111 protein-coding genes and 2 pseudogenes (1 of these 113 cut by a window edge) are annotated in these 112,771 nt (G+C 61.0%); 75 read left to right on the top strand and 38 right to left on the bottom strand.

All coding sequences use genetic code 11. From position 1 onward, the window contains the following. A pseudogene (locus GA0061105_RS24295) lies at positions 1 to 362 on the top strand (acetyl-CoA C-acetyltransferase); the annotation flags it as partial. 209 nt (positions 363 to 571) lie between these two features. On the opposite strand, the gene GA0061105_RS24305 reads toward GA0061105_RS24295, so the two are convergent. Both GA0061105_RS24305 and nhaA read right to left on the bottom strand, forming a co-directional pair. Continuing rightward, a complete protein-coding gene (locus tag GA0061105_RS24305) occupies positions 572 to 1,393 on the bottom strand; it encodes a hypothetical protein (protein WP_092753434.1) in 822 nt (273 codons plus the stop codon). Between the two features lie 391 nt (positions 1,394 to 1,784). Beyond that, positions 1,785 to 2,966, bottom strand: coding sequence for a Na+/H+ antiporter NhaA (gene nhaA, locus GA0061105_RS24310; protein ID WP_208601698.1), 1,182 nt, complete (start codon positions 2,964 to 2,966; stop codon positions 1,785 to 1,787). A gap of 331 nt (positions 2,967 to 3,297) precedes the next feature. On the opposite strand from nhaA, the gene GA0061105_RS24315 reads away from it, so the two are divergent. From GA0061105_RS24315 to GA0061105_RS24330, 4 genes are all read left to right on the top strand, one after another. Then, positions 3,298 to 3,585, top strand: coding sequence for a BufA1 family periplasmic bufferin-type metallophore (locus GA0061105_RS24315; RefSeq protein ID WP_064693769.1), 288 nt, complete (start codon positions 3,298 to 3,300; stop codon positions 3,583 to 3,585). A 66-nt stretch (positions 3,586 to 3,651) separates the two neighbouring features. Further along, the gene (bufB, locus tag GA0061105_RS24320) at positions 3,652 to 4,539 is read left to right on the top strand and encodes an MNIO family bufferin maturase (protein WP_092753438.1); all 888 of its coding nucleotides are present in this window, start codon (positions 3,652 to 3,654) and stop codon (positions 4,537 to 4,539) included. Next, positions 4,536 to 5,300 carry an HvfC/BufC N-terminal domain-containing protein gene (locus GA0061105_RS24325; RefSeq protein WP_208601699.1) on the top strand — a complete coding sequence of 255 codons (765 nt, stop codon included), beginning with the start codon at positions 4,536 to 4,538 and terminating at the stop codon, positions 5,298 to 5,300. The genes bufB and GA0061105_RS24325 overlap by 4 nt, the downstream gene beginning before the upstream one ends. Before the next feature lie 14 nt (positions 5,301 to 5,314). Continuing rightward, positions 5,315 to 5,812: a DoxX family protein gene (locus GA0061105_RS24330; protein WP_064693772.1), complete on the top strand. Its 498-nt coding sequence runs from the start codon at positions 5,315 to 5,317 to the stop codon at positions 5,810 to 5,812. A 129-nt stretch (positions 5,813 to 5,941) separates the two neighbouring features. Here the strand turns inward: GA0061105_RS24330 and GA0061105_RS24335 are convergent, their stop codons facing one another. The 5 genes from GA0061105_RS24335 to GA0061105_RS24355 form a co-directional block, all read right to left on the bottom strand. Further along, positions 5,942 to 6,649, bottom strand: a complete 708-nt coding sequence (locus GA0061105_RS24335; RefSeq protein ID WP_092753442.1) for a CBS domain-containing protein — start codon at positions 6,647 to 6,649, stop codon at positions 5,942 to 5,944. A 704-nt stretch (positions 6,650 to 7,353) separates the two neighbouring features. After that, positions 7,354 to 10,044, bottom strand: a complete 2,691-nt coding sequence (locus tag GA0061105_RS24340; protein ID WP_092753444.1) for a cation-translocating P-type ATPase — start codon at positions 10,042 to 10,044, stop codon at positions 7,354 to 7,356. A gap of 50 nt (positions 10,045 to 10,094) precedes the next feature. After that, on the bottom strand, positions 10,095 to 10,412 hold the full coding sequence (locus tag GA0061105_RS24345) for an ATPase inhibitor subunit zeta (protein WP_167358578.1): 318 nt from the start codon (positions 10,410 to 10,412) through the stop codon (positions 10,095 to 10,097). Between the two features lie 146 nt (positions 10,413 to 10,558). Beyond that, positions 10,559 to 10,750, bottom strand: coding sequence for a hypothetical protein (locus GA0061105_RS24350; RefSeq protein ID WP_208601700.1), 192 nt, complete (start codon positions 10,748 to 10,750; stop codon positions 10,559 to 10,561). Positions 10,751 to 11,352: 602 nt separating this feature from the next. Then, positions 11,353 to 12,609: an arsenic transporter gene (locus GA0061105_RS24355; protein ID WP_092753568.1), complete on the bottom strand. Its 1,257-nt coding sequence runs from the start codon at positions 12,607 to 12,609 to the stop codon at positions 11,353 to 11,355. Positions 12,610 to 12,816: 207 nt separating this feature from the next. Between GA0061105_RS24355 and GA0061105_RS33460 the strand changes: the two genes are divergently transcribed. Then, positions 12,817 to 13,044, top strand: coding sequence for a hypothetical protein (locus GA0061105_RS33460; RefSeq protein WP_064709816.1), 228 nt, complete (start codon positions 12,817 to 12,819; stop codon positions 13,042 to 13,044). A gap of 74 nt (positions 13,045 to 13,118) precedes the next feature. Here the strand turns inward: GA0061105_RS33460 and GA0061105_RS24365 are convergent, their stop codons facing one another. After that, the gene (locus GA0061105_RS24365) at positions 13,119 to 13,712 is read right to left on the bottom strand and encodes a TetR/AcrR family transcriptional regulator (RefSeq protein ID WP_092753448.1); all 594 of its coding nucleotides are present in this window, start codon (positions 13,710 to 13,712) and stop codon (positions 13,119 to 13,121) included. Between the two features lie 159 nt (positions 13,713 to 13,871). On the opposite strand from GA0061105_RS24365, the gene GA0061105_RS24370 reads away from it, so the two are divergent. Continuing rightward, entirely contained in the window at positions 13,872 to 14,270 is a 399-nt protein-coding gene (locus GA0061105_RS24370) for a RidA family protein (protein ID WP_092753570.1), read from the top strand. 29 nt (positions 14,271 to 14,299) lie between these two features. On the opposite strand, the gene GA0061105_RS24375 is transcribed toward GA0061105_RS24370, so the two are convergent. The 8 genes from GA0061105_RS24375 to GA0061105_RS24410 form a co-directional block, all read right to left on the bottom strand. Further along, complete coding sequence (locus GA0061105_RS24375; RefSeq protein WP_092753450.1) at positions 14,300 to 15,238, bottom strand: dihydrodipicolinate synthase family protein; 939 nt, start codon at positions 15,236 to 15,238, stop codon at positions 14,300 to 14,302. A 10-nt stretch (positions 15,239 to 15,248) separates the two neighbouring features. After that, positions 15,249 to 16,202, bottom strand: coding sequence for an ABC transporter ATP-binding protein (locus GA0061105_RS24380; RefSeq protein ID WP_092753452.1), 954 nt, complete (start codon positions 16,200 to 16,202; stop codon positions 15,249 to 15,251). Continuing rightward, entirely contained in the window at positions 16,199 to 17,218 is a 1,020-nt protein-coding gene (locus tag GA0061105_RS24385; protein ID WP_092753572.1) for an ABC transporter ATP-binding protein, read from the bottom strand. Before GA0061105_RS24385 ends, GA0061105_RS24380 begins: the two co-directional genes overlap by 4 nt. A gap of 8 nt (positions 17,219 to 17,226) precedes the next feature. Further along, positions 17,227 to 18,144 carry a dihydrodipicolinate synthase family protein gene (locus GA0061105_RS24390; protein WP_092753454.1) on the bottom strand — a complete coding sequence of 306 codons (918 nt, stop codon included), beginning with the start codon at positions 18,142 to 18,144 and terminating at the stop codon, positions 17,227 to 17,229. A gap of 19 nt (positions 18,145 to 18,163) precedes the next feature. After that, entirely contained in the window at positions 18,164 to 19,039 is an 876-nt protein-coding gene (locus GA0061105_RS24395; RefSeq protein ID WP_092753456.1) for an ABC transporter permease, read from the bottom strand. 3 nt (positions 19,040 to 19,042) lie between these two features. After that, positions 19,043 to 20,002, bottom strand: a complete 960-nt coding sequence (locus GA0061105_RS24400; RefSeq protein WP_092753574.1) for an ABC transporter permease — start codon at positions 20,000 to 20,002, stop codon at positions 19,043 to 19,045. Between the two features lie 83 nt (positions 20,003 to 20,085). Further along, entirely contained in the window at positions 20,086 to 21,672 is a 1,587-nt protein-coding gene (locus GA0061105_RS24405; protein WP_092753458.1) for an ABC transporter substrate-binding protein, read from the bottom strand. After that, entirely contained in the window at positions 21,669 to 22,400 is a 732-nt protein-coding gene (locus GA0061105_RS24410) for a FadR/GntR family transcriptional regulator (protein WP_092753460.1), read from the bottom strand. Before GA0061105_RS24410 ends, GA0061105_RS24405 begins: the two co-directional genes overlap by 4 nt. Before the next feature lie 392 nt (positions 22,401 to 22,792). On the opposite strand from GA0061105_RS24410, the gene GA0061105_RS24415 reads away from it, so the two are divergent. Together GA0061105_RS24415 and ku (GA0061105_RS24420) are read left to right on the top strand one after the other, a co-directional pair. Next, complete coding sequence (locus GA0061105_RS24415) at positions 22,793 to 23,938, top strand: right-handed parallel beta-helix repeat-containing protein (RefSeq protein WP_064693786.1); 1,146 nt, start codon at positions 22,793 to 22,795, stop codon at positions 23,936 to 23,938. 93 nt (positions 23,939 to 24,031) lie between these two features. Next, complete coding sequence (gene ku, locus GA0061105_RS24420) at positions 24,032 to 24,835, top strand: non-homologous end joining protein Ku (protein ID WP_092753462.1); 804 nt, start codon at positions 24,032 to 24,034, stop codon at positions 24,833 to 24,835. A 16-nt stretch (positions 24,836 to 24,851) separates the two neighbouring features. On the opposite strand, the gene ligD is transcribed toward ku (GA0061105_RS24420), so the two are convergent. The 4 genes from ligD to GA0061105_RS24440 form a co-directional block, all read right to left on the bottom strand. Continuing rightward, a complete protein-coding gene (gene ligD, locus GA0061105_RS24425; RefSeq protein ID WP_092753463.1) occupies positions 24,852 to 27,362 on the bottom strand; it encodes a DNA ligase D in 2,511 nt (836 codons plus the stop codon). 1 nt (position 27,363) lies between these two features. Beyond that, a complete protein-coding gene (gene ku / locus GA0061105_RS24430) occupies positions 27,364 to 28,215 on the bottom strand; it encodes a non-homologous end joining protein Ku (RefSeq protein ID WP_092753465.1) in 852 nt (283 codons plus the stop codon). An 18-nt stretch (positions 28,216 to 28,233) separates the two neighbouring features. Beyond that, on the bottom strand, positions 28,234 to 28,464 hold the full coding sequence (locus GA0061105_RS24435) for a DUF2188 domain-containing protein (protein ID WP_092753576.1): 231 nt from the start codon (positions 28,462 to 28,464) through the stop codon (positions 28,234 to 28,236). A 75-nt stretch (positions 28,465 to 28,539) separates the two neighbouring features. Then, positions 28,540 to 28,800, bottom strand: coding sequence for a hypothetical protein (locus GA0061105_RS24440; protein ID WP_092753467.1), 261 nt, complete (start codon positions 28,798 to 28,800; stop codon positions 28,540 to 28,542). A 146-nt stretch (positions 28,801 to 28,946) separates the two neighbouring features. Here GA0061105_RS24440 and GA0061105_RS24445 point away from each other — a divergent pair, with 146 nt between their 5' ends. The 3 genes and pseudogenes from GA0061105_RS24445 (at position 28,947) to GA0061105_RS24455 (ending at position 31,928) form a co-directional block, all read left to right on the top strand. After that, positions 28,947 to 29,381, top strand: a complete 435-nt coding sequence (locus GA0061105_RS24445; RefSeq protein WP_092753469.1) for an OsmC family protein — start codon at positions 28,947 to 28,949, stop codon at positions 29,379 to 29,381. A 47-nt stretch (positions 29,382 to 29,428) separates the two neighbouring features. Further along, positions 29,429 to 30,912, top strand: a pseudogene (locus tag GA0061105_RS24450) (FAD/NAD(P)-binding protein). 110 nt (positions 30,913 to 31,022) lie between these two features. Further along, the gene (locus tag GA0061105_RS24455; RefSeq protein ID WP_092753471.1) at positions 31,023 to 31,928 is read left to right on the top strand and encodes a DMT family transporter; all 906 of its coding nucleotides are present in this window, start codon (positions 31,023 to 31,025) and stop codon (positions 31,926 to 31,928) included. Here the strand turns inward: GA0061105_RS24455 and GA0061105_RS24460 are convergent. From GA0061105_RS24460 to GA0061105_RS24475, 4 genes are read right to left on the bottom strand one after another with little or no spacing between them, the layout of a single operon-like run. Beyond that, on the bottom strand, positions 31,894 to 33,576 hold the full coding sequence (locus tag GA0061105_RS24460) for a VOC family protein (protein WP_245304419.1): 1,683 nt from the start codon (positions 33,574 to 33,576) through the stop codon (positions 31,894 to 31,896). The genes GA0061105_RS24455 and GA0061105_RS24460 overlap by 35 nt on opposite strands. Before the next feature lie 21 nt (positions 33,577 to 33,597). Continuing rightward, positions 33,598 to 35,193: a response regulator gene (locus tag GA0061105_RS24465; protein WP_092753473.1), complete on the bottom strand. Its 1,596-nt coding sequence runs from the start codon at positions 35,191 to 35,193 to the stop codon at positions 33,598 to 33,600. A 4-nt stretch (positions 35,194 to 35,197) separates the two neighbouring features. Continuing rightward, on the bottom strand, positions 35,198 to 35,623 hold the full coding sequence (locus GA0061105_RS24470; protein WP_064693792.1) for a response regulator: 426 nt from the start codon (positions 35,621 to 35,623) through the stop codon (positions 35,198 to 35,200). Further along, positions 35,610 to 37,754, bottom strand: a complete 2,145-nt coding sequence (locus GA0061105_RS24475) for a sensor histidine kinase (RefSeq protein ID WP_092753475.1) — start codon at positions 37,752 to 37,754, stop codon at positions 35,610 to 35,612. Before GA0061105_RS24475 ends, GA0061105_RS24470 begins: the two co-directional genes overlap by 14 nt. 194 nt (positions 37,755 to 37,948) lie before the next feature. On the opposite strand from GA0061105_RS24475, the gene GA0061105_RS24480 reads away from it, so the two are divergent. The 3 genes from GA0061105_RS24480 to GA0061105_RS24490 all read left to right on the top strand — a co-directional run bounded on the left by GA0061105_RS24480 (position 37,949) and on the right by GA0061105_RS24490 (position 39,974). Beyond that, the gene (locus GA0061105_RS24480) at positions 37,949 to 38,326 is read left to right on the top strand and encodes a response regulator (protein ID WP_064693794.1); all 378 of its coding nucleotides are present in this window, start codon (positions 37,949 to 37,951) and stop codon (positions 38,324 to 38,326) included. Between the two features lie 476 nt (positions 38,327 to 38,802). After that, positions 38,803 to 39,507 (top strand): helix-turn-helix transcriptional regulator, encoded by a 705-nt coding sequence (locus GA0061105_RS24485; RefSeq protein WP_064693795.1) that lies wholly within the window; start codon positions 38,803 to 38,805, stop codon positions 39,505 to 39,507. Between the two features lie 29 nt (positions 39,508 to 39,536). Beyond that, complete coding sequence (locus GA0061105_RS24490) at positions 39,537 to 39,974, top strand: response regulator (RefSeq protein ID WP_064693796.1); 438 nt, start codon at positions 39,537 to 39,539, stop codon at positions 39,972 to 39,974. A 91-nt stretch (positions 39,975 to 40,065) separates the two neighbouring features. On the opposite strand, the gene GA0061105_RS24495 is transcribed toward GA0061105_RS24490, so the two are convergent. The 4 genes from GA0061105_RS24495 to ybaL all read right to left on the bottom strand — a co-directional run bounded on the left by GA0061105_RS24495 (position 40,066) and on the right by ybaL (position 45,843). Then, complete coding sequence (locus GA0061105_RS24495) at positions 40,066 to 40,782, bottom strand: sensor histidine kinase (RefSeq protein WP_092753582.1); 717 nt, start codon at positions 40,780 to 40,782, stop codon at positions 40,066 to 40,068. A gap of 172 nt (positions 40,783 to 40,954) precedes the next feature. Continuing rightward, positions 40,955 to 43,504, bottom strand: coding sequence for a protein translocase subunit SecD (secD, locus tag GA0061105_RS24500; RefSeq protein ID WP_064693797.1), 2,550 nt, complete (start codon positions 43,502 to 43,504; stop codon positions 40,955 to 40,957). An 83-nt stretch (positions 43,505 to 43,587) separates the two neighbouring features. Continuing rightward, a complete protein-coding gene (locus GA0061105_RS24505; protein WP_064693798.1) occupies positions 43,588 to 43,968 on the bottom strand; it encodes a hypothetical protein in 381 nt (126 codons plus the stop codon). A gap of 54 nt (positions 43,969 to 44,022) precedes the next feature. Further along, on the bottom strand, positions 44,023 to 45,843 hold the full coding sequence (gene ybaL, locus GA0061105_RS24510) for a YbaL family putative K(+) efflux transporter (protein WP_092753477.1): 1,821 nt from the start codon (positions 45,841 to 45,843) through the stop codon (positions 44,023 to 44,025). 79 nt (positions 45,844 to 45,922) lie between these two features. Here ybaL and GA0061105_RS24515 point away from each other — a divergent pair, with 79 nt between their 5' ends. Beyond that, positions 45,923 to 46,183: a helix-turn-helix domain-containing protein gene (locus tag GA0061105_RS24515; RefSeq protein ID WP_092753479.1), complete on the top strand. Its 261-nt coding sequence runs from the start codon at positions 45,923 to 45,925 to the stop codon at positions 46,181 to 46,183. Between the two features lie 7 nt (positions 46,184 to 46,190). Here the strand turns inward: GA0061105_RS24515 and GA0061105_RS24520 are convergent, their stop codons facing one another. Further along, positions 46,191 to 47,612: an ArnT family glycosyltransferase gene (locus GA0061105_RS24520; protein ID WP_092753481.1), complete on the bottom strand. Its 1,422-nt coding sequence runs from the start codon at positions 47,610 to 47,612 to the stop codon at positions 46,191 to 46,193. 627 nt (positions 47,613 to 48,239) lie between these two features. On the opposite strand from GA0061105_RS24520, the gene GA0061105_RS24525 reads away from it, so the two are divergent. From GA0061105_RS24525 to visR, 13 genes are all read left to right on the top strand, one after another. Then, a complete protein-coding gene (locus GA0061105_RS24525; protein WP_092753483.1) occupies positions 48,240 to 49,871 on the top strand; it encodes a globin-coupled sensor protein in 1,632 nt (543 codons plus the stop codon). A gap of 63 nt (positions 49,872 to 49,934) precedes the next feature. Further along, positions 49,935 to 50,231, top strand: coding sequence for an STAS domain-containing protein (locus GA0061105_RS24530; protein WP_064693802.1), 297 nt, complete (start codon positions 49,935 to 49,937; stop codon positions 50,229 to 50,231). Further along, positions 50,228 to 50,593 carry a chemotaxis response regulator CheY1 gene (cheY1, locus tag GA0061105_RS24535; RefSeq protein ID WP_003570362.1) on the top strand — a complete coding sequence of 122 codons (366 nt, stop codon included), beginning with the start codon at positions 50,228 to 50,230 and terminating at the stop codon, positions 50,591 to 50,593. Before GA0061105_RS24530 ends, cheY1 begins: the two co-directional genes overlap by 4 nt. Before the next feature lie 17 nt (positions 50,594 to 50,610). Then, positions 50,611 to 52,869, top strand: a complete 2,259-nt coding sequence (locus GA0061105_RS24540; protein WP_092753485.1) for a chemotaxis protein CheA — start codon at positions 50,611 to 50,613, stop codon at positions 52,867 to 52,869. A 4-nt stretch (positions 52,870 to 52,873) separates the two neighbouring features. After that, a complete protein-coding gene (locus tag GA0061105_RS24545; protein ID WP_092753487.1) occupies positions 52,874 to 53,341 on the top strand; it encodes a chemotaxis protein CheW in 468 nt (155 codons plus the stop codon). Next, positions 53,338 to 54,246 carry a protein-glutamate O-methyltransferase CheR gene (gene cheR, locus GA0061105_RS24550; protein WP_064693805.1) on the top strand — a complete coding sequence of 303 codons (909 nt, stop codon included), beginning with the start codon at positions 53,338 to 53,340 and terminating at the stop codon, positions 54,244 to 54,246. The genes GA0061105_RS24545 and cheR overlap by 4 nt, the downstream gene beginning before the upstream one ends. Continuing rightward, positions 54,243 to 55,286, top strand: a complete 1,044-nt coding sequence (gene cheB, locus GA0061105_RS24555) for a protein-glutamate O-methylesterase CheB (RefSeq protein WP_092753489.1) — start codon at positions 54,243 to 54,245, stop codon at positions 55,284 to 55,286. Before cheR ends, cheB begins: the two co-directional genes overlap by 4 nt. Continuing rightward, positions 55,287 to 55,676 carry a response regulator gene (locus GA0061105_RS24560; RefSeq protein ID WP_004672258.1) on the top strand — a complete coding sequence of 130 codons (390 nt, stop codon included), beginning with the start codon at positions 55,287 to 55,289 and terminating at the stop codon, positions 55,674 to 55,676. It begins immediately after the preceding gene. Beyond that, a complete protein-coding gene (gene cheD / locus GA0061105_RS24565) occupies positions 55,673 to 56,227 on the top strand; it encodes a chemoreceptor glutamine deamidase CheD (protein ID WP_064693807.1) in 555 nt (184 codons plus the stop codon). Before GA0061105_RS24560 ends, cheD begins: the two co-directional genes overlap by 4 nt. Before the next feature lie 16 nt (positions 56,228 to 56,243). After that, positions 56,244 to 56,633 carry a chemotaxis protein CheT gene (cheT, locus tag GA0061105_RS24570; protein WP_064693808.1) on the top strand — a complete coding sequence of 130 codons (390 nt, stop codon included), beginning with the start codon at positions 56,244 to 56,246 and terminating at the stop codon, positions 56,631 to 56,633. Positions 56,634 to 56,834: 201 nt separating this feature from the next. Next, on the top strand, positions 56,835 to 58,526 hold the full coding sequence (fliF, locus tag GA0061105_RS24575; protein ID WP_092753491.1) for a flagellar basal-body MS-ring/collar protein FliF: 1,692 nt from the start codon (positions 56,835 to 56,837) through the stop codon (positions 58,524 to 58,526). A gap of 403 nt (positions 58,527 to 58,929) precedes the next feature. Next, positions 58,930 to 59,676, top strand: coding sequence for a transcriptional regulator VisN (visN, locus tag GA0061105_RS24580; RefSeq protein WP_092753493.1), 747 nt, complete (start codon positions 58,930 to 58,932; stop codon positions 59,674 to 59,676). Positions 59,677 to 59,684: 8 nt separating this feature from the next. After that, entirely contained in the window at positions 59,685 to 60,431 is a 747-nt protein-coding gene (gene visR / locus GA0061105_RS24585) for a transcriptional regulator VisR (RefSeq protein ID WP_092753495.1), read from the top strand. A 111-nt stretch (positions 60,432 to 60,542) separates the two neighbouring features. Here the strand turns inward: visR and GA0061105_RS24590 are convergent, their stop codons facing one another. From GA0061105_RS24590 to motA, 6 genes are all read right to left on the bottom strand, one after another. Then, positions 60,543 to 60,983, bottom strand: coding sequence for a hypothetical protein (locus GA0061105_RS24590; protein ID WP_064693812.1), 441 nt, complete (start codon positions 60,981 to 60,983; stop codon positions 60,543 to 60,545). Between the two features lie 5 nt (positions 60,984 to 60,988). Then, positions 60,989 to 62,068, bottom strand: coding sequence for a flagellar biosynthesis protein FlhB (flhB, locus tag GA0061105_RS24595; RefSeq protein ID WP_064693813.1), 1,080 nt, complete (start codon positions 62,066 to 62,068; stop codon positions 60,989 to 60,991). A 232-nt stretch (positions 62,069 to 62,300) separates the two neighbouring features. Continuing rightward, a complete protein-coding gene (gene fliG / locus GA0061105_RS24600) occupies positions 62,301 to 63,341 on the bottom strand; it encodes a flagellar motor switch protein FliG (protein ID WP_064693814.1) in 1,041 nt (346 codons plus the stop codon). A 27-nt stretch (positions 63,342 to 63,368) separates the two neighbouring features. Then, positions 63,369 to 63,956 carry a flagellar motor switch protein FliN gene (gene fliN, locus GA0061105_RS24605; protein WP_064693815.1) on the bottom strand — a complete coding sequence of 196 codons (588 nt, stop codon included), beginning with the start codon at positions 63,954 to 63,956 and terminating at the stop codon, positions 63,369 to 63,371. Between the two features lie 65 nt (positions 63,957 to 64,021). Next, on the bottom strand, positions 64,022 to 64,972 hold the full coding sequence (locus GA0061105_RS24610) for a FliM/FliN family flagellar motor switch protein (protein ID WP_064693816.1): 951 nt from the start codon (positions 64,970 to 64,972) through the stop codon (positions 64,022 to 64,024). Then, positions 64,973 to 65,845: a flagellar motor stator protein MotA gene (motA, locus tag GA0061105_RS24615; RefSeq protein WP_064694174.1), complete on the bottom strand. Its 873-nt coding sequence runs from the start codon at positions 65,843 to 65,845 to the stop codon at positions 64,973 to 64,975. A gap of 252 nt (positions 65,846 to 66,097) precedes the next feature. On the opposite strand from motA, the gene flgF reads away from it, so the two are divergent. The 13 genes from flgF (at position 66,098) to fliP (ending at position 75,120) form a co-directional block, all read left to right on the top strand. After that, positions 66,098 to 66,832 (top strand): flagellar basal-body rod protein FlgF, encoded by a 735-nt coding sequence (gene flgF, locus GA0061105_RS24620; protein ID WP_064693817.1) that lies wholly within the window; start codon positions 66,098 to 66,100, stop codon positions 66,830 to 66,832. Between the two features lie 95 nt (positions 66,833 to 66,927). Further along, on the top strand, positions 66,928 to 68,325 hold the full coding sequence (gene fliI / locus GA0061105_RS24625) for a flagellar protein export ATPase FliI (protein WP_092753497.1): 1,398 nt from the start codon (positions 66,928 to 66,930) through the stop codon (positions 68,323 to 68,325). Between the two features lie 2 nt (positions 68,326 to 68,327). Further along, on the top strand, positions 68,328 to 68,870 hold the full coding sequence (locus tag GA0061105_RS24630) for a flagellar protein (RefSeq protein ID WP_092753500.1): 543 nt from the start codon (positions 68,328 to 68,330) through the stop codon (positions 68,868 to 68,870). Between the two features lie 160 nt (positions 68,871 to 69,030). Continuing rightward, on the top strand, positions 69,031 to 69,423 hold the full coding sequence (gene flgB / locus GA0061105_RS24635) for a flagellar basal body rod protein FlgB (protein ID WP_064693820.1): 393 nt from the start codon (positions 69,031 to 69,033) through the stop codon (positions 69,421 to 69,423). A gap of 5 nt (positions 69,424 to 69,428) precedes the next feature. Continuing rightward, positions 69,429 to 69,845 (top strand): flagellar basal body rod protein FlgC, encoded by a 417-nt coding sequence (flgC, locus tag GA0061105_RS24640; RefSeq protein ID WP_064693821.1) that lies wholly within the window; start codon positions 69,429 to 69,431, stop codon positions 69,843 to 69,845. Between the two features lie 3 nt (positions 69,846 to 69,848). Then, complete coding sequence (fliE, locus tag GA0061105_RS24645; protein ID WP_064693822.1) at positions 69,849 to 70,190, top strand: flagellar hook-basal body complex protein FliE; 342 nt, start codon at positions 69,849 to 69,851, stop codon at positions 70,188 to 70,190. Between the two features lie 19 nt (positions 70,191 to 70,209). Then, a complete protein-coding gene (gene flgG, locus GA0061105_RS24650) occupies positions 70,210 to 70,998 on the top strand; it encodes a flagellar basal-body rod protein FlgG (protein ID WP_092753502.1) in 789 nt (262 codons plus the stop codon). Positions 70,999 to 71,014: 16 nt separating this feature from the next. Further along, positions 71,015 to 71,497, top strand: coding sequence for a flagellar basal body P-ring formation chaperone FlgA (gene flgA / locus GA0061105_RS24655; RefSeq protein ID WP_092753504.1), 483 nt, complete (start codon positions 71,015 to 71,017; stop codon positions 71,495 to 71,497). Continuing rightward, on the top strand, positions 71,494 to 72,615 hold the full coding sequence (locus GA0061105_RS24660) for a flagellar basal body P-ring protein FlgI (RefSeq protein ID WP_092753506.1): 1,122 nt from the start codon (positions 71,494 to 71,496) through the stop codon (positions 72,613 to 72,615). Before flgA ends, GA0061105_RS24660 begins: the two co-directional genes overlap by 4 nt. Next, positions 72,612 to 73,154: a MotE family protein gene (locus GA0061105_RS24665; RefSeq protein ID WP_092753508.1), complete on the top strand. Its 543-nt coding sequence runs from the start codon at positions 72,612 to 72,614 to the stop codon at positions 73,152 to 73,154. Before GA0061105_RS24660 ends, GA0061105_RS24665 begins: the two co-directional genes overlap by 4 nt. Continuing rightward, positions 73,151 to 73,867, top strand: coding sequence for a flagellar basal body L-ring protein FlgH (flgH, locus tag GA0061105_RS24670; protein ID WP_064681130.1), 717 nt, complete (start codon positions 73,151 to 73,153; stop codon positions 73,865 to 73,867). Before GA0061105_RS24665 ends, flgH begins: the two co-directional genes overlap by 4 nt. A 12-nt stretch (positions 73,868 to 73,879) precedes the next feature. Continuing rightward, a complete protein-coding gene (locus GA0061105_RS24675) occupies positions 73,880 to 74,386 on the top strand; it encodes a flagellar basal body-associated FliL family protein (RefSeq protein WP_092753510.1) in 507 nt (168 codons plus the stop codon). Further along, a complete protein-coding gene (gene fliP / locus GA0061105_RS24680; RefSeq protein WP_064693829.1) occupies positions 74,383 to 75,120 on the top strand; it encodes a flagellar type III secretion system pore protein FliP in 738 nt (245 codons plus the stop codon). Before GA0061105_RS24675 ends, fliP begins: the two co-directional genes overlap by 4 nt. Positions 75,121 to 75,179: 59 nt before the next feature. On the opposite strand, the gene GA0061105_RS24685 is transcribed toward fliP, so the two are convergent. After that, positions 75,180 to 75,713, bottom strand: a complete 534-nt coding sequence (locus GA0061105_RS24685) for an RBBP9/YdeN family alpha/beta hydrolase (RefSeq protein WP_092753512.1) — start codon at positions 75,711 to 75,713, stop codon at positions 75,180 to 75,182. A 104-nt stretch (positions 75,714 to 75,817) separates the two neighbouring features. Between GA0061105_RS24685 and GA0061105_RS24690 the strand changes: the two genes are divergently transcribed. Then, positions 75,818 to 76,294 carry an Lrp/AsnC family transcriptional regulator gene (locus tag GA0061105_RS24690; RefSeq protein WP_092753514.1) on the top strand — a complete coding sequence of 159 codons (477 nt, stop codon included), beginning with the start codon at positions 75,818 to 75,820 and terminating at the stop codon, positions 76,292 to 76,294. Between the two features lie 62 nt (positions 76,295 to 76,356). Here the strand turns inward: GA0061105_RS24690 and GA0061105_RS24695 are convergent, their stop codons facing one another. Continuing rightward, positions 76,357 to 78,330 carry an O-linked N-acetylglucosamine transferase, SPINDLY family protein gene (locus tag GA0061105_RS24695; RefSeq protein WP_092753516.1) on the bottom strand — a complete coding sequence of 658 codons (1,974 nt, stop codon included), beginning with the start codon at positions 78,328 to 78,330 and terminating at the stop codon, positions 76,357 to 76,359. Positions 78,331 to 78,743: 413 nt separating this feature from the next. On the opposite strand from GA0061105_RS24695, the gene GA0061105_RS24700 reads away from it, so the two are divergent. The 26 genes from GA0061105_RS24700 (at position 78,744) to folD (ending at position 104,417) form a co-directional block, all read left to right on the top strand. Beyond that, on the top strand, positions 78,744 to 79,649 hold the full coding sequence (locus GA0061105_RS24700) for a flagellin N-terminal helical domain-containing protein (RefSeq protein ID WP_064693832.1): 906 nt from the start codon (positions 78,744 to 78,746) through the stop codon (positions 79,647 to 79,649). Between the two features lie 281 nt (positions 79,650 to 79,930). Beyond that, positions 79,931 to 80,839 carry a flagellin N-terminal helical domain-containing protein gene (locus GA0061105_RS24705; protein ID WP_064693833.1) on the top strand — a complete coding sequence of 303 codons (909 nt, stop codon included), beginning with the start codon at positions 79,931 to 79,933 and terminating at the stop codon, positions 80,837 to 80,839. 245 nt (positions 80,840 to 81,084) lie between these two features. After that, positions 81,085 to 81,996: a flagellin N-terminal helical domain-containing protein gene (locus GA0061105_RS24710; protein WP_064693834.1), complete on the top strand. Its 912-nt coding sequence runs from the start codon at positions 81,085 to 81,087 to the stop codon at positions 81,994 to 81,996. A 300-nt stretch (positions 81,997 to 82,296) separates the two neighbouring features. Then, complete coding sequence (locus GA0061105_RS24715) at positions 82,297 to 83,259, top strand: flagellin N-terminal helical domain-containing protein (RefSeq protein WP_092753584.1); 963 nt, start codon at positions 82,297 to 82,299, stop codon at positions 83,257 to 83,259. Positions 83,260 to 83,460: 201 nt separating this feature from the next. After that, complete coding sequence (locus GA0061105_RS24720; RefSeq protein ID WP_064693835.1) at positions 83,461 to 84,090, top strand: hypothetical protein; 630 nt, start codon at positions 83,461 to 83,463, stop codon at positions 84,088 to 84,090. Beyond that, on the top strand, positions 84,087 to 85,397 hold the full coding sequence (locus GA0061105_RS24725) for a MotB family protein (protein ID WP_064693836.1): 1,311 nt from the start codon (positions 84,087 to 84,089) through the stop codon (positions 85,395 to 85,397). The genes GA0061105_RS24720 and GA0061105_RS24725 overlap by 4 nt, the downstream gene beginning before the upstream one ends. A gap of 10 nt (positions 85,398 to 85,407) precedes the next feature. Further along, complete coding sequence (gene motC, locus GA0061105_RS24730; RefSeq protein WP_092753518.1) at positions 85,408 to 86,703, top strand: chemotaxis protein MotC; 1,296 nt, start codon at positions 85,408 to 85,410, stop codon at positions 86,701 to 86,703. Continuing rightward, on the top strand, positions 86,700 to 88,142 hold the full coding sequence (fliK, locus tag GA0061105_RS24735) for a flagellar hook-length control protein FliK (RefSeq protein ID WP_092753520.1): 1,443 nt from the start codon (positions 86,700 to 86,702) through the stop codon (positions 88,140 to 88,142). The genes motC and fliK overlap by 4 nt, the downstream gene beginning before the upstream one ends. Beyond that, positions 88,084 to 88,647 carry a lytic transglycosylase domain-containing protein gene (locus GA0061105_RS24740; RefSeq protein WP_064693839.1) on the top strand — a complete coding sequence of 188 codons (564 nt, stop codon included), beginning with the start codon at positions 88,084 to 88,086 and terminating at the stop codon, positions 88,645 to 88,647. Before fliK ends, GA0061105_RS24740 begins: the two co-directional genes overlap by 59 nt. A gap of 280 nt (positions 88,648 to 88,927) precedes the next feature. Then, positions 88,928 to 89,599: a transcriptional activator Rem gene (gene rem / locus GA0061105_RS24745; RefSeq protein WP_064693840.1), complete on the top strand. Its 672-nt coding sequence runs from the start codon at positions 88,928 to 88,930 to the stop codon at positions 89,597 to 89,599. A 121-nt stretch (positions 89,600 to 89,720) separates the two neighbouring features. Further along, the gene (locus GA0061105_RS24750; protein ID WP_064693841.1) at positions 89,721 to 91,025 is read left to right on the top strand and encodes a flagellar hook protein FlgE; all 1,305 of its coding nucleotides are present in this window, start codon (positions 89,721 to 89,723) and stop codon (positions 91,023 to 91,025) included. 19 nt (positions 91,026 to 91,044) lie between these two features. Then, entirely contained in the window at positions 91,045 to 92,532 is a 1,488-nt protein-coding gene (gene flgK, locus GA0061105_RS24755; protein ID WP_064693842.1) for a flagellar hook-associated protein FlgK, read from the top strand. Between the two features lie 3 nt (positions 92,533 to 92,535). Further along, positions 92,536 to 93,588: a flagellar hook-associated family protein gene (locus GA0061105_RS24760; RefSeq protein ID WP_064693843.1), complete on the top strand. Its 1,053-nt coding sequence runs from the start codon at positions 92,536 to 92,538 to the stop codon at positions 93,586 to 93,588. 36 nt (positions 93,589 to 93,624) lie between these two features. Continuing rightward, entirely contained in the window at positions 93,625 to 93,972 is a 348-nt protein-coding gene (gene flaF / locus GA0061105_RS24765; protein WP_064693844.1) for a flagellar biosynthesis regulator FlaF, read from the top strand. Further along, a complete protein-coding gene (gene flbT, locus GA0061105_RS24770) occupies positions 93,969 to 94,418 on the top strand; it encodes a flagellar biosynthesis repressor FlbT (RefSeq protein ID WP_064693845.1) in 450 nt (149 codons plus the stop codon). The genes flaF and flbT overlap by 4 nt, the downstream gene beginning before the upstream one ends. Further along, on the top strand, positions 94,409 to 94,834 hold the full coding sequence (gene flgD, locus GA0061105_RS24775) for a flagellar hook assembly protein FlgD (protein ID WP_064693846.1): 426 nt from the start codon (positions 94,409 to 94,411) through the stop codon (positions 94,832 to 94,834). Before flbT ends, flgD begins: the two co-directional genes overlap by 10 nt. Before the next feature lie 92 nt (positions 94,835 to 94,926). Continuing rightward, positions 94,927 to 95,193: a flagellar biosynthesis protein FliQ gene (fliQ, locus tag GA0061105_RS24780; RefSeq protein WP_064693847.1), complete on the top strand. Its 267-nt coding sequence runs from the start codon at positions 94,927 to 94,929 to the stop codon at positions 95,191 to 95,193. A gap of 170 nt (positions 95,194 to 95,363) precedes the next feature. Further along, positions 95,364 to 97,451, top strand: coding sequence for a flagellar biosynthesis protein FlhA (gene flhA, locus GA0061105_RS24785; protein WP_064693848.1), 2,088 nt, complete (start codon positions 95,364 to 95,366; stop codon positions 97,449 to 97,451). After that, positions 97,448 to 98,200, top strand: a complete 753-nt coding sequence (gene fliR / locus GA0061105_RS24790; protein ID WP_064693849.1) for a flagellar biosynthetic protein FliR — start codon at positions 97,448 to 97,450, stop codon at positions 98,198 to 98,200. Before flhA ends, fliR begins: the two co-directional genes overlap by 4 nt. A 7-nt stretch (positions 98,201 to 98,207) precedes the next feature. After that, the gene (locus GA0061105_RS24795) at positions 98,208 to 98,621 is read left to right on the top strand and encodes a hypothetical protein (RefSeq protein WP_092753522.1); all 414 of its coding nucleotides are present in this window, start codon (positions 98,208 to 98,210) and stop codon (positions 98,619 to 98,621) included. Positions 98,622 to 98,652: 31 nt separating this feature from the next. Further along, complete coding sequence (locus tag GA0061105_RS24800) at positions 98,653 to 99,216, top strand: rod-binding protein (protein ID WP_064693851.1); 564 nt, start codon at positions 98,653 to 98,655, stop codon at positions 99,214 to 99,216. A gap of 119 nt (positions 99,217 to 99,335) precedes the next feature. After that, positions 99,336 to 99,701 (top strand): hypothetical protein, encoded by a 366-nt coding sequence (locus GA0061105_RS24805; RefSeq protein WP_003556590.1) that lies wholly within the window; start codon positions 99,336 to 99,338, stop codon positions 99,699 to 99,701. Continuing rightward, positions 99,701 to 100,240, top strand: a complete 540-nt coding sequence (locus GA0061105_RS24810) for a hypothetical protein (RefSeq protein WP_064693852.1) — start codon at positions 99,701 to 99,703, stop codon at positions 100,238 to 100,240. Before GA0061105_RS24805 ends, GA0061105_RS24810 begins: the two co-directional genes overlap by 1 nt. Before the next feature lie 397 nt (positions 100,241 to 100,637). Beyond that, positions 100,638 to 101,480, top strand: coding sequence for a WecB/TagA/CpsF family glycosyltransferase (locus GA0061105_RS24815; protein WP_064693853.1), 843 nt, complete (start codon positions 100,638 to 100,640; stop codon positions 101,478 to 101,480). Positions 101,481 to 101,648: 168 nt separating this feature from the next. Next, positions 101,649 to 103,397, top strand: coding sequence for a GumC domain-containing protein (locus GA0061105_RS24820; protein ID WP_092753524.1), 1,749 nt, complete (start codon positions 101,649 to 101,651; stop codon positions 103,395 to 103,397). Between the two features lie 120 nt (positions 103,398 to 103,517). Next, on the top strand, positions 103,518 to 104,417 hold the full coding sequence (gene folD / locus GA0061105_RS24825; protein WP_064693855.1) for a bifunctional methylenetetrahydrofolate dehydrogenase/methenyltetrahydrofolate cyclohydrolase FolD: 900 nt from the start codon (positions 103,518 to 103,520) through the stop codon (positions 104,415 to 104,417). Positions 104,418 to 104,423: 6 nt separating this feature from the next. Here folD and GA0061105_RS24830 read toward each other — a convergent pair whose 3' ends face one another. Next, positions 104,424 to 105,452, bottom strand: a complete 1,029-nt coding sequence (locus GA0061105_RS24830) for a LacI family DNA-binding transcriptional regulator (protein ID WP_064693856.1) — start codon at positions 105,450 to 105,452, stop codon at positions 104,424 to 104,426. Between the two features lie 297 nt (positions 105,453 to 105,749). Between GA0061105_RS24830 and GA0061105_RS24835 the strand changes: the two genes are divergently transcribed. The 6 genes from GA0061105_RS24835 to GA0061105_RS24860 all read left to right on the top strand — a co-directional run. Beyond that, on the top strand, positions 105,750 to 107,111 hold the full coding sequence (locus tag GA0061105_RS24835; protein WP_092753526.1) for an ABC transporter substrate-binding protein: 1,362 nt from the start codon (positions 105,750 to 105,752) through the stop codon (positions 107,109 to 107,111). Between the two features lie 182 nt (positions 107,112 to 107,293). After that, positions 107,294 to 108,307 (top strand): carbohydrate ABC transporter permease, encoded by a 1,014-nt coding sequence (locus tag GA0061105_RS24840; RefSeq protein WP_092753528.1) that lies wholly within the window; start codon positions 107,294 to 107,296, stop codon positions 108,305 to 108,307. Between the two features lies 1 nt (position 108,308). Beyond that, positions 108,309 to 109,472, top strand: a complete 1,164-nt coding sequence (locus GA0061105_RS24845) for a carbohydrate ABC transporter permease (RefSeq protein WP_092753530.1) — start codon at positions 108,309 to 108,311, stop codon at positions 109,470 to 109,472. 34 nt (positions 109,473 to 109,506) lie between these two features. Then, positions 109,507 to 111,159, top strand: a complete 1,653-nt coding sequence (gene bglA, locus GA0061105_RS24850; protein WP_092753532.1) for a beta-galactosidase BglA — start codon at positions 109,507 to 109,509, stop codon at positions 111,157 to 111,159. Between the two features lie 105 nt (positions 111,160 to 111,264). Beyond that, positions 111,265 to 112,353, top strand: a complete 1,089-nt coding sequence (locus GA0061105_RS24855; RefSeq protein WP_092753534.1) for an ABC transporter ATP-binding protein — start codon at positions 111,265 to 111,267, stop codon at positions 112,351 to 112,353. Between the two features lie 176 nt (positions 112,354 to 112,529). Further along, positions 112,530 to 112,771: the 5' portion of a hypothetical protein gene (locus GA0061105_RS24860; protein WP_009996042.1), read on the top strand. Its footprint extends 112 nt past the window's final position; 242 of the gene's 354 nt are visible here — the first part of the coding sequence; its start codon is at positions 112,530 to 112,532; its stop codon lies off the right edge, out of view.

Here is a 112,771-nt window from a genome sequence, read left to right on the forward strand (position 1 = left end):
CCCGCATCGTTTCCTGGGCAACGGCGGGCGTCGATCCTTCGATCATGGGCACCGGCCCGATTCCGGCGTCGCGCAAGGCGCTCGAGAAGGCCGGCTGGTCGGTCGGCGATCTCGATCTGGTCGAAGCCAACGAAGCCTTTGCGGCGCAGGCCTGCGCCGTCACCAAGGATCTCGGCTGGGATCCCTCGATCGTCAACGTCAATGGCGGCGCGATTGCCATCGGCCATCCGATCGGCGCCTCCGGGGCGCGCGTTCTCAACACGCTGCTGTTCGAAATGAAGCGCCGCGGTGCGAAGAAGGGCCTCGCCACCCTGTGCATCGGCGGCGGCATGGGCGTCGCCATGTGCTTTGAGGCGTTCTGAATAGCACAGTAGTCTGCGATCACAATAATCGCAAAACAAAGACCAAAGCGGGTCGTGTCGACGAGTTCGATGCGGCCCCTTCTGCTTGGCCGTAGAGCCTTGCTACGACGCGCGCTGGCCGGTCGACAAACCGACTCCGTTTGAGCCAACAGAATGCTTCAATCTAACCCGGAAAAGCTCTAGCGTGCGGCATGCCATATTTCTTGCATCTACCGGATGCTCGACAAAACCTCGGAGATCACGGAGAATTTCGTGGCCTGCCAGCGTCTATAGTCGAGAACGAATCGCGCAGAAATCCAGCAATCCCCGCTCATTTGGGTAGCCTCCCATCCTAGTAATCCTTGATTTTGCGCCGCCGCCAGCAATCTGCTGGCATGACTGCGGGAAATGACATACTCGGCTGCGGTCAAACGTGCGGAGACATCGCCGACCCAGGTGCGTTCACCTACGACCGGCGCCAGTGGCACACGCGACATGAGGTCGTGCAATATATTGCTTCCGGATTCGGACCTGACGAACAGCGTAATGCTTTCGGGCGGCCTATACCAATCGGGATGATTAAACAGCCGACGGGCGATACGCGGCTGCGCGCGATACAGGATTGTCTCATCCGCTTCTGACCGCAAACATCGATCTCCCGCGTCCATGCCGTCCAAGGAACGAAGGTGCCCTTCGAACCACTGCCGGATCAAGGTTTCAGCATAGGCGCTCGCCTGTAACGGCTTGGCGCGCCGATCCGTCGTCTCCACCGGCTCGAACAATTTGTAATACGCCATCTCCTTCACATGTGCGACCGCGGTGTTATGGCTGGCGATGTGGTTCTCGACCAAAAACTTTGCTAGATTGGAGACGGTCAATGGCGGGCAGGACGGGTCAAGTTTCCGCTCAAAGTGCAATGCCAAAGCCGCTTGGCTGAGCAGCCACTTCTGCAGATCGGCCACATAACGCACTATTCTGGGCGCTCTGCGATGGATTGCCAGTAACTCGAGCGCGGAATCGCGCAGAGCTGCGGCAAAAGAAGCGTTCGCCATGAGATCTTCAACGCGGTAGCTACGGCAGCTGTTCTGCAATGAGACTGAACGTAAAGGTATCGACATTCTGAAACCGAAGTGTAAGCGATGTTAACTCGGGATAATGAAGAAAACAGCGAACGGACGAAAAGTCACTGCAGGAGCCAGTGATCGGTCGATTTTACCCAAGCTTGCGCAGAATTCGAACAGACTTTTATTTGTTATCGCCAGATGGTTGCTGCCAAGCTTTGATCGAGCATCCTGTTCTTCTGAAACAAGCGCTATCGGCCGGGTTCTTCAGGGCAGCCGAGTCTTGCAGATGATTCGGCTCGTCGCTGGGCGCGGCACCGTCGACGGGACCTGCGGGTGTCGCTCTCTGTTGCAAGGGATCGGCGCCTTCAGCCCCGCTGCCTCACAATCGCCTCTTGAACGTTGCGAGGAGCGCCGCGCCGACCATGCCGGACAGCAGAGACCCCAGCAGGATGCCCATCTTCACATGGTCTTGGATGGTGGGATCGTCAAATGCAAGCAGCCCGATGAAAAGGCTCATGGTGAAGCCTATGCCGCAGAGGACGGCAACACCGGTCATTTGCCCCCAGCTCGCCTTTGCGGGGAGGTCGGCGAGGCCGAGTTTGACGAGCAGGAAGACCGTGCCGAGGACGCCGACCAGTTTTCCAAGCAGCAGACCTGCTGCCACGCCGAGTGTCAGTGGTTCTGTCAGCGTGGCTGCGGAGACGCCGGAGAAGGAGACGCCGGCATTGGCGAAGCCGAAGACCGGAACGACGACGAATGCGACGGGCTTGTGCAGGATGTGCTCGAGATGGTGCAACGGCGACTGGTCGTGGCTTGCCTCGCGTGTTCCCGGCGTCATCTTCAGCGGAATGGTAAGAGCAAGAAGAACGCCGGCCAGCGTCGCGTGGATACCGGATGCGAAGACGAGCACCCAGAGAACGGCGCCGAGCAGCAGATATGGCCAGAGCTTCAAAATCTTATTGCGATTCATGCCATAGAGCGCCGCCAGCACCGCCGCGGCCCCTGCAAGCGCCAGGAGATTGAGATCATTCGTGTAGAACAGCGCAATGACCACGACGGCCCCCAGGTCATCGATGATCGCGAGTGCCGCCAGGAAGATCTTCAACGACGCAGGCACGCGCGGACCGAACAGCGAGATGACGCCCAGGGCGAACGCGATGTCCGTCGCGGTCGGAATCGCCCAGCCACGCAGCGCGGCCGGGTTTTCCCAGTTGAACAAGATGTAGAAGAGAGCAGGGAAGACCATGCCTCCCAGTGCCGCCGCGCCCGGAAGAATACGGCGGCTCCAGCTGGAGAGCTGGCCGTCCAGCATTTCGCGCTTGATCTCGAGCCCGACGAGGAGAAAGAACAGCGCCATCAGCGCGTCATTGATCCAGTGCAGCAGGCTGAGCGGCCCCAGATAGACGTGAAGGGCGTGGAAGTAACCTTCTGCAAGCGGTGAGTTCGCCGTCACGATGGCAGCGAAGGCCACCGCCATCAGGATGAGGCCGCCTGAAGCTCCGCTGTCGAGGAACTGGCGAAGGGTGGATCGGATGAGACCTGGAGAGATAGGCGACGACACCAGTCAGCGCTCCCTGTGTTTTGGAAGGTTGATCTTCAGTCTCCGTCGATTTCGGGAAAGCCCGCGGCGCACGCAGCACACGCCATCGCGCGCAAGATAAAGGGGTCACGTCGCCATTTCCAGCGAAATCGACCTACCCCCGGTGGGGATACATCAGCAATTTTTCTTCCGCCTTGCAGCAGATCGCGCCGGTTTATTGACGCCGTGGGCGCCTGAGAACGCCGATCACCAATTCGTGTTCGTCATGCCTGTAACAAACGGGATTGCTGGCTCGAAGGAAGGACTACGCGGCCGATGACCGGTACGCGGACCTTTCAAGAGGAGACCATCTATGAACCGTTCCACTCTGACCCTTGCCCTCGCAGGCTCGCTAGCCACCGCCCTTTCATCCGCTGCCTTCGCCGCACCGCTGCCGGCGGAGAAAATGGTGGGTAACGAGAAATGCTATGGCATCGCGCTCAAGGGTCAAAATGATTGTGCCGCCGGTGCCGGCACGACCTGCGCAGGGACATCGACCATGGATTATCAGGGAAATGCCTGGAAGGCCGTCCCAGCCGGCACCTGCACCAGCATGAACGTCAACGGGCACATGGGTAAGCTCGAGCCGACCAAAGGCTGACCCGAATGCGGGGGCCCGCCGATGCCCGGGCCTCCGCAGTTTTCTGGCCAAACCGGGAGAAATGCGATGACCGCTTCAGCAACCCAACCCCTCCTCCTGCCGGCGCGGGCCGGCCTGGGCCTCAAGCCCGAGCATTACGAGACTATTCTGGCCGATCTGCCGGATGTCGGCTTCTTTGAGGTGCACGCCGAAAACTATATGGGCGCAGGCGGGCCGCCGCATCGCTATCTCCAAGCCATCACGGAACACTATCCGCTTTCGCTGCACGGCGTCGGCTTATCGATCGGCGCGGCGCGTGGGCTCGACAAGGCACATCTGAAGCGGCTTCGCAGCTTGCTCGACCGCTACCGCCCGCAGAGTTTTTCCGAACATCTGGCCTGGTCGACGCATGACACGGGATTTCTCAACGACTTGTTGCCGCTGCCCTATACGGAAGAAACGCTGGCGCGCGTCGTCGACCATGTCGATGAAACGCAACAGGCGCTAGGGCGGCAATTGCTGCTGGAAAATCCTTCTACCTATATACTGTTCGCAGAGAGTACGATTGATGAAGTGGATTTTCTGGCGACGATCGCTGAGCGGACGGGCTGTGGCCTTCTGCTCGACGTCAACAATGTGATGGTCTCGGCGGTAAACCACCGGCTCGATGCCGCCACCTATATAGATCGTTTTCCGGCCGAGTTCGTCGGCGAGATTCACCTTGCCGGTTACGACGAAACCGTCGACCCCGCCGGCGACCGGCTGCTGATCGATGCGCACGCGACGGCGGTGAAGAGCGACGTGTTGGCGCTCTACAGGCATACCCTCGCGCGCACCGGGGCACTTCCGACGCTGATTGAGTGGGACAACAATGTTCCTGATTTCGCCACGCTGTATTCAGAGGCGAAACGCGCGGATGCGATACTCGCCGCCGAAACGCTTCGCCGCAGCGGACGCGGGATCCGGGCGGCATGACGATGGATTTCGCAACCAGCCAAAGCGCCTTCGCCGATGCGTTGCTCGATGCCGACCGGCCGGTGCCGGACGGCATCGTCAACGTAGGAGGCAGGCCCGACCCGGCGCGGTTTGCCGTATACCGCAACAATGTGTTCGTCGGACTGACAAAGGCATTGGCGCAACGCTTTCCGGTGACGGAGAGGCTCGTCGGCTCGGAGTTCTTTGTGGCCATGGCGCGAGCCTACGCCCAGGGTCATCAGCCGGCCTCGCCGCTGATCATGAAATATGGCGACGGATTTCCGGATTTCGTCGCAGATTTTGAACCCGCAAGGGCGCTTGCTTATCTGCCCGATGTCGCCCGACTCGAGGCGGCCTGGACAGACGCTTACCACGCCGCCGACTGCGAACCTCTCGATCTTGCGGCACTCGGAGCCGTGGCGCCCGAGATGCTTTCCGACCTGCGGCTCGTCCGACATCCCTCAGCGCACCTGATCCGGTCGAGATTCCCGATTGGTTCGATCTGGAGCGCACATCAAGAGGAAGTGGTTTCGCCGGTCTCGGACTGGGGCGGGCAAGCTGTCCTGGTCCTGCGACCGGAGATGTCGGTTAATGTTCATGTCCTGCCGCCTCAGGACGCGGTCTTTGCGGCCTCATTGTTCAACGCCGCCACCCTTGGCGAGGCGGCAGACGCGGCATTTGCCGCTGCCCCCGAATTCGATTTTGGAACGGCTCTGGTCGGCCTTGCCGGTCTCGGCGCGTTTATAGCCTTTCAACGGTAAAAAGGAAACTTCACATGAAAACCGACGTGGCCCCTTCGCGCGGCTTTGGTTCTGCCGCTGCCTCCCTCGTCACACGTGCTGAAGGCCTGCTCGCCTCCGTTCCCAAGTCGCTGCCGCTGCTGGCACTGCGTTTTGCGCTGGCTATCCCATTCTTCAAGTCGGGGCTGACAAAGTGGGACGGTTTCCTGACGCTTTCATCGGGCGCAAGATATCTTTTCGAGCAGGAGTTCAAGCTTCATATCTTCGGCAGCGTAGTTGCCTACCCGTTTCCCCTGGCAATGGCGACGGCGGCCGGAATCGGAGAATTGGTCCTGCCAATTCTGTTGATCCTCGGCTTGGCCACACGCTTTGCTGCTCTCGGTCTGCTGCTGATGACGGCGATTATCCAGATCACCATCCCGGATGGCTGGGCCAACTTTCACCTGCCCTGGGCGGCGATGGCGCTGGCATTGGTCGTGTTCGGCGGAGGCAGGATCGCGGTTGATCCGTTTGTGATGCCGCGCCGCAAATGACCTTGGGATCTCAGCCAGTGGGCATTCGCGCCTTGCCTGCTCACCCCAGAGGACGGCCGATTGGGCCGGACATCGTTCTGGCACCCTCAGTGATTTCCCGAAGGAAGGAAAAGACTGCCCCGACAGCCGTCAAAGATAGAAGCCGGGTGGCGGCACCGGCATGTCTGGAGGCGCCACGACCTGGACTCGATCATCCACCCGCTTCACTCCGAGCGTATTTTCTGCAGCCACGTGCAGGGCCGTCTTTTCCCGCGAGTCCAGCACTCGGCCTTCCAGCGTGACCACGCCATCGGCGACGTGCAGAGTCACGGAATCTCCCCATTTTTGACGAGCGAGTTCCGCCTCCAGCGCACTTTGGATATCGCTATCCGTTCGTGCGGCGCATTGGCTGGCAAGCTCGCGGACGAGTGCGGCCATGACGTCGAAGCGCGTGACGATACCGATGAGCTGGTTGCCTTCGACCACCGGAAGACGCTTCACGTTCTTTTCCGCCATCAGCTTGGCGGCAGTTTCGATGGATGCATCCGGCTGCACGGTCACCGCCGGGGAAGACATTATTTCTCCGACGTCGTTTCCGAAGTTTTTCGCGTACTCCTCGGCCAGCTCGCCGCGGGAAGCGAAGAAATCTCGCCACAGGCTGTGGGGAGCTTGCGTGTGGATTTCGCCGCGTCGCAAGAAGTCGCTTTCGCTGATGATGCCAAGCAGGTCGCCGGATTGATCGACGACCGGTAACCCGCTGATGTGGCGATTGACCATAGCATTGGCAGCCTCCCAGATCTTTGCCTTCGGCCCGATCGTCGTCGGATTGGGAGTCATGATTGATCGAATTTGTAGCATCTTCCGAGCTCCTGAAACTGAAGGCAGGATAAAGCCTCTGCAACGTCATTTCCTTGATCGCCGTCAATGGACGTCGACAGCAGGACTGTCCGGGGTCACTTCAGCGACCTGCGAATCCGCGTAGTGAAAAGCGAACAGGACCGCGGCAGTCACTGCAAGCCAACGGAATTGCGCCCAGACGATGAAAAGCCGGCGCCGCGATAGATTACAGCTTGTGCCATCGTAATGAAATGCGTGTTGGTGCCGCGAGCATGATCGGCTGTGTTGCCTCGGACGTGCTCTCGCGCGGCGTGGGTGGCGCCCGAGAGTCTGCAGCGGCATCAGCACCAGGCCGACTTGTGGCAATTGTTGCGAGCGCGACGCCTATGGCCGCTGTCGCCAGGAGATGGAGTGCCGCTCCCGCAATGAAAAGGCCCAGTGACCCCAATCGACACCTGAAGCAGGCCTCCGCCAATGTGAAGGCCGGCTGTCACGAAAACGACCAGCCACATAGGCGAGCCTGCTTCCTGGGGAGGGGTGCCGGCGGCAGGTAACAGCGGCGCGGCGCCGCTCGAGGCCGTCGCAGCGGCTATAGTTTAGCCGATTCGACGAGGCCGACCGTGACGGACGTCAATCTGGAACGATCCCAGAGCTATCAGGCCTCTGCAAGGCTGAGCGCGGGTGGGCATGACGCAAGGACTGCACACGCTGCCTCCGCCGAGAGTTCATTCAGCCTCGATCTCGTGCAGGTGCGTGTTTGAAGAGGTACGTCCACGCAATTTGTCCATCTCTATTACAAGCAGAAGCGAGGCGGCGGCCAGAAGCGTCAGCGCCCATTCCGCGAGCGAGGTCGGCGCCAGGCCAAGCACCTCACGGAACCACGGGACATGCATGGCGCCGATATGGATGGCTTGGGCCGCTACGATACTGGCGAGCAGCAGCGGGTTTTTGAAAAAGGATCGCGAGAAGAGCGAGCGATGCTCGGAACGGCAGCTGAGAGTTTGTACATTCTCAAACATGACGAAAAGCAGAAGCAGCAGATTGCGCGCCTCGGAGACCTCATAGCCCTGTGACAGCAGCCAATAGAAGACTGCAAAGCCACCGCCGCCTATGACGAGCGCGGATTGGACGATCCGGCGAACCATCAGCCCGTCGAAGATTGGCTCTTTGGGGCGGCGAGGCGGCCTTGCCAGTTCGTCGCCCTCAGGTCGCTCTCCCGCGAGCGTCACGTCCTGAATGCCATTCGTGACGAGATTCAGCCAGAGAAGCTGCACGGGAAGCAGTGGCATTGGAAGACCGAGCGGAATCGCCAGCAGGAACAGCAGCATTTCCGCAGCTCCTGTCGCCGTCAGCATGAGGATGACTTTGCGAATGTTGGAATAGGCGGTTCTACCCTCGCGAATGCCGCTGACGATGGAGGCGAAATTGTCGTCGGCAACGACGATGTCCGCGCTCTCCTTGGCGACCTCCGTACCCTTCACGCCCATGGCGACACCGACATGAGCGTGTTTCAGGGCTGGAGCGTCATTGACGCCGTCTCCGGTCACCGCCACGAAATGGCCATTGCGCGCCATGGAGAGCACAATCGCAAGCTTCTGATTGGGAACGACGCGGGCATAGATGCGCGCGCGTTTCGTAAGCTCATCCAGCCGCTCCGGGCCTGCGGCTTCGGCCTCCCGCACTGCGTCGCCGGTGGTGATTTGGCTCGGGCCGAAGGGCAAACCCGCCTGAGCGGCGATGGCCGCTGCTGTTTTGGGGTCGTCGCCCGTCACCATCGCTACCTCGATGCCGGCGGCGCGGCATTCTCGGATCGCCTGCGGAACCTCCTGGCGGATCGGATCCTGCATGCCCGCAATGCCAAGGAATACGAGATCGATAAGATGATGGTGGCCGAGGGTGACAACGGCATCACTGCGGATTTCGCCCTCTGCGAAAGCGAGAACCCGAAGCCCGCGGGCCGCCATCTCCTCCTTCTGGGCGAGAAGCCTATCTCTGTCGATTTCCACCACCCGGTCGCCGATATCCATCCGGTCGGCCATGCTAAGCAGCGTCTCAGTCGAGCCCTTCGCGAAGATGCGCACGCGATCGCTCCCACGATGGAAGGAGGCAGCATATTTCAGATCGGGCTCATAAGGGATGCGGGCGAGCAAGGGAAAATCCGCTGCCATCTTCTCTTGCGCCAAGCCCGCCTTGCGCGCGGCGGCCAATAGGGCGACGTCGACCGTGTCGCCGACGCCTTTCCAGCCGTTCACGTCCTGCATGAGGGAGCCCTCGTTGGGAAGCGCGGCCGCTCTGAGCAGTCGCCCGGCCCGTACGCGTGCCTCCGCCACGCTCATATTGGCCGCCTTGATCTCGCAGGTGTCCAGGTCAGTACCCGCATCGAGGGCAAGATCGGTGCCGCCGGGGAGCCGGAGATCGGTAACGGTGAGCTCGTTGAGCGTCAGAGTCCCTGTCTTGTCGGTGGCGATCATGGTGCAGGAGCCCAGCGATTCGACCGCCGGCATTCGCCGCACAATAACGTTGCGCTTCGCCATGCGACGCATGCTGATCGCGAGCGCAATCGAGATTGCGATGGGCAGGCCTTCGGGGATTGCGCTCACGGCAAGACCGACCGACATAAGAAAAAGATCGCTCCACGCGAGCCCTCGCATGAGGCCGATGCCGATCAAGACAAGCGACGTCAACCCCACCGCCCAGGCGATCACATTGGAGAAAAGAGCAAGCCGAATCATCAGCGGCGGTTGCGAGGCGGAGGCTTTGCCGATTTCGGCGGCAATCTTGCCGATCTCGGTTCTAAGTCCCGTCCCTGTCACGACGCCCGTGCCGCGTCCACGCGTGACCAGCGTGCCCGCGAATGCGGTTGCCGTCTTGTCCTCCTCAACCGGCACGCCACCGGACCGTGCCGCCTTGCGCGTCGCCAGCGATTCTCCGGTAAGGAGGGATTCGTCGCACAGAAGGTCGGTCGCCTCGACCAGTGCGAGGTCGGCCGGAACCCTTCCGCCGGCTTCCAGAAGCACGAGATCCCCCGGCACCAGCAGGCGTGCTTCAATTTCCCGCACCTCGCCGTCGCGAACGACGGCGGCACGCGGTTGTTCAAGCTTTCGAAGCGCCAGCGCAGCTCGGCCTGCCGAATATTCCTGCAGGCTGCCGATCAAGCCGTTCAGCAGCAAGACGACGCCGATAAAGACTGCGTCCTTGGTATCACTGACCACCAGGGAGATGGCGGCTGCCAGAAACAGGATATAAATCAAGGGGCTGCGGAACTGCCGCAAGAAGACAAACGCGAAAGAGGGAGCCTTGGGCTCGGGCAGAATGTTTGGACCGAAACGCACCAGCCGGCTCTCGGCCTCTTCAGTGACGAGGCCGCTACGGCTGCCGAGACCGGCGGCGAATGGGTGGGGAATGGGAATGTTCACGAGATTTCTCCTGCACGAAATTGCCGGCAGCCTGGCCACATCACCCGGATCTACCCGGCCTCGTCGAGGGACCTTACCGCTTCAAGCAGAAGCTGCTCCATTTTCTCGCGAACCGTCTGAGCGTCTATCGCGAGATCCGCATATTGCAGGTCGCTCAGAACCTTTTTGAAGACTTTCTCGTCCCCTGACGTCAGCAACCCGGCGGAAATGACTTCGTCGAAATAGACGTCGAAGTCATTTCGTCCGATGAGCTCGGCCGCCCAGCGTGCCAGCATCCGGTCGCGCCTCGCCCGGATATGGAACGAACGCTCGAGCTTCATGATGTACTCTTTCTCAAGTGCTTCTTCACGCTCGTCGATGATGCCCATCATCGGTCCTCCAGCGAATAGTCATCAGTCGCTTGATGGCTGCTAGTCGACGTGTCGCCGGGAGCAGCTCCGAGCGGTGCATTCGGCGCGCACGTAATCATTCTTGCTTCGGAAACTGCCTGCACGAAGGCCTCTTGGCCGTTTGATCAGACAATTGTCCGAGCAATGCCGCAGAACAGATTTCTTTCGCAAATCTGTACCGCTTTTTCGAACCTTTCCATTCCTGGCAAGGTATTCGAGCCTCGCCTGTATTGCGGATCGTATCCGGCGCCCGCATTGCCACCTTGAACATAAACCGGTTCATCCAAGTCCGCATTCGTCTTTTGCTTAAAGATCATCGCTTCTCTGCTCGTGGCAGGTGGACCAATTTCAAGAAGTCACCCAGGTCTGCTGCATGCGGCTAAGAACTCCTCACAGTCGCCGGCGCCGATTCCGCCGACCTCGGCAGGATCAAAATCCGTTACCCTTGGTCGGCGGGATGAATGGATCCGGGTAGCCTTCCTTAGGTGCCGTCTTCGTCTGCGAGGCATCATCCGACTGATCCGGATGCGGCCACCAAGTTGCACTGCCGTAGCAGGCGGGGACGGCAAGTAGGATCACGGCTGTTACGGTCCCATAGCGCATTCCTTTCGCTCCGTGAGATGGCCATCTTCGAGCGATCTTGGCGCCGGCGCATTGCGCTCGATCAATGAACTCTCGAAACAAAGTAATTGAATTGTCGAACAAGGCGGCAGCATTGCAGGACATTTGACAAATCCGACACCGTCTCGTGGACATAATCGGCGACCGCCGAATGTCGGCGTTCCAAGATTAGCTGAAACATGTCGTTCTTCTGGGAAGCAGACGAATGGGACACCTATATCGGCGCTGATAGCGGCGAACTCACTGCTGCGGCTCTATCCGGATCCGGTGATTGAGCGGTCGTCGCGCTGGCAGCACCTCAAAACAGCAGGAGCGATCCCAGAGACAGAAAGAGCGCGGGGAACATGACGACGGTTCCGAGCCTTAGAAATCTCCAGGCGCCGATATGCAGGCCTTCGCGGCGCAGCGCAGAGAGCCACAGGATCGTCGCCAGCGACCCCGTTACCGACAGATTGGGTCCGAGATCGACGCCGATCAGTACGGCTCCGGCGATCTTGTCGGAGACGCCGGCTGCCTGCACCACGCTGCCGGCAAGGAGGCCGGCCGGAAGATTGTTTACGAGGTTGCAGATCACGCCGACGAGCAGGCCGGCAACGCCGATCGCCTGCGATTGCGAGGTCGAGGCTAGTGAAGCCAGCTGATCGGAGAGAAGCTTCGTCAAGCCGGTGTGATCGAGAGATTCGACGATGACGAACAGGCCCGCGACCAGCGGCAGAACACTCCAGCTTATGCCTTTCAGCGTCTCGGCCGGGCTTTGCCGCGTCAGCAGTAGAACGATCGTGGTGGTGATCATGCCTGCAGCAAAGGTCGGCACGCCGAGATCGATATGCATCGCCGACGCAGCGATAAGAACAATCGCCGTCAGCAGGATCCCCCATCCCGCCAGGCGGGCGCTGCGGGAGAGGGGCGGCCGTTGCGTGTCCGCGGCAAGAGTGTCTTCTGCAAGGGCGCGGCGCTGCGTCCAGTAGAGGCAGAGGAACGTCGCGACGATCGCAATGATCGACGGCAGCATGAATGTCGACAGCCAGCGGGACAGCGACGGCATGTCGCCGCCGGCAAAGATCACCAGATTGGCCGGATTGGAAATCGGCAGAACGAAGCTGGCGGCATTGGCGATGAAGGCGCAGATCAGGAGATAAGGCATTGGGTCCTTCACCCGCGCCGTCCGGCAGGCGGCATAGACGGCCGGCGTCAGCACTACGGCCGTCGCATCGTTGGAAAGAAAGACGGTGACAACCACGCCGACAAGATAGACCAGCACGAAAAGACGTCGGGGCGATCCTTTGGCGTACGCGATTGCAATGGCGGCGATCCAATCGAACAGACCTTCGCGCCGGGCAAGTTCGGATAGCAGCATCATGCCGATCAGGAAGAGATAGACATCGCCACCCTTGGCGACGCCGGCCAGAGCATCCTGGGGTCCGACGAGCCGGAAGGCGAGCAGGAGCAGGGCGCCGAAGACAGCCCAGATGGCTTCCGGCCACCGAAACGGACGGACGACGACGCCCATCGCAGTGAGGCCGGCGATCCCCCAGGTCATGGCATGTTCGGTCATTTGCAATCGCGTTCGGTTGGCGCGCGGCAGATCAGCCGCGACGGTCGGGCAGGGTGTTTCGGCGATCGAATACATGTTTACTCAGGAAGTGACAAATCCGTTTATCTCCGGCCGGCCGCAACAGCGCGGTTGCATATCGCGGACGTAGCGGAACAATCACGGCCGGATCCGGTTTAGCTCACACCCGTATTCCCGGCGGAGGCCAAGATGTGGGCAGTTCTGATCGGTGCCGCTCTGATAATTGGCGGCCTTGTTTTTCTCTTCCGGCCGACGCTTCGTCGAAAGCCGAGTGATCCGCACCTGATGCCGCAAGGCGGCGCCACGCTCGAACCGCGGCGCCAAGGCCTGAGATTTCTTAGCTTAGCGCGGAACTGGCCCGCGCTGGTGGTCATCGCGGTCGGTGCGGTTTTCCTGGTTTTCGGGAGCTACTGGTGACAGACGACAGGGTTGGCCACTCCGCATCGCATCTTTCCTATCTGGCTCCCATTTGCCGCCAGCATCTCGCACGTTTACGCGGACGTCTTGAGAAGACCAGCAGCCAAGGCATCGAACGCCTCGACAGCTTTCGGCAGTACATCCTGCGGCTGGTCGCTTGCAGCGATCCAGAGGGCGGCATTGAGCGCAGCGCCGTTGAGCAGCCGGGCAGCTGCTTCCGGGTCCACCGGCTTGAGCGCGCCCTGCACGATAAGGCGCTCGATTGTCTGCCTGGTTGCCTGAAGGCAACTGCTCTGGCTCGGCCATTGTGAAGGATCACCCAATACTGCAGGCCCATCGAGCAGGACGATGCGCTGGACCTCGGGATCAAGCGCCATTTCGATATAAGCCGCGCCCTCATCGAGCAGGCCCTGCCAATCGTCACCCGCGCGGGCGCCGATCGCCTGGGCGCGCGACGCCATTTCCGTGTCGATCTGATCGACAACTGCGGCAAGCAGCCCGCGCTTGTCTCCGAAGTTGTGATAAAGCGCTCCCCGCGTCAGCCCGGCCTCGGCAGTCAGCTCGTCCATCGAGGCGGCCGCATATCCTTTCTCCGCAAAGGCCTTACGTGCGGCCGCGATCAGCTTCACACGATTTTCCTCCATCGTCTGGCTGCGTTTTTTTGCCATCTAACCTCCAGCTTCACATACGGATCGTATATGAAGCTTGACATGCGACCCGTATGCTGCGTATTTCATATACGCTCCGTATATCAGATGGCATGGCGACCTGTGAAGCTCCTTCATAGCCTGCTGCTCATCCAATCAACAATAGGAAGCGAGATGACAATGAATCGACGCGAAGCAATCTTTCCGGCGAACAGACACGCCCTTTACGAGGACCATGGTTATTCGGCCGCCATCCGAACCGGCGACCTTCTCTTCGTCTCAGGCCAGGTCGGCAGCCGTTCCGATGGAACACCTGAACCGGACTTCGAACGCCAGGTCCGGCTGGCCTTCGAAAACCTCAAGGCGACGCTGGATGCTGCAGGCTGCACCTTTGACGATTTGGTGGATGTGACGACGTTCCACACCGATGCCCAAAATCAGTTCGAAACGATTATGGCCGTCAAGCAGGAGATTTTCTCCAAGCCGCCCTATCCGAACTGGACCGCGATCGGGGTGAACTGGCTGGCAGGCTTCGATTTCGAGATCAAGGTCATCGCCCGCATCCCTTCGAACGCCTGATTTTAACCGCTGGCCCTGCGTCGTATCACCTACTGAGCGAAGAGCTCCGGGATGATGTCGCGCGCGCGGTCGCGCAGCCTTACCGCTTCTTGCTTGGCGATAAAGCGGTAAGGCCAGCGCAGCCTTGTGGTGACCGGGCCCCAGTTGCCGATCGCCGCGAGCAGTTTGTCGAGCGCTGCATTTGAATAGCCGCGGTCACGGCGGAATGGGACGATGTGATTGTCCATAAAGGTGCAGATGCGGCTTTCGATATCAAGCGCGGCGTCGAGATCCCTATGCATCAGGTCGGTCCAGGCCTGGGCGCCGCGGGGATTAAAACAAGCAACATTCGAAAATGCCCCGGAGGCAACGCCCTGCTTCATGCCGGTTGCGAGATGGTGGCCGGGAATGAACAGCGAAAATTCGGCAAGATGCTCTCGTGCCTGCGCATACCAGGCCTCGTCTCCATCGGCGATCTTCATCCCGACTACCGACGGGCAGGGGCCGCACACGTGGCTGAGCTCGGCTGGCGACAGGACACGTTTCGCATGCGGGGGATTATAAAGGATGAGCGGGATTCCTTGGGCGGCCTCCGACGCCCGTTTCAGGAAATCGATGGCTTCGCGATTGGTGAGCGGCCACCAATCGGGAAGGATCACCTGGATTGCCAATGGTCTATGTGCGGTTGCGCGGCGCAGCCGATCGAGCATGATGATCGGATCGGGCTGGCAGGCGCCGATCACGAACGGCATGCCGGCCGCGCGGCATCGCGACGCCAGCACGTCCTGAATTCGCTCGTATTCCGCTTCTGTCTGGTTGTGGAATTCTCCAGCGGTGCCGTTTGAATAGATGCCGTCGACCCCGGCAGCGATCAGTATGTCGATTTCCCAAGCGAGCTTTTCGAAATCGATGCTGTCGTCTTCGGCGATCGGCAGGAGCAGGCTTGCCCAATTGCCCGCGATCGGATGGCGGCGGCTTGTGATGGTCATCGCACGTCCTTCAATTCAGGTCATCACGGATGCAGGCCTTGAAATGCCCGGGTTGCATTTCGCGCAGCTCCGGCACGGTCTCGCCGCAGGCGGGCAGGGCATTCGGACAGCGCGTGCGGAAGACGCAACCGCTCGGCGGATTGGCGGGGCTCGGGATATCACCCTTCAAGATCTGGCGCTCGCGCGGCGCATTGGGATCGGGCGAGGGGATCGCAGAGAGAAGCGCCCGCGTGTAGGGATGCAGCGGCCTGGCATAAAGCCCAGCACTTGGCGCGATTTCCATGATCCGGCCGAGGTAGAGCACGATCACGCGGTCGCAGATATATTCGACTACGGCGAGGTCGTGGCTGATGAACAGCATGGTCAGACCCAGACGCTGCTGCAGGTCGCGCAGAAGATTGATCACCTGCGCCTGGATCGAAACATCGAGCGCCGAGACAGGCTCGTCGGCGACGATGAATTCCGGCGCGAGCGTCAGCGCGCGGGCGATGCCGATCCGCTGCCGCTGGCCGCCCGAGAACTCGTGGGCATACCGGTTGACGGCCTCCTGCGGAAGATCGACCTGTTCGAGTGCGGCGCGGGCGCGCTCCAATCTTTCTCTTGCCGTACCCAGGCCCTGGATCTTCAGTCCCTCGGTCAGGATTTCCCCGATCGTCATGCGCGGCGAAAGGCTCGCGAACGGGTCTTGAAAAATATATTGCATCCGCGGCCGCACACGCCGCATTTCGGCTGAGGACAAGGTGGTGAGTTCGGTGCCGTCGAAGCGGACGCTGCCGGCCGATGGTTCGACCAGCCGCAGGACCGATCGGCCGATTGTGGTCTTGCCACTGCCGGACTCGCCGACCAGCCCAACCACCTCGCCCTTGCCGATATCGAAGGATATGTCCTGCAGGATGGTCAGCCTGGCCCCGCGGGACGTATAATGTTTCCCGAGGTCGCGGACGGAGAGAAGGGGCTCGCTCATCTGATCTCCTGCCAGCGAATGCAGCGGCTCTTGTGGCGCGGATCTATGTCGGCAAGCGGCGGCACAGCCACGCGGCAGTCGTCAATGGCAAATTTGCAGCGCGGCTGGAAGGCGCAGCCGACCGGCATGTCCATCAGGCTCGGAACGACACCGGGAATGGCCGCCAGCCTTTCACCCGCCTGCTTCATCCGGCTCGCATCGCCGAGCTTCGGCATCGAGGCCAGGAGGCCGATCGTATAGGGATGTCTCGGATTGCGGAAAACCTCGCCCACCGGTCCGGTCTCGACGATCCGCCCGGCATACATCACCGCCACCCGATGCGCGATTTCGGCGACGACGCCGAGATTATGGGTGACGAAGAGCATGGCCATGCCGCGTTCCCGCTGCAGCGTCTGCAGCAGGGCCAGAATTTGCGCCTGGATGGTGACGTCGAGAGCCGTCGTCGGCTCGTCGGCGATCAGCAGCGTCGGGTCACAAGCAAGGGCCATGGCGATCGTGGCGCGCTGGCGCATGCCGCCGGAGAGCTCGTGCGGATATTGACTGGCGCGGCGCCTGCCATCGGGAATGCCGACGCTGTCGAGAAGGGCGACGGCCGCATCCATCGCGGTCTTCCGGTCCGCCCGGCGATGGATGCGGATCGGCTCGGAAATCTGGTCGCCGATCGTGTAGACGGGATTGAGGCTTGACATCGGCTCCTGAAAGACCATGCCGATGTCATTGCCGCGAATGGCGCGCATATCCGGTTCGGCGAGCGCGACAAGGTTGCTGACCGCACCGTTCTTGCGCTTCAAATGAATGCTGCCGGCGGCGATCGCACCGATATTGCGGGTCAGAAGCCGCATCACCGAAAGGCTGGTGACCGATTTCCCCGAACCGGACTCGCCGACGAGAGCAAGCGTCTCGCCGGCCGCCACCGTCAGATCGATGCCGTTGACCGCCGTCACCTCACCCGATCGGATACGGAAAACCGTCCGCAGCCCCTTTACATCGAGAATGGTGTCGGCGGTCTGTTGCATGGAATCCATCAGGAAAGCAGGCCGGTCGCGCGGAGGATTTCGTCGATCCTTGCCGTCTCAGCCTCGTTGAGAGCTGCCCGCGGACGCGGCATCAGCGCCGTGTCGATGATGCCGAGGCTCTTCATCGCCGCCTTGAAGGCGCCGATGCCGGCGGCGCCGCCGCTGACACGGCCCGCCCCGACTGAGACGATCTCGAAGAGCCGGCAGAGGCGCTCCTGCTCATCGCGGGCCGCGACCCAGTCGCCGCGCTGCGCGGCATTCCAGAGCCTGACGTAGCCATGCGGATCGACATTCGCGATGCCGGGCACGACGCCATGGGCGCCCATCTGCAGCGCCGTGTCGACGACGATTTCGGAGCCGGTCATCAGGAAGACATCCTTGTGCTCGGCGAGATCGAGCAGCACGTAGCGGAAATTGCCGTCGTCGCCGCTCGAATCCTTGATGCCGATGATCGCGCCCTCCTTCGCAAGCGCCACGCTGGTCTGGCGCTGCAGTTTCACATGCACGCAAACGGGAATGTCATAGGCGATCAGCGGCACGTCGACGGCATCGCGGATATAGCGGAAGTGATCGATGATCTCGGCCTGGCTTGTGACAGTGTAGAACGGCGCCGTCACGACAACCGCGTCGGCGCCGGCCGACTTCGCGGTCCTGGCATGGTTGATGACCCGGTCGGTGGTCGGGTCGATGACGCCGACGATCAGCGGTACGCGACCGTTGATGACTTTGGCCGAATGCTCGATGATTTGCTGCCGGGTCCTTTCGTCGTGGAAGATCACCTCGCTGGTCGAGCCGAGCACGAAGAGGCCGTGGCATCCGGCCTCGATCAGGTTTTCGAGCACCCGTGTGTAGGACGGGTAATCGACGGTGTAATCCTTGTTCAGCGGGGTTATGACGGGAGGAACGACACCCTTGAATTTGCTCATTTTCGCTTTCTTTCGATCGTCAGTTTAATTCGGCGCGAGGGTCGAAGGCGTCGCGAAGACCATCGCCAATGAAGTTGATTGCAAGGACGGCAAGCACGAGGAATCCGCCGGGAAACAGCCATTGCCAGGGGTATTGTTCGAGCACGGCGGTGGAGCGGGCGGCATTCAGCATGTTGCCCCAGCTTGCCGCCGGCGGCGCAATGCCGAGCCCGAGGAAGGAAAGGCCGGCCTCGAGCAGGATGGCATTGGCGATCTGCAGCGTCGCGAAGACGACAAGGATGTCGATCGAGTTCGGCAGGCCGTGACGGAAGAGGAGGTGCGGCAGACCCGCCCCCATGCCTCTTGCCGCCATCACGAAGTCGCGTTCGCGAAGTTCGAGGAGCCGCGAGCGCACCATTCGTGCCAGCAGAGGCCAGGAGAGAAGCGAGATTACGAAGATCGTCGGCCAGATGCCGGTGCCGGCGATCGAGGCGAGCACCAGCAGGAAGATGACCGGCGGCAGCGTCATGACGAGTTCGACGAAACGCATCGTGACCGCATCTGCCCAGCGGCCGGCAAGCGCCGAGACGGCGCCGACCAGGAAGCCGATGATGGCGGAAATGATGGTCGAGGTGAGGGCAACCAGCAGCGAAATGCGGCCGCCGTCCATGACCCGGGCAAGAATGTCGCGGCCGACCCCATCGGTGCCGAACCAGTGTGCCGACCCGGGCCCAGCATTCATCGCCAGCAGATCGATGTCGTTGGGTTTGAAGCTCCACCACAGTGGATAGGAAAGGATCGCAACGATTATCAGCGCGATCATGCTAAGGCCGAGCAAGGCGGTCCGGTTGAGTAGGAAGCGATGCATGGAGCGTTCGATCGGGCCCGGGCTGCGGGCAGGGTTTCGTGCCAGCATCGCTCAGCCCACCTTGATCCGCGGATCGACCACCGCATAGGCAAGGTCGGTCAGAAGATTGACGACGATCACGCAGGCGCCGATCACCAGCGTCGAACCCATGATAACCGGATAGTCGCGGCCCTCCACTGCATCGACCATGAGCAGGCCCATGCCCGGCCAGTTGAACACGCTTTCGATGAAGATCGCGCCACCGATCGCAAGGCCGATGGTCGAGCCGATCAGCGTGATGACGGGAAGCAGCGCATTGCGCAGCGCGTGCTTGGTTATGACCCAGAATTCGAAGACACCTTTGGCGCGCGCGGTGCGCACATAATCCTGGTTCAGGACCTCCAGCATGGAAGCGCGCATGTAGCGCATGATCAGCGCTGTCTGCGCGACGGCCAGCAATGTGGCGGGCAGAATGAGGTGATGGAGAAGGTCGGCGACGGAAAATTCCTGGCCGGGTGTCAGCATGCCGCCGGAGGGCATCCAGTTGAAATAGACCGAAAAGAAGTAGAGGCCAACAAGAGCGCTCAGGAACGGCGGACTGGAAATGCCGGTGACTGCGAAGACCGACAGGGACAGGTCGGTGATGGAATTGCGCCGGACCGCGCCGACGATGCCGGTGGCGATGCCTGCAACGATCGCGATCGCGATCGCCGATCCCATCAAGAGGACTGTCGGGCCGACGCGCGAGAGTACGAGGCCGAGCACCGGCTGGTCGGGCCGCTTGATCGAATAGCCGAGATTTCCCATTAGCGCCTGCCGCAGCCAGCCAAGATACTGCACCGGCAGCGGCTGATCGAGGCCGAGCGTGGCGCGCAGCTCGGCAAGATCCGACGAGGACATGGGAATATTGGGGTCGATATAGGCGTCGATTGGATCGCCGGGCGTGAGGCGCAGCATGGCGAAGATCAGCACGCTCAAGGCAAGCAGCATGCCCACTCCGATCAGCAGGCGCCGGAGACTGTATCTCAGCATGAAATCCATTCCTGTGCGGGCGGCCCACTGCGCCTCGAAAGACGCGCGGACCCGCCCTTTGCGTTCTCAGGACGCGTTACGCCTTACTCGGCGATCGCCCATTTCTCCGGATGCGCCTGGTACGGGCCGCCGCCGGGGGCAGGCGTCCAGATGAAGTCCTTGAGCTTGGCGGAGGCGACGCCATAACGTTTCGCCACCCACAGCGGACCCCACGGCAGTTCCTTGTTCATCACCTTGCAGACCTCCTGATAGCGGCCGTCGCGCTTTGCGGCATCCGTCTCGCCAAGCGCCGCGTCGAGAGCGGCCGTCAGCATCGGCATGCGCACACGCGCAACGTTCGGGCCGGTCGGCGGGATCTGCTTTTCGTTGAGGCCGACATTGATGCTGCCCGGATCCGGGCCGTTCTGAAGGCCGGCATAGACCATCTGGAACTGCGCGACGTCAGGCGTGGGATTGAGCACGATGCTGTTATAGGTCGGTGTGTCGACGGCGCGCGGCGTGACGTTGATGCCGACCTGGGCGAGCATCGCCTGGACCGCGGCCATGACATTGGCGGCAAGCGGCGTCGTGTAATAGGTCAGCAGGGTGATCGGCTTGTTGCCGTTAATCTCATCCCAGCCGGCTTCCTTCAGCAGTTGCTTGGCCTTTTCCGGATCGTAGGCATAGGCCTCGATGCCTTTCGGCACGACCTGGTCGGCGACATAGGCGCAGTTTGCCGGTTTGGCAGCGCCGCCGTAGAGGCTCTGGATGATCGCATCGCGATTGATCGCGTACATCACCGCCTGACGGACCCGAACATCCTTCCAGATCGGCGAGTCGTGATTGAAGCCGAGATAGTTGACGACGAAGGAGTTGCCCTCGATGACGCGGAAATCCTTATTGTCGTTGAAGGCCTTCAGATCGTTGGAATCGACGTAGGTGAACTGGATCTCGCCGGCGCGCAACGCGGCGATCGCCGCTGCCGGATTGGCGAAATAGCGGTTGATGATCTTTTCCATTGCCGGTTTGCCGCCTCGGTAGTCGGTGTTGGCGACAAGTTCGACATATTGATCGGTGACATATTTGCTGAACTTGAACGGCCCGGTGCCGATCGGCGCGGTGGACCACCATGTGTTCTTGGCGAGCTGATCGGCAGGGATCTGCGAAAGCGCGTGCTCCGGCAGCATCATCACCTTCGTCAGCGTGTCCATCAGGCTTGCGGATGGGGCCGAGAGTTTGATGACAAGGGTCTTGTCGTCCTTGGCCTCGACCGAGGAAACGGCATTCAGTCGTGCTGCCAGAACGGAGCCGGTCTTGGCGTTCTTGGCGAGTTCAATGGTGAACTTGGCGTCCTTTGCCGTGAAGGGCTTGCCGTCATGCCATTTGGCGTCGGCAAGCGTGAAGGTGTAGGTCAGTTGGTCGGGACTGACCTCGTAGGACGAGGCGAGCTGGCCGACGACCTTCTCGAGCTTCTCGTCATAGGTCACCAGCGGCTCGAAATAGACGCTGAGCCACGTGAAGCCGCCTGTCGCGGCGAGCGGATTGAAATTGCCCTGGAAACCGCCGGGCCCGACGTCGAAACCGCCGGACAGCGTGGCTGCCTGCACGGGGCCGGCAAGGGCCGGGACGACGGTCGTCGCCATTATCGCACTGAGCGCGATGGCGGATGATAGTCTCTGCAGTCGTTTCATTGTTCTCCTCCCACGTTTGCACTTTTCTTATTGGCTGCGATCACCCGGGAAATGCCGTCGTAATGGCGATCCAGGCGCTTCTGCGCTTCCGCGACGTCCTTCGTCTCGATTGCATCGACAATCGCCGCGTGATCCCTCCAGGTCGCAACGGGGTCGACATTGTCTAGGTTGACGAAATCCGACGCCTTGTAGAAGGCGAGCCAGAACACATCGATCAGCCGGGCAAGGGTCTCGTTGTGCTGGCAGCGAAAGAGCAGGGTATGAAAGAGCTGGTCTTCGTCGGCGAAGGATTGACCCCGCTCGGCATGGACCCGCATGCGGTCGACCGTCGCGCGTAGCTCTGCAATATCGTCGTCGCCGATCATTTCAAGCGTCTTGCCGATCAGCCCGACTTCGAGCGTCCGGCGGATCTCGATCACTTCTTCGATCTGGCGCAGCGCGCCGCCGAGCCCATAAGCGAGATTGTCGAGCAGCGGCTCGAATGAGAATGCCTTTACGAAGATGCCGACGCCACGGCGCGATTCCAGAACGCCGAGCGATTCCAGCGCCTTGATGCCTTCACGCAGGGAATTGCGGCTGACGCCGAGCTGGTTCGCAAGCTCAGATTCAGCCGGAAGCAGTGTGCCCGGCTGTAATCTGTTGTCGCTGATGTAGGCCCGCAGGCTTTCCTGCACGGACACGTGCAGAAGAGGCGCACGGGCGAGGGGCTTCATGGACTTCAGCGACATGCGTTCTCATTTCCGTCTGCAAAGAGAAGATGCAACAGACATATCCACTTGTAGGATATCCGTCAAATGAAATCGCCTGCCGCGCATATTGCGCGGGAGTTCGGTCGCCGACATGGTCCGCGGGTTGAAACCGCCCGGAACAGCAATCGTCAGCGGAACGGTGATGCGAACCGGAAGCGCGTATGAACGATCGGAGGTCTCGTGGCGGTGTACGGAGTTAAGGCAGGCGGTCAAACTCCTGCCACATGCCATGCATTAATTTGGGCGACTGCGTGTTTCTTAAATCGGAATCGATTTAGAGATAAATCATGCAGCAGCTCAAAGCATTGCCGCAGCTTTTGCGCCTCTCGTAAGATGCACGGCGCTGCAGCAACCGCGCCGATGGAGATCCGATGCCCGCAATCCTGCGAAAAAAAGTTCACGGCGTATCCACGCGGGCTGAGGTCATCGATGGTGCAGAGGATATAGGCCTCTCCTATCAGGTGTTTTCCGATACGGTGATCGAAGACGTCGTCGTCAAGAACTCGCCGCGTGGCTTCAAGTTTCACAATGGCAGCAATCTCGTCGTGAGGCGCTGCGAAACGGAGAATGTCAAGGGCGACGGTATCTACCTGACGAAGACAAGGAACGTTCTTCTCGAAAACAATCGCATGGGGGCGGCGGCGGGTGAGGGCGCGGACTGCTGCCAGTTCGCCTATCAGAACAGCGACGACAATATCAGTTCAGACGTGGTGATCCGTGGCAACCTCTTCCTGCAGTCGCCGGCGAGCGCTTCGAACAAGGGCGCGCTGGTCTGCGATAAAACCCGGAATTATCTCGTCGAGTACAACTTCATCGGCGGCAAGAACTTTTCATTTTCATCGATCGGCGACGATGCCGTGGTGCGCAGCAACATCATGCGCGACGGCAGGATGAACGACTATTCCTTCGGCTACGGCATCGGCGACAAGGCAGACCGTACCGGCCATCATGTCTACGACAATTGGATCGAGAACAATAATCGCGGCATCAGTCTGAGCGGCTTTTCCGACCAGGAACTCGCCTTTCGCAAGGATATCGACATCCACGACAACGTCATCAGCGGATGCGACATTGCCTTCTTCGCCAATCGCCAATGGTCGGGGAGCTTCCGGCGCAACATATTCATGCGATGCGCGCAGGACATGGTTCTGTCGGGAAAGGGCAAAACCACCGCCGGTCGGATCACCGGCAATTATCGCAATGACGGCAGCTTCTTGAACGTCGTGGCGCCGCCGCTCCGTTTCAATCCCGACGGCAAGGCATCTGTTGCTTCGGGCGAATGGACGTCCGAGCCCGACGAGATCGTCATCCAATGGCGCGACAAGGGAGTGGATATTCCCGGCGCCAACCGGCCGTCGATTGCCGTCGCGCCCGGCATGGAATTGTCTTGCGTGCTGTTGGCCCGCAAGGGCCGCAACTGGATGCTCGCCATCGCCGAAACCGCCTACGACGAGTTCACGCCGCGCGCATGGCAGGAAAAGAAGCTGCCGTGGCAGAAGCGGTATCTCTCGATCTGAGCCAGGTGCTGCCGGTTATGCCCGGCCTGGAACCGAAGGCCGGTTTTGCCGTTGATTGCCAATGTTCCATCGGTCCCGGAGGGCAGGACAGCCATGGCACGCCAGACATTCTGGAAGGGTTACCTCAAGCTCTCGCTCGTTACCGCTTCCGTATCCCTTACGCCGGCGACGACCGAAAGCAACAAGCTGCATTTCCACGTCCTCAATCGTCAGACGAAAAACCGCGTCGAAAGCCGCTATGTCGACAGCGTTACCCGTAAACCGGTGCCCGACCGGGACCAGGTGAAGGGTTATCCGCGCGGCGAGGACGACTATGTCATTCTCGAAGACGAGGAGATCGAGGAAGTCGGGCTCGAAAGCACCCGCACCATAGATATCGACAGTTTCGTCCCCCGCGGCTCGATCGATTGGATCTGGTACGACAAGCCGCATTTTCTGGCGCCCGAGGACAAGGTCGGGGCGGAAGCCTTCTGTGTCATCCGCGAGGCGATGAAGGCAAACGACGTCGTCGGCATTGCCCGCCTGGTCCTCTATCGCCGCGAGCGCGCCGTGCTCCTGGAGCCCCAAGGCAAGGGCATCGTGCTCTGGACCCTGCGCTACGGCGACGAGGTACGCGAACCTTCAGTCGAAATCGACGACAGGGCGAAGGTAGACAGCAAGCTCCTGACGCTGATGAAGCGGCTGGTGAAGGAAGAGACCAAGGCTTGGAGTCCGACCATGGTGCAGGACCCGATCCAGAGGCGCCTGAAATCGATGATTCGCGGCAAACAGAAGAGCCTGAAGAAGGCAGCGCCGGCCAAAAAACCCACACCGGTAAAATCGACCGGTAACGTCATCAACATCATGGATGCCCTGAAGAAGAGCCTGACGGCGGAAGGCGCGCGGAAGTCGCGTTAGCGCTGGAAGGTTTCGCCTACCGCTTCTTCTTTTCCAACGGTTTTGCCGCGGCGAAAAACCCGTCCCAAGGATCTCGCGGCAGCGCGTCGAGCCGGGTCGGCGTGTTGTCCACGGTGAAGTAGGCCGGTCCGACGTCGGGGGTCAGTTCGCTCCATTCCAACGGCATCGAAACCGCGGCGCCCGGCCGTGCTCGTGTTGAATAAGGCGCGACCGCCGTATTGCCGCGGCCGTTGCGGAGATAGTCGATGAAGATCCTCCCCTTGCGCTTGGCCTTCGTTGCCGTCGCCAGGTAGCGGTCGGGATGGTCGGCTGACATGCTGTCGGCGAGCCATTTGGCAAAAGCCTTCACCTCGACCCAGCCGGCCTTCGGCGTGAGCGGCGTCACCACATGCAGCCCCTTGCCGCCTGAGGTCTTGACGAAGGCGGCAAGACCCTCGGTCTCCAACCGCTCCTTCAATTCGCAAGCAGAGGCGATCACATCCTTCCATTCCACCTCGTCATCGGGATCGAGGTCCATCGTGATCATATCTGGTTTTTCCCAATCGTTGGTCGTCGTACCCCAGGGGTGGATTTCCAGCGCTGCCGATTGCACGAGCGCAACGATGCCGTCGAAATCGGTAATGCGCAGCAGCTTCTCTCCCTGCTTGTCCTTGGGATCGGTGATCTCCTCAATATGCGGATTCATACCCTTCCAGGCATGTTTCTGGAAAAACCGCTGCCGGCCATCGATCCCGGCCGGCAGGCGCAAGAGCGCCAGCGGCCGGTTGACGACATAGGGCGCCATGAAGCGCCAGACCTGGGCGTAATAATTCGCCAGGCCTTCCTTGGTAACGCCCACGTCCGGCCAATAGATGCGGTCGGGGTGGGTGAGCGTCACCGTCAATTTCGGCAGGAGAGGGGCCGTGGTCTTTTCCGTCTCGCGCGTCACGTCCTTGGCAGGCTTGTCTTCGCGCAGGCCGCGGAAGGCGGCGTGGCGCAGATTGCCGTCGGCAGACCAGGCGCGGAACTCGACCTCGCCGACCATCTGTGGCTTTACATAGATCAGCCCGCGCCGCTCTTCTGATGTGAGCTTGTCGTCGAAGGATTTCTCGTTCTGCGTCAGCCGCGACAGTTTCTCAAAGAGCATCTGCGCGGTTGCCGCCGTATATCCGGTGCCGACGCGTCCGACATGCTTGAGTTCGCCGTCCTGGTAATAGCCCATCGCCAGCGAGCCGATCGCATTCTTCATCGAGGTCGACGGCACGTAACCGCCGATGACGAATTCCTGCCGGTGCGAGCACTTCGATTTGATCCAGTCGCCTTTGCGTCCCGACGTGTATTTGCTGTCGCGCAATTTGGAAATCACCCCTTCGAGGCTGAGCCGGCAGGCATGGTCGAGCACCAGGCCGCCGCTTTCATTGAAATGCCCGCTGTAGCGCAGCTTGTCATTGTTGCCGGGCAGCAGGCTTTCGAGCAGTCGCTTGCGATCGACGAGTGCCACATTCACCAGATTATAGCCGTCGAGGTGAAGAAGATCGAAGGCATAGAAGACGAAGCGATCATCGCGGCCTTCGCTCAGATCCCGTTGCAGCGCTGAAAAATCCGAGGCGCCGATATCGCGCTCGACGACAATTTCGCCGTCGATCACCGCCGTTTGTACCGGAAGGCCGGCGAAGGCCTTGAGTATCTCCCTGCCGAATTTCTCCGTCCAGTCGAGTCCGCTACGGGTCAACATCCTGACCTCGCCGTTCTCGACCCTGACCTGTAGCCGGTAGCCGTCGAACTTGATTTCGTGGATCCAGCGATCGCCAGCCGGCGGCTTCGGCTTCAACCTGGCAAGCGCCGGTTCGATGAAATCGGGCATTGCACCCTTGCGCGCACCCTTCGGCCAGTCGCGTTCTTGTGGTGCCGGAGATTTGGCCTTTGACGCCGGTCTTTTGGCGGCAGCGGACATGGCGTCTTGTGCCTTGGAATCCCAGCTCGCGTCCGGATTTTCCGCCACCTCTTCGAGCCGGCGGCCGGTCTTGGCCGATTCCGGCCGCTCCTTGAGAATGTCCCCGTCGTGACGCGCCTCGGCGTCGTCTCCCTTGATCAGCAGCCAGTTCTCCCGCTTTTCCCCGGGCCGCCCATGCATTCGCACGAGATGCCAGCGGCCCTTCAGCTTCTCGCCGTCGAGCTCGAATTCCAAATGGCCCTCGCGATAGGCCTTTTGCGCATCGCCGAGCGGCATCCAGGTGCCGCGATCCCAGACGATGACAGTGCCGCCGCCATATTGTCCTTTTGGAATGATGCCTTCGAAATCGCCATAGGAAAGCGGGTGATCTTCGACGTGTACGGCAAGGCGCTTGTCCTCGGGGTTGAGGCTCGGCCCTTTCGTCACCGCCCAGCTCTTCAGAACCCCATCCATCTCGACGCGGAAATCATAGTGCAGTGTAGTTGCGTCATGCTTCTGGATGACGAAACCGTTGCCGCTGCTGCGGCCCAACCGGCCGCGTGGTTCCGGAGTGAGTTTGAAATTGCGCTTCGCTTCATAGGTCTCGAGGGCCATCTCAGCCTGCCTTCTTCCTTTGGCTGTCGCTGCGCGCCGACGCCTTTTTCTGTGCCGGCGCCTTCTTCGCCGCCTTGCCGCCCATCTTGGCGCTTTGGCGCAGCGCCTCCATCAGGTCGACGACCTTGCCTTCGGGCGTCGGTTTCTTCTTTGGCGGCGCTCGGCCGTCGATCTTTGCTTTCACCAGTTCGACGAGGGCCGCTTCGTAGCGGTCCTCGTAGGCGCTCGGATCGAAGCTGCCGCGCTTGGTTTCGATGATGTGACCGGCGAGCTCGAGCATTTCCTTGTCGAACTTGATGTGGGGAATGTCTTTGAAGACCGCGTTGGCCGAGCGCACCTCGTAGTCGAAGTTCAGCATGGTCGCGATGATGTAGCCGTCATGGGGCCGGATCAGCAGCGTGCGGTTGCGCCGGAAAAGGACGGCTTCCGCAAGCGCCGCGACCTTGCCGTCTCGCATGCTGCGGACGAGCAGCGACAGCGCCTCTTCATCATGATCGTTGACGGGTGCGAGGTAATAGGGGCGGTCGAAATAGAGCTTGTCGATATCGTCATAGGCAATGAAAGCTTTGACGTTGAGCACCTTGTCGCTTTCCGGCAGGATCTCGGCAATCTCGTCGCCTTCGACGACGATGTAGTCGCCATTCTCCATCTGGTAACCCTTGACCTGATCGTCCCGCTCGACCGGCTTGCCGGTTTCGCTGTCGACGAACTGCCGTTCCACCCGGTGGCCGGTCCTGCGGTTGACGATGTTGAAAGAAACGCGGTCGGAGGAGGAGATGGCGGTATAAAGCCCGACGGCGCAAGCAAGGTCGCCTACCTTCAGATGACCTTTCCAGCTTGCCCGCGCGGCCATTCCATCCTCCGTGACAAATCAGAGCCGACTGCTGCTCTTGTCGGTTTCGAGTTCCTGGAAGGCCCAGCCGCCGTCGGGTGAAGGATAAGCGAGTAAGGCGTCGCCATCGCCGATTTTCTGGCGCGACGCAGCATCCTTGGCGCGGAGGATCGCTTCCTCAGCCGTCGCATAGGTTTCCGACAGCGTGTCGCCGAGCTTGTATGCCCAGCCATTGTCATGCGGCACAACCTGATAGGTGATATCGGCCATTTCGGATCTCCTCTTGTGAGTTCGATAGCGGAGCATGATGCGGCCGACACCGGTGCGCGGTTTCGGCATCACGCTCTAGTTCCGATTTGGTTTGCGCCTTCCGTCGAGCGCGATGATTTTTTCGAGCGAGGCGATGTCCTCGCTGGTAACGACGGGAACCGGATCGGCGGCAATCGCCTCCAGCACCTCCTGCGAAATGGCGCCGTTGCGGATCGCCCATTCCAGTGTCTCGCGCGTTTCCCGCTCGGCCCTGAGCTGTGCATAGAGAGCGACGATCAGCCGGTCACGGGCGTCCATCCGCCGGTCCTGACGATCCATGTTGCGGACATGCGCCATCGCGATGCACCTTTGTCACTGATTTCGTTCAGGTGTAATCAACCGATGACGGATGGAAAGGTTCCGTTACCGGCCGTCGGCGGCGCCGTTGCGGGCCGAAGCGCAACTCGCTATCTCTGCGAGCCCGTTGTCAGAGGATTTTTGTCATGGCTGATCTCAAGGCTCGCCCCCGTCCGACAGGCGCCAACGCCACTCTCGGCCGCACCGGCTACCCGCATGTCACGTCCACCACCAAGGGTGAGATCGATATCGTCACCGCGCCGTCGCAGCCAGGCTTCAGCCCGCTCGATCTGCTCTATGCCTCGCTCGCGGCCTGCCTCGTGCTCAGCGCCCGCATTGCAGCGAGCCAGATGGGCGTTCTCGACAGGATCGGTGAGATCACTGCCGACGTCACCGGCGAGAAGGCGGCGGAAGGGCTGTCACGCGTCGCAAAATTCAACATCGTCTTCTCGATCAAGGGCGATATTGACGAGGAGACCCGCCGCAAGATCGTCGTTGCCGCCGAAGATGAGATCTGCACGGTCAGCAACACCATTCGCGGCACTCCCGAGTTCTCGACAACGATATCGGAACAAAGCTGATCTTCACCAATATTATAGACAATTGCCGCCGGAGGATTGCGTGAGCAATGTCCGGCTTCTATGCTCGGGCATCGAAGCAACGGTCTCGGCTATCATGCAGTCCAAACTTCTGCCGACGTCCGAACAGCCCGTCGTCGCCATCATCGGCGGTGGCGTCTCCGGCGCGGGCGTGGCCTATCATCTCGCCCGGGCAAATGGCGGCGACGCTCCGCTTATTGTGGTCTTCGAGCCGCGGGCGGAGCTCGGCCGCGGTCTTGCCTATGACACGGACGATCCGGCCCACCGCATCAATGTTCCCGCCGCCAAGATGAGCCTGCAGCCAGACGACCAGGGCGAGTTCCAGGCCTGGATCGAGGCCCGCGATGCTGTCGCGTGCGACCCGCAGGCACGACGGCCCGATGGCCTGCTTTTTCCGCGGCGCCGGCTCTTCGGCGATTATGTCGCCTCCCTTCTGAAGCCGCTGTTGGAGGACGGCAGCGTGCGTCATTGCCGCGCCGCCGTGACCCATGTCGAGCGCCGGGACGGCCGCTGGTCGATCCGCGACGACAAAGGCGACGTGATGCAGGCCGATATCGTCGCGATCGCCACCAGCCACCCGCCGCCGGCGGCCCCCGGCCGGCTTGCGACCAGGCTCGCCGGCCATCCCCGTTTCGTCGCCGACACCACGAAGCCAGGCGCGCTCGAGGTGATCCGCCCCCAGGACCGGGTGCTGGTCATCGGCAACGGCTTGACCGCCGCCGATGTCATTGCCTCGCTTGCTGAACGCGGGCATCACGGTCCGGTAACGGCGATCTCGCGCCGCGGCCTGCGCTCGCGCGGACATGCGCCGGTGCCGCAACCGTTGTTCGGCGATTTCCTCTCCGATGCGGCTCGTTCCGCCGTTTCACTGCTGGCAGGAATCCGCGCGGCCATACACGCTGCGGAGGCGCAGGGCATAAGCTGGCATGGCGTGATCGATCAGGTGCGGGCGCAGGGACACGATCTCTGGCAGGCGCTGCCGGTTGCCGAACGGTGCCGTCTCGTCCGCCATCTGCGTCCCTATTGGGATGTGCATCGTTTCCGCATCGCGCCGCAGGTGGAAGCCGTGCTCGACGAGGCGATTGCTGCCGGTCGCCTGGAAATCCTCGCCGGTTCGGTCGCCGAGGCGCGCATTGAAGGCGAGCTAGTTGTTTGCAGCCTGCAGCCGCGCTATCGGCGCCAGTCATTGCAGCAGAGCTATGACGCCGTCGTCGTCACCACCGGCCCGGCGCATGGCGGCATTCTCGAAACCCAGCCCTGGCTCGCGGCGCTTGCTGCGAGCGGTTATCTGTCGCTTGATCTCACAGGCCTCGGCCTCGCCTGCACCGAGCATTCGGAGGCGATCGGCGCGTCGAGAAAGGCAGAGCCTTCGCTATTGATCTCCGGTCCGCTGGCGCGCGGCACCTTCGGCGAACTGATGGGACTGCCGCAGGTGACCGAGCATGCCTTTTTCGTCGCGACCGAAATCGCCGCAAAGCTGCGGCTGGCCAGGGCAAACACGCAGCGGGGCTGATTTTCCGTTCCGGTGTCGCTATTCGACTGTCGCCGGCGGTCGGCTTCTGCTACGCACTCGGCATTCAATCGCCCGCTGCCGGTGTTCGGGCAATCAGAAATATCGAGATCATGTCGCAGACTGCTTCCAGCCTCTCCGAAGCCTCGCCTTCCAATCGTCTCGCCCTTGCCGCTCTCGTTCTCGGCGGAGCGGCGATCGGCGGCTCGCCGATCTTCGTCCGGCTGTCCGAGGCCGGGCCGATGGCCACTGCCTTCTGGCGCGTGGCGCTGGCGCTGATCCCGATCTTCATCGTCTCGTTTGTGAAGAAGGATGCGGGGCCGAAGCCGCAAAGCCTTTCCGATTATAGCCTGCTGGCTCTTCCGGGCCTGATGCTGGCGCTCGACCTCGCCGCCTGGCATCTTTCGCTCACCATGACCTCGGTCGCCAACGCGACGCTGCTTGCAAACCTCGCGCCTGTGTTCGTCACGCTGATCGCCGTCCTGTTTTTCAGGGCGAGAACCAGCGGCGTTTTTCTGTTGGGGCTGGTCCTGGCGCTGGCGGGCGTGGTTATCCTGAAGGGCGGACCGGCAGGACTCGGCCACGGGGATTTAGGCGGCGACGGTACCGCGATGATCGCCGCCTTCTTCTATGCCTGCTATATCCTGGCGATCGGCAGGTTGCGCAGCCGGTTCGATACGATCCGCATCATGCTGTGGAGCACGGCATCGGCTGCCGTCTGCATCTTTCCGATTGCCTTCTTCTTCGAAGGCCGGATGCTGCCGGCGACCCTCTACGGCTGGTCGATCCTTTTCGGCCTCGCCTTTGTCAGCCATGCGGGCGGGCAGGTGGCGATCACCTATGCGCTGGCCTATCTGCCGCCGGCCTTTTCATCGCTGACGCTGCTGCTGCAGCCGGTCGTCGCCGCAATCCTCGCCTGGGCGCTGCTCGATGAGGCGATCGGCACGATGCAGGCGCTGGGCGCCGCCGTGGTGCTCGCCGGCATCATGGTTGCCCGAACGGCTCGCTCGGCGGCTTGACCGCTTGCTGCTCCAGCGGCGGTACATCATCGCCCATACTCTGGAGCAGCCACTTCTGGATGATCGGCACATCGGCATCGCCCAGATCGTGGCCGCCGGGGATGACGTCGGAATCGACGGTGGCCCCCGAACTTTTCAGCCTTTCCTCCAGCTCGCTCGCATATTTGCCATAAGCATCCGTCTTGCCGCTGATGACGAGCAGGTCCGTGCCCTTCAGATCGGCATGCGGATATTCGCTGAGGACCGGCATCGAGCGCAGCAGCACGGCCTTGTGAACAAGGTTCGGGTGCAGATAGAGCAGCGAGTTCAAGAGGTTGGCGCCGTTAGAATAGCCGACATAGACGACCTTCTTGGGGTCGAGGCCGTAGGACGTAACGGCGCCTTCGATGAAGGCTGCAAAGGCTTCGGCCTCGGTCTTGATGTCGTCCTGGTCGAAGGAGAAGGGGGTAATGCGCTTGTACCAGCGCGGAAAACCTTCTTCCGTCGCACGTCCCCGCACGCCCATCAGCGTTGCGCGCGGTGCCGCCTTGTTAAGAAGCGGCATCAGCGTCGTCTCGTTGCCGCCCGAGCCGTGGAGCAGCACGAAGACACTGCCGTCGGGATTGGGCGGCGTGTAGAAGCGATGGACAAACGGCAGCTCGCGGTAATTGATGCGCGGCTCCCCGGGCATCGAAAATTGCGGCAGGACCGTCTTCAGGTCGTCGAGATTGGTGATCGCCTCGGGGGGCGCGAACAGCTTGCTGCCAAGGGCGGCATGCTCTTCGTCAACAGTCATGCCGGGCTTGTCGGTTGCAAGCTCGACCAGCGTGCCGCCTGGCTCTCGGGCATAGAGCGAGCGGAAATACTTGCGGTCGTGCATGCTGGTCGGCGATGCGTCGGTCTTCTCCAGCGCCTTGGATGCCGAACGCAGCGCGTCCTCATCGGGTGCCCGGAAGGCGACATGATCGACGGTACCGGTTCCCGGCGCGCCGGACCAGAAGCCGCGCGCATCGCGTACGTCGATGACGTCGCCCGATTGCGAAACCAGCCTGTCGATCGTGCCGCGGTTGGCCTGGAAGCGGTAGCCGAAATGGCGCTCCAGGAAGCTGCGGCTCTCGGCCGGCTTTTCCGTCAGCATGGTTGCGCCGCGCACGCGCTGGATGGCATGTTCGACCGGGATCGAGGCGCCGTCCCAGACGGTTGCCGTTGTAAGGTCCTTCGCCCCGGCGAGCTTGAGAATGATATTGTCGGGGTCTTTCAGCCTGAGAACAGGCTCCCCGAATTCATCGGCCGGTCCCTCGGAACGCAGCCCGAAGCTCATGGCGCGCGTCAGCCAGTAGCCGATGCTCCCCGGGTCGATCGCCAGTGAAATTTCGCTGACCTGGCCGTAACCCGCCCGGCCGGGGGCGCCGTCCTCCCAGACGAGGAAGCTGACGAGCGAACCTGGCGTACCTGCCGAATCGCCGTAGAAGAGATGGAGTTGTGTCGCATCCTCGTAGCCGGCCGTCTGCTTGACGAGCCGCATGCCGAGAAAGCCGGCGTAAAAGTCCACGTTTGCCTGCACCTTCCGGGTGATGGCCGTAACGTGATGAATGCCTGATACCATCGAGAGCAGTCCTGATTGAAGCGGCGTCGTCAGGAGCGCGAGTATGAGAGCTGCGAAAGTCATACCGTTGCCAATGACCACCGCTTAGTTTTGTTCCGCACAAAGCGCAAGCGAATCGCCGCGCCGCAACAATTCCAAATGATCGACATCCTCGAGCGCCTCTTCCAGTTGCTGCAGGGTCGGCGGCTTCACCATATAGGCGCGCGCCCCGAGATTTCTGGCCCGCTGCATGTCGGTCTCGTCGCTTGAGGTGCTGAGAATGCAGACGGGAATCCGTTTCAGACGAGCATCGGCCGAAAGCGCGTTCAGCACCTCGAAGCCGTCCATGATCGGCATGTTGATATCGAGCAGCATCAGATCGATCTGCGGCACGTCGGTTATGCCGGCGCGCTCTTCGAGCAGCCGCATCGCCTCGCGTCCGTTGGTGGCAACATGCAGGTTGAAAGTAACCTTCTCCCGCCGCATCAGCTTGATCTTCAGGATCTGGATGTCGGCGGGGCTGTCTTCGACCAGCAGCACTTCCGCAAGCCGGCCGGAGCCTTCGCCCGGCTGCTCCGCCGGCTTCACGCTGGGCGCAACGGCTGATGCGGTGGGCGGCGCGGGCCGCGCCTCGGCGAGTGGGATTTCGACGATGAAGGTGGCGCCGGGGCCTTTGTCCGGTTCGCACCAGATCGCGCCGCCATGCAGCTGCGCGATGCGGCGGCAGATGGCAAGGCCCAGCCCGGTGCCCTCGATGCCGCGGCCGACGAGCCGTTTGAACGGCTGGAAGATCAACTCGCGGTGCTGGGGATTGATGCCCGGCCCGTTGTCACGCACCGTCAGGCGACAGCTGTCCCCCCGTGCTTCGCCGGAGATTGTGATCTCCGGAACCTTTTGATCGCAATAGCGGATGGCATTCGACACCAGGTTCTGCAGAAGCTGGGTCAGCAGCGTCGCATCGCCCATCACCTCCGGCAGCGGTCCCCGGATGATGACGGCTCCGCGGCTGTCCGTCTGCTGGCGCAGATTGTCCTCCACCTGGCCGAGCACATCAGACAGCGAAACCGGCGTCAGCTCCGGCCCACCGTAGGCTTCGAGCTTGGTGAAGTTCGAGACCTTGACGATCAGATCTTCCATATGGTCGGCGGCGCTCAGCACATAGTCGAGCAACTCGCGGTCCTCGGCCGGAAGCAAGGCGGAACCGTGCAGGATCCGGCTGAAGGATTTGATCGTCCGCAACGGCTCTTTGAGGTCATGCGCCATGGCGCGTGTGAAAATTTCGAGCGATTGCCGCTTTTGCTCCAGCTGCGCTTCCAGCATACCGTGCATGATTGCGTTCTGGATGCAGCGATGCAGCGTTTCGGGTGAAAGCGAATCCTTGGTGAGATAATCGCGCGCGCCGCTTTTCATCACCTCGACGGCGACGGTTTCGTTGCCCTGGCCGGTCAGCATGATGACGTTGGCGACGGGATCGTCCTCCAATATGTCGGCAAGGACGCCGAGCCCGTCGCGCCCCGGCAGCGAATAGTCGAGCAGGATGCAGTTCGGCCGTTTCCGGCTGTTCAACGTACGGCCCTCTTCGCCGGTCTCCGCTTCGAGGACGGTATAGGCGGTGCTTGAGACGCGGCCCAATATACGGCGATAGACCTCCCGGTCGTCGATGTTGTCGTCGATGATGAGAATGCAGCAGTCTTCCGCCAAACCGTCAGTCCTCGAGCGGCAGGATTGCGATTTCGAACCAGTATTCCTTCAGCCGCTGGATGGCCGCGAAGAGGCCGTCGAGATCGACCGGTTTCTGCACATAGGTGTTGGCGCCGAGTGCGTAGCAGCCTTCGATGTCGCGTTCATCGTCCGATGTCGTCAGGATCACCACCGGGATCTTGCGCCAGCCGTCGTTCGACTTGATCGCCTCCAGCGTCTTACGGCCGTCGAGGCCGGGCATGTTGAGATCGAGCAGGATCAGCCCTGGCTTCGGCACCATCGCGCCGAGCATGTCGAGCGCTTCCTGACCCGAGGCCGCCCAGCGGATCGAGTTGCGCAGATTGGTGCGTTTGAAGGCGCGCATCGTCGCTTCGAAGTCGTCTTCGCTGTCTTCGACGATCAGGATCGGTTGCGTGTCACGCTGCTGCATTCTGGCCCTCGCGCTTCTTTCCCAAGGTGAAATAGAATGTGGTGCCGACGCCAACTTCGGATTCCAGCCAGATATCGCCGTTGTGCCGCGCGATGATCTTGCGGACGAAGGTGAGGCCTGCTCCCGTCCCGTCGTCGGAATCCTGCGACTTTTCGAGCCGTTTGAAAATGCGGAAAATATCCTCATGGAATTCCTGGGGTATACCCTTGCCGTTATCCCTAACGAAAAACACGTTGCGGGCAACCGTGCCGTCCTTGCCGACGAACCGGTCGAGATAGCCGATCGTGATCAGCGGCGTCGGCTTGTCGTTGTATTTGATCGCATTGGTGATGAGATTGCGGAACACTTCGGTTAGCCGCGGCGCGTCGCAGATCACCTCCGGCAGACGGCCGTCGGTGACGACCTTGGCGTGCCGCTCTTCCAGGAGAAGCTCCATCGTCGCGACCACGTCCTTGACGATCAGGCCGATATCGGTGCGTCTGACGGCCAGCTGCTGTCGCCCAAGCCGGGAGAAGTAGAGCAGGTCGTTGACGAGCTTCTCCATGCGCTGGCTGAGACGCACGAGCCGGTTCAGCCGGCGCACGCCGTCGACGTCGAGCTTGTCCTCATAGTCCTCGAGGAGGAAGCGGGAGTGGTTGTGCAGGCCGCGCAGCGGCTCCTTCAGATCATGCGAGGCAATATAGGCGAACTCGTCGAGGTCGTGGTTGCTGCGCTCGAGCTCGGCCGTATAGGCCTCGAGCTGAGCAAGCGTCGTCTTCATCCGTTCTTCCTGCCGCGCGCGCTCGCTGATGTCTCGCACGATGCCGACGAAGGTCTTGATCTCGCCGCTGACGACAACGCTGATGGACACCTCGATCGGGAAGACGATGCCGTTCTTGCGCCGCCCGGAAACCATGCGCGTGGTGCCGATGATGCGCTCCTCGCCGGTCTGCCTGTAGTGGGAGAGATAGCCGTCATGTTCGGAGTGATAGGGCTCAGGCATCAGCATCTTGATGTTCCGGCCGATCGTTTCCTGCGGGGAATAGCCGAACATGCTTTCGGCGGCCGGATTGAAACTCCTGATCGTCCCACGCTCGTCGATGACGATGACGGCATCGGGCGTGCTGCGCACCAGCGCGCCGAAGCGGATGCGTTCGGCCTCCAGATTTTGGTTGTTGCGCAGGAAATAGTAGACGAGGATCGCAATCAGCCAGAGCGTGGCGGCCGTGATGGCGCGATTGGCGATCTCCTGCCAGAATGCCGTCTCGTCGTGCCTGATTGCGAAGAAGCCGAGCATGAGGAGCACGGTGCAGGCAAAGGCGAAGAAGAGCGGCGCGTTCCTGTTGCCGAACCAGAGGGCCGTCAGCACCAGCGGCACGTAAAGAATGCCGTTCGCGAGGCCGAGCGGTGTATAGAGATCGACGAGAAGGCCGGTGAAGCAGACCGCCGCCGGAATCCAGAGCGGAATCTGCGCCCGGTTTGCCGGCTGCATCCACCAGGAGCGGGCCAGCAGGCCAGAGCCGAAGAGCACCATGCCGAACGCCGTGTGCAACGCCATCGCCGCATAGCTCCCCCAGCGGTAGCCCTGTTCGGCATCGGTGAGATAACCGGCGAGCGCGATCATCCCAAGCGTGATGACGACATAGCTCGTCAGCTCCTGCGCCACCTGATTTCCAGACTTCTCGACATGGAGCGAGAGAAGCAGCGAAAGATTGGCGATCAGAAAGATCAGCGCGGTATTGGGCCCCATGCCGCCGCCGATCTCGGCGATGAAATTGCGCGGAATCACCAAGCCGCTGATCAAGTGGTCGACATTATGGACGGCGCGGCCGACTGTTGCGATTTCCACGAGCCGGGCGGCCGCGATCGCCGTTGCACATGTGATCATGATCGTTGCGGCTATTCGAAAGCGACGGGCGGTCAGCGTCGAGGCGGCGAGCCCAAGGCCGGAAAGCACGAAGCAGAGCGCCGTGTTGAAGGCCATCGACGGAAAGCCGGGGATGAGCGAAATGACAATCTTGATCTGCAGCCACCAGCCGGCAAGGGCGCTCATTCCGAGAAGGAACATCAGGCAGCCGACCGCTATTGCGAAGGCCCGATAGCGCCATCGCCTCCGCTGGTCCTGCAGGTCCACGCTGCCCTTATCCTGCACGCGAGTATCCTCTCTCGGTTCGCGCGGCCATTTTTTCCGAAATCGGGGAATACTCAATAGGCAGGAGAGGACGCCGCCGCGCTTTTTGCGAAATGATTTTTCGGTCGGACAGGTCGAATTTTCGCGAAATCGCGATATCGTGACGGTGAAGGTCAACGAGGTTCATTCGAACAATACCCAAATCACGGTGCCGGATGCCTACCATAGTTTACGTCGACGACAGCAGGGACGACCTCTTCTATCTCGACTATATCCGCAAGAAGCAGCATATAGACGTCGATCTATTCTGTTTTTCGACGGCCGAGACAGCGCTGGAGGCGCTGAAGCAGCGCGTGGCGGAAGGCTGGGCTCCGCCGGAGCTGCTGGTCGCCGATCTCTACATGCCCCTAGACAGCGGCATCGGCCTGGTAAGCAGCCTGCGCGGGGACGATCGTTTCAGAACAATGCGTCTCGCCATCTGCAGCGGATCGGACGCCGATGAGGATCGAGCGCGCGCGTTTGAAGCCGGTGCCGATTTTTACCTCGAGAAGCCGCTTGACCTCGCCGCGATCGTTCTCAATCTGGAAGTGTAGGAAACGGCGAAAACCGTATGGTGCTTTTCCTGGCTTTCGTCCTGGCGATATGACAAGCCGCGATTGACAAGGCCGAGTGTGCATCTCAAGATGCAACCGAAACGAAGAGGACGGAACGTAAAATAAGCGCTGAGAGAACCGAATGACCCGCGTTCGCCGCCACGAACTTCAGCCAACCCCTTAGCTGATAGGCCTATCGGCTCTCTCGCGCTTACGTCTGGCACTGCCTTCTCGCATTCATGGATGTTGAACGCGGAAGATTTACGATACCCAGGTAAGAACTACTGCCCCTCAGTATATCTGCCCGTGCATCACCTGTAGTTGAGATAATTGATGATATCCGCCTTGTGTACCGAAAGTCCCCGTTTCGATATCTCTCATCAATCGTCTCGCAATTTTTGTAGCTCTTCGCGTTTAAGACGTATATCCCAAGATTTCGGGATCGGGGGCTTGGCGGGAGGAGAGGAAGAGTGGGAATGAGCAATGCCGCGGCAACTCCTTTTCATGCCGGACCGGAGCTTAGCCGGGCGATCAACCGCACCGATTTTTTCCGTCTGCTGAAAGCGGCGGCGCAGCATTACCGCTTCGAAAATTTCGCGCTTGCCCGCATTTCCGAGGCTTCAGCTCCTTTCGGTGAACGCGATATCGTCATCACCAATGTCGCCGAGCGACGTCTCGGCCTTTTTGTTGCGACGTTGAAGGAGGCGCTTGGAACCGTCCGGGCAAAGAGCGCTCAATTTCTGGCAACGCCCGTCCACGGCAGGAGCGCGCAGCCGGAAACCTATCCCTCCGAGCTGCTCTTCAACGAGTTCCGCAGCGCCGTCTTCCTCTTCATTCCGCTGTTCACGCCGGAAGGGCGGCGATATTGTCTCGTGTTCGGCGGCGAGCGTGAAGAGCCGGCTCAGGGTGAGATCGCCGATATGCTTCTCGATGCCATGCGCATTTTCGACAAGCTCTACGAGGAGATCCTGACGCAGGAAACATCCGGACGTTTGACCCAGCGCGAATCGGAAATCGTCAAATGGACAAGCGAAGGCAAGACCTCGGCGGAAATCGCCATCATTCTCGGTCTGTCCGAACATACGGTCAATTCGCATATCACTGCTGCCGCGCGTAAGCTCGACGCCGTGAACCGCGTCCACATGGTGGCGATCGCCTTGAGGAACGGGTTGGTTTCGTGAACACTGGCATCGGGACTGGGGAAAATGAAATGATCACCGAAACGGTCCGACAGAATGCCGTAAAGGTTCTCTTTGTCGACGACGAATTCATCGAATTCCGCGCCCTCAAAAAGAAGATAGCCGATCTGTCCGAGCCGCCTGTCGAAGTCGAATATTCGCCGTCGATCGGAGACGCGCTGAAGAAGATCGGCGCGGCCCGCTTCGATCTCATCCTGCTCGACAACCGTCTTCTGCCCAATGCCGATTTCCGCGAGACGGTGCCGGAGCTGCGCGGCATCGGCTATACCGGCCCGATCGGCGTCGTTTCGACCGACATATCGGGCGGCTATTTTCAGGAATTCCCGGATTACGGGGTCGACTTCCGCATCGGCAAGGACGAAATCGACGTTCAGACGCTGCAGCACATCATCCGCGAATATGTGCACTACGATGTCCCGGATTTCTGGAAGGACGATTACAGCATTTGAGCCGCAGAACTGCACGGCGGTTTGTGGTAACGAATTGCGGAAAAGCAGGACTTAAAGACGTCCAGCGAATCTGAAAAATTGCAACGCGCTGTCAGCCGGCGGGAAGGCGGATGAGGAAGCGGCTGCCGCTTTCGTCGGCATGCTCGAGACCTATACTCCCGCCAAGCGCCTTCAGAAGTTCCTGCGCCGTCGTCAGGCCGAGACCGGCGCCGGGGACTGCCCCCGCCTTCGGCAATTTCCAGAACGGCTCGAAGATCCGCTCTCGATAAGCGGGGTCGATGCCTATCCCGTTGTCGGAAATCCGGATGAACCAGTTCGCCCCTTCTTGTTCCGCCGTCATGGCCACATGCGGCGGTGACGAGCTCCGATAGGTGAGGGCATTGGACATCAGCTGCCGCAGCACCAGGCCGAACAATGCGGGGTCGGTGCGGATGGAAGGGAGCCCTCGCTTGGCGAGTGTCGCCTCGAGAGCCCCGGTCTCCTCAATGAGCTCCATCCAGATTTTTTCGGTCAGGGCCGTCAGGTCGACCTCTTCAGGCGTTACCTGCGGCGCTCCACCGGCAAGGCTCATCAGTGCCTTGGTGAGGCGCTGCGCGGCTTGCGCCTTTTCCATGATCATCTTGAGGCTCTGAAGCTGTTCGCCGTCGAGCGTCTCCTCGAGATCGTCGAGCAGCAGCTCGGCATACATGGCGATATGGCGCAGCGGCGATTGCAAGTCGTGCGAGGCGGTTGCGAGAAAGCGCTTGATGCGCTCCTCGTTGTCGCCGGCAATGCTGGTCTCAAGCGGTTTCGTCGGGTTGGGTGACATCTGGCGGTTTCCCGATCTCTGCTGCGGCGTCATGGGCCTTCCTCAGCCGCGCGACGGACGCTGTAATACCTTGAAATGCTGCATAATTTCATCCTGGCAATAGGCAACATAAAAACAGGGCGCCGGCTCTGCAACCGGCGCCCTCTTCAAGGATGCGTTAACAACCCGTTTTTTAGGTCGCTGACTTGCGCGGTCGGCCCTCTTCCGGCGGGATGATTTCGGCTGCAGCATCGGTTGCCGGTACCGCCTTGGCATGGCGGCGGCGCCAGTCGCCGAGGAAGAGCAGGATGGGTGCGGCGATGAAGATCGACGAGGCGCCGGCCACCAGAATGCCGAAGACCATCGGGATCGCGAAGCTCGAGACCGCGCTGCCGCCCCAGATCGCCATCGGCACCAGGGCGAGGAAGGCGGTCGCATTGGTGTAAAGGCTTCGCGCCAGGGTCTCGTTGATCGACTTGTCGATGATCTCGCGCAGCGGCATCGACTTGTAGAGCCGCATGTTTTCGCGCATGCGGTCATAGACGACGACCTTGTCGTTCACCGAGTAACCGACGAGCGTCAGGATGGCGGCGATGGCCGTGAGGTTGAAGTCGAGGCCGGTGATCGCGAAGAAGCCGATCGCCTTGGTGACGTCGAGCACCAGCGTAACGATGGCGCCGACGGCAAACGGCCATTCGAAACGCGCCCAGATATAAAGGAGCATCGCAAAGCTGGCGATCACCACCGATAGGATACCGGCCGAGGCAAGCTCGCCGCTGACCTTCGGACCGATGACGTCGGTACCTTCGACGGTGGCGTTCGGATCGATCCTGGCGACCTCGGCCTTCAGCTTGGTCACCGCCGCAGTCTGCGCCTCTTCGCCGCCTTCCTGCCGCTGAGCCCGAACGAGAATGCTGTTGTTGTCGCCGAAGGTCTGCAGCGTGATCTCGCCGAGGCCGAGACTATCGAGGCCCTCGCGGAACTTGGCAAGATCGGCGGCTTCTTTCGTCTTGACCGACATCTGAATGCCGCCGCGGAAGTCGACGCCATAGTTGAGGCCTGGGTAGATGAAAAGCACGACGGAGGCGATCGACAGCAGCGCCGAAACGGTGACGCCGAAGAAGCGCGCCTTCATGAACTGGATGTGCTTGTCGTAAGGGCTGAACGGGATCAGCGGCCGGATGTTCAGCACCTTGAACTTGCGGCGGCGGGTAATCTCGATCATCGCGACGCGAACGAACGCGACAGAGGTGAACATCGAGATGATCAGGCCGAGCGCCATGGTCACCGCGAAGCCGCGAACCGGGCCGGAGCCAAACCAGAACAGGATGGCCGCAGCGATGAGCGCCGTCATGTTGCCGTCGATAATGGTCGAATAGGCACGATTGAAGCCGGTATCGATGGCGGCAAAGGCGCCCTTGCCCTTGCGGGTCTCTTCACGAATACGCTCATTGATGAGGACGTTCGCGTCGACCGCGAGGCCGATGCCGAGAACGACGCCGGCAATGCCCGGCAGCGTCAGCGTCGCGCCGACCAGCGTCAGCGCCGAGAGGGTCAGGATCGTGTGGATCAGCAGCGCCACATTCGCCAGGATGCCCCAGGTGCCGTAGAGAACGAAGATGAAAGCTGCAACAAGGGCGAAACCGACGATGCCGGAATAAATGCCCATCTTGATGGCATCAGCGCCGAGATCGGCGCCGACCGTGCGCTCCTCGATCACCGTCAGTTTGGCGGGCAGGGCGCCGGCGCGCAGCATGGCAGCAAGCGTCGTTGCGCTGTCAGCCGAGAAATTGCCGGAGATCTGGCCGGAACCGCCGGTGATCGGCTCGCGGATGACGGGGGCGCTCAGCACCTTGTTGTCGAGCACAATGGCAAAGGGACTGCCGACATTCTGACGGGTGATTTCGGCAAAGCGGGTGGCGCCGGCGCTGTCGAAGCGGAAGCTGACAATAGGTTCGCGCGTGTTGGGATCGAAGCTGACGCGGGCATCCGAAAGGCGGTCGCCTGATATTTCGACACGATCGAGAACCGGAAAGGAGTTGCCTTCGTCGTCCTTGAGCATGGTGACGCCGGGGCCAGGCTGGTTGTTCGGCGCCAGCATATGGAACGACATCTTTGCCGTGGAGCCCAGAAGTTCGCGCAGGCGCGACGGATCCTGCGCGCCCGGAAGCTGGACGAGCACGCGATTGGCGCCGATGCGCTGAATGGTCGGCTCGGAGACGCCGACCTGGTCGACGCGCTGGCGGATGACTTCAAGGCTCTGCTGGACCGCGTTGTCGACATTGGCGGAGATGCCGGCCGACGAGAAGCCGACGGTGATGGTCGCTCCGTTCGCCGTGACGTCGAGATCCGCCTGGCCGGCGCTGAGGCCGGTGCTGATCGGATTGGCGAGCGTCCTCAGTTCGGTGACGGCCGCATCGCTCTGCGAGGCGTCGGCGAGCGTCACGACGATCTGGTTCTGGCTGCGCACGACGGCCTTCGGCTGGATGCCCTTTTCGCGCAGGACGCGGCGAGCGTCCTGAAGCAGCGATTGCAGTCGCTCCTTGGTCAGATCCGCCTCGTCGACTTCTAGAACGAGGTGCGAGCCGCCGCGAAGGTCGAGGCCGAGCGACACCTGCTCATGCGGCAGCCATGTCGGGAGGCGCTGCAGGGTGGACTGCGGCAGGGCGTTCGGCAGGGCGATCAATAGGCCGATCACGATGATCACCGTATAGGTGAGCACCAGCCATGGTGAAGTACGCATGTTGTATTCCTTGATATCGAGGGCCGGCGCCCGGGCGCTGGCGGCATGTCGTCAATGGTCGGAAGCGCCGCTCGGCGCAGGCCTCAGGCGACGATCGGCGGTGCGCGCGCCTGTTGGGTCCTGGAAACTGCTGGATGAAATGGAGGTGCAAATGCCGCAAGAGGAGCCCTGATGTCCCAGCCGGTAAAGCCGACAGCAGGGGCGGCGGCAACGGCAGGCGGTCCCGCGTCATAGGCGATTTGTTTCGGCGCAAGCTTGCGCTCGGCGGCGAGCACACCGCGAACGGCGTCGCGCGCGCTCAGCTGCTGCGGCTGCGGATCACGGCCGGAAGAGGAAAGCGTGTTGACGGCAGTGGCCGGCGAGATGATGAGGTTGCCGCCGAAAAGCAGGCCGATATAGGCAAGGATGGCGAAGAGAAGGGAAGTGGCGATACGGCTCGTCAGACGGTGCTGGTCCAGCTCCATCTCCCCCGTTCCGGCGATGTCACTCCCGTATCGGCTCAAAAGCGCGCCAATCTCTCATTCTCTTTCCGGCGAAGCAGTGCCCGTCGGGATGATTGTAGCAGGCTCCTGCCTGTCTTCATAGGAAACACTCTCATGATGCACTTGAGCGAGCCGGTCAACCATGCCCAGTGCGATTTCACGTTCGCCCATGATGACGGTGTCGGCGCCGTATTGCTTCAATTCGTCGACCTCGGCGTCGGAATGGGCGCGGGCGACGATGAGGATGGATGGATTGACGCTGCGCGCCTGCTCGGCGATGCGGCAGGCCTCGAAGGCGTTCGGAATGGCGATGGCGAGGCTGCGCGCAGTCGAGAGATTGGCGAGATCGAGCGTCTCCCGCGCCACCGCATTGCCCATAAAGGCTTCGACCCCCTGCGCTTTCAATTCGCCGATGCGCTTGTCGGAATCCTCGATGACAAGGAAGGGCGTGCCTGACGATTTGAGGTTCTGTCCGACGATCCTGCCGACCCGGCCGTAACCGATGAGGATGGCGTGGCCGGTAAGGGCGGTCGGATGCACGTCGTCGTCCTCAGGCGCCGCCTGTTCCTGAGCGGTGCCCGCATCCGCGGCGGAAGCGGGGTCGGCCGCAGTTTCCTCGCGCCTCGGCCCTTCGAGAAGAGGCCGCATGCGGTCGCAGAGGAAGAATAGCAGCGGATTGAGGACGATCGAAATGATGGCGCCGGCAAGAACGAGATCCCGGCCTTCCTGCGGCAGCAGCCCGAGCTCGACGCCGAGGGCGGCGAGGATGAAGGAGAATTCGCCGATCTGACCGAGGCTTGCCGAAATGGTCAGCGCCGTGCCGAGCGGCTTCTTGAAGGCGAGCACGAGCAGAAAGGCGGCGACGGATTTGCCGATAACGATGATGAAGACGGTGGCGAGGATCGGCAGCGGCCTGTCGATCAGGATGTTCGGGTCGAACAGCATGCCGACCGACACGAAGAAGAGCACGGCAAAGGCGTCGCGCAGCGGCAGGCTTTCCTGGGCGGCGCGGTGGCTGAGCTCGCTTTCGGCCAGCACCATGCCGGCAAAGAAAGCGCCGAGCGCCAGCGACACCCCGAAGAGTTTCGCCGCGCCGAAGGCAACTCCGAGAGCGATGGCGAGCACGCCGAGGCGGAAGAGCTCGCGCGAGCCGGCATGGGCGATGCGGTGCATCGTCCAGGGAATGAGTTTGCGGCCGAAGACCAGCATCAGCGCCACGAACAGCGCTACCTTGACCAAGGTCATGGCGATGATGGCGCCGATGCCGAGATCGAGACCGAACAGGTGGTTCAGACCCGCCGATAGCGGCTCGACGGGAGCGTGGCCGCCGCCGCCGATACTGGCTGCGGCTGGGATCAGCACCAGCGCCAGCACCATGGTGAGATCTTCGACGATCAGCCAGCCGACGGCTATCCTGCCTCGCTCCGTCTCCACCAACCGGCGCTCCTGCAACGCCTTCAGCAGCACGACGGTGGAGGCGACCGAAAGCGCCAGGCCGAAGACCAGGCTGCCGCCGGTCGGCCAGCCCATGACGGCGCCGAGCCCCCAGCCGAGCAGTGTCGCGAAGGCGATCTGCGCGATCGCGCCGGGCAGCGCGATGCCGCGTACCGACAGCAGGTCTTTCAGCGAAAAATGCAGCCCGACGCCGAACATCAGCAGGATGACGCCGATTTCGGCAAGCTCCGGCGCAAGGCTCTGATCCGCCACATAGCCCGGCGTGTGCGGCCCGACGAGAACCCCGGCGATCAGGTAGCCGACGAGCGGCGGCATGCGCAACCGATGCGCAAAAGCGCCGAAGATGAAAGCCAGCACGAGGCCGCCGACGATTGTCGAAATCAAGGGCGTATCGTGCGGCATTGATATCTCCCGATCTGGAAATCCCGTTAGTATTATGACATAAGTGGTCTATATCGACCAATATGGGTAATTTGAAATTATGGGTCAAGGCGCCAGGGAAACAATTCTAAGCCCCGCACTCTGCAGGGCCGCACGCGGTCTGCTCGACTGGACCCAGGCCGACCTTGCCGAGAAGGCGGCTGTCTCGCGCAGCACCATCCGCGATTACGAGGGACACCACCACGACATCCATCGTGCAACGGAGGCGCAGCTGCGCCTTGCGTTCGAGGAAGGCGGCGTCAGGTTCGTGGCGATAGAAGGTGCGGGCACCGGTCTCTGCCTGCCCAATCGAGCCGGCTGAGGCCGGCTCAGGGCGCCAGGCAGGTCGCGGACACTTTGTAAATATAAAGCGTTTCGCCCTCGTAGTAGCCGTCCGCCGGCTGCCAGTTCTTGAGCACTTCGGGCGTTTCGCTGGCACAGGTAAGTGGCCCGTCGGTCAGGAAAAGCACCTTGCCGGTAATGTCGGCGGGCAGGGCGAATTCCTGCTCATAATAACTCTCCGGAAGGCCAGCGGGCGCCCGCGCGTAGATCCTGTAGGATGTATCGCGCAGCGTATAGAAAAGATCGGCGACCATATCGCGGTTGTCGGTGACGATGATGTCGGTGCCGGCCTGACCTGTCAGCGCGGCTGCCTCGCGGCTAACTTCGGCGCGGCCGAGATAGCGCTTCATCAATTCGTCGCCGTTCGGCAGCAGCAACTGATGCGGAAAGATCGTCGCCAGCGGAAAGAGCAGGCTTGCAATGCCGTTGATGGTGAGCGACAGCCTCAGCCCCTTCGGCCACAGCCGGCAAAGCAGCCAGACGGCAAGCACGGTGCCGGCAACATAGGCGGTGACGGCCCAGTTGGCGTAGGCCTTGGCGACCGTTGCCTGCAGGGTAATCAGCACCACCACCGGCATCGACAGCCAGACCAGCATCTTCTCCCGGTCGTCGCTCCTGCCCTTGATCATGCGATAGACTGCCCAGAGCATGGCAAAAAATACGATCGGCCCGACGACGCCGAACTGGGCGGCGAAGAATTCCAGCCCGCGGCGAAGATTGATGCCGAGGTCGCTCCAATGGGCAATATCCTGCGTATGGCGTACCGTCGTATTGTTATGCTGTAGGTTCCACCAGAGGTTCGGCAGGGCGACGACCGCAGCAACCGCGACCGCGACGATGAAATCTCGAATGGCGATGCGCGTCGACGGAATGAGGAGGAGAGCGATCGCGCCGCCCGGTACGACGAACAACACGGCATATTTCGTCAGGAAGGCGAGACCGACCCCGAGGCCCATCACGAGCGCCAGTCCGACCGAGCGCCGCTGCGTCAGGCCGAAATAGGCGAGCAGAGCGATGGCGATGAAGAACAGCAGGATGACGTCGGTCGAGAAGAACACTGAGGAAAGCGCCACGCCGGGCAGCGTAATGTAGGTGGCGCCGGTCCAGCCCTCGATCTCAGGCCCGACGAAACGCTTCGCCACCTTCATCAGCACCAGTGCGGCGGCCATATGGATCAGCGGCCCGGAGAGCCTGATGAAATAGATGGCATCCGAGCCGGAAAGCTCTGTCATCGCCCGGATCACCCAGGCGATCATCGGCGGCTTGGAATAATAGCCGAGATCGAGATTCTGCGACCAGAACCAGTATTGTGCCTCATCGACGAAAAGGTCCGTCGCATCGAAATGAAGCGAGACGACGCGCCAGAGCGTGAAGCCAAGGACGATGAGGAGACCAGATCTGGGAGACATGAACCAAGTGTTCCGCTGACATGAAAGGCGCGAGTGCGATTACACCAAAGGCGCCGGACTGCCAACGGGAAAGGGCGAAGAACGCTTTAGAACACCCGAAGCGCGCGGATGTCGCGATGGGCGGCGAGGAAATCGAGGCGGGCAACGGCGGCAAGTATGCCCATTGCGATCATGCAGGAACCCAATCCGAGAACAATCATTGCTCTGTCCTTGTCGACGTCATGTCTTGGCTGTCGAGCGGCATATAACACGGAGCTTGCGTGTGCCTTGTAGCAGCCGTGCAACTCCGTAGAAGTATTTCCTGCGAACTGCCCTGAATTGCTCCAAAAGCCTGCTCCTGGAAAGGCTTATTAACCTTCGGGCAAGGAATTAACCATAAACATTGGGTTACACGTCGGAATGGGAAGATGTGCTCGTTCCCAGCAGGCATGACGCCGTACCGCCGTACCGGGTCGATCCGGTATCCATCTCTTCATACAGCTTCGAAACATAGCTGATCAGGGGCTTTTACCTGCCGGTCGTCGCCGGTGGTGAAGACCGGCTCCGCGCTTGCGTTCATCGAATGCTGCAAATTTTTGCCGGGCATTCGCCTGGAATGTGGGTCGGGGACAGGCTTTGAGGCAGGACATGCCATCAGATCAGGCTCGTGGAGCGCAGGCAGGCAGCTTGCGCGATCGCTTGCGTTTTGCCGGTCTCGATGCCGATCAATGCGAACTGGTGCGCCGCAACCGGCCGGCCCTCGAAGCACATTTGAAGGCAGGGCTGCGCGATCTCTTCCACAGATTCCAGTCCTTTCCCGACGCCGCGCGTAATTTCGACAGCGAGCGCCAGGTTGATCGCCTGCATGATCTGCAGTCCTCGCATTGGGATGTGCTGACGGATGCGCGCTTCGACAGCCTCTATGCCGAGCGCGTCAAGGTTCTCTCCGATACCGAAAGCAAGATGGGCCTCGACCCGCGCTGGCACGTCGCCGGCCACGGCGTCATGCTCGAGCATGTCGTATCGGGCCTCGCCGAAGAGATCGCCGGTCGCCCCCTGCTGCCCTCGGCCAAGCGCCGCACGCGTGAAATTTCCGATCTGATGACGGCGATCATCCGCATCGTCATGGTCGATGTGGAAATCGCCGTCTCGCTCCGCTTCAATGCGCTGCGGGCCGCCCAGAGCCGCGCGCTTGCCGACGAGCGCGCCGGAAGTGAAGCTGAGATCGCCAGGATCTTCGACGATGTCATCGCGGGTCTCGCGGCCCGCGACCTGACACGGCGCGCGCCTGTCGACGCCGACGGCGCCTATGCCGGGATTGCCGCAGCGCTGAACGGCGCCCTGGATGGCCTCCAGGCCGAATTCGCCGCCATTACCGAACGCACCGAAAAGGCCGAAGCGGCGACCGCTTCGCTTGCCGGCCAGTCGCGGCAGTTCGCCGGCAAGGCGTCCGGCCAGGCCGACCGCTTGCAGCTTTCCGCCGCTACCCTTGCCGGCATCGCCGGCAGCGTGCGCGACGGCGCGGCCGACAGCCGCGCCGCCGAACAGGCGGCCGCCTCGACGCGCGCCGCGGTCGAGGAAAGCGGCGAGGTCGTCGGCCGCGCGATCAGCGCCATGGCCGATATCGAGCAGTCGGCCGAAAAGATCGGCCAGATCATCGGCGCCATCGACGAGATCGCCTTCCAGACCAATCTTCTGGCGCTGAATGCCGGCATCGAGGCGGCACGCGCCGGTGATTCCGGCCGCGGTTTTGCCGTCGTCGCCCAGGAAGTCCGCGCCCTTGCGCAGCGCTCGGCCGAAGCCGCTCGCGAGATCAAGACGCTGGTGACGACGACCAAGACGCAGGTCGATGCCGGCGTGCAGATGGTCGGCCGCACACAGGATTCGATCGCCAGCATCGTGCGCCAGGTCACCGACATCAACGCCGCCATATCAGGCATCGCCACGAGGACCGGCGAACATGCCGCAAGCCTCGATGGCGTGGCTGCCGACGTCAAGGGCCTTGGTGCGGAGGTGGCGAGCAGCGCCGGCTTTGTGGAGCGCTCCGCCGAAGGCGCCGATCATCTTCACACTGTCATCGTCGAACTCGGCCAGACGATTCGCGAATTCCGCATTGCCCGCGAAAAGGCGCATCCAGCGCCTTCGGCGCCGGCTCGCGTGACGCCGCCGCGCGCGGTCGAAATCGCCGCCCGGCCGGTATTGGCCGCGGAATACGAAAACGACGATTTTGGCCTTCCTCGGTCCGTGACGGGCACCGGAGGTGGGCGGAATGTTTACTAACCTATCGGATTATCGCCTCAGCTCGTCTTTCGGGGCCGGGGAAAAGGGAACAAGGAAAAGCTGATGGTGGCAAAGAAGAGTGGCAAGACGCTGAATTTGACAGCGGTGCTCGACCTCAATGAGGCTTCCGCCTTGCGCGACAAACTCCTCTCCTTCAGGGGTAGCGGTCTTTCGATCGACGCCTCCGACGTCGAACGTATCGGCGCTCTTTGTGCCCAGGTTCTGATGTCCGCCGAGAAGACCTGGGAGCAGGACAAGCAGCCCTTCACCTTTTCAAAGGTTTCCGATGCATTTCACAAAACCATGCAGCTGGTTGGCGTCGATATAGACCACCTGCTTGCCAAGGAGATTCGGCAATGAAGAAAAAAGTACTTACCGTGGATGATTCCCGCACCATCCGAAACATGCTGCTCGTGACGCTGAACAATGCCGGTTTCGAGACGATCCAGGCGGAAGACGGCGTCGAAGGCCTCGAAGTTCTCGAAGAATCCAATCCTGACGTCATCGTGACCGACATCAACATGCCGCGCCTCGACGGTTTCGGCTTTATTGAAGGTGTCCGCCGCAACGAGAAATATCGGGCGATCCCGATCCTGGTCCTGACCACCGAAAGCGACGCGGAAAAGAAGAACCGCGCCCGCCAGGCCGGTGCCACGGGCTGGATCGTCAAGCCTTTCGACCCGGCCAAGCTGATCGATGCCATTGAGCGTGTAACCGCTTAAACCCAGGATTTGCTCCTATGGATATGAACGAAATCAAAGAGATCTTTTTCCAGGAGTGCGAGGAACAGCTCGCCGAACTGGAATCCGGTCTTCTGAAAATGAATGATGGCGATCGCGATCCGGAAACCGTCAATGCGGTGTTCCGTGCCGTACATTCGATCAAGGGCGGCGCCGGCGCCTTCGGCCTCGACGATCTGGTCGCCTTCGCCCATGTTTTCGAGACCACTCTCGATTGCGTTCGTTCCAACAAGCTCGAGCCGACCCAGGACGTCCTGAAGGTGATGCTGAAGTCGGCCGACGTGCTCGCCGACCTGACCAATGCTGCCCGCGACGGCGGCAGCGTCGATGAAAGCCGCAGCCGCGGCCTCGTCAAGGAGCTGGAAGCGCTGGCCAACGGCGAATTGCCATCTCCCTCGGCAGCAGCCGATGCACCGGCGCCGAAGGCCGCTCCGGCTGCTCCGGCGCCAGCCCCCAAGCCGACCGACGACAGCGGTTTTCAGCCGATCCCATTTTCCTTCGATGATTTCGGCGACGAGGGCGGGCTGCCGGCCTACGAGATCACCTTCAAGCCGCGCCACGAGCTCTATTCCAAGGGTAACGACGCCACCCTGTTGCTGCGCGACCTCTCGCGCCTCGGCGAAATGACGATCTATTGCAATATGGATGAGCTGCCCGGCCTCGAGGAGCTCGATCCGGAGGCGGCCTATTTCTATTGGAACGTCACGCTCAAGACGGACAAGGGCGAGGATGCCATCCGCGCCGTGTTCGAATTCGCCGAGTGGGATTGCGAGTTGTCGGTGAAGTCGGTCGATGAGGCAAGCGACGACGCTTCCAGCAATGAGGAGCTGCCGATGGTGCCGGTTCCCTTCGACCTGTCGATCCTGGACGAGACGGACGCAACGACAGAAGTTTCCGCGCGGTCCGAAGAAACGGCCGCTGCCGTTGCCGCCGCCGAGACAGCTTCGAACGTCACGCAGATGGCCGCAGCCGCCGCCCGCGTCGAGAAGAAGGAATCGGCCGCCGCCGCGGCCGCCGCAAATGCCGCCGCCCAGAACAATGCGGCCGGTGCCGGCCAGACGATCCGCGTCGATCTCGATCGCGTCGATCGCCTCATCAACCTCGTCGGCGAACTGGTCATCAACCAGGCGATGCTGTCTCAGAGCGTCATCGAGAACGACACGACCGGCACATCCTCGATCAATATGGGCCTGGAAGAGCTGCAGCAGCTCACCCGCGAGATCCAGGACTCGGTCATGGCGATTCGCGCGCAGCCGGTGAAGCCGGTCTTCCAGCGCATGTCGCGCATCGTCCGCGAAATCGCCGACATGACCGGCAAGTCGATCCGCCTCATCACCGAAGGTGAGAACACCGAAGTCGACAAAACCGTTATCGACAAGCTGGCCGAGCCGCTGACCCACATGATCCGCAATGCCGTCGACCACGGCATCGAAACCCCGGAAAAGCGCGCTGCCGCCGGCAAAAACACAGAAGGCACGGTCCGCCTCACCGCGAAGCATCGCTCGGGACGCATCCTGATCGAGCTTGCCGACGACGGCGCCGGCATCAACCGCGAGAAGGTCCGCCAGAAGGCGATCGATAACGACCTCATCCCGGCCGACGCGAACCTGTCGGACGAGGAAATCGACAACCTGATCTTCCTTCCGGGCTTCTCCACGGCCGACAAGATCTCCGACATATCGGGCCGCGGCGTCGGCATGGACGTCGTCAAGCGCTCGATCCAGGCGCTCGGCGGCCGCATCAACATCACCTCCAAGCCGGGCCACGGCTCGGTCTTCACCATGAGCCTGCCGCTGACGCTCGCCGTTCTCGACGGCATGGTGGTCACCGTCGCCGGCCAGACACTGGTCGTGCCGCTCACCGCGATCGTCGAGACCCTCCAGCCGGAGGCTTCCGCGATCCACTCCTTCGGCGCCAACCATCGCCTGATCTCGATCCGCAACTCGTTCTGCCCGCTGGTCGATGTCGGCCGCATCCTGAACTTCCGCGCAACCCAGGCCAATCCCGTCGAGGGCGTGGCGCTCCTGGTGGAATCCGAAGGCGGCGGCCAGCGTGCCCTGATGGTCGATGCCATCCAGGGTCAGCGCCAGGTGGTCATCAAGAGCCTGGAAGCCAACTACACCCATGTGCCGGGCATCGCCGCCGCAACCATTCTCGGCGACGGCCGCGTCGCTCTCATCCTCGATGTCGACGCAGTTGTCGGCGCCTCGCGCGGTCAGTCGCTCAAAGCGGAAATGTCGTTGGCAGCGGTAGGGTAAGGGAATGTCGTACGCTGTAAAAAGTCTGAACCAGGGGGATCGCGAGCTGATCGCGTTCCGCATCGGGGATCAGGAATTTTGCGTGAACATCATGTCGGTTCGCGAAATCCGGGGGTGGACCCCGGCGACCGCGATGCCGCACTCGCCTGCCTACCTGCTGGGGGTCATCAACCTGCGCGGCGCGGTACTGCCGATCATTGATCTTGCCGCCCGGCTCGGTATGAAGCCGGCCGATCCGACCGCTCGTCATGTCATCATCGTTGCCCAGGTCCATCGCAAAGTCGTCGGCCTCCTGGTCGACGCGGTCTCCGACATTCTGACGGTGACCGACGAGATCGTGCAGCCGACGCCCGAAATTTCCTCCGACCTCGAGCGCCAATTTGCCCGAGGCATTCTCGCCATCGACAAGCGCATGATCTGCTTGCTCGAACTTGAAGCCCTCTTTTCCGAGACCGAAAGCGAAGCCGCATGAGTGCAATGGGTGCAAAAGATCAGCGGCAGGGAGCCGACGAGGTGCTGGCCAGCGGAGAATATCCGCTGACACGCCGCGACCTCACGGATATCGCCGCCATGATCTACTCGGACGCCGGCATCTTCCTCAACGAGACGAAGGCCTCGCTGGTCTATTCGCGCCTGTCCAAGCATATCCGCAATCTTGGCCTGTCGGGTTTCCGGGAGTATTGCGAACTCGTCGCTTCGCCGGCAGGTGCTGCGGCGCGCCGCGAAATGCTCTCGCATCTGACGACCAATTTCACCCGCTTCTTCCGCGAAAACCATCATTTCGAACACCTGCGAGACCATGTCCTGCCGGAGCTGCTGCAGCGGGCGAGATCGGGGGGCAGGGTGCGCATCTGGTCGGCCGCATCCTCCGATGGGCAGGAACCCTATTCGATCGCGCTGACCGTGCTGTCGCTGATGCCGAATGCCGCCGATTACGACTTCAAGATCCTGGCGACCGACATCGACCCAAAAATCCTCGCCATCGCCCGCGCCGGCGCCTATGACGAGAGCGCGCTCGAAACCGTCTCGCCCGCCATGCGCAAGCAGTGGTTCAGCGAAGTGGAGGTGCAGGGCCGCCGCAAGTTCCAGGTCGACGACCGCGTCAAGCGGCTGATCACCTACAACGAGCTGAACCTGATGGCGCAATGGCCGTTCAAGGGCAAGTTCGACGTCATCTTCTGCCGTAACGTCGTCATCTATTTCGACGAGCCGACGCAGATGAAGATCTGGCAGCGTTTCGCCGGCCTGCTGCCGGAGGGCGGCCATCTCTATATCGGCCATTCCGAGCGCGTTTCCGGCGAAGCGAAGAACGTCTTCGACAATATCGGCATCACGACCTATCGCTACACGACCAAAGGTCTCGGGAGGAAGGCATGAGCGCTCCGGCAAGAGTTCTCGTTGTTGACGACTCGCCGACCATGCGGGGGCTGATTACCGCCGTGCTGAGCTCCGACCCAGAGGTCAATGTCATTGGCCAGGCGGGCGACGCACTGGAAGCGCGTGAAGCGATCAAACGGCTCAACCCCGACGTCGTGACGCTCGACATCGAGATGCCGAACATGAACGGTCTCGATTTCCTTGAAAAGATCATGACGCTGCGGCCGATGCCGGTCATCATGGTATCGACAATGACGCATCGCGGCGCCGAAGCGACGCTTGCGGCGCTCGAGATCGGAGCCTTCGATTGCGTCGGCAAGCCGGGCCCCGGCGAACCCAAGCCCTTCGGCGATCTCGCCGAGAAGGTCAAGGCGGCCGCACGCACGCAGCGCCAGTTCTCCCAACCGGCGGCTGCCGTCGCGCCCCCGCCTTCCGTCGCCGATTTCCGCGTCGGCCGCAAGATCGTCGCGATCGGTTCGTCCACAGGTGGCGTCGAGGCGCTGATCGCCGTGCTGCAGAAATTTCCGGCCAATTGCCCGCCGACGGTCATCACCCAGCATATGCCGCCGACCTTCACCAAGAGCTTTGCCGAACGGCTGAACCGTCTCTGCGCGCCGGTGGTGCAGGAAGCGACCGACGGCGCCCGCCTCGAAATCGGCAAGATCTATCTGGCCCCGGGCGGCGAACGTCATCTCCAGGTCAGCGGCGGCTCGGCGCCGTGCTGCCGTCTTGTCGACCGGGCGCCCGTCAACGGTCACCGCCCCTCGGTGGACGTGCTCTTTGATTCGGTCGCGGAACTCGCAGGCCGCAACGCTGTCGGTGTGATCCTGACCGGAATGGGCCGCGATGGCGCCGCCGGATTGTTGAAAATGCGCCACGCGGGCGCCAGAACGCTCGGCCAGAACGAAAAAACCTGTGTCGTTTACGGAATGCCAAGGGTTGCTCACGAACTTGGCGCCGTCGAGCAGCAGCTGCCACTGACTGCCATCGGTGAAGAAATATTGAAATTGACAGCCGCCCGAAAGGAAGGGACCGAATAAATGTCGATCGCGGAGAAAATCAAAGTTCTGATCGTCGACGATCAGGTAACGAGCCGGTTGCTGCTCAGTGATGCGCTGACCCAGCTCGGTTTCAAGCAGATCACATCCGCAGGCGACGGCGAGCAGGGCATGAAGATCATGACCGAGCAGCCGCACCACCTGGTGATCTCGGACTTCAACATGCCGAAGATGGATGGCATCGGCTTCCTTCAGGCGGTACGCACCAACCCGAACACCAAGAAGGCGGCCTTTATCATCCTTACCGCCCAGGGCGATCGCGCGCTGGTGCAGAAGGCGGCCCAGCTCGGCGCCAACAACGTGCTCGCCAAGCCGTTCACGATCGAGAAGATGAAAGCGGCCATCGAAGCCGTGTTTGGAGCTCTGAAATGATCACTGAGGGGGCAGCCCGTCGCGTGCACATCATTCAAGGCGAGTACAAGGTTCTGAGCGATCCGAATGCGGTCCTCTCGACCATTCTCGGCTCGTGCGTGGCTGCGTGCCTCAGAGATCCCGTCGCCGGTGTCGGCGGCATGAACCACTTTCTGCTGCCCGGTTCGGCGACCTCGCCGACATCAGGCGGCGATGCCACGCGCTACGGCGTGCATCTGATGGAACTGCTGATCAACGGTCTCCTGAAGCAGGGCGCCCGGCGCGACCGGCTGGAGGCGAAGATCTTCGGCGGCGCGAAGACGATCTCGACTTTTTCCAACGTCGGTGAGCAGAACGCGGCCTTCGCCATGCAGTTCCTGAGGGATGAAGGCATACCGGTGGTCGGCTCTTCCACCGGTGGGGAGCACGGGCGCAAGCTCGAATATTGGCCCGTCTCCGGCCGTGCCCGGCAATACCCGTTGACCGGCGCCGAAACGCAGAGAACGGTCGCTCTCGAGCAGCGTCCCGCCGCTCCGCAGAAGCCCGCCGAAACCAGTATCGAATTTTTTTGATGGCGAGGATTTTGATATGACATTTACTCCGGTGATGGAGCCGCCCGCGCCTGTCGAAGCGCTGAGCGACATCCTGATGCGCATCGTTTTGGAACTGCACGATGTGGCCTACCTGATCGAGCGTATCGAACCGCAGCTTCTCGAACTCGGCGGCGCCGAAATCCTGAATTCGCCTGACGCCATGAAGGTCATGCAGGGCATCGATCTGGCCGTGCAGAAGTCGCGCGGTCTTGCCGAATTCATCGACACCATCACCGGCGAAATTCCGCTCGGCTGGACGGTTGATGTCGCGACCGCGCTCAGCCTCGTCAAGCTGGCGGAGATGCAGAAGGCGCTGGGCGGCGCCACCCGCCACGGCCATTCCCAGCCGCTGAGCAAGGCGGCCGGAGATTTCGATTTCTTCTGAAGCGCGCGATCTTTTCAGTCTCGCTTCCCGCATCAAGGGTCCCCGTTCAACGCACGTCGTTCTCGCAAAAATCGCTGCGCGACATGCTTCAGCCTTTCGCTCCGGCACGCTCCCCACGAAACGCTCGCACAAGTTTCGCCGATTATTCGTCAGATGAGGCAATAAGCCTGCTTTGTCTTTGACGGATCGCGCGAGAACAGAATGAATCTGTTAAATCAATTAGTTCAGATCTTTAAGAACTTAGGTGCCCTGGGTCGGACACGCCTGATGATTCTGGGTGGCGTCGGCGCCGTTTCCATCGCGATCATCCTTGCGGCTGCCCTTTTCGTCAACAAACCGGCACAGGAAACGCTTTACGTCGGTCTCGACGCTCCCGATCTTAACCAGATAAGCATGGCGCTTGCCGAAGCCAACATCAATTTCCAGGTCGGCACCGACGGTTCCAGCATCACCGTTCCGGCGGGCATGACGGGCAAGGCCCGCCTGATGCTTGCCGAACGCGGCCTGCCGAACAGCGCCAATGCCGGCTACGAACTCTTCGACAATGTCGGCTCGCTCGGCCTGACCTCCTTCATGCAGGAAGTGACGCGGGTTCGCGCGCTGGAAGGTGAAATCGCTCGCACGATCCAGTCGATCTCGGGCATAACAGCCGCGCGCGTCCATATCGTCATGCCCGAGGTCGGAAACTTCCGGAAGGCTGAGCAGAAACCGACCGCTTCCGTCATGATTCGCGCAAGCGCCGCTACCGGGCGCGGCGCGGCGACCTCGATCCGCCACCTCGTCGCCTCGGCCGTGCCGGGGCTCGACGTCGATGACGTCACGATTCTTGATTCCGCCGGCCAGTTGCTCGCTTCCGGCGACGAAACGAGCAACAGCTCGCTGAACCGCTCGCTCAATATCGTCCAGAACGTTCAGCAGGAAGTCGAATCCAACATCGACAAGGCGCTGGCGCCCTTCCTCGGCATGGACAATTTCCGCTCCAGCGTCACCGCCGACCTCAACACCGACGCCCAGCAGATCCAGGAGACGGTCTACGATCCCGAATCCAAGGTCGAGCGCTCGGTCCGCTCGACGAAGGAAGCCCAGCAGTCGCAGCAGAAGCAGTCCGACAACGCGACCACCGTCGAACAGAACATTCCCCAGGCGGCCCCGGAAGCCGGCGGCGCCGGCGGCCCGGAATCGCAGGACAAGTCCGACAAGCGCGAAGAGCAGACCAACTACGAAATCAACAGCAAAACGACCGCGACGACCCGCAGCAGCTACGAGGTCGAGAAGCTGTCGATCGCCGTCGTGGTCAACAAGGGCCGCATCGCCAAGATGGTCGGCGAGCCCGCCGACCAGGCCAAGATCGACGCCTATCTCGCCGAAATGCAGAAGATCGTTTCTTCGGCGGCCGGCATTGACGCCAAGCGCGGCGACGTCGTAACCGTCACGGCGATGGACTTCCTCGAGAATCAGCTGCTCGAAGATGCCACCGGCGGTGTCCGCGTCATGGACATGCTGAGCCGCAACCTTGCCGGCATCATCAACTCGCTGGCCTTCGTCGCCGTCGCCTTCGTGGTGGTTTGGATGGGTCTGCGGCCGCTGGTACGCAGCGTCAGCGGCAACGGCGCCACCTCGGTCCTCGGCGACGCGACGCCGGAAGCCGCCGGTCTCGAACTCCCCGACTTCGCGCCTGCAGCCGGAGCGCCCGGGGGCGCTCTCATGGACGGCTTCGGATCCGACTTCGGCTTCGACAGCACCGAGGATCTGCTCAGCCTCGGCGACGACGACGGCAACTTCAACCGCCGCGTCAAGGAGGGGCCGGAACGCAAGCTTGCCCGCATGGTGGAGATCAACGAGGAGCGCGCCGCCAAAATCCTCAGGAAATGGGCGATCGACGACGCAGCATAAAAAGGGGCCGGGAAACCGGCCCTGTTTGCGCCAGCGCCGGACTCTATCAGGTGGCGGACAGCGCCGGTGCCGGCGAGGCGACCGCTGGATCTGAAAGGTCGCGACGCGCTTCAGGCGAGGTGAACAAATCTGTTGAGCTTCACTCGCGTAATACGCGAATCGAGTTGCGGCACAGCCAGAATCACCTTAGCCTCCCTATATGTTGAGGGGCAAAATCGGCATTCGAATCAGGGCACGGACGGCGGCGAAAGTAAATCCCCAGAAGTCGGAGATGGTACTTTGCATCGTCCGGCTTACCCTTGGGTGATTCGAAATGGGATTCGAGCGGACTTGAATTGAATCCTTTGCAGAAAAATAGCAGTTGCACCGCGTGTGATCGCTTCTCAGCCGCAGGACATTGCCGATGGATATGAACATAGTTCTGGCGAGCAAAGGCGAGAGGCAGATGATGAATTTCGCAAGCGCCGTGGCACCGGCCCTGTTGCCGCGCGACGAGCTGATCCAGCGCCTGCACGGGGTTGCCAGCACTGGCAGGTTGCAGTCCGGTCTGCGTGCACTGATGGAATATGTCGGTGCCTCGCACTATCTGCTGGCGCGTTGTGACCTCATCCAGGAAAGCGGCCTCGATTTCATCGTTTCCTCGGATTGGCCCTTCGACCTGGTCAAGGAGGTCGCTAATGATCTTGTCAGCGGCTATGCCCGCTCGACTGAGCTGGAAAAATGCATGCAGGTCTTCCAGCCGAATTTTGCGCTTTTGCCAGAGGGTGCCGATGTGCCGGAGGGCGCCAGCCGCCAATACTGTTCATTGACCTTCAATGTCGGCCGCTCGCGGCTGGCCTTGATGTTCCTGTTCGGCGAAGGGTTCATCCTCTCGCCGGAGCGCCTGCGCGACGTAGGACTGCTTGCCGGTTATGTCGCGAGCTTCCTGCGCTGCGGGGGCGCAAGGGTCGATCGCGATTTTGAACTGACCGATCGCGAGCTCGAATGCCTGTTCTGGATTGCCGAGGGCAAGACCAGCGACGAGATCGCCATGATACTCGGAATCTCCCGCAACACGATCAACAACTACATCACCAGCGTGATGCGGAAAACCGCGACCAAGACCCGGTCGGAGGCCATTGCCTTCGCGGTCCGCAACAATCTCGTATAGGGGGATTCATGGGGCATCCATCAAGCAGGGTGATGAACGGCGCCGATCCGCTGCGCATGGTGCGGGTGAACAGGATTTCCAGCCGTTCGGATCTTTTTCCGCGGCTGATCGCCATGCAGAAGCTTGCCGACGCTCAAGGCTTCGCGATCTACCGCGTCAGCGGCTCGGGACTTCCGGCAAAGCAGCGCCTTGTCTGCGAGCTCGAGAATTGGGGATCTTCCAATGCCGGTTTCGGCAAGAGCTTCACCGACGCGTATGGCGATATCCTTCTCGAGCATATCGAAAAGTCGCTGCTGCCGCTGTCATGGGCCGGTGCTCACGACCGGGCGGCCCCCGGCCCGGCGGATTTTGCTCCCTTCATGACGCGCCTGAAGGATGGCATCCTGCCTTTCTCCGGCCTTGCCTTTCCGGTGCGGCTCGGGGCTGTGGGCAATGGCTTCATCCTTTTCACCGGTGATGATATCGATCCTTCAAGCGACATGATCGTCGAGCTGCACGGTCGCTGCTGCCATATTATGATGGATCTGCTGTCGCTCGACGAACGCCGCTCGGCCGCCGCCGAAGCGCTGAGCGAACGCGAAATCGCCTGCCTCCAGCTTGCCGGCGATGGCCGTATCAGCGAAGAGATCGCCGAAAAACTCGGTCTGTCCGTGCACACAGTCAACGCCTATCTCGGTTCAGCGACCATCAAGCTCGATTCCGTCAACCGTATCCAGGCGATCGCCAAGGCGATCCGGCTCGGCTATATCAGCTGAACCGGCGCGGGCCGCCCTCAATGAAAGACGGCTTTAGGGCATGCGCGCAAATTAAGCGCCGGCCAGGAGAATCTGAAAGATAGCGATGCGCCTGGATTGTTCTGAAGGCTCTCAGCTGGCGAGCGCGCTGGGCGGTTTCACATTGTAGCGGGATTGCCGAAGGCTCGTTTCAAGGAACACGGTATTCTCGTCGGGATCGGGCGAGGGATTCTGGAAAGCGATGTGGTTGATTTCGATGCCGGCATGATCTTCGGCAAGGGTGAGCTGCGCGTAGACGGTGACGCCGCGCGGCTTGATTTCCAGGTCGAGAACAACCTCGGGCTTGCCGCCCCACTCGAGCGTATAATTTCCGCCCAGGCCGAAATTGACAGTGCCCGGATGAAAGAAAAGCTCCGCCGCCGAAGCGACAAGATCGGCCAGATTGCCGTAATACTCGAAGCGCAGCAGTGAAATAAGGTCAGAGGCATCCAGAAGGCGCAGTTCGGTGGCGACCGGGCTGATCGCCTCTGCGAGGATCTTTTCACGCTGGGCAGAGTGAGGGCATTTTTTCATTCGGCTTATCTTACCCGTTTGTTCTTGGCGTCTGCGGCGTAGACCCTGTGTATGAGCTCCGCAACGGCCTTATAGAAGACTGACGGTATGACACTATCGACCGAGACTTGCGCAAACATGGAGCGCGCAAGCGGCGGATCCTCGAACACGGGGATGCCGTTCTGCTCGGCGATCTCCCTGATTTTGAGTGCAATCAGGTCCTGGCCCTTGGCCAGAACCACCGGTGCGTCGTTCTCTTCACGCGCATAGCGCAGCGCCACGGCGTAGTGCGTCGGGTTGGCGATGACAAGCGTTGCGCGGTGCACGTTGGCGATCATGCGCCGGCGCGCGCGGTCGCGCATCAGCGACCGCTGCCGGCTTTTGACAAAGGGATCGCCCTGCGCCTGCTTGTTTTCTTCCTTCACCTCGTGGCGCGTCATCTTGAGTTCGGTGAACCAGTGATGGCGCGTCCAGAAAAGATCGGCGATCGCAACGATCGCAGTGGCGATCAGCATGACGATGATGATCTTTCGCATCGCCGTCATCATCCGCATGAGGATCGTTTGCGGATCCGAGAACATCGCGTCGATCGAGCCGAAATATTCGCTCCTGAGCACGAAGAACAGAATCACTCCGACGACGACGACCTTGAACAGCGATTTGCCGAACTCGACGAGGCCGGGGAGGCTGAACAGCCGTGACCAGCCCTTGGTGAGAGAGATGCGCGAGACCTGCGGCCTGATGCGTTCAAGAACGGGTGTCGGCAGGTTCTGGAAGATCGAGGAGGCAATGCCGAAGACCATGAACAGGATGAACGCAGGCGCCAGGAGCGACGCACAGGCCCAGCCGAGCCGAGCGAACAGCGCCAGAATGTCCGATCCCGTCTCGATTTTCCATTGGTCGGGCTGCTCGAAGATGTCGCGCAGCGTTTCAGTCATGCGGCCGACGCTATCGGGAAGAAAGAACACCAGATAGATGAAAGTGGCGAGGATGGTCGCGAAGATCGACAGCTCGCGCGAAAACGGCACATTGCCTTTTTCCGCGGCGTCGGTTCGCTTTTTCGCGGTCGGGGCTTCTGTTTTGCTGTCCTTGTCATCATCTGCCAAGTCGCAGCCCTCCGTCAAACAAACAGGCCGCAGCGAATGCATGCCACCCCAAACTGGGCAGCGGTTTTGGGATGACGAGATGTGTCAAGACAAAAACCTGAAGCGCGCCGCAGACACCGGGTGCTCTGCGACACGCTAAACAGCGCGGCCGATCGGTAAAGGGTAGTCGCCCGTGGCACGGTGATCAACAGCGGCCTGTTTGCCGGCCGGATTTGTCAACAGTCTCAAAAGGTCAGGCGGCTGCCGAAGCCTCGCCTTCTTTCTCCTTGAGCTCGATCTGGCCCGAATTGGCAAGGCGAATCGCTTCCTGCGCCACGGCACGCCGGGCGATGGCGATCTCGCGCGGATTGACGCCGCCCATGCCGCTCTGCAGATCCGATTCGATCATGCGGCGCTGGCGTGGGCTGATGGCGGAGAGAACCGCTTCGCGGATCTCGGCAGGCGAGCCGCGCAGCGAGACTGTCAGCACGTCGGTCGAAATGTCGTTGAGCAGCAGGACGCGGCTGCGCTGCGGCATGTACATGAGGTCCTCGAAGAGGAAGATCTTCGGGCGAACCTTGTTGACCGCCTCGCGGCTGATCGATTCGAGCGAGGTGAGCAGCGTGTCGACCTGCGGCTTGTCGAGTTCGTTCATGAGATCGGCGACCTTCGTCGAGCCGGCTGCGTTGCGCTCTGCCTCGATCTCGGCAAGCAGCGTCATCACCTGGTTCTCGATGATCTGGGCAGCCTTCGGGCTGACGGCCTTCATGTTGACCGTTCGGTTCATAATGTCGGCGCGACGATTGTCGGGAAGCTGCAGCAACACCTTGGCGCCGAAGGCGGAGGGCATCATCGAAAGGATATAGGCAACGGTCTGCGGATGTTCGCGCAGCAGGAACTGTGCGACGAATGCCGGCTCAGCTTCGCTGAGGCGATCCCAGATCGATGTTTCGTAGGCCTGGAAGGCCGTGCGCCGGCCGAGCAGGCTGTCAACCTCGTCGGGGGTCAGGCCTTCTTCCAGAATGGCTTCGATCGCTTTGGCATTGTCCATCAGTCCGGCGCCCTCGGTGAAGAGGTCCTCGAACTCGGAGACGAGCGACAGGAGCTCGTCCGGCGGGATGGCGCGCAACGATTGGGCAGATGAGATAATGGTCTGCAGCTCGGCCTGGGTGAAATATTTCAACAGCCGGCCGGCGACACCCTTTCCCATGGCGAGAAGGACCGCCGCCGCCTTTTCAGCCTGGGTCAACGGTTTCCCGGCTAGCGCGCCGCCGAAATCGTCAAAGTCCATCATGGTCTAACCTCTCCGTCCCCACAGGGATCAGGCTTTTTTCGTACTCAAAACTTCTATCAGTTTCACGCCGAATCGAGTGTCGTCGTTATCAAGAACAGTAATCTCGCCGCGCGCAATCCTGCGGCCGTTCACCATGATCTCGACAGGCTCGCCGATTTTCTTGTCGAGAGCGATCGTCGCCCCTTCGTTGAGGTTCATCAGGCCCGAGACCTGCATCCGGCTGGTGCCGAGCATGATCTGGACATCGATCGGAATGTCCATGATCAGTTCAAAGTTCGAGGTCAGCGCGCTGCCGAGCGGCGCCGGCGACGCCTCGAACGAAGAGTCGCCGCCGAAATCCATGCCTGCAGCCGGGCTGGCATTGCCGGCGCCGAAGTCGCCGCCGAAATCATCGCCGCCGAACGGGGAATCCGAAATCCCGCCGCCAAAGGCGGCCAGATCCGTTCCTGCTGCGAAGCCATCGTTCTCCAGGTCGCCGCCGAACTGCGACAGGTCGCCATCGGAATCCTTCTTCAGCACGCCGCGCAGATCGTCGATCGCCTGGTCGAGATCGGCTTCGCTGCCCGGCATATCCAGGGAGAGGTCACTGTCCTGCTGTGTTTTCTTCGTAGCCATGAAATCACTATTCCAGTTGAAACTTGCCTCAAACTGCCTTTGCAGCCCAAAAGCCAGAGAACCGATTAATTCATTAAATGACGGATGAGTTCGTCATCCGAGTTCATCGTATCCTTGACGCGGACCATGTAGTTTTCGCCTGAACGCCCGAACTCGCATACATACAATTCCTTGCTGTTGGCGCTGACCTCGACGCGCACGTCGCCGCTGTCGCGGAAGGGGATGACATCGCCGACCATCAGCTTCGATATGGTACGCAGCGTCAGGTCCTGCAGCCTGATCTTGGCCTCGAGCGTAACATGCGAGCGGCGGACCTGGTCGCCGAGCTGTTCGGTCCATTCCGGCGAGTTGCCGCCGGCCTGGCGCTTCGGCTTCGGCGGCGTCACCTTGGTCTTGAGCAGCGCCGTCTGCGGAACGATCAAAGAGAATTCGGAAACGATGCCGGCCAGCGTGATCGACATATTGATGGCGGCGGCGAATTCGTCCGGGCGGTCCTCCGCCGGCCGCGGACGCACGTCATGGGCGTGCGGGGCCGAAAGGCCAAGTTCGAAACCGCCCGCTGCGTTGACCGCCGAGCGCAGCACCTTGGCAATCTTGTCGAAGACCATGACGGCTAGGTCGAGTTCGATGACCGAGAGCAGCCGCTCGGCCGGCTCCTCGATCGTATCGGCGGTGGCGCCGAGCAGGTGCTCCATCAGCGTGATGACGAAACCGTTGCCGCAGGCAAGGGTGATGTTCTGCGACCAGTTGCGTAATGTCGCGTCGACGAGCGTGACGTTGGCGCTCAGATCGTCGATCAGGTGGTTCTTGTAACCGATCTCGCAGCCGAGATAGGTGACCGTCACGTCGAGGCCAGTCTCGCTTTTGATGACATCGGGAAAGAACTCGCTGTAGACAGCGCCGAAGGCGCTGCAGATTTTGGCCACCCTGCCTCTGTCGCCAAGTCCGCCCGTCAGCTTGGCGAGGAGGGCAGGATCCATTGCCGGTTTGTCATGCGAAGCATTGCTCATGGTCATTTAAGCCGCCTTGTTTTCGCCGCCGGGGTTCATCATTTCCTGTTCAACTGCATCGATGGAAGGACGTTCGTAGGCCGAAATGGTCTTGCGGCCGTATTCGAGAGCGACCTGCGGCACCGAGCCGTTCATATAGGCAAGCAGCGTCTGCTTGACGATCACGTAGAGACGATGCTGCTTGCTGCGTACGATCTTGATCTGGGAGACCAGCGGCGAGCAGAGGCAGTAGGACAAGAGAATGCCGAGGAAGGTGCCGACGAGCGCCGAGCCGATCAGGTGACCGAGCACTTCAGGCGATTCGTTGATCGCGGCCATCGCCTTGATGACGCCGAGAACCGCCGCGACGATACCGATAGCCGGGAAGGAATCGCCCATGATCTGGATCGCGTGGTAGGGCTTCATCTTGTCGTGCATGATGGTGTTGAGCTCTTCGTCCATCAGCGCCTCGATTTCGTGGCTGCGGGCGTTGCCGATGATGATCAGGCGCACGTAGTCGCAGATGAAGGCCGTCAGTTCCTTGTTCTTCAGAACGGTCGGAGCCTGCTGGAAGATCGTCGATTCTGCCGGATTGTCGATATGGGCTTCGATTTCGTTTCGTGACTTGGTGCGCAGGTCGCGCATCAGCGAGTAGAGCACGCCGAGCGTGTCGAGATAGTTGCGTTCTTTCGGCACCGCGTGCTTGAAGGCTTCGCCGAGGGCCTTCCCGGAATCCTTCACCACCTTCATCGGGTTTGCCATGATGAAGCTGCCGAGACCGGCGCCGCCGATGATGAGGAATTCGAAGGGCTGGAACAGAGCGTCCACATGGCCGCCCATTGCCATGAAGCCGCCGATGACGCAGCCGCAAGTCACTATAAATCCGATAATGATGTTCATCGTCAGCCCAATCTGAACGTTGCTTTTCTTTGAGACGGATAGGGTTTCTGCCTTGCGTGAGGCTGATGAAAAGGCCGCATGCGGGCATTTCAGCCTGCCAGCTTCGCGCAAGCATCTGCCGTCAATCTAAAGGAGACGAATGGGCGCTCGCGCCCGTTTCTGAGATGCCGCCTCAGCGAAATTCCGGCCGAACCAGATCAGACGACGCCCGGCTTTCGTTCCGTTCATCGCCAATGTTTGGAGCTTACCGACATGCAATCCGGTCTTTACGTTTCTCTGTCGTCGCAGATGGCGCTTGAAAAGCGCCTGAACACCATCGCGGACAACATGGCCAACGTGAACACCACCGGTTTTCGCGCCACCGAGGTGAAGTTCGACGAGATGGTCGCGGCCACCAAGAACAAGCTGAATACCAAGGTCGCCTTCGTTTCCCAGGGCAACGATTATCTGAACGAACAAAGCGGCGAACTGCAGCACACCGGCAACATGCTCGATTTCGCCATCAAGGGCGATGCCTGGTTCTCGCTCGACACGCCGGCCGGCCGCGTACTGACGCGGGACGGCCGCTTCACGATCAAGGAGACCGGCGAACTCGTGTCGATCAGGGGATATCCGGTTCTCGACGCCGGCGGCGCGCCGATCCAGCTCGACACCAGGGCCGGCGAGCCGGCTGTCGGCACCGATGGCATCATTTATCAGAGCGGTCGCCAGGTCGGCTCTCTCGGCCTGTTTGAGGCCGATATCAGCAAGGGTTACCTGCGCTACGAGAACAGCGGCATCATGACCACCGACCAGCCGCGCGCCGTCGTCGACCGCTTCAATGTCGGTGTCGAGCAGGGATATCTGGAAAATTCCAACGTCAACGCCATGCGCGAGATCACCCAGCTGATCGAAGTCAACCGCGCCTTCGAAAGCATTTCGTCGCTGATGCGCGACAGCGAGGATTCCTTCAAGGAAGCCGTCCAGACGCTTGGGGGCAGCCGCTAATGCATTTTGCCCACAAGTGCGCCGCGGCTGCGCGAGGACGACATGCACAGCAACACATATCGAAAATGCATCGCATTTTCGGACGGGATTGAAGCATGAGCTCGACGTTATTGGCCGAGGAAGGCCTTTCCCCGAAGCTGGCGCATCTGGCGGGTCTCGTCGACCAATATGCATCGCCGGAGTTCGCGGTTGCCCATGGCGGTCGCGTTCAGACCATTGCCGCCGGCCATTACACGGTTTGTGGTCTTTCCCGCCATGTTCGTCTCGGCGAGTTCGTCGCTCACAAATCCGCCTCCGGCGTCCATCTTGGCGAGGTCGTTCGTGTCGAGCCGGAGCTGATCTACGTCTGCCCGATCGAACCGGGCGAGCCGATCGGCATCCATGATACCGTCATCCGCAAGGGCGCCTTCCGTATTTCGCCGTCCGACAGCTGGTGCGGGCGGACCGTCAATTCGCTCTGTGAGCCGATCGACGGGCTTGGTCCGATCACCGAGGGTCTCGATCGCCGCTCGATCTCCAATACTGCGCCGCCCTCGATGACCCGCCAGCGGGTCGGGACCGGCTTCAAAACCGGCGTGCGCGCGATCGACATCTTCTCGCCGCTCTGCCTCGGCCAGCGTCTCGGTATCTTCGCCGGCTCCGGCGTCGGCAAATCGACGCTTCTGTCCATGCTCGCCCGCGCCGACGCCTTCGACAAGGTGGTGATCGCGCTCGTCGGCGAACGCGGCCGCGAGGTGCGCGAGTTCATCGAGGATACGCTCGGCAGCAATATGAAGAAGGCGATTGCCGTCGTCGCGACCAGCGATGAAAGCCCGATGCTGCGCAAGATGGCGCCGCTGACGGCAGTCACCATCGCCGAGCATTTCCGCGACAAGGGCGAGAACGTCCTCTTCGTCGTCGACAGTGTCACCCGGTTCGCCCATGCGATTCGCGAAGTGGCGACGGCCTCCGGCGAGCCGCCGATCGCCCGCGGTTATCCCGCCTCCGTCTTCACCGAACTGCCGCGCCTGCTCGAACGCGCCGGTCCCGGCCCCGAGGGTGCCGGCACGATCACCGCGATCATTTCGATCCTCGTCGACGGCGACAACCACAACGACCCGATCGCAGATTCGACGCGCGGCATCCTCGACGGCCACATCGTCCTGCTGCGCAGCCTCGCCGAAGAAGGGCGCTATCCTCCGATCGATCCTCTCGCCTCGATCTCGCGTCTTGCCCGCAAGGCCTGGACGCCGGACCAGGAAAAGCTGGTGTCGCGGCTGAAGGTACTGATCCACCGGTACGAGGAAACGCGCGACCTGCGGCTGATCGGCGGCTACCGCCAGGGCGCCGATCCCGATCTCGACATGGCGGTCAAGCAGGTGCCCATCATTTACGACGTCCTGAAACAGTCTCCGGGCGATCGCGACTCGGTCGACGCCTTTGCCGATCTCGCCGGCGCGCTCAAGGCTGCAGCCGGCATGGGCAATCACGGCGCATCCATCCAGAGGAGATAGACGTGGCTGAATTCGACGACGAACGCATCGCTTCCCTGAAGCAGCGCAGGAAAACCGCCACACAGGACCGGTTTCTAACCTTTGCCGGCCTGGCGCTTGCCGGCGCCTCCGCCTTTTTCCCCTGGTACGTCTTCTTCAACGCGGACAAGTTCGGGATCAACGTTACCGCCAGCAGCAATTCGCGTGAACTGCCGGATTGGCCCGCCCGCAACGTCTTCAGCGTCTCGCCTCTGGCCATGGTCAACAAGAACGAGACGGCCAAAAAGGTTCCGCCGGTCGACCCGCTTACGACGGCGACGGTCTCCGATCTCGGCAAGGCGCGTGATGGCGACGCGATGCTGGAAGACCAGCCGTTCCCGGGCAAGTCTTCCTTCCGCCTGCTGCATGTGTCCAACGGCAGGGCGCTGATCGAGGATCCCTCGGGCATGTATGTGGTGCGCATCGGCTCGGTCCTGCCTGACGAAAGCCGCCTTGCGACGCTCGAGCAGCGCGACGGCAAGTGGGTGATCATCACTTCCAAGGGCGAGATCTACAAGAAGGATTGACCCCCTTCGCAAGGGTCGAAGACGACAGGGGCTCCGCCGCGAACCGGCAGGGGCCCCTTCTTATGGCGGCTTTGTTGGAAGCGCCTCGAAGGCCGAATTCCCGTAAGTCCCACGCAAGATTACCGCACTAGGTTCGGGGTAGTAAAAACGGAGAGTTCTCATGCAACCGATCCAACTTTTCGACTTGGCTTCGCGGCAGGCGGAATGGCTGACGATCCGTCAGCAGGTTGTTGCCGGCAACATCGCGAATGCCAATACCCCGAAGTTCCGCGCCAAGGACGTCACGCCCTTCGATGCCGTGCTGGACAGGTCCGACATCACCATGGCGCGGACCAATCCGGCGCATCTGAGCGGTAACGATTTCAGCGACAGCGGCGATATCGACGTCAAGGAAGCCGCGCTCGATCAGGAAATCGGCATTCAGGAATCCGGCAACACCGTCGGGCTGGCGGAGGAGCTTTCCAAGTCGGGTGACATCAAGCGCCAGTACGATTTGAACACCTCCCTGGTCAGCTCCTTCAACCGAATGATGTTGATGACCGTCAGGAAGTAATTGTCATGGATCCGCTTTCCGCAGCTATGAAAATCGCCGGTTCGGGGCTCGAGGCGCAATCGACGCGCCTGCGCATCGTCTCCGAAAACATCGCCAACGCCCGATCGACCGGCGACACGCCCGGCGCCGACCCTTATCGCCGCAAGACGATCACCTTTGGCCAGCAGATGGACCGCACCAGCGGCGTCGAGACCGTCAACGTCAAGAAAGTCGGCGTTGATGAAGGCGATTTCAGCACCGAATTCGACCCCAGCAATCCGGCGGCGGACGCCAAGGGTGTGGTCAAATTGCCGAACGTCAACATCCTTGTCGAGATGGCCGACATGCGTGAAGCCAATCGCTCCTATGACGCCAACCTGCAGACCATCAAGCAGACCCGCGACCTCATCTCCTCCACGATCGATCTTCTGAAGAGCCAATAATAAATGATCAGCAGCGTCCAGAATGTCAGCAATCTTTCGATGACCCGCGCGCTCGGCGCCGTTGACACCGAAAATTCCGCCTCTTCCGCCGCAACGACCATGCCGGGCACCGCAGGTGCGGCCAACGGCCCGAGCTTCGCCTCCGTTATAGGCGGCATGGCGACCGACGCGGTCAACAGCCTGAAGGGCGCCGAAAGCATGTCCTTTGCCGGCATCAAGGGTACGGCGACGACCCGTGAGGTCGTCGATTCCATGCTCCAGGCCGAGCAGACGCTGCAGACCGCGATCGCCATCCGCGACAAGGTCGTTACGGCCTTTCTCGAAGTCACCAGGATGCAGATGTAACTGATTTGAGGACGAACACATGAGAGCGCTCGCCATCGCAGCAACGGGCATGGATGCCCAGCAGACCAATCTGGAAGTCATCGCGAACAACATCGCGAACATCAACACGACGGGCTTCAAGCGGGCCCGCGCCGAGTTCACCGACCTTCTCTACCAGACCGAACGCGCAAAGGGCGTTGCCAACCGCGCCAACCAGGCAGTCGTTCCGGAAGGCGCGAATATCGGCCTCGGCGTCCAGACTTCGGCGGTCCGCAATCTGCACCTGCAGGGCGAGCTCACTCAGACCGGCAATGATCTCGACGTGGCGCTGATCGGCAAGGGCTTCTTCCAGATCCAGTCGACCGATGGCACCACGCTCTATACTCGCGCCGGCGCCTTCAACAAGAACGACCAGGGCCAACTCGTCACCATCGACGGCTATGAGGTTCTTCCCGGCATCACCATCCCGCAGGGCTCGAAGGAACTGACGATCAGCCGCTCCGGCGAAGTGACCGCCAAGCTGCCCGGCCAGACCGATCCGACCACGCTCGGCCAGCTGACGCTTGCAGACTTCGTCAACGAGGCGGGCCTCCAGCCGATCGGCGACAACCTCTTCCAGGAAACGCTGGCATCCGGCGAAGCCGTCATCGGCAACCCCGACGAAGAAGGTTTCGGCTACATGAAGCAGGGTTATCTGGAATCCTCGAACGTCGACCCGGTGAAGGAAATCACCGAGCTCATATCGGCCCAGCGTGCTTATGAAATGAATTCCAAGGTGATCACGACAGCTGATGAAATGGCCTCCATCGTCAGCAAGAACCTGAAGTAAAGGGAAGGGCCGAAACATGATGTTTTGCCGGGCAGGACGCATCTCAGGTTTAGTGGCGGCGGCCACGATCGCACTCGCGGGCATGATTTTGCCCGCGGACGCGGATGCCGGCATGGGTTATGCCGTCGTCCCCACGACGATCATCTACCCCGGCGACACATTGTCGGGCAGCCAGCTTCAGGAGGTTGAGGTCACCAATCCCAACCTCGCCGGCGACTATGCCAAATCGATTTCGCAGGTCGAAGGCCTGGTTTCCAAGCGCACGCTGCTGCCGGGCCGCACGATTGCGGTCTCAGCCTTGCGCGAGCCCTATGCGGTGACGCGCGGCTCCTCGATCCGCCTGGTCTTCTCTCTCGGCGCAATGACGATCTCCGCTGCCGGCACGCCGCTCGAAGACGGCGCAACGGGCCAGCTCATCCGTGCACGTAATATGGATTCCGGCGTCATCGTCAGCGGCACGGTGCTTGCGGACGGCACGATCCATGTGAGGGCGAAATGAACTTGTTCTTCCGCTTCTTGAGCCTTGTCGCTGTTGTCGCCATCAGTTTGGCCGACGTCGCGCCCGCCTGGGCGCTGACCTCGCGTATCAAGGACATCGCCTCCCTTCAGGCCGGCCGCGACAACCAGCTGATCGGTTATGGCCTCATCGTCGGCCTGCAGGGCACCGGTGACGGTTTCCGGTCTTCGCCCTTCACCGAGCAGTCGATGCGGGCGATGCTGCAGAATCTCGGCATTTCGACGCAGGGCGGCCAATCCAGCGCCAAGAACACCGCGGCCGTCATGGTCACCGCCAACCTGCCGCCTTTCGCTAGTCCCGGCAGCCGTATCGACGTGACGGTGAGTTCGCTCGGCGACGCAACGTCGCTGCGCGGCGGCACGCTCGTCATGACCTCGCTGTCTGGCGCCGACGGCCAGATCTATGCCGTCGCGCAGGGCGCCGTCATCGTCTCCGGTTTTCAGGCGCAAGGTCAGGCGGCGACGGTGACCGAAGGCGTCACGACCGCCGGCCGCGTGCCCGGCGGCGCGATCATTGAACGCGAGCTGCCGTCGCATTTCAAGGATTCGGTCAATCTCGTCCTGCAGTTGCGCAATCCGGACTTCTCGACGGCGATCCGCATTGCCGACATCGTCAATGGCTATGCCTCGGCGCGCTTCGGCGGACCGGTCGCCGAAGCCAAGGATTCGCAGGAAGTGGTAATCCAGAAACCGCGCTCGGCCGATCTCACCCGGCTGATGGCCGATGTCGAGAATCTGATCGTTGAAACCGATACGCCGGCCAAGGTTGTTATCAACGAGCGCACCGGAACGATCGTCATCGGCTCAGACGTCCGCGTCTCGCCGGTCGCCGTCAGCTACGGCACTCTGACGGTACAAGTCACAGAGACGCCGCAGATCATTCAGCCAGAACCCTTCTCGCGCGGGCGGACCGCCGTCCAGCCGCAGACCGATATCGCAGCTGAACAGACCGGCGGACGCGTTGCCATTATCGACGGCCCCGATCTCAGGACCCTTGTCGCCGGCCTTAACAATATCGGTGTGAAACCGGATGGCATCATCGCCATTCTCCAGGGCATCAAGTCGGCGGGCGCCCTGCAGGCGGAGCTTGTGCTGCAATGATGAGGATCCTGAACCCTGACATGAGGGTCCTGCAACTGCTGCGCCGGCTGGCGCTGCCGGCAGCGGGCCTCGTCCTTCTGTCGATCCCCGGCGCCTTTGCACAGGAACATGCGTCAGCCGGCGACATCACGTCCCAGGACGAGATCAAGCAGTTCTGCACCAACATTGCCGATCCCGCCCGCGACCAGCGCTACCTCCTGCAGAAACAGGAGCTGGAGAGGCTTCGCGCCGACATCGACGCGCGCATGGCGGAGATGGACAAACGCAAGGCCGAATATCAGGACTGGCTGAAGCGGCGTGACGACTTCCTGAAGCAGGCGGAAGCCGGCCTCACCGAAATCTATAAGAAGATGAGGCCCGATGCGGCGGCGCTCCAGCTGCAGGATATGAACATCGAGGTGGCCTCGGCCGTCATCATGCGGCTCGGACCGCGTCAGTCGAGCCTCATCCTCAACGAGATGGACCCGCAAAAGGCCGCTGTCATCGCCGGCATCATCGCCAGTGCGTCCGATCCCAATACGTCGAAGGATCCTTCATGAACATGCGTTTCCCGGCCGCGATCGCTGCCCTAGCACTCCTTGCGGGCTGCCAGTCCCCGACGGCAGTCAGCGAGATCGGCCGTGCGCCCGCCATGAGCCCGATCGGCAGCGGCCTTGCCTATGGCCAGACGCCGCAGATGGCGCTCTATCCGAAGCAGCCGCGGGCCGTAGCGCAGGGCTATTCGCTGTGGAGCGATTCGCAGGCCGCGCTCTTCAAGGACGCGCGCGCTTTGAACGTCGGCGACATCCTAACCGTGGACATCCAGATCAACGACAAGGCCTCCTTCGACAACGAGACCAACCGCAGCCGCACGAATTCGAGCGGCATGAGCTGGGATGTCAACGCTCAGATCTTCGGCTGGACGCCTGAATCCAAGACCGATCTCACCTACGGTTCCGACACCAGCACCGACGGCAAGGGCAAGATCGAACGCACCGACAAGATTACGCTCCTGGTCGCGGCGGTCGTCACCGGTATTCTTGAAAACGGCAATCTCGTCATCTCGGGCTCGCAGGAAGTGCGGCTGAACCAGGAACTGCGCATTTTGAACGTCGCCGGTATCGTACGTCCGCAGGACGTCAACGCCGACAACCAGATCTCCTACGACAAGATCGCCGAAGCCCGCATCTCCTATGGCGGCCGGGGGCGCCTGATGGAAGTGCAGCAGCCTCCGCGCGGCCAGCAGGCCGTCGATCTTTTCTCGCCGCTTTGAGGCCGAACGACGATGGCAGACGCAGACTTAAGCGCAGGTCAACCGAAGAAGAAATCCGGCTCGCTGATGACGATCATCGGGGTCGTCGTCCTGACGCTGCTCGGCGCCGGCGGCGGCTGGGCGGTGGGCACGATCGTCGCGCCCAACGTCAAGGGCGCCAAGGAGGCCGAGCTCGCCAAGGAAGCAGAGGCCAAAAAGAAAGCGGAAGAAGGGCTGGCGCGCATCTCGACTGAAGAGAACAACGTCGTGCAGCTCGAACCGATCACTTCGAACCTCGCCTACCCCTCGGAAAACTGGGTCCGACTCGAAGTCGCGCTGCTGTTCAACGGGCCGCCGGATGTCAAGGTTTCCGAGGATATTCATCAGGATATCCTCGCTTATATCAGGACTGTTTCCCTTCAGCAGATCGAGGGGCCGCGGGGCTTTCAATATCTCAAGGATGACATACAGGAACGTGTTGACCTTCGCTCGCAAGGACGAGTATCGAAGGTCATGTTCAGGACCTTTGTCATCGAATGATTCGATTCATAGTTTTCCTTGCCGCCATGATGGCGGCACCGGAACTGGCGGTGGCCCAGCAGCTGCCGACTGACCTGTTGAACGTGCCGGTCGATGGCTCCGTCGCCGCCTGGATCATCCGCACCTTCGGCTTGCTGACCGTTCTTTCGGTCGCGCCGGGCATCCTGATCATGGTGACGAGCTTCCCGCGCTTCGTCATCGCCTTTTCGATCCTGCGCTCAGGAATGGGCCTCTCCTCGACGCCCTCCAACATGATCCTCCTGTCGCTGTCGCTGTTCATGACCTTCTATGTCATGTCACCGACCTTCGATCAGGCGTGGCAGAACGGCGTCCAGCCGTTGCTTGCCAACCAGGTGAACGAGACCGAGGCGGTCCAGCGTATTGCCGAACCCTTCCGCACCTTCATGGCGGCCAATACCCGCGACAAGGATCTGGCTCTCTTCGTCGATCTGGCGCGCGAACGCGGACAGAATATCCCGACGGCCGGTCCGATCGACTACCGCGTGCTGATCCCCGCCTTCATGATTTCCGAAATTCGCCGCGGCTTCGAGATCGGCTTTCTGGTCGTGCTGCCATTCCTCGTCATCGACCTTATCGTCGCAACCATTACCATGGCGATGGGCATGATGATGCTGCCGCCAACCTCGATCTCGCTGCCGTTCAAGATCCTCTTTTTCGTGCTGATCGACGGCTGGAACCTGCTCGTCGGCAGCCTGGTGCGCTCGTTCAGCTGACCGGCTGAGGCTCATGCCTTGGCCACAGGACTTCGGTTCCTCGATAGACCGGCTGTCTGCTATGCGCGGCTTACGAAATCCATCAGCAGTGCCAAACCTTCGGGCCAGTCACCCAGGTCGCTTTGGCCATTGATGTGGCCGGCAGCGCCGATGATTTTCAGCTCGCTACCCCATTGCTTTGCCCGCATTTCGACGTAGGGCAGCGAACTATAGGGATCATTGGTGCTTGCGACGATCAGCGATCGAAAGCCGAATTGCGTCTGCGGTACATGTGCGAAGCTTGCAGCGTCCGCAGGAAAACTCGAGGACAGAGGGTCTGGCACGGCGGCGAGGAACGCTCCCCGTATCGGCACGGAGGCAAGCTGGTACCAATGTGCGACAAGCAGGCAGGCGAGGCTGTGCGCCACGAGAACAGGTGGTGTTTTCGCTCTACGCACCGCCTGGTCTAACGCTTCGATCCAGTCGGACAGATCCGGCTGATCCCAGCTCGTCGGCGCAAAGCGGCGTATGGCTGGATTGGCATTTTCCCAAAGGCTCTGCCAGTGAGCGGTTCCGGAGTTGCCGATGCCCGGCAGATGAATGAATTCGGTCATATCTCGCCTCTTCTTCGCTAGGCCTGAAGTATGGCGGTTTACAGCTCCGAACCAAATTGGCATCTATCGGAAAAGTGCCGGGAAATCCGATAGATTGAAGGTTGATGGCAAAGCGCACCGATACCAGTCCGGATCTTGATCCAACCGACATCGCCATCATCGAGGTCTTGCAGGATGATGGACGCATGAGCGTCTCCGAGCTCGGGAGGAAGGTCGGCCTTTCTCAACCGGCCACGTCGGAGCGCCTCAAACGGCTTGAAGAACGCGGTGTGATCGAGGCGTATAGAGCCGTCATCGACCCGGCCGCGGTCGGGCTTGGCATGATGGCGATTATTCGCCTGCGCACTACGCACGAGCATATCAAGACATGCCTGAAGCAGTTTTCCGATATGCCGCAGATCATCGAGGTACTCAGGCTGACAGGAGAGGATTGTTTTCACCTGAAAGTCATTGTTCCGACACCCGCCGACCTTGAAAGCATCGTCGATGCCATTGCGCGCTATGGCTCGGTCACGACGGCCATCGTTCTGCGCAGAGAGCCGTCCAAGCGTATCGGGCGTGAACTGATAGCAAAGCGGTAGTTTGGCAAATACCCGCTGAGGCGAATAGCATCGCTTCGGCGGGCATTGCGTCTCGGAAAGGCTCACTCGACCGCGAACGGCGCCGTGCGTGGCGGCAGTGCCGCAATGTCCATGTGGTCGGGTGCGAGACCCTGCTTGGCACGCTCGGCCATAATTTCATAGGCCTGCTCCAGATGATGGCAGAAGCGTTCGGCATCGAAGAGCGGCGCGATATAACGCTTCTCCTTCAGATGCGCCTTGTACTCGGCGATCCGCCCCGGATTCTCAGCCAGTTCGACGGCAAGGTCCTCATAAGCCTGCAGGTCGGCTGCGACGAGATCAGCCAGGTCGATGGCCTTCAGCAGGCTCTCGCTGACGCGTGAAGCGAAGTTTGTGCCCTTGACGGTCAAGACAGGCAGACCGCCCCAAAGCTGTTCGGAGGTGGTCGTATGGCCGTTGACGGGGAAGGTGTCGATACCGAGGTCGGCCGCCTGCTGGCGGTCGATGTGCTCTTCATAGGGCGCGCGCGGGCAGAAAATGATCCGCTTGGGCGAAATGCCCGCGGCCTGGAACTGCTTCAAGAGGTTCGCCTGGTTGCGCGGCGTATTCGCCATCAGCCAGAGTACGCTGTTCTGTGCCCGCTTGAGAATCCGGCACCAGCTGTTGATCGTTTCCGGTGTGATTTTGCGGTTGCCGTTGAAGGAGGCGAAGATGAAAGCCTCTTCCGGCAGGCCGAGCTGCTGCCGCGTGACGGGACGCGGCTTCGGGCGGTGCGTCGGGTCGTTCGGCTGGTAACTCTCCGGAAGCCGGCAGAATTTCTCATGGTAGAAGGGCTTGGCCATGTCGGGCAGGACGAAATGGTCGCCGATGACATAGTCGAGATCGATGTTGACGGTGCTGCCGGGGAAGCCGAGCCACCCGACATGCACTGGTGCGAGCGGCAGATTGAAAGCTGTCGCTCGGCTGCCCGACGTATGGCCCTTCAGGTCGACCATGATGTCGATATTATGCACGCGTACGGTTTCGAGCACTGCCTGGTCGGAGAAACCGTGAATGTCGACAATCCTGCCCCAGCGGCTGCGCTCGGTGTCGTTGTGCTTCAGGTATTCGGGGCCTGTATGGCAGAACAGCGTCACCTCGAACCTGTCCTTATCGTGCAGTTCGAGAATGCGCTGCAGGAGCTTCATCGTCGCGTGGCGGTCCCAGAAGTCCGATGACATGTATCCGATCCGGATCTTGTCAGACCATGCGTGCGGCTGATTGCGGCGGAAGGCCACCCGTTCCTGGTTGAGCGGGGTGGTGCCGATCGTTGCATACCGGTTCAAATCCTCGTTGCCACACCAGTGCAGATGGTAGAACGGGTTGTCCTTGCTGAGGATATCGACATCTCCGTTTGCCAGCGCCTTATCGATCACGGCCTGATGCTTGGCCGCCTCTTCGAAATCGTTGAATTCACGGGCGAATACAAGGTGGAGAAAGCGGAACGCGTGATTGCCGGGAAAGCGCTTGAAGAGGTTGCGCGCAAGCGTCTGGTTGGTAGCGTCGTTGAGATCGTCGCTGAGCAGCAGTGCCGCCAGGCGCATGTGATCGGGGTTCATGCTTTCCGACAGCACCGTCTTGAACGGACGGATTATATCGCGCTGCTGGCGCTTCAGATAGATCGCGGTGATGATGAAGGCGAGTTCGGCATCTTCCTGCGCCTTGCTGAGGTTGCGCATGGCGATCAGCAGCGCTTCGTCCTCGTTGCCGGTCTCGTAATAGAGCTTGGCAGCTTGCTTCTGATATTCGTAGGCGTTGGGCCCATCGCAATTGCCGGCCAGACCATAGGCTTTCGCGGCATCGGCCTTGAAGCCGAGCTGCACGAGATTCTTGGCCAGCAGCGCATAGGTCTTGGCGTCCTGCTGGATATCCATCAGTTGGTTGAGCGTCGCCAAGGACTGTGTGTAGCGGCCCGCCTGGTAATCCTTGGATGCCGCAGAGAACGAAACTTTGCTGTTCAAAACCCAACTCCGTGAAGGAAATGTTCTGGCATGATTGTCATTCGCCGACGCGCGCACGCACCGCCATCCCCCGAAACGGGGGATCGATCCGATGATGCTATCCCGGCGCTTGCCACATTGGCATCCGAAGCTTGCTTGAAACCGGTGGGTTGATGAACGTCTGCTCCTAGGAATACCAGCCGTTTCCTGAGGCAAATCTTGCTGTTTGCGCCGAATTTTGAATCCGCGAGAGCATAATTCAACAGCCATTAACTATTCCACGTGAGCAGCTATTAACTATGCGATTCGAGGAGCGTCCGCGGGACCTGTATTTTTAAGAAGTTGGCAAGCATTGGCTGCGAGATTGCCCTGGACATGACGGGTTTGGGCCAAACAAGCGGGCGCCGAGTAGCATGAAGCTGGTCCGTCATCGCCGGTAATACAGTCCGGTATGTCCTCCTTTTTGTATCTAGTTTCCAGGGGACAGATTTATGACAAGCATTAACACGAATTCTTCCGCGCAGGCAGCTCTCCAGACGCTGCGCAGCGTCAACCAGGGCCTCAACCAGACGCAGAACCGCGTTTCCTCCGGTTACCGCGTTGAAAAGGCTTCCGACAACGCTGCCTACTGGTCGATCGCAACGACCATGCGTTCGGACAACAAGGCTCTGTCTGCCGTTTCCGACGCCCTCGGCGTAGGTGCCGCCAAGGTCGATACGGCTTACACCGCCATGGACAGCGCCATCGACGTCGTCACCGAGATCAAGGCCAAGCTGGTTGCTGCAACCGAAAGCGGCGTCGACAAGGCCAAGGTTCAGGAAGAAATCGGTCAGCTGCAGCAGCAGCTCCTGAGCATCGCTCAGTCGGCTTCATTCAACGGTGAAAACTGGGTTGCCGGCGCGACTGGCACGAAGAGCGTCGTATCGTCGTTCGTCCGCGACGGCTCCAACGCCGTTTCCGTCAAGACGACCGACTACGCTCTCTCCAGCACCTCCATGGGCAACGTTCTGTTTGGCATGAGCGGCGGCTCGGTTGAAACCTCCACTGGCATCCTCGGCACCTCGACGGGCGCGACCGGCTCGATCTACTCGATGAGCATCACCACCTTCACTGCCGGCCAGATCCAGACGGCTCTGACCAACGTTGAATCGGCTCTGAAGGCCATGACCAGCGCCGGCGCTGCTCTCGGCTCGCTTTCCAAGCGCATCGACCTCCAGGACGACTTCGTCAATGCTCTGAGCGACTCGATCGACTCCGGTGTCGGCCGCCTGGTCGACGCCAACATGGAAGAAGAGTCCTCCAGGCTCAGCGCCCTGCAGACCCAGCAGCAGCTGGCGATCCAGTCGCTGTCGATCGCGAACTCCTCTTCGCAGAACATCCTGTCGCTCTTCCGCTAAGAGCGGTCGGCACAAGGTTTCCAAAGTTTCGCGGCCGGGTGTTCCCGGCCGCGAAATGTTTTAAAATAAGGTTAATGACAATCCTCCTAAGTGTCAGATATTTTTACGAAATTTTCGCTTTCGATTTAGCCTTCCTTAACCATCTTCCTGTTTTCTAGGCCCATCGAAACGGCGAGTTAACCCTAACAAAAATGGTTAACAGGCATGATGCTGATCGCTGTGGGCCGGCCAAAATCCGGAATGTCCCTTTTTAAAATCTGCCAACAAGGGGCACGCAAACTATGACGAGCATCAACACCAATAACGCTGCAATGGCAGCCCTCCAGACTCTCCGCGGCATCAACCAGGGTCTCCAGGAAACCCAGGCCCATGTTTCGTCCGGCTATCGCGTCGGCAAGGCTTCCGACAACGCTGCTTACTGGTCGATCGCAACGACCATGCGTTCGGACAACAAGGCTCTCTCGGCTGTTTCCGACGCCCTCGGTCTCGGCGCCGCCAAGGTCGACACCGCTTACGCCGCCATGGACAGCGCCATCGACGTCGTCGGCAACATCAAGGCCAAGCTTGTTGCCGCAACTGAAAACGGCGTCGACAAGGCCAAGGTTCAGGAAGAAATCAGCCAGCTCCAGGCGCAGCTGCTCAGCATCGCTCAGTCGGCTTCCTTCTCCGGCGAAAACTGGGTTGCCGGCGCCAACGGCACCAAGAGCGTCGTCTCCACCTTCGTCCGCGACGGCTCCAACGCCGTTTCTGTCAAGATGACCGACTATGTACTCTCCAACACCTCCATGGGCAACGTTCTGTTCGGCATGAGCGGCGGCGCGGTTGAAACCTCCACCGGCATCCTCGGCACGTCGACGGGCGCGACCGGCTCGATCTACTCGATGAGCATCACCACCTTCACCCTCGGTCAGATTCAGACGGCTCTGACCAACGTCGAATCGGCTCTGAAGGCCATGACCAGCGCCGGCGCTGCTCTCGGCTCGATCTCCACCCGCATCGGCCTGCAGGAAGATTTCGTCAACGCTCTCAGCGACTCGATCGACTCCGGTGTCGGTCGCCTGGTCGACGCCAACATGGAAGAAGAGTCCTCCAAGCTCAGCGCCCTGCAGACCCAGCAGCAGCTGGCGATCCAGTCGCTGTCGATCGCGAACTCCTCTTCGCAGAACATCCTGTCGCTCTTCCGCGGCTAATAACCCGCAGAAAACATCGGTCCGCCGGCCCCGGCGACCCCAAAGATTGGAGCCGCGCTTCGCTGGAGCGCGGCTTTTTCATTCTCGTTAACTGTTGATTAACCATAATGCTGTTCTCTCAGGTCAACGAGACGGCGGGTTAACCAAATTTAAGAGCTGGTTAACAGGCATGAGGCTGGTCCCCGTTCCCGGTAGTTTTCCGGAATGTCCCTTTTTCCCAACTGCCGACGAGGGGCTAACATTTCATGACCAGCATTTTGACCAACGTCGCGGCAATGGCCGCTCTTCAGACACTCCGTGGGATCAACAACAGCCTCGAAGACACGCAGAACCGTGTATCATCGGGCTACCGTGTCGAAAAGGCGGCCGATAACGCCGCCTACTGGTCGATCGCAACGACCATGCGTTCGGACAACAAGGCACTTTCCGCCGTTTCCGACGCTCTCGGCCTTGGCGCCGCCAAGGTCGACACCGCCTATTCCGCCATGGACAGCGCCATCGATATCATCAGTGAGATCAAGGCTAAGATCGTCGCCGCGACCGAAAAGGGTGTCGACAAGACCAAGGTCCAGGAAGAAATCGGCCAGCTGCAGCAGCAGCTGCTCAGCATCGCCCAGTCTGCGTCCTTCTCTGGCGAAAACTGGGTTGCCGGCGCCAGCGGCACCAAGAGCGTCGTGTCGACCTTCGTCCGCGACGGCAACGGCAATGTCTCGGTCAAGACCACGGACTATGTCCTGGACACCACCTCCACGGGCAATGTCCTGTTCGGGATGACCTCGACCGGCACGATCGAGACGAGCTCCGGTATTATCGGCACATCATCCGGTACGATCGGCTCGATCTACTCGATGAACATCAGCACCTTCGGTTCGGTAGAAATTTCGATGGCCCTGACGTCCATCGAAGCCGGCCTGGAGGCCATGACCAAGGCTGCCTCGCAGCTCGGCTCGATTTCCACCCGCATCGAGCTGCAGGAAAACTTCGTTGGAGCACTCAGTGATTCCATTGACTCGGGCGTCGGCCGCCTCGTCGATGCCGACATGGAAGAGGAATCGAGCAAGCTGACGGCGTTGCAAACCCAGCAGCAGTTGGCGATCCAGTCGCTGTCGATCGCCAACTCCAGCGCGCAGAACATCCTTACGCTGTTCCGCAGCTAAATCAGTCGCTGAAGCTGGACTGAATCTTGCGCCGCCGTTCGGTCGCAAGGCGAAAACCTTCCGGACCGCGCCCGAAACGGCGCGGTTCTTGCTTTTACATCAATAGCTTGTCCCGCGGGAAGAACCGCTCGCCGCGCTGGCAGCGCCGCTCTTGCCGAATAAGTTGATATCGAGTTAACTTTGCCTCGAGTTGATTTGCTTTTTGCGACGGCCGGTGGAAATTTCGCCGGAGGCATGACGCCACTTCAGTCGCTGCCGGCAATCCGGCCTGCCCTTTCATCTTATTCCGAGACCCTGTCGATGACCGTTAAGATTACCAGCGCGGCCGCGGTGAATGCACTTGCTGTGCTGCGCAGCATCAACAAAGAAGCCAGTCAGACCCAGCAGCAAGTTTCTTCGGGATACCGGATTGAGACGGCGGCAGACGATGCCTCCTACTGGTCGGTCGCCACCGTCATGCGCTCGGACAGCACCAATCTCGGCACGATCGGCGATGCGCTCGGTCTCGGCGCTGCCAAGGTGGATGCGACCTACACGGCAATGAATTCGGCAATCGATCTCATCGGCGAAATTCGCGCCAAGCTGGTCTCCGCAAGAGAGCCGGGCGCCGACAAGGACAAGATCAACGCCGAGATCAGCGAATATAAGGAGCAGCTGCAGACTGTCGTCGAATCGACGTCGTTTGCAGGGGAAAACTGGTTGCTGAACAGTGACAAGGCCGCGCCGCCGACATGGTCGGTCATCTCCGGCTTCGTTCGCGCCTCGACCGGCGAATACCAGGCTCAGAGCATCGACTTCCCGTCGTCGCAGACCATCCTGATCGACAAGAACAATGCGAGCGGCGGCCTGTTCACCAAGGCGGTTGATGCCCAGGCGATCAACAACAGCGGCGTGGGACCGCGAAACTACTATCTCCTGGAGGCCGGTTCGGCCACGCCGGCGACGGGCACGGAAGTCGCGATCGGTAAGAACACCACCGACGCGCAGCTCGTGGACATGCTCGATGTGACCGATTCCCTGCTTTCCTCCTTGACGACGACGGCCGCCTCCATCGGCGTGATGAAGACGCGTATCGAGGATCAGATCGACTACACCGCCGATCTGTCCGACTCGATCGACAAGAGCGTCGGCGCGCTCGTCGATACCGACATGGACGAAGCTTCCATCCGCCAGAAGGCGATCGAAACCCAGAAGCAGATGGCCGTCGAAGCGATCTCGATCCTCAACACGGCAGCAAGCAAGATCCTCATTCTGCTGGAATAGAGCTGGGCGCGATCATCGATGGCGGCGGCGCCATTCATCTTCGCGCAAGTTTGACTTCCTAGGTTCCGGCATGAAGGCATCGTCCGAAATCATGCCGGCGCAAGGTCAAGCCCTTGTTCGCTGCGAAGGACATGTCGCGCGCAAGGTCATTTTGAACGGGGGCGGGCATGCCGCGCGTCTCCCGGATGCTGGATGGTTTCAATGAGCATTTCGCTTTCTCGGTACTTGAAGGATTTCGGCGAACCGAAACCGTCAGCGCCGATCATCGACATCGACGATTTCGCCGGAGATGCTTTTCCGGAGACGCCGAGCGAACCGCCGGTCGACGTCGAGGCGGAGCGCCGCGATGCCTATGCGCAAGGCCATGCCGCGGCGACTGCTGATTTGACCGAGAAATACGAAAGCGAGGCGCGTGTTCTGGCCGAGATCCATGCGCGCGAGCTCGAAGAACTGAAGCTTCGCTATGAAGTCGAGGCGGCGGCGGTCATTGCATCGCGCGTGCGCGATATCGCCGAAGAGGTCGCCCAGCTGGTCAGCGCCGGTGCGGCCATGGCCATTGCGCCCGTCATGACGGAAGCGCTTGCGGCCAAAGCTGCCGAAAGTCTCGCCGCTTTGCTGCGCGACGCGATCCTCGAAGGCTTGGCCGGGCCGATCGTCGTCAGGGGGCCGACCAGCCTCTTCGACATATTAAAGGCCGAGCTCGGCGAACATGCCGCGGCGGTTCGCCATATCGAGGCCGACGATATCGATCTTGCCGTCGAAATCGGTGAATCCGTCATCGTGACCCGTATGTCCGCCTGGGCGGCCAGCTTGAAGAAAGTTCTCGAATGAGCGAAGGCGAAAACCATCACCACGGCAGGAACGAGATCATTATCGTCAAGCGGCACGGCGGCGGTGATCACGACGGTGCCCATGGCGGTGCATGGAAAATTGCCTATGCCGACTTCATGACGGCGATGATGGCATTCTTCCTGGTCATGTGGCTGGTCAACGCCGCCAACGAAGAGACCAAGGCTGCGGTCGCGACCTATTTCAATCCGATCAAGCTTTCCGACGAGAAGCCGACTGAGAGAGGCCTGAAGAAGCCTGTCGACGATGCCGAGGGCGAGGAGAAGAACGAAAAGTCGAAACAGAAGGAAGAAAATCCGACCGAGGGCAAGTCCGCCGCGGACGGTGACGACCAGACATCGACTTCAGGCGACCAGACCAATTATTCCGAAGCCGATTTCTTCGAGAATCCCTATTCGGTTCTCGCCGAGATCGCGCAGGAGGTCGGCCAGCAGGCCAATGTCAGCGCCAAGGGCGATGGCGGCGCGGCCGATTCCGGCCCTGCCACCGGCGCCGATGGCGGCGAAGCCTATCGCGATCCCTTCGATCCGGATTTCTGGACGAAGCAGGTCGAGGTGACAACGGCTGGAAAAACCCTGCCGCCCGGCAAGAGTGAAGAGCAGGCGGCCGAGAGCGAGACGACGGAGGTCGCCAAGGCAGAAGATATGAAGCCGGCGCCTTTGGCGACCGATCAAAAGCCCGCCAAGGACGCCAAGCAAACCGAGGGCGTCGAGGCCAAGGACGGCAAGGTGACAGAGGGCAAGGCGCCTGATGAGAAGCAGGCGGAGGCTGACAAGAACGCCGATCGTCCGAAGGATGCCGACAAGAGCGCGGCTGAGGCCGAGCAGCAGAAGAAGGAAGCAGAACAGCTTCAGGCGCAGATCGCCCAACAGATCGGCGGCGTTGCCGGCAAGCTTGCCGAAGGCCTGACCGTGACGACATCCGAAGGCGGCCTGCTGGTCAGCATCTCCGACCAGAACGACGATTCGATGTTCAATATCGGTTCGGCTGTTCCACGCCAGGAGATGGTGCTCGCCATGGAAAGGATCGGTGCGATCCTGAAGGAAAGGGGCGGCGCGGTCGCCATCCGCGGCCATACGGACGGGCGCCAATACAAGGGCGCGCAGAACGAGAACTGGCGGCTTTCGATGGACCGCGCCCAGAGCGCCTACTACATGCTCGTGCGCGGCGGGCTGGAGGAGACGCGGATATCGCAGGTCTCCGGCTTCGCTGATCGCCGGCTGAAGCTCCCCGCTGACCCGTTCAACGCGGCCAACCGTCGGATCGAGATCCTGGTGCAGGCGGAATAGGGATAGTCGGATGGCGCGTCGGCAGCATCGCTACTTCGGATTTTTGGCCCTCGGCCTGGCGATGTTTTCGCCTGCCGCAGCCGATGCGCAGGATCCCGACGATCTTGCGCCGTACAAGATGCTGCGATCGCTGCAGTTCGTGCAGGATTCCGTCGTCGCCGGCGATCATTCGGCCGGCGAGATGCAGCGCTTCATGCTGGGCACCATCGACGAGCGGCTGCGCACGGCCGATACGCAGATCTTCGATGACGACCGCAATGTCGATGCGGCGCTGATCTATACGATGAGCGGCGGCAATCCGCAGACGCTCGAATATCTGATCGCCCATGACGTCAACGGCTATTTCGACAACCGCGTTACCGATGTGCTGCGCAAATATCTGAGCGGCAAGGGACTGCTCGTCGCCAAGACGCTGGAGGAAACCGCCAGGGAGTATCGCGACAAGAAGATCGGCCCCTACCTGGCGCTGATCGGCGGCAATGTGCTCATTGCGACGAAACCGGCAGACGCGCTTGGCCTCTACGACGAGGCCCGTCTTGCTGCGCCTGGCACGATCGTCGAGGAGGCGGCGTTGCGCCGTTCTCTCGCCATCTGCGTCGATAAGGGAATGCTCGACAAGGGGCTCGCCTATTCGCAGCGTTATGTCAGACGCTTCCTGCATTCGCCCTATGCCAGCCAGTTCGCCGATCTTTTCGTCAAGCTCGTCGTCGCTCATGATCACGACGTGACACCGCAGAGTGTCGTCGATATCCTGTCCTTCATGGATGCCCCCCGCCAGCGCGAGGTCTATCTGCGCATCGCCCGCGCTGCCGCAATATCGGGCAAGTCCGACCTGACGCGCATGGCGGTCGAACGGGTGCAACTGCTTGGCGCGGGCACCGACAATGCCTTCGGCCCGCTCGCGAATTTTTATGGCGGCATGGCCGGCCTTCCCACTGAGGATATCGACCAGGCGGCGAAGAATGTCAGCGGCATCGACGGCAACAGGCTTTCGCCGCGGGATCAGGCGCTGCAGGCGGCGGCGCGATCCGTTGCCGAGCAGATCCTGCGCGCGCCGGATCCGGCAAGCTTGACGCAAGCATCCGATCCTAACACTTCGCATCAAGAAATCACTTCTGAAAAGGCTGCGGCGATAGCCACGCAACCGGGGACGCGAGACGCGCTTCCCCAGCCTGTTCCGGGAGGTGTGGCATCGACTGGCCAGAGCCAGGATACCGACTCCTCATTCAACGCATTTGTGACGACCAGCCGATCCAAGCTCGACGAGATCGATGGTCTTCTGGCGCAGGAAGGCAACGAACAATGATGGATTTGAGCGTCTCGGGCGGAGCCTCTGGTGCGGAAGCGACTGCGGCCGCGAAATCCGCGAAAGCTGGAAAAGGCGATGCCGCCGGTCAGAAGGGCGACTTCTCCGATGTGCTTGCCACGGCACGCGGCAGCGCTGGCAACGACGCGCCCGACAATGTACAGCCGAATGAGGGCATCGTCGATGGCGATGCTGGCAAGGCTGCGCTGACGATCCGCAGCCGCAGCGGTGCCAAACCGTTGATCGATCTTGGTGACGCGGCGCTGAAGGCACAGACCGACGCACAGCCGGAAACGACTGCCAATGTCGGAAAGGCCGTCGCAAAGCAGGCAAAGGATCGGCTCAAACTGCCGGCGGACCTCGGCAAACTCGATGCTGAGGATCAGTCCGCCGGCGAAGCCGCGCAGGCGGCCAAGGGCGTCAAGCACATCAAGACAGAGATCTCGGGAACGGACGCGGAAAGGGACAGCGAGGCCGATGACGGCGGCATTTCCGATGTGCTCGGCCTGCTGAAGCAGGAGCCCGCCGAGGGGACGGTCGCTCTGCCGGCCGTGGCAGCCGCGCATCAAGCCTCTGGAAAGACCGGCGAGGCTGGATCTGTCGACGAGAAGACCGGTGCTATTGACGCCAAAACGGGTGGCCACGCATCCGACGCCCTGGCGGCCGTTAGCGGCAATCTTGAAAGCGTCAAGGCTGATGACATCAGGGTGCCCGGCGCGGAGAACCCCGAATCCACTGACGGCAGGACGTTCCGGATCAGCCGCGCCGATGGCCGCGGCGTGTCGATGGATGTTCAGATTGGCGCGGAACAGGCCGGGCCGAAGGACGGCTCTAGGAAGACCGATGTCGAAAACGTCTCGGTCCTCGAATCGCGTCGCTATATAGGCCTGGCGCAGAATACCAATTCCGCCGCCGTCACCGCCGCTCTCTCCGGCGATTCCGAATGGGCGCGCGCCATGCAACCGAGTTCGGCGCTTTCCAATGCGGCGGAATGGACAAACACCGGCAAGGTGGTCAATACGCTGAAAATCCAGATGAACCCGATCGATCTTGGTCTGGTGACGGCGACCATGCGCCTGGCCGGCGACGCCCTCAACGTCGACCTCAAAGTCGAAACCGGCGCAGCCTATCGGCAGCTGAAGGAAGACCACGGCAAGATTCTCGAAGCGCTGCGCAGCCAGGGCTATGCGGTCGACAACGTCACCATCAGCATGGCGCCCGTCGAGCGCGCCGACGCTGGCAACCAGGCGGGCAACCAGGGGCAGGCCTCCCAGCAGCAGTCGCTTCCACAGCAGGGGCAGGGCGGCGAGGCGCGCGAGCGCTATATTCAGACGGCGCAGCGGACGGGCGGAGGCTTCAATGGCGCAGGTGAGATCGGTATTGAAGACGCTCGCGCTGGCGGCGCTGTCGGCAGCCGCGCTGGCGGTGTTTACCTCTGAGGCGGCCGCTTCCACCGGCGCCTGCGAACGTGAAATCCGGTCGGCTGCCGCCAAATATGGTATCCCGGAAGGCATCCTCTATTCGGTCGGCCTTACGGAAACCGGCCGTAAGGGTTCACTCTACCCCTATGCCATGAACGTCGAAGGCAAGGCGTTTTTTCCACCCTCGGAAGAGGACGCGATGCGGCAGTTCGATGTCGCCCGTAGAAGCGGAGCAAAGCTCATCGACATCGGATGTATGCAGATCAATCACTATTACCACAGCGAGAATTTCGCCTCCGCCGAGGATATGTTCGATCCGCATCGCAACGTCGAATACGCGGCGAAGTTTCTCCGCAACCTTCATGACCGCCATGAGACGTGGACGATGGCGGTAGCCAGATACCATGCAGGCCCGAATAACGATCCCGCGCAGAAGCAATATGTCTGTCGCGTCATCGCCAATTTGGTGGCCACCGGCTACGGCAAATGGACTCCCAATGCGAGTAACTTTTGCCAAAATTAATTCAACCAAAAATAGAATCGCCGAATTATGACGAAACTGTGCCGTAATGTGGCAGGAATCCGGCGCGAAATTGGTGCGCAAGTCACATTTAACTGCTCGTTAACTTTTCCACGAAACTTTTGTGTGGATATTCAAGGGCGCCTACTACATCTAGATCAAATCGCCACGCAGGTCTTAATCAATTATTAATTCCTGCCATTCACTTTAACGAGTTGTCGCCGATTCGCGCGATTCGTACCCATAGATCATCGAAGTGCCACGCTGATTCGGAGGCGGACGAATGATCGTAGTGGTTGATGAGCGCGAGCTCGTAAAAGACGGATACACATCTCTGTTCGGCCGGGAGGGCATCCCCTCGACCGGCTTTGATCCATCGGAATTCGGCGAGTGGGTGCAGACCGCCGCCGATTCGGATATTGCGGCGGTCGAGGCCTTCCTGATCGGTCAGGGCCAGCGCAGTCTCGAGCTGCCCCGGGCGATCCGGGACCGTTCGATGGCGCCGGTGATCGCGGTCAGCGATCAGCCTTCCCTCGAAAACACGCTCGCGCTGTTCGATTGCGGCGTCGACGACGTGGTGCGCAAACCGGTCCATCCCCGCGAAATCCTCGCAAGGGCGGCCGCGATCCGGCGCCGGCTGAAGGCGATCGCCAATTACACCGATATCGGCGGCATCCGCGTCTTCTCCGATGGTCGCGACCCCGAGATCAATGGCGAAGTCTTTGCGCTTCCCCGGCGCGAGCGCCGCATCCTCGAATATTTGATCGCCAATCGCGGTCGCCGGGTCACCAAGACCCAGATCTTCAACGCCATCTACGGCATCTTCGATGAAGAGGTCGAGGAGAACGTCGTCGAAAGCCACATCTCGAAGCTGCGCAAGAAGCTGCGCAAGAAGCTCGGCGTCGATCCGGTCGATTCCAAGCGCTTCCTTGGCTACTGCATCGATTGGGCCTGATTTTCTCGGCCGGGCGGCGCCCGGCTGGACTGATATTGGCCTCGCAACTCCCAATGACAGACAGCTTCACGCAAGGCCCGGCAAATACTCTTGAGCATAACGGGTAAAACGAGGTTTTCAGATGAGCATTTTCGGCAGCATGAAGACGGCAGTGTCGGGCATGAACGCGCAGGCGAACCGCCTCAGCACCGTCGCCGACAACATCGCCAACGTGAACACCACCGGCTACAAGGCCGTGTCGACCAGCTTCTCGTCGTTGGTCCTGCCTTCCTCGGGCGGCAACTACAATTCCGGCGGCGTCCAGACCTCGGTGCGCCAGGCTGTCTCCGACCAGGGCGATATTTCCTACACCACGTCGCCCACCGACCTTGCGATTTCCGGTGACGGCTTCTTCATCGTGCAAGGACCCGACGGTACGCCGGTCCTGACCCGTGCGGGCGACTTCCAAAAGGACGACGAAGGCAACCTCGTCAATGCCGCCGGCTTCCAGCTGATGGGTTATTCCTATGACTCCGGCGCTCCTGCCGTCGTCGTCAACGGTTTCGATGGTCTCGTTCCCGTCAACGTCAATCAGGAAGGCCTGACCGCCATCGCCTCGACGTCGGGTGTCTTCAAAGGCAACCTCGATTCCAACGCCAAGGTAGCTCCGGTCGCTCCTGCGACGGCGCCGAGCGCCAACCTTGCCACGACAACGACCGATACCAAAAAGTTCTCGATGGTCGCCTACGACCGTCTCGGAAACAAGGTGATGTATGACTTTTACTTCACCAAGACCGCCGTCGTCACGCCGCCGCCGGCGCCTCCCGGTGTTGCCAGCACCTGGGAAGTTTCGATCTATCGCAACGCCGATGCGGCCGTTGGCGGAACGTCGTCCTTCCCCTACACTACTGCCGGTGGTGACGTTGGCCTCGGCTCACTGACATTCGACGCCAACGGCAAGATGATTTCGTCCGGCGCAATTCCGATCGTCGATCCGGTGACCGGTCTGACGATTAACATGGATCTCTCCGGTTTCACCCAGCTCGGCGCCGATTTCGCTGGCACCGGTACACCGAACGGCCAGGCTGCGAGTCCCGTCAAGGACGTCACGATAGACGGGGACGGTATCGTCTATGCCAAATATGAAGACGGCAGCACCAAGCCGCTTTACCGCGTTCCGCTGGCCAATGTCGCAAGCCCTGACAAGCTGACGCTGATGAGCGGCAACGTCTACAGCGCCAACGGCCAGTCTGGCGTCACGGTAACGGGTTTCCCGCAGACCAACGGCCTCGGCACGATTAAGGCGGGCGCTCTCGAAGGTTCGAACGTCGACCTTGCAGGCGAACTGACCGAGATGATCGAGTCGCAGCGCAGCTATACCGCCAATTCGAAAGTTTTTCAGACGGGTTCCGACATCATGGACGTACTCGTCAATCTCAAGAGATAAGTAAGGTAACGGCTAAGCCATGTCGCTCACGTCCGCACTTAATACCGCGCAGAGCATATTCAACAATACCGGCACGCAGAGTAGTGTCGTATCGAACAATATCTCGAATGCCGGCAACAAAGATTACGTGCGCCGGCAGGCAATGCTCACCACGTCCCTGAACGGTGCGCAGGTCGTTCAGATCAATCGTGCACAGGAAGACGCCCTGCTGCGTCAGTATCTGAAGACCTCTTCTCAGGACAGCGCCCAGCAGACCCTGCTGGGCGGTCTTGAAGACCTTAAATCGATCATGGGCGGCAACGACTACGAAACGTCGCCCTCCACCTATCTCGGTGTTTTCCAGCAGAAGCTTCAGGCGTTCCGCACGACGCCCGGCAGCACGGTCGCCGCTCAAGGCGCCATCACCGCCGCCCAGGACGTCGCCAACTCGCTGAACAATGCCTCCCGATCCGTTCAGGACGTTCGCGCTAGCGCCGACAAGGAAATCACCACCGCCGTCGATACGCTGAACACGCTGCTCAGCCAGTTCGAGAAGGCCAACAATGCGGTCAAGACTGCGACGGCTTCCGGTACGGATGCATCCGGCGCTCTCGATGAACGCGAGAAAGCCCTGAAGCAGATTTCGCAGCTCGTCGGCGTCAGCGCGACGACGCGCGACAATAACGACATGGTGCTGAGCACGCCCGACGGAACGATCCTGTTCGAGACGATCCCGCGCAAGGTGACGTTCAAGTCCCAGGATGTCTATACCGCCACGACCGTCGGCAATTCCGTCTACATCGACGGTGTTGCACTGCCGCTGGGCAAGGGCTCGACGACGACGGGGCAGGGCAGCCTCCAGTCGCTGCTGCAGATCCGCGACGAGATCGCTCCCAATTTCCAGAAACAGCTCGACGAAGTCGCTCGCGGTCTGGTCTCGCTCTTCAAGGAGCAGAATACCGCAGGGCCACCAGCCTATGTGCCGGGCCTCTTCACCTGGAGCGGCGGCACGGTCGATACCGGCGCCGTCGCGGTTGCCGGCATGGCGTCGACCATCACGGTCAGCAGCCGCGTCATCACCTCGCAGGGCGGCGATCCGATGCGTTTGCGCGACGGCGGCGTCAACGTTACCGGCCTCGTCCTGAACACGTCAGGCGTCAGCGGCTACACAACCGAACTCGACCGCCTATATACCGCGATGAGCGCCGACATTGATTTCGACCCGGCAGCGGGAGCGCCGGTCGGTTTTGACGCTACAACGGGCATCGATTCGAACGTCAGCATCATGGAATACGCGACGAATTCCCTCGGATGGCTCGAGCAGTATCGCAGCAACGCCACGACGGCGGCGGAAAATACCTCTGCGGCACTGTCGCGCTCCGACGAAGCCTATTCCAATGAGACGGGCGTCAATCTCGACGAGGAGCTGACGCTGCTTCTCGACATCGAGCAGTCCTATAAGGCGGCGACCAAGATTTTGAACGCCGTTGACGAAATGCTGAAGTCATTGCTGGATATCGCGAGTTAAGCCATGAAGAGCTCATTTATTTCAAGTTCGGCCATTCAGAATGCGATGCGGCTGACGATCCGCCAGGCGCAGAACCAGATGACGAAGGCGACGATGGAAGCAACGACGGGAGTCTATGCCGATATCGGTGTCTCGCTCGGGGGCAATGCCGCCAGAAGCGTGGATTTCACCCGCGAGACCGACAGGATAGCTTCGATCAAAGCAAGCAATTCGCTTGTCAGCGCACGCATGGAATCCTCACAGCTCGGCCTTTCCAAGATGAAGGACGTCGGCGACGGCCTGGTTTCGAAGCTGACGGCGCTGCAGGGCAGCCGCGATCCCGGCAGCATCACCGTCGCCATCCAGTCGGCGACCAGCGCACTCTCGACGATGATGGACACGGCCAACACCATGGTGAACGGGGAATACCTGTTCTCCGGCATCAACACCGATGTGCAGCCGCTGACCGACAAGACGACGGCGACGAGCGCCGCCATCGTTACCGCACTGAACACCTATGCAGCCGCTCTCGTCCCGCCGAAGGCGGTCAGCGCTCTCACCGGCGCCGAGATGGAGACCTTCATCACGACGCAGGTCGAGCCGATGTTCAATCAGGCAAATTGGACCAACGCGGCGACCGGCTGGTCGCAGGCATCGAGCCAGAACATGACGAGCCGCATCAGCAACTCGGAAGTGATTGAATCCTCGACCAACGCCAACTCCGAAGGCATGCGTTACTTCGCGCTCGCCTCTGTCATGACCACCGCGCTGCTCGGCCAGAACCTCAGCACCGATGCAATGACGACGGTGTCCAAGCAGGCCATCAGCTACACGGCCAAGGCGACAAGCGGCCTCGTAACGCAGGCAAGTCAGCTCGGCCTATCGCAGGAACGCGTCAAGAAGTCCAACGATGCTCTCGACGCCCAGTCCAACATCATCAAGAACAAGCTGGTCGATCTTCAGGGCGTCGACCCGTACGAGGCCTCGACCCTCGTCAAGACTTTGGAAACGCAGCTTGAAACCGCTTACACGATCGTCTCGAAGATCCAGCAGCTGAGTCTTGTGAACTACCTTTGATGAGCAAAGGCGCGCAATATAAAGAAGGATGCATGAATGTATCAGTTCTCATATGCCGAAGTCATGCAGGACTCGGTAGCCGACGCGAAAGAGCGGGAATGGCAGGTTCTCGACCGGTCCATAGAACTGCTGGCGTTGGCGCGCGACAAGGAAAAATACGGCCGGGAAGCCATTGAAGCCCTGTTTTATACGCGCCGGGTGTGGATCAGCTTTGTTGAGGATCTGAAACACCCGGACAACCAGCTGGATATCCAGCTCAGGGCCAACCTCATCTCGATCGCGATCTGGATATTGAAGGAATGCGACAGGATCAGAAAACGTCTGTCGAATAACTACCAGGGCATCATCGACGTTACCACCATCATCAGGGATGGACTTAAATGAAAAGTACACTTCGCATTTCTCTGAAAGCCGGAGAGAGAATCTTCATCAACGGCGCCGTCCTGCGCGTCGACCGCAAGGTCGCGCTGGAATTCCTGAATGATGTGACGTTCCTCCTTGAGAACCACGTCCTCCAGCCGGAAGGCGCGACGACGCCGCTGCGCCAGCTCTATTTCATCGCGCAGATGATCCTCATTAACCCCGAGGGCAAGGAGCACTCGACGGCGATGTTCCGCAAGTCGATCACCATGCTGCTCACCTGCTTCAAGAATGAAGAGATCCTCGCCGAACTGAAGCGGATCGACGCGCTTGTATCGACCGGCCGCGCCTTCGACGCATTGAAGGCGATCCGCGGTCTCTACGCGATCGAAGACAATATCCTCAACAACCACGAACTGCCCCCGACGATGGTCGAGCAGATTCGCAGGGAGATTGCACCATGGCGGTAGATGCCACATCGAGCGTGACGAGTTCGACCTCGAGCTCATCGAGTTCGGCCCAGAAGAAGGCGACGCTCAATTACGACAATTTCCTTCAGCTGCTCATCGCTCAGATGAAGAACCAGGATCCGACCGATCCTATGGATGCCAGCGAGCAGATGTCGCAGCTGGCAAGCTTCTCGCAGGTCGAGCAGACGATCCAGACCAACACCAAGCTGGATACGCTTCTGGCAAGCTCGAGCCTGACGCAGGCCAGCAGCTACGTCGGCAAATATATGGAAAGCGCCGACGGCACCGTCAAAGGCGTCATCGAATCCGTCAAGGTTTATTCCGACGGCATCATTGCGACGACCGAGGATGGCGGTAAGATACTCGTGCAGGCGGGAATCACTGTCGCCGACGAGGCTCCGAGCAGCAGCTCCTGATGGCGAAGGGGCGCCGACGCGCCCGACCGTACCGATCAATCGCAGCCCGGCGACGGCGGGGCTGCTTCAAGGCGATATGAGGTTGCCTTCAGATGAATGAAGCTGATGCATTGGATCTGTTCCAGGCGGCGATCTGGACCGTGCTGATTGCCTCCGGTCCGGCCGTCTTCGCCGCGATGGTGGTGGGCCTCGTCATTGCCTTGATCCAGGCGCTGACCCAGGTGCAGGAGGCAACGCTGACCTTCGTGCCGAAGATCGTCACGGTGCTGGTGGTGGTCGGCGTCACCGCCCCCTTCGTCGGCTCGCAGATCTCGATTTTCACCAATCTGGTCTTTTCGCGCATCCAGTCCGGCTTCTAGCGTAATTCCAACAAAGTGCGCAGGGCTTTTGCCAAGCGCAGAGGGCTTGTGTCGGGGATTTCCGTCGACAACCGCTCTGAGCCACCTTCGCGCAAGCTTCGCCATTTAACTCTCGATCCGAACTGGGCGGACCGCATGTCCGCCTCCTCTCATGAAGAGACGGATTCGTAATGGCGCAACCACCTGCACTCCCCCTTCCGAAAGTCGCCCCGAGCCTGCGCGATGTCGGTTTTGCCCTCGGCATCATCGTCATCATCTGCATTCTCTTCCTGCCGATCCCGCCGTTCCTGATCGATATGGGGCTGGCCTTCTCGATCGCCTTCTCGGTGCTGATCCTGATGGTCGCGCTGTGGATCCAGAAGCCGCTCGATTTCTCGTCCTTCCCGACCATTCTGCTGATCGCGACGATGACCCGGCTGGCGCTCAACATCGCCACCACCCGCGTCATCCTGTCTCACGGCAACGAGGGCCACGATGCGGCCGGCGGCGTCATCGCCGGTTTCGCGAGTCTTGTCATGTCCGGCGACTTCGTCATCGGTCTGATCGTCTTCCTGATCCTCATCACCATCAACTTCATCGTCATCACCAAGGGCGCCACGCGCATCGCCGAAGTCGGCGCGCGTTTCACTCTCGATGCCATCCCCGGCAAGCAGATGTCGATCGACGCCGACCTCTCGGCCGGCATCATCGACGAAAAGGAAGCTCAGCGCCGGCGCAAGGAGCTCGAAGAGGAGAGCTCCTTCTTCGGGGCGATGGACGGTGCGTCGAAATTCGTGCGCGGTGACGCCGTTGCCGGCCTCATCATCACCGCCATCAACGTCTTCGGCGGCATCATCATCGGCTATTTCCGCCACGGCATGCCGATCGGCGAGGCGGCCGACGTGTTCGTCAAGCTCTCGGTCGGCGACGGCCTCGTCTCGCAAATGCCGGCCCTGATCGTTTCGCTCGCAGCCGGCCTTCTCGTCTCCCGCGGTGGCACCACCGGCTCCACCGACCAGGCTGTTGTCAATCAGTTGAGCGGTTATCCCCGCGCGCTTTCCGTCTCGGCCGTGTTGATGTTGGTCCTGGCCCTGATGCCGGGTCTGCCGTTCGTCCCCTTCGTGATCCTCGGCAGCCTTCTCGCTTTCGGCGCCTGGTTCATTCCGCGCCAGGTCGAGGCTGAAAACAAGCTTCGCCGCGAGCAGGAGGAAAAGAAGGTCGTCCAGAGCAAGGAGCTGGAAAAGGACTCGGTCAAATCGGTGCTCCGCACCTCCGAAATCGAGCTCGCACTCGGCAAGATGGTCTCGACGCGCCTGCTTGGCGCTCATCAGGAGCTGGCGTTCCGCGTCGGCAAGATGCGCAAGAAGTTCGCCACGCAATACGGTTTCGTCGTGCCTGAGATCAAGGTCACGGACGACATCGCCATCGCCGAGAAGTCCTATCAGATCCGCATCCACGGCACGACGGTCGCCTCCAACCTGCTGCGTGTCGGCGAAGTCCTCGTCGTCACCGGCGCCGGCCGCAAGCCCAGCATTCCCGGCGATGAAATCCGCGAACCCGCTTTCGGCATGCCGGCCGTCTCGATCCTCGAAAACTTCGCTGACGATCTGAAACGCGAAGGTTTTCAGCCGATCGACAACGTCTCCGTCGTGCTCACGCATATGAGCGAGGTTATTCGCAATAACCTGCCGCAGCTTCTGTCCTACAAGGACGTCAAGGTTTTAATCGATCGGCTCGATCCTGAATACAAGAAGCTCGCCGATGAGATCTGCTCGTCGCACATGTCCTATTCGGGCCTGCAGGCGGTGCTCAAGCTCCTGCTTGCCGAGCGCGTTTCGATCCGCAACCTGCACCTCATTCTCGAAGCGGTGGCCGAGCTTGCCCCGCATGTCAGGAAGACCGAGCAGATCGTCGAGCACGTCCGCATCCGCATGGCTCAGCAGCTCTGCGGCGATCTCGCCGATAATGGCGTCCTGCGTGTGCTCAGGCTCGGCAGCAAGTGGGATCTCGCCTTCCACCAGGCGCTGAAGCGCGATGCCAAGGGCGAGGTCATCGAATTCGACATCGATCCGCGCAGCCTGGAGGAGTTCAGCGAGCAGGCGAGCAAAGTTATCCGTGAGTTCATGGACCGCGGCCTGCCATTCGCCCTTGTCACATCGCCGGAAACACGCTCCTATGTGCGCATGATCATCGAACGGCTGTTCGCCACGCTCCCGGTCCTGTCGCATGTCGAATTGGCCAAGGGCATCGAGATAAAGATTTTGGGCTCGATTTCATGATAGCAGACCCGCAAGGGACGGTCCTCGCGCTGTTTCTGGTTTTCTGCCGGATCGGCGGCTGTGTGCTGGCTCTTCCAGGTTTTTCCTCGGCGCGCGTGCCCGAGCAGCTGCGCCTCTTCATTGCCGTCGCCCTGTCGATCGCCGTCATGCCGCTGCTCTGGGACACCGTTTACCCGGCCGTTCACACGGGAGCGGGGACCTATATCGGCCTGATTTTCAGCGAATCACTGGTCGGCGTGATGTACGGCATGCTGGCCAGGATCTATACGCTCGGCATGCAGTTCGCCGCCTCGATCATCGCGATGATGGTCGGCTATACCCAGCCGGGTTCCGTCGATGTCATCGAAGACACTCCGGAGACCAGCCTTTCGGCCTTCATCACTTTTGCCGGCATCATGATTCTCTTCATCATGGATTTCCATCACATCGTCTTCCGCGCGCTGATCGATTCCTACACGACCATGCCTTTCGGCGGCCTGGTGCAGATGCGCGCGACGTTGATCTCTTTCACCGACACGCTGGAGCAGACGACCTACATCATGTTGCGGCTGTCGAGCCCATTCCTGATCTACGGCCTGATCTTCAATGTCTCGATCGGCTTCATCAACAAGCTGGCGCCGCAGATCCCGGTCTACTTCATTTCCACGCCCTATCTGCTGCTCGGCGGGCTCTTTCTGATTTATTTCTCGATTGCGGCGCTGGTCAGCCAGTTCGGCCAATCCTTCGCTTCGATCTATATCGGGCGATGAGGCTGTCATGATCGAGAAGAACCGTTCCCAGAAGCTCAAGCGTCTCCTGTCGGTGCAACGGCACATCGAGAGGATGGCGGAGAACGACCTGGCCGAAACCAGCCGTCAACGCATCGAGGTCAATGCGGCGATGGATGACGTCATCGTCGCGCTAGGATCGATGGACCCTGTCCACCACGCTTTCTCGCAAAACTATGCCGATCGATTCGGCAGGCTCACCATTAAGGATCAGCAGCTGACCGGCATGCAGCAGATCCACGAGATGCGGCTGACGCGCGAGCGCGCCAAGGCCGACCGGCTGGAAGAGGGCATGAAAGATGCCCTCGATGCGGAGCGCCGCGAGGCCGACGACAATGCCGTTTATGATGTGATCGATCAGCAATTCGCAACACCAGCCTCCAGCAAGCTTCGAAAACCATAATCGTTACGATCTTAATTCAGAGGATTGTAACGTGGCTATTTCGCCCCCCAGTGATCTGGTCCTGGACGTGGTCAAAGCTGCCGACCCCATGGAGGTTCAGGCGGCCCAGGAAAAACTGAAGGCAAATCGCGCGGCCTTTGCCGCAACGAGCCTCGCCGAGAACGGCAAGGGCTTTTCCAATACGGTCGACGTTCTCGATCATATTGGCCAGAAGAGCGGCCTTGCCAACATCCAAAACCGCGCCAAGACCGAGGAAGTTCCGGAAAGCTACCGGAAGTTCGAGGCCATGGTGCTGCAGAACTTCGTCAAGTCGATGCTGCCGAGCGAAAGTGAAGACGTCTACGGCAAGGGCGCGACCGGCGATATCTGGAAAGGCATGATGGCCGAACAGCTCGGCAACACCATGGCCAAGGGCGACGGCATCGGCATCGCCAAGCAGATGTACAGCGAACTTCTGCGCCGTCAGGAAGGCAAGATCGTTAATGCCGCGACCGATAATGACGACCGCAACACCGCGCTCAGCATGATCGACGACTTCCAGCGCAGGACTTTCGGCACACCGACTGCCGAATCCAAGCCAGATAGAACAGGGTGATTTCCGGCCCGTTGGCCTAAAATCTGGATCCTGTTCCCAATGAGATAATCAGAGCGGATGTCGACCGAAAACCGCACTTTTCGGCATCATGCTCAAAGCGACGCATAACCGAGGGTACAATGGAAATAGTTTCGAACGAATACAGAATTAAATCCGTTCTCGGACGCCTCGAGATGATCATCGACAATGAGAACACCCGGATCGGCAATGATCCGCAGTTCGATCTCAAGGTCTCCAACGCGCACAAGAGCCGCTGCCTCTATGAGCTGTCGATGCTGTTCCGCGATACCGATCCGGCCGAGCTTGCCGCTGCCCATCTCGATCAGCTGCACGGCCTGAAAAAGAAGCTGGTTCTCAACGCCCGGCGTGTCGAGGCGCATCTCGAAGCGGTTCGTGCCGTGGCCGACCTCCTGAAGAATGCGGTTCAGGACGCCGACGCCGACGGCACCTATTCCCAGGAACAATTCGCCGCGCGTGGAAACTGATGGTCAAGCTCGTCCTCACCGGTATCTGGGTTTGCGCCATCACCTTGGCCTCGGTCTATTTTTCGGTGTACCTGGCGACGGCGCCGGCACCCGCTGTAACGGATTCCAAGCAGAGCGCGCTCGAACTGGTGAAGGGTGAAATGATCACTGTGCCCGTTATCTCAGACGGCGCAGTTACTGGTTATTTCATCAGCCGCATCTCATTCATGATGAACAAGGACATGATGAAGGGCGTTACCTTGCCGCTGGCCGAGATGACGACCGACCAACTTTTCAGCCTGCTCGTCGGCAACAAGATGGTCGATCTAGCCCACATCAAATCCTTCGATCCGAAAGCCTTCCGCGAGGAGATCAAGAAGGGCATGAACGAGCGCCTCGGCGGCGAGTATGTCGCCGACGTGATGCTGGAGCAGCTCGACTATCTCTCCAAGCAAGAGATCAAGCAAAATTCGTCCGGTGAGCCGAAGAAGCTCGGCGCACCGGTCAAGATCGTCGAAGGCGCGTCTGTCGAGGGAGCGCCGGCCCCGGCCGTCCATTGACATAACGAATCACGGAGCGTGCCGTGCGCAACTGTCTGCAGCGGTTTTTGCGATCACGACATGCCCAAAAACAAAGGGCTAAAGCGCGAGGAGCGAATCTGAAAGATCGCGACGCGCTTTGGATGCACAAACGGCGCCTTCGGGCGCCGTTTTCGTTGGGCCGCATTTGGTTAATAAACCACTTATGCGAGCATCAAAATTCAAGGAATTTTCCTAAGGGTTGTTTGAAACCGTCCTGCTATATCAGCTGTCACAGCTTGGCATGCGCCGTTTCCGCGTTCGGAGCGACGCCGTTCCATGCCTGACGCGACCGGCCCTTTTCGAGGCCCCCGATTGCGGATATCGGCTTGTTTTCCGGGATGTCGGGCGCATGACGCAACCTCGGCAGGAGGTAGGAATGAATTTGATTGCAAACTTCGCGGTGCTTGCATCGCGGCGGACGATCTTCGATCTGCCCGTCTGCGATCTCGGCTGGGACGATGCCCTCGTTTTTATCAACGAGCTCGCTTCCATTCCCGTCGGCCAGACCGTGGTTTGCTTCGTGAACGCCCATAACATGCTGACGGCGCTGCGCGACGATGAATATTACCGGATCATGTCAAACAATCTGGTGCTGCCTGATGGTATCGGCCTCAACATCGCCTCGCAGATCGCCCATGGCGGCCCGTTTCCCGCCAATCTGAACGGCACCGATTTCGTGCCGGCCTTCCTCACCTTCATGGAGGCGCCGCGCCGCATCGGCTTGATCGGCGGCAAGCGCTCCGTCGTCGAGGCCGCGGCGGTAAATTTCCGCAAGCACACGCCCTGGCATGAATTTGTCGTCATTTCCGACGGTTTTTTCGACAAGGTCGATTCCACCGATGTCATCGACGAGATCGAGCGCCAGAAGCTCGATATCCTGATCGTCGGCATGGGGACGCCGCTTCAGGAGAAATGGGTCCACGACAACATCCGTGCCGACCATGCGCGTCTGGTGCTGACGGTTGGCGCTCTCTTCGATTTCGTCTCCGGCGCCGTCCCGCGGGCGCCGAAAACCGTGCGGATGATGCGTCTGGAATGGGCCTATCGCCTGGTCCAGGAGCCAGCGCGCCTCTGGCGGCGTTATGTCGTCGGCATTCCGGTCTTCCTCTTCCATGTCCTGCGCTATCGCTTCCGCCGGCGCGAAAGAATTCTCAACCACCCGGAAGAGCGCCGCAGCAGCGTCTTGCAGGCGCCGGCCGACCGCAAGAAAGCGAGCTGAGCCCGCGCGTTTCTTGTCGCGCCGGGAGCGCTATCGATCTCGGGCGACGGTAATTCTCGCCGGCTGCGGTTAACCATTTCTTTGCCATGGTTATTTAGGGTAGCTTAATCATCTGCATCGCGTGCGGATGAGCGAACTCGGCCATCATGTGCATGAGATGTGGCGCAAATGTACGATATCAGGGCCAGAAGCAGCTTCCAGGATCGCGCAGCCGCAGGGCCGCGTCCCTTAGATCATACTTATCGCCCGCCGCGATCGGCCAGGCCCGATATCGCGCCGCCCGAGGCCGAACTTCTGCGTGCCATCGGCCGCGCGCTGGAAGAGCAGCGCGTAAAAGCGGCGCGCCCGGCCCCGCTGGTCGACCGCATCGAAACCATCCTCGGCAATCGCCTTCAGGCCGCCAACGATATCGGCCGTCCGCCGGAGCCGGCCGGTTATGCAGAGCCGAGCGCTGCAATTGAAGCGCCGGCGATTCCGGCCGCGATCCGGGATGATCTTGCCAGGCCCGGGCCGTTCGAGCCGCGCCGGCGCACCGGCCGCTTCGGCCTTGTCATGACTGTCGTTGCCGCGACGATCCTTGGCGCGGGCCTGTCGGCGCTGATGCCGGTCGCGCCGGTCCTCCACCGTGCCGAGACGACGCTGGTGGTAAAGACGGATGCGGCCAGCCGCGCCGCCTTCACGCAGGCTGCGGCGAAAGGGCTGCTGTCGGCGCGCATGGTGGCCTCGACGGTCGCTGCGCTGAAACTTGATCACGATCCGGAATTTGCCGGCTCCAGCACCAATGCGCTTGGTGTCGCGTTCGATCTCCTCTCGGCCACCGGTGCTGCCGCCGATCCGGCCTCGCGCGCCGAGGCCGCGCTGAAACAAGCGATCGAGATCGTGCCCGATCCGGTCGCCGGTACGATCCTCGTCAGGGTGACGACCGGCGACAGCGGCAAATCAATGCGCATCGCCGCACGGCTTGCCGAAACGGTTTCCACAGGCAGCGGCGACGGCAGGAGCGCCGAATCCGATACTGCCCTGCGCAAGGCCTATGATGAGGCCAAGGCGGAGCTTGTCGCTTTTACGGCAAAGAGCGGCGAGGGCAACGTCAAGGTGGCGATCGACCTTCGCGGTCAGATCGATCGGCTCGACGCCGATCTGAAACAGGCAGACCAAAACATTCTTGCCGCAAAGGCGCAGACCGACCGGTTGAAGGCGGCAAAACTTGCGGGCGTGCTGGATGGTTCGCTCCCCTCCGACATGCTCTCGCCGGCGCTGCAGGACTGGCGGGACAAATATGCGGTTGCAAGGACGACGCTTGCGCAGCTTTCGGCCGAGCTTGGCCCGCGCCATCCGCGCCTGTTGCAACAGCAGGCTGAAACGGATGGTCTCAAGCAAAACATGGGCAAGGAGCTTGTTCGGCTCGCTCAGCTCGCCAATGCGGCTGCCAAGGCGGCGGTTGATGCGCGCAAGGGCCTGAACGACCGCCGCAACACGCTGATCGCCCAGAGCCGGGATACTGGCGTCGATCTGTCCCGGTTGACCGAGCTGCGCGAAAAGGCGAATGCCGCCCGCTCGCGGCTGGAGCAGTCAGGGTCCGCATCGGGAGCTGCCGACGACGGTCATATGGTCTTGATGAAGCCGCCGTTGGCCTCGGCGCTATCGCCAACGAATGGTCTGACCGGCCGCGCGCTGGCCGGAGCCGCTGCAGGCCTGGCAATCGGCTTTGCCCTGGCCTTCCTGCTGTCCTCACGCAAATCCGTCGCGGCTACCGCAACCGATTTACCGGCGTCCTCTTTGGTCCCTTCTCCGCCACCATCGCCCGTGCCGGCGCCGGCGGCGGTCGACGAGATGGAAGTGCTGCGCTCCGAAATCTCGGGCCTGCGGGACCGGCTCCGCGTTCATGTGATGGAAACGCGGCCGCCGCTGCGCTGAACCAACATTTCCTTGCAAGTTTGATATTGCCTTGCCGCTTTCCGACAGGATAGGGCGTTAGCGGGCATTTGACACTCGTCAACTATCAATAGATTGACGTGAAACAGGGCGGAGAGACGCGTGGCGACAGTAATCGACGGCAAGAACGTAGCTGCATCGGTAATTCAGACGGTCAAGAGTGCGACGGCAGCGCTGGAAAAAAGCAGCGGCGTGACCACCGGTCTTGCGGTCATCATCGTCGGCGACGACCCGGCAAGTCACGCCTATGTCGGTTCCAAGAGCCGCATGGCCAAGGAATGCGGCTTCAAGTCTGTGCAGCACACGCTGCCAGCCGAGACGACGCAGGAGGAACTGGCGGGCCTCGTCGCCACCCTCAACGCCGATCCGTCGATCCATGGCATCCTGGTGCAATTGCCCTTGCCGAAGCCGCTTGACAGCGAGCCGATCATCCAGTCGATCCTGCCGGAAAAGGATGTCGACGGCCTGAGTGTCGTCAATGCCGGCAAGCTCGCCACTGGTGACCTGAAGACCGGGCTGGTCTCCTGCACGCCGGCCGGCGCCATGGTCTTCGTCCGTCGTACCCACGGCGAGGATCTCTCCGGCCTCAACGCCGTCGTCATCGGCCGTTCCAACCTGTTCGGCAAGCCGATGGCGCAATTGCTGCTCAACGCCAATGCGACGGTGACGATGGCCCATTCGAGAACGAAAAACCTCGCCGAAGTCTGCCGCAACGCCGATATTCTGGTGGCTGCCGTCGGCCGGCCGGAGATGGTCAAGGCCGATTGGGTCAAGCCGGGCGCGACTGTGATCGACGTCGGCATCAATCGCGTGCCGGCCCCCGACAGGGGCGAGGGCAAGACCCGGCTCGTCGGCGACGTCGCCTTCGCCGAGGTCTCTGCTGTCGCCAGCACCATCACCCCGGTGCCGGGCGGCGTCGGACCGATGACCATCGCCATGCTGATGGCCAATACGGTCATCGCCGCCCATCGCACTGCGGGGCAGACACCGCCGCAGTTCTGATTATGATTACGGCCGCTGCGGCGCAGGGCCGGTCGAGGCCCTGACGATCAGCTCGGTCTTCCAGAGTTCCTGGTCGGGGAAGGGGCCGGCCTGCTTCACCGTGCCGATCAGCCGCTGCGCGATACGCACACCCGCCGCCCGCAGCGAAGAGCGTGTTGTCGTCAGCGGCACCGAGAAGCTTTCCGGCTTCAACAGCGGCAGCACGTCGTCGTGGGCAATCAGCGAAATGTCCTCACCGAGCCGCAAACCCGCCTGGTTGACCGCGCGGATCGCCCCGAGCGCCATCACCGTGCTGGAACAGAGGATCGCCGTCGGCCGCTCCGGCAGTTGCAGAAACCGTTCCATCGCCAGCAGGCCCTGTTCGTCCGTCATGAGCGCGTGGCTCATGCAATCCTCCTCGAGCGTGAGGCCGCGTTCGCCAAGGGCTGAGATGACGCCGTTCCTTCGGCGGATGGCGAAATCGAGATGCATCGGCCCGTTCATCAAGGCAAAGCGCGTATGGCCGAGCTGCAGCAAGAGCCGCGTCGCATCGTAGAAGGCCCCTTCATTGTCGATGTCGAGAAAGGGATAATCCGGCTCCGCACCGAAGGAGCGGCCGTGCACGACGTAGTGCATCGCGAGCGATTTCAGCATGGCGAGCCGCGGGTCGTGAGCCCGCATGTAGGCGATGAACAGCGCGTCGACATTGCCGCTGATCGCAAGCCGCCGAAGCGCCGCCACCTCATCATCGGGATCAGACGGCATAATGACGAAATGGAAATCGTGGCGCACGGCCTCCTCGCCGAGCCCGGCCAGAAATTCGCCGAAATGCACGTCGGACTGGTGGCCCGGCGCCGTCGGCATGACGAGGCCGATTGAGCCTGCCTTGCCGGTCGCAAGCCGCTGGGCGGCCTTGTTCGGCCGGTATCCGGTTTCCTTGACGGCTTGGAGCACGCGCTCCCGGGTCGCTTCGTTGACCTCGGGATAACCGTTGAGCGCCCGGCTCACCGTCGTCTGCGAAAGCCCCAGCAATTCCGATAGCTGTTTGAGATTCACCTGCTATGCTTCCTCCCGGCCGCCCGTCAGCCACTTCAAAGGCTTGCCACCTCCCAATGGCACCCAAAGCGCTTTCAATTATGTATCATCTCGCGCGCTTGACTCAAGAAAAATCGCTCCATATTTCCCGGATAGGCGCTGCTGCGCCTGCGATTTCGCGCGGGTCCACAGCGGATTTGGCGAATTAACTTGACTCGGGTCCACCGACAGTGGAATGAGTTCGGTTGTCAAAGCGCTTTGAAATTTCTTTTGAAGAGGAATTCGGCGCGGTTGGGATTGTGATGGGAGGTTGATCACATGAAAAAGTCATTTTTGATGGGCGTTGCCGTTGCAGCGCTTTTTGCCGGTGCTGCGTCCGCGGCCGACCTGAAGTTTGCGCCAGGACAGGATTCCAAGTTCAACTGGAAGAGCTATGACGAATTCAAGGCCGCGCATGCCGATCTGAAAGGTCAGCCGCTGACGATCTTCGGCCCATGGCGCGGCGAGGACGAGGCGTTCTTCATGAGCGTTCTCGCCTATTTCACCGAAGCAACCGGCATCGACGCGAAATACTCTTCCTCCGAAAACTACGAGCAGCAGATCGTCATCGACACCCAGGCGGGCTCGCCGCCGAACATCGCCATTCTGCCGCAGCCGGGCCTTCTCGCCGATCTCGCCGGCAAGGGCTTCCTGACACCGCTCGGTGATGACAACTCCAAATGGATCAAGGATAATTACGGCGCCGGCGACAGCTGGGTCGGTTACGGCACCTATAAGGGCAAGGATGGCAAGGAAGCCTTCTACGCCTTCCCATACAAGGCCGATGTCAAGTCGCTGGTGTGGTATGTGCCGGAGAATTTCGAGGAAGCCGGTTACAAGATCCCGACGACCATGGAAGAGTTGCATGCCCTGACCGATCAGATCGTCAAGGATGGCGGCGTTCCCTGGTGCATCGGCCTCGGTTCCGGCGGCGCCACCGGCTGGCCGGCGACCGACTGGGTCGAGGACATCATGCTGCGCATGCAGCCGCCGGAAGCTTATGACAAGTGGACGACCAACGAACTGAAGTTCACCGATCCGGCCGTCGTTGCGGCCATCGACGAATTCGGCAAGTTCGCCAAGAACGAGAAATATGTCGATGGCGGCGTGGCTGCGGTGGCTTCGACCGATTTCCGCGACAGCCCGAAGGGTCTCTTCGCCGTTCCGCCGAAGTGCTACATGCACCATCAGGCTTCGTTCATTCCGTCCTTCTTCCCAGAAGGCACGAAGCTCGGCCAGGATGCCGACTTCTTCTACATGCCGACCTACGCCTCGAAACCGGAACTCGGCAAGCCGGTTCTCGGCGCTGGCACGCTCGTCTCGATCGCCAAGGACTCGAAGGCGGCCCGTGCCTTCGTCGACTTCCTGAAGACCCCGATCGCGCACGAGGTCTGGATGGCGCAGTCGAGCTTCCTGACGCCATATAAGGGCGTCAGCACCGAGGCCTATGCCAATCCGCAGATGAAGAAGGAAGGCGAGATCCTGACGTCGGCCACCACCTTCCGCTTCGACGGTTCCGACCTGATGCCGGGCAAGATCGGCGCCGGCGCCTTCTGGACTGGCATGGTCGATTTCGTCGGCGGCAAGTCCGCCGAAGAGGCTGCCGGCGAAATCCAGAGCGCCTGGGACGGCATCAAGTAATCGTTCAGATATGCCGCCGGCTTGCCGGCGGCATCGTCTGCATCAAGTGGCCGGATTCAACAGTGTCCGGCCATCTGAGGATACTGTGGTCAAGTGCGCACACATATTGGCGGTGACCGGCGCTGGCCCGTCAGAATAAAAACCGGTCGGAATGAGATCAGGGGAAGCAGGGGAGGGACGTAATGCTATTGCAGATAGTGTCCGCATTGGGCGTCGTGATCGCCGCCGTTGTCGCATGCTCGGCCTATTTCTATTTTTCGAACAAAATCCTGGATATGGCACTGCCGGTGAGCGACGGCGACGTCCGCGCCGCATCGCGCAATCTCAACCGTCGCGCTGTCATCCGGCCATGGCTGTTTCTCGGCCCGGCGCTCTTTCTGCTTTTCGTCTACCTCGTCTATCCCGTCGTGGCGACCTTCATTCTCTCCTTCTACGACCGCACCGGTCTGCAGTTCGTCGGTCTCGCCAACTATAAATGGGCGATCGGCGACCGCGAATTCCGCCAGTCGATCTTCAACAATATCCTCTGGCTCGCCGTGGTGCCGGCCGCCTGCACCTTCTTCGGCCTGGTCATCGCGGTGATGACCGATCGCATCTGGTGGGGCAATATCGCCAAGAGCATCGTCTTCATGCCGATGGCGATCTCCTTCGTCGGCGCCTCGGTCATCTGGAAATTCATATATGAGTATCGTGGCGGCAACGACGTCCAGATCGGCCTCTTGAACGCCATCGTCCAGCTCTTCGGCGGCACGCCCGAAGTGTGGATCTCCATTCCCTTCTGGAACAATTTCTTCCTGATGATCATCCTGATCTGGATCCAGACCGGTTTCGCCATGGTCATCCTGTCGGCCGCGCTGCGCGGCATTCCCGAGGAGACGATCGAGGCCGCCGTCATCGACGGCGCCAATGGCTGGCAGATCTTCTGGCGCATCATGGTGCCGCAGGTCTGGGGCACCATCGCCGTCGTCTGGACGACGATCACCATCCTTGTCCTGAAGGTCTTCGACATCGTGCTAACCATGACCAACGGCCAGTGGCAGACCATGGTGTTGGCGAACCTGATGTTCGACTGGATGTTCCGCGGCGGCGGCGATTCCGGCCGAAGCGCCGTCATCGCCATTATCATCATGCTCGCCGTCACGCCGATCATGATCTGGAACGTGCGCCGCGCCAATCGCGAACTGAAGGGCCACTGAGATGACCGCTGTCGGAAGTTACTTCAAGATCGGCCCCGCCCGTCTCTTCGTTCACCTTGCCGTTCTGCTGATCGTCATCATCTGGCTGATCCCGACGCTCGGCATCTTCGTCAGCGCCCTGCGCGACAAGGACCAGATCGTCGTCTCCGGCTGGTGGACGTCCTTCGTCGGCTCGACGCAGACTGTCGCCGTGCGCCTGGGGACGCCGGATCAGCAACAGCAGGAAGGTGCCAACTACGTCATTTCAGGCAATGTACTGGAAGGACAGACGGGCCGCTCGGTCAAGGCTTTCGGCAATCGCGTGCAGCAGCCGGCCGCCTTCGAGGCCGGTCAGACTGCCGATCTCGGCGACGGTGAAACGCTGCAGATCAACAGCGACGGCAGCTATCGCTATATGAAAAACGCCGCTTTCTCGCCCGATCAAAGGCCGCGGCGCATCTATGTCTCCGTTTCGGCGCCGCCGGAATTCACGATGCAGAACTACAACACGGTACTGAGGGGCGAAGGCATCGGCCAGTCCTTCATCAATTCGCTGACGGTGACCATCCCGGCGACGATCATCCCGATCCTGATTGCCGCTTTTGCCGCCTATGCCTTGAGCTGGATGGAGTTTCCCGGTCGCGCGCTGCTGATTGCGCTCGTCGTCGGCCTCATCGTCGTGCCGCTGCAGATGTCGCTGATCCCGCTTCTGCGCCTCTATAACGAGGTCGGCAATATGCTCAACCAGCCGTCGAAGACCTATCCCGGCATCTGGCTGGCGCATACCGCTTTCGGTATGCCGCTCGCCATCTTTCTCCTGCGGGCCTATATTGCCGGCCTGCCGAAGGAGATCATCGAATCCGCCCGCGTCGACGGCGCGAGCGATTTCGAGATCTTCACCCGCATCGTTTTGCCCTTGTCCTTCCCGGCACTAGCCTCCTTCGCCATCTTCCAGTTCCTGTGGGTGTGGAACGACCTGCTTGTCGCCATGGTCTTCCTCGGCACCGACAAAGACCACATCGTGCTGACCGGCAGCCTGAACGCGCTGCTCGGTTCTCGCGGCGGCAATTGGGAGATTCTGACGGCGTCGGCCTTCGTCACCATCATCGTGCCGCTGCTCGTTTTCTTCGGGCTGCAGCGTTATCTGGTGCGTGGTCTGCTGGCCGGCTCGGTCAAGGGCGGCTGACCATTTCCGAACGTGAATTCAAACAGGATATTCCATGAACGTGGCTTCCCAATCGATCTCGACTCCCGATAAGGACTGGTGGCGTGGCGCGGTGATCTATCAGATCTATCCGCGCTCCTACCAGGATTCGAACGGCGACGGCATCGGCGACCTGAAGGGCATCACCGCCCGCCTGCCGCATGTCGCAAGCCTCGGCGTCGACGCAATCTGGATCTCCCCCTTCTTCACCTCGCCAATGCGCGATTTCGGATACGACGTTTCCGATTATGAGAACGTCGATTCGATCTTCGGCACGCTTGTGGATTTCGACACGATGATCGCTGAGGCCCACCGCCTCGGCATCCGCGTGATGATCGACCTCGTCATCTCCCACAGCTCGGACCAGCACCCCTGGTTCGTGCAGAGCCGTTCCAGCAAGACCAACGCCAAGGCAGATTGGTATGTCTGGGCCGACGCCAAACCCGACGGCTCGCCGCCGAACAACTGGCTGTCGATCTTCGGCGGTTCCGCGTGGGCGTGGGATCCGACGCGCATGCAATATTACCTGCACAATTTCCTGACTTCTCAGCCGGATATGAACCTGCATAATCCGGAAGTGCAGGACCGTCTGCTCGATGTCGTGCGCTTCTGGCTCAATCGCGGCGTCGACGGCTTCCGCCTCGACACCATCAATTTCTATTTCCACGATCCGCTCCTGCGCGACAACCCCGCGCTCGCGCCCGAGCGGCGCAACGCCTCGACGGCGCCGGCAGTCAACCCCTATAATTTCCAGGAGCACATCTACGACAAGAACCGGCCGGAAAACCTTGCCTTCCTGAAGCGCTTCCGTTCCGTTCTCGAAGAATATCCGGCAATCGCCGCCGTCGGCGAGGTGGGTGACAGCCAGCGCGGCCTCGAAATCGTCGGCGAATATACCTCCGGCAATGACAAGATGCATATGTGTTATGCCTTCGAGTTCCTCGCGCCCGATCCGCTGACGCCGGAGCGCGTCGAGGAGGTGATGGAGGATTTCGAAGCGGCCGCGCCCGATGGCTGGGCCTGCTGGGCCTTCTCCAACCACGACGTCATGCGTCACGTCAGCCGCTGGGGCGGGCTGGTCGCCGATCACGACGCCTTCGCCAAGCTCTATGCCTCGCTGCTTATGACGCTGCGCGGCTCCGTCTGCCTTTATCAGGGTGAGGAACTGGCCCTGACGGAGGCCGATCTCGCCTATCAGGATCTGCAGGATCCCTATGGCATCCAGTTTTGGCCGGAGTTCAAAGGCCGCGATGGCTGCCGCACGCCGATGGTCTGGGATAGCCACGTCGCCCAGGGCGGCTTCTCAACCGTCAAGCCCTGGCTGCCGGTGCCGGTCGAACATATTCTGCGCGCCGTCAACGTCCAGCAGGGCGACGAGAGTTCGGTGCTGGAGCACTATCGCCGCTTCATCGCCTTCCGCAAGCTCTACCCGGCCTTCGCCAAGGGGGAGATCGAATTCGAAGAGACCGAGGGCGATAGCCTGGTCTTCACCCGCGAGTACGGCAATGAGAAGTTGCTCTGCATTTTCAACATGAGCCCGGGCGAGACCAGCGTCACTCTGCCTGCGGGAGAATGGCAGGCATTGACGGGCCATGGCTTTACCAGCAACAACTATGGCGACAAGATCGATATTCCGGCCTGGGGGGCGTATTTCGCCCGTCTCGCCTAAATCAGGATGATTTTGGCGAGGCCGGGCTAAAATCCCGATCGGATCTGAATCGAAGTTAGAGCATGATGTCCCATCATGCTCCGGAAATCAGGAGGGGAGAGAGAAATGACTGGACTGACACTGAAGGACATCCGCAAATCCTACGGTTCCGTGGATGTCCTCCATGGTATCGACCTCGATATCAAGCAGGGCGAATTCATCGTCTTCGTCGGTCCGTCCGGCTGCGGCAAGTCCACGCTTCTGCGCATGATCGCTGGTCTCGAGGCGATTACCGGCGGCGAGATGTATATCGACGGCATGCTGGTCAATGACGTGCCGCCGTCCAAGCGCGGCATCGCTATGGTCTTCCAGTCCTACGCGCTCTATCCCCACATGACGGTCTACGACAACATGGCCTTCGGTATGAAGATCGCCGGCGAAAGCAAGCAGGAGATCGACCGCCGCGTCCGGGCGGCGGCCGAAAGCCTGCAACTGACCAAATATCTCGACCGCCTGCCGAAGGCGCTGTCCGGCGGCCAGCGCCAGCGCGTGGCGATCGGCCGCGCCATCTGCCGCGATCCGAAGGTCTTCCTTTTCGACGAGCCGCTGTCCAACCTCGATGCGGCGCTACGCGTCGCGACCCGCATCGAAATTGCCCGTCTCAACGAGCAGATGGCCGATACGACGATGATCTACGTGACCCACGACCAGGTCGAGGCGATGACGCTCGCCGACCGCATCGTCGTCCTTTCGGCCGGCAATATCGAGCAGGTCGGTGCGCCGCTTGAGCTCTACGAGCGCCCAGCCAACCTCTTCGTCGCGAAATTCATTGGCTCGCCCGCCATGAACATCATTCCGGCGACGATCGCGCAAACCGGCAGCCAGACGACTGTGACGCTGACCGGCGGCATGTCGGTGACGTTAGATGTGGCGACCGACGGCTCCGAGAAGGGCAAGCGGGCGAGCTTCGGCGTTCGCCCAGAGGATCTGAGGATCGCCGACGGCGCCGACTACGTTTTCGAGGGCGAAGTGTCGATCGTCGAGGCGCTCGGCGAAGTGACGCTGCTATACATCGAGGGCCTGGTTCCCGGCGAGCCGATCGTCGTCAAGCTGCCGGGCATCTACGATGTCCACAAGGGCCAGAAGATGCGCTTTGCCGCCGACCGGCAGAAGCTGCATCTCTTTGACGCGACCGGCCATACATACCGGAAATGAGGCGGCCATTTTTGGGGTGGTAATCCCGGGAATTATGCGGGGGCAGCCGAATTCTCACTTTCTGTTAAAGATCGGCTGCTACCTTTTCCTCATCGATTTATGAGGGGGATAAGCACGTGGCCGCTTCCAATCCGTCACAGCCAAGATCTCATTTCCTGAGCAAGGAAGAATCCTTCATGTATGACCGCGAGGCGCGGTTCAAGATGGAGGACACAATGAATGCCGCGCGCATCGAATATACCGAAAAGGGCGTCATGCATGCGGCTTCGCGCCGCTGCGATATTGTCCGCATCTCGATGAGCAGCGCGACACTCGCAATCCTGACCCAGTTCAACCTGCCGAAGCAGTTCTATCTGGACATTCCGGATGCCCGCATCACCAAGGTCGGCTGCCTGCTGATGAAGGTCAACGCCAACAA

Source organism: Rhizobium aethiopicum, assembly GCF_900094625.1.
Taxonomy (GTDB): Bacteria; Pseudomonadota; Alphaproteobacteria; order Rhizobiales; family Rhizobiaceae; genus Rhizobium; species Rhizobium aethiopicum.

What these genes read in the sequence shown, in the direction of transcription:
- GA0061105_RS24305 (WP_092753434.1), bottom strand. Translation starts at nt 1,393, where the DNA reads ATGGCGAACGCTTCTTTTGCCGCAGCTCTGCGCGATTCCGCGCTCGAG.
- GA0061105_RS24315 (WP_064693769.1), top strand. Translation starts at nt 3,298, where the DNA reads ATGAACCGTTCCACTCTGACCCTTGCCCTCGCAGGCTCGCTAGCCACC.
- bufB (WP_092753438.1), top strand. Translation starts at nt 3,652, where the DNA reads ATGACCGCTTCAGCAACCCAACCCCTCCTCCTGCCGGCGCGGGCCGGC.
- GA0061105_RS24325 (WP_208601699.1), top strand. Translation starts at nt 4,536, where the DNA reads ATGACGATGGATTTCGCAACCAGCCAAAGCGCCTTCGCCGATGCGTTG.
- GA0061105_RS24330 (WP_064693772.1), top strand. Translation starts at nt 5,315, where the DNA reads ATGAAAACCGACGTGGCCCCTTCGCGCGGCTTTGGTTCTGCCGCTGCC.
- GA0061105_RS24335 (WP_092753442.1), bottom strand. Translation starts at nt 6,649, where the DNA reads ATGCTACAAATTCGATCAATCATGACTCCCAATCCGACGACGATCGGG.
- GA0061105_RS24345 (WP_167358578.1), bottom strand. Translation starts at nt 10,412, where the DNA reads ATGGGCATCATCGACGAGCGTGAAGAAGCACTTGAGAAAGAGTACATC.
- GA0061105_RS24350 (WP_208601700.1), bottom strand. Translation starts at nt 10,750, where the DNA reads ATGATCTTTAAGCAAAAGACGAATGCGGACTTGGATGAACCGGTTTAT.
- GA0061105_RS24355 (WP_092753568.1), bottom strand. Translation starts at nt 12,609, where the DNA reads ATGACCGAACATGCCATGACCTGGGGGATCGCCGGCCTCACTGCGATG.
- GA0061105_RS33460 (WP_064709816.1), top strand. Translation starts at nt 12,817, where the DNA reads ATGTGGGCAGTTCTGATCGGTGCCGCTCTGATAATTGGCGGCCTTGTT.
- GA0061105_RS24365 (WP_092753448.1), bottom strand. Translation starts at nt 13,712, where the DNA reads ATGGCAAAAAAACGCAGCCAGACGATGGAGGAAAATCGTGTGAAGCTG.
- GA0061105_RS24370 (WP_092753570.1), top strand. Translation starts at nt 13,872, where the DNA reads ATGAATCGACGCGAAGCAATCTTTCCGGCGAACAGACACGCCCTTTAC.
- GA0061105_RS24375 (WP_092753450.1), bottom strand. Translation starts at nt 15,238, where the DNA reads ATGACCATCACAAGCCGCCGCCATCCGATCGCGGGCAATTGGGCAAGC.
- GA0061105_RS24380 (WP_092753452.1), bottom strand. Translation starts at nt 16,202, where the DNA reads ATGAGCGAGCCCCTTCTCTCCGTCCGCGACCTCGGGAAACATTATACG.
- GA0061105_RS24385 (WP_092753572.1), bottom strand. Translation starts at nt 17,218, where the DNA reads ATGCAACAGACCGCCGACACCATTCTCGATGTAAAGGGGCTGCGGACG.
- GA0061105_RS24390 (WP_092753454.1), bottom strand. Translation starts at nt 18,144, where the DNA reads ATGAGCAAATTCAAGGGTGTCGTTCCTCCCGTCATAACCCCGCTGAAC.
- GA0061105_RS24395 (WP_092753456.1), bottom strand. Translation starts at nt 19,039, where the DNA reads ATGCTGGCACGAAACCCTGCCCGCAGCCCGGGCCCGATCGAACGCTCC.
- GA0061105_RS24400 (WP_092753574.1), bottom strand. Translation starts at nt 20,002, where the DNA reads ATGCTGAGATACAGTCTCCGGCGCCTGCTGATCGGAGTGGGCATGCTG.
- GA0061105_RS24405 (WP_092753458.1), bottom strand. Translation starts at nt 21,672, where the DNA reads ATGAAACGACTGCAGAGACTATCATCCGCCATCGCGCTCAGTGCGATA.
- GA0061105_RS24410 (WP_092753460.1), bottom strand. Translation starts at nt 22,400, where the DNA reads ATGTCGCTGAAGTCCATGAAGCCCCTCGCCCGTGCGCCTCTTCTGCAC.
- GA0061105_RS24415 (WP_064693786.1), top strand. Translation starts at nt 22,793, where the DNA reads ATGCCCGCAATCCTGCGAAAAAAAGTTCACGGCGTATCCACGCGGGCT.
- ku (WP_092753462.1), top strand. Translation starts at nt 24,032, where the DNA reads ATGGCACGCCAGACATTCTGGAAGGGTTACCTCAAGCTCTCGCTCGTT.
- ligD (WP_092753463.1), bottom strand. Translation starts at nt 27,362, where the DNA reads ATGGCCCTCGAGACCTATGAAGCGAAGCGCAATTTCAAACTCACTCCG.
- ku (WP_092753465.1), bottom strand. Translation starts at nt 28,215, where the DNA reads ATGGCCGCGCGGGCAAGCTGGAAAGGTCATCTGAAGGTAGGCGACCTT.
- GA0061105_RS24435 (WP_092753576.1), bottom strand. Translation starts at nt 28,464, where the DNA reads ATGGCCGATATCACCTATCAGGTTGTGCCGCATGACAATGGCTGGGCA.
- GA0061105_RS24440 (WP_092753467.1), bottom strand. Translation starts at nt 28,800, where the DNA reads ATGGCGCATGTCCGCAACATGGATCGTCAGGACCGGCGGATGGACGCC.
- GA0061105_RS24445 (WP_092753469.1), top strand. Translation starts at nt 28,947, where the DNA reads ATGGCTGATCTCAAGGCTCGCCCCCGTCCGACAGGCGCCAACGCCACT.
- GA0061105_RS24455 (WP_092753471.1), top strand. Translation starts at nt 31,023, where the DNA reads ATGTCGCAGACTGCTTCCAGCCTCTCCGAAGCCTCGCCTTCCAATCGT.
- GA0061105_RS24460 (WP_245304419.1), bottom strand. Translation starts at nt 33,576, where the DNA reads ATGACTTTCGCAGCTCTCATACTCGCGCTCCTGACGACGCCGCTTCAA.
- GA0061105_RS24470 (WP_064693792.1), bottom strand. Translation starts at nt 35,623, where the DNA reads ATGCAGCAGCGTGACACGCAACCGATCCTGATCGTCGAAGACAGCGAA.
- GA0061105_RS24480 (WP_064693794.1), top strand. Translation starts at nt 37,949, where the DNA reads ATGCCTACCATAGTTTACGTCGACGACAGCAGGGACGACCTCTTCTAT.
- GA0061105_RS24485 (WP_064693795.1), top strand. Translation starts at nt 38,803, where the DNA reads ATGAGCAATGCCGCGGCAACTCCTTTTCATGCCGGACCGGAGCTTAGC.
- GA0061105_RS24490 (WP_064693796.1), top strand. Translation starts at nt 39,537, where the DNA reads ATGATCACCGAAACGGTCCGACAGAATGCCGTAAAGGTTCTCTTTGTC.
- GA0061105_RS24495 (WP_092753582.1), bottom strand. Translation starts at nt 40,782, where the DNA reads ATGTCACCCAACCCGACGAAACCGCTTGAGACCAGCATTGCCGGCGAC.
- secD (WP_064693797.1), bottom strand. Translation starts at nt 43,504, where the DNA reads ATGCGTACTTCACCATGGCTGGTGCTCACCTATACGGTGATCATCGTG.
- GA0061105_RS24505 (WP_064693798.1), bottom strand. Translation starts at nt 43,968, where the DNA reads ATGGAGCTGGACCAGCACCGTCTGACGAGCCGTATCGCCACTTCCCTT.
- ybaL (WP_092753477.1), bottom strand. Translation starts at nt 45,843, where the DNA reads ATGCCGCACGATACGCCCTTGATTTCGACAATCGTCGGCGGCCTCGTG.
- GA0061105_RS24515 (WP_092753479.1), top strand. Translation starts at nt 45,923, where the DNA reads ATGGGTCAAGGCGCCAGGGAAACAATTCTAAGCCCCGCACTCTGCAGG.
- GA0061105_RS24520 (WP_092753481.1), bottom strand. Translation starts at nt 47,612, where the DNA reads ATGTCTCCCAGATCTGGTCTCCTCATCGTCCTTGGCTTCACGCTCTGG.
- GA0061105_RS24525 (WP_092753483.1), top strand. Translation starts at nt 48,240, where the DNA reads ATGCCATCAGATCAGGCTCGTGGAGCGCAGGCAGGCAGCTTGCGCGAT.
- GA0061105_RS24530 (WP_064693802.1), top strand. Translation starts at nt 49,935, where the DNA reads ATGGTGGCAAAGAAGAGTGGCAAGACGCTGAATTTGACAGCGGTGCTC.
- cheY1 (WP_003570362.1), top strand. Translation starts at nt 50,228, where the DNA reads ATGAAGAAAAAAGTACTTACCGTGGATGATTCCCGCACCATCCGAAAC.
- GA0061105_RS24540 (WP_092753485.1), top strand. Translation starts at nt 50,611, where the DNA reads ATGGATATGAACGAAATCAAAGAGATCTTTTTCCAGGAGTGCGAGGAA.
- GA0061105_RS24545 (WP_092753487.1), top strand. Translation starts at nt 52,874, where the DNA reads ATGTCGTACGCTGTAAAAAGTCTGAACCAGGGGGATCGCGAGCTGATC.
- cheR (WP_064693805.1), top strand. Translation starts at nt 53,338, where the DNA reads ATGAGTGCAATGGGTGCAAAAGATCAGCGGCAGGGAGCCGACGAGGTG.
- cheB (WP_092753489.1), top strand. Translation starts at nt 54,243, where the DNA reads ATGAGCGCTCCGGCAAGAGTTCTCGTTGTTGACGACTCGCCGACCATG.
- GA0061105_RS24560 (WP_004672258.1), top strand. Translation starts at nt 55,287, where the DNA reads ATGTCGATCGCGGAGAAAATCAAAGTTCTGATCGTCGACGATCAGGTA.
- cheD (WP_064693807.1), top strand. Translation starts at nt 55,673, where the DNA reads ATGATCACTGAGGGGGCAGCCCGTCGCGTGCACATCATTCAAGGCGAG.
- cheT (WP_064693808.1), top strand. Translation starts at nt 56,244, where the DNA reads ATGACATTTACTCCGGTGATGGAGCCGCCCGCGCCTGTCGAAGCGCTG.
- fliF (WP_092753491.1), top strand. Translation starts at nt 56,835, where the DNA reads ATGAATCTGTTAAATCAATTAGTTCAGATCTTTAAGAACTTAGGTGCC.
- visN (WP_092753493.1), top strand. Translation starts at nt 58,930, where the DNA reads ATGGATATGAACATAGTTCTGGCGAGCAAAGGCGAGAGGCAGATGATG.
- visR (WP_092753495.1), top strand. Translation starts at nt 59,685, where the DNA reads ATGGGGCATCCATCAAGCAGGGTGATGAACGGCGCCGATCCGCTGCGC.
- GA0061105_RS24590 (WP_064693812.1), bottom strand. Translation starts at nt 60,983, where the DNA reads ATGAAAAAATGCCCTCACTCTGCCCAGCGTGAAAAGATCCTCGCAGAG.
- fliG (WP_064693814.1), bottom strand. Translation starts at nt 63,341, where the DNA reads ATGATGGACTTTGACGATTTCGGCGGCGCGCTAGCCGGGAAACCGTTG.
- fliN (WP_064693815.1), bottom strand. Translation starts at nt 63,956, where the DNA reads ATGGCTACGAAGAAAACACAGCAGGACAGTGACCTCTCCCTGGATATG.
- GA0061105_RS24610 (WP_064693816.1), bottom strand. Translation starts at nt 64,972, where the DNA reads ATGACCATGAGCAATGCTTCGCATGACAAACCGGCAATGGATCCTGCC.
- motA (WP_064694174.1), bottom strand. Translation starts at nt 65,845, where the DNA reads ATGAACATCATTATCGGATTTATAGTGACTTGCGGCTGCGTCATCGGC.
- flgF (WP_064693817.1), top strand. Translation starts at nt 66,098, where the DNA reads ATGCAATCCGGTCTTTACGTTTCTCTGTCGTCGCAGATGGCGCTTGAA.
- fliI (WP_092753497.1), top strand. Translation starts at nt 66,928, where the DNA reads ATGAGCTCGACGTTATTGGCCGAGGAAGGCCTTTCCCCGAAGCTGGCG.
- flgB (WP_064693820.1), top strand. Translation starts at nt 69,031, where the DNA reads ATGCAACCGATCCAACTTTTCGACTTGGCTTCGCGGCAGGCGGAATGG.
- flgC (WP_064693821.1), top strand. Translation starts at nt 69,429, where the DNA reads ATGGATCCGCTTTCCGCAGCTATGAAAATCGCCGGTTCGGGGCTCGAG.
- fliE (WP_064693822.1), top strand. Translation starts at nt 69,849, where the DNA reads ATGATCAGCAGCGTCCAGAATGTCAGCAATCTTTCGATGACCCGCGCG.
- flgG (WP_092753502.1), top strand. Translation starts at nt 70,210, where the DNA reads ATGAGAGCGCTCGCCATCGCAGCAACGGGCATGGATGCCCAGCAGACC.
- flgA (WP_092753504.1), top strand. Translation starts at nt 71,015, where the DNA reads ATGATGTTTTGCCGGGCAGGACGCATCTCAGGTTTAGTGGCGGCGGCC.
- GA0061105_RS24660 (WP_092753506.1), top strand. Translation starts at nt 71,494, where the DNA reads ATGAACTTGTTCTTCCGCTTCTTGAGCCTTGTCGCTGTTGTCGCCATC.
- GA0061105_RS24665 (WP_092753508.1), top strand. Translation starts at nt 72,612, where the DNA reads ATGATGAGGATCCTGAACCCTGACATGAGGGTCCTGCAACTGCTGCGC.
- flgH (WP_064681130.1), top strand. Translation starts at nt 73,151, where the DNA reads ATGAACATGCGTTTCCCGGCCGCGATCGCTGCCCTAGCACTCCTTGCG.
- GA0061105_RS24675 (WP_092753510.1), top strand. Translation starts at nt 73,880, where the DNA reads ATGGCAGACGCAGACTTAAGCGCAGGTCAACCGAAGAAGAAATCCGGC.
- fliP (WP_064693829.1), top strand. Translation starts at nt 74,383, where the DNA reads ATGATTCGATTCATAGTTTTCCTTGCCGCCATGATGGCGGCACCGGAA.
- GA0061105_RS24685 (WP_092753512.1), bottom strand. Translation starts at nt 75,713, where the DNA reads ATGACCGAATTCATTCATCTGCCGGGCATCGGCAACTCCGGAACCGCT.
- GA0061105_RS24690 (WP_092753514.1), top strand. Translation starts at nt 75,818, where the DNA reads ATGGCAAAGCGCACCGATACCAGTCCGGATCTTGATCCAACCGACATC.
- GA0061105_RS24700 (WP_064693832.1), top strand. Translation starts at nt 78,744, where the DNA reads ATGACAAGCATTAACACGAATTCTTCCGCGCAGGCAGCTCTCCAGACG.
- GA0061105_RS24705 (WP_064693833.1), top strand. Translation starts at nt 79,931, where the DNA reads ATGACGAGCATCAACACCAATAACGCTGCAATGGCAGCCCTCCAGACT.
- GA0061105_RS24710 (WP_064693834.1), top strand. Translation starts at nt 81,085, where the DNA reads ATGACCAGCATTTTGACCAACGTCGCGGCAATGGCCGCTCTTCAGACA.
- GA0061105_RS24715 (WP_092753584.1), top strand. Translation starts at nt 82,297, where the DNA reads ATGACCGTTAAGATTACCAGCGCGGCCGCGGTGAATGCACTTGCTGTG.
- GA0061105_RS24720 (WP_064693835.1), top strand. Translation starts at nt 83,461, where the DNA reads ATGAGCATTTCGCTTTCTCGGTACTTGAAGGATTTCGGCGAACCGAAA.
- GA0061105_RS24725 (WP_064693836.1), top strand. Translation starts at nt 84,087, where the DNA reads ATGAGCGAAGGCGAAAACCATCACCACGGCAGGAACGAGATCATTATC.
- motC (WP_092753518.1), top strand. Translation starts at nt 85,408, where the DNA reads ATGGCGCGTCGGCAGCATCGCTACTTCGGATTTTTGGCCCTCGGCCTG.
- fliK (WP_092753520.1), top strand. Translation starts at nt 86,700, where the DNA reads ATGATGGATTTGAGCGTCTCGGGCGGAGCCTCTGGTGCGGAAGCGACT.
- rem (WP_064693840.1), top strand. Translation starts at nt 88,928, where the DNA reads ATGATCGTAGTGGTTGATGAGCGCGAGCTCGTAAAAGACGGATACACA.
- GA0061105_RS24750 (WP_064693841.1), top strand. Translation starts at nt 89,721, where the DNA reads ATGAGCATTTTCGGCAGCATGAAGACGGCAGTGTCGGGCATGAACGCG.
- flgK (WP_064693842.1), top strand. Translation starts at nt 91,045, where the DNA reads ATGTCGCTCACGTCCGCACTTAATACCGCGCAGAGCATATTCAACAAT.
- GA0061105_RS24760 (WP_064693843.1), top strand. Translation starts at nt 92,536, where the DNA reads ATGAAGAGCTCATTTATTTCAAGTTCGGCCATTCAGAATGCGATGCGG.
- flaF (WP_064693844.1), top strand. Translation starts at nt 93,625, where the DNA reads ATGTATCAGTTCTCATATGCCGAAGTCATGCAGGACTCGGTAGCCGAC.
- flbT (WP_064693845.1), top strand. Translation starts at nt 93,969, where the DNA reads ATGAAAAGTACACTTCGCATTTCTCTGAAAGCCGGAGAGAGAATCTTC.
- flgD (WP_064693846.1), top strand. Translation starts at nt 94,409, where the DNA reads ATGGCGGTAGATGCCACATCGAGCGTGACGAGTTCGACCTCGAGCTCA.
- fliQ (WP_064693847.1), top strand. Translation starts at nt 94,927, where the DNA reads ATGAATGAAGCTGATGCATTGGATCTGTTCCAGGCGGCGATCTGGACC.
- flhA (WP_064693848.1), top strand. Translation starts at nt 95,364, where the DNA reads ATGGCGCAACCACCTGCACTCCCCCTTCCGAAAGTCGCCCCGAGCCTG.
- fliR (WP_064693849.1), top strand. Translation starts at nt 97,448, where the DNA reads ATGATAGCAGACCCGCAAGGGACGGTCCTCGCGCTGTTTCTGGTTTTC.
- GA0061105_RS24795 (WP_092753522.1), top strand. Translation starts at nt 98,208, where the DNA reads ATGATCGAGAAGAACCGTTCCCAGAAGCTCAAGCGTCTCCTGTCGGTG.
- GA0061105_RS24805 (WP_003556590.1), top strand. Translation starts at nt 99,336, where the DNA reads ATGGAAATAGTTTCGAACGAATACAGAATTAAATCCGTTCTCGGACGC.
- GA0061105_RS24810 (WP_064693852.1), top strand. Translation starts at nt 99,701, where the DNA reads ATGGTCAAGCTCGTCCTCACCGGTATCTGGGTTTGCGCCATCACCTTG.
- GA0061105_RS24815 (WP_064693853.1), top strand. Translation starts at nt 100,638, where the DNA reads ATGAATTTGATTGCAAACTTCGCGGTGCTTGCATCGCGGCGGACGATC.
- GA0061105_RS24820 (WP_092753524.1), top strand. Translation starts at nt 101,649, where the DNA reads ATGTACGATATCAGGGCCAGAAGCAGCTTCCAGGATCGCGCAGCCGCA.
- GA0061105_RS24835 (WP_092753526.1), top strand. Translation starts at nt 105,750, where the DNA reads ATGAAAAAGTCATTTTTGATGGGCGTTGCCGTTGCAGCGCTTTTTGCC.
- GA0061105_RS24840 (WP_092753528.1), top strand. Translation starts at nt 107,294, where the DNA reads ATGCTATTGCAGATAGTGTCCGCATTGGGCGTCGTGATCGCCGCCGTT.
- GA0061105_RS24845 (WP_092753530.1), top strand. Translation starts at nt 108,309, where the DNA reads ATGACCGCTGTCGGAAGTTACTTCAAGATCGGCCCCGCCCGTCTCTTC.
- bglA (WP_092753532.1), top strand. Translation starts at nt 109,507, where the DNA reads ATGAACGTGGCTTCCCAATCGATCTCGACTCCCGATAAGGACTGGTGG.
- GA0061105_RS24855 (WP_092753534.1), top strand. Translation starts at nt 111,265, where the DNA reads ATGACTGGACTGACACTGAAGGACATCCGCAAATCCTACGGTTCCGTG.